Annotated in this window: 96 protein-coding genes, 2 tRNA genes, 1 other RNA gene and 1 pseudogene (1 of these 100 running past the window's edge); 69 read left to right on the top strand and 31 right to left on the bottom strand. The window is 53.3% G+C overall.

All coding sequences use genetic code 11. The features are described from left to right. Both galP and metK read right to left on the bottom strand, forming a co-directional pair. On the bottom strand, nt 1-988 hold the 5' portion of the coding sequence (galP, locus tag OGY37_RS01770; RefSeq protein WP_008785766.1) for a galactose/proton symporter. 407 nt of this gene lie to the left of the window's left edge; the window shows 988 of its 1,395 coding nt (coding positions 1-988); its start codon is at nt 986-988; its stop codon lies beyond the left edge, outside the window. Nucleotides 989-1,386: 398 nt separating this feature from the next. Beyond that, complete coding sequence (gene metK / locus OGY37_RS01765) at nt 1,387-2,541, bottom strand: methionine adenosyltransferase (RefSeq protein ID WP_020996311.1); 1,155 nt, start codon at nt 2,539-2,541, stop codon at nt 1,387-1,389. A 412-nt stretch (nt 2,542-2,953) separates the two neighbouring features. Here metK and yqgG point away from each other — a divergent pair. From yqgG to speB, 4 genes and pseudogenes are all read left to right on the top strand, one after another. Then, nucleotides 2,954-3,055: pseudogene (gene yqgG, locus OGY37_RS01760) on the top strand (small protein YqgG); the annotation flags it as partial. Between the two features lie 258 nt (nt 3,056-3,313). Continuing rightward, nucleotides 3,314-3,445: an acid stress response protein YqgB gene (gene yqgB / locus OGY37_RS01755; protein ID WP_003027062.1), complete on the top strand. Its 132-nt coding sequence runs from the start codon at nt 3,314-3,316 to the stop codon at nt 3,443-3,445. Nucleotides 3,446-3,453: 8 nt separating this feature from the next. Further along, a complete protein-coding gene (speA, locus tag OGY37_RS01750) occupies nt 3,454-5,430 on the top strand; it encodes a biosynthetic arginine decarboxylase (RefSeq protein ID WP_071692619.1) in 1,977 nt (658 codons plus the stop codon). A 207-nt stretch (nt 5,431-5,637) separates the two neighbouring features. Then, nucleotides 5,638-6,558 (top strand): agmatinase, encoded by a 921-nt coding sequence (gene speB / locus OGY37_RS01745; RefSeq protein ID WP_003825449.1) that lies wholly within the window; start codon nt 5,638-5,640, stop codon nt 6,556-6,558. Between the two features lie 99 nt (nt 6,559-6,657). Here speB and loiP read toward each other — a convergent pair whose 3' ends face one another. Continuing rightward, a complete protein-coding gene (loiP, locus tag OGY37_RS01740; RefSeq protein WP_003825452.1) occupies nt 6,658-7,416 on the bottom strand; it encodes a metalloprotease LoiP in 759 nt (252 codons plus the stop codon). A gap of 279 nt (nt 7,417-7,695) precedes the next feature. On the opposite strand from loiP, the gene tkt reads away from it, so the two are divergent. The 8 genes from tkt (at nt 7,696) to srsR (ending at nt 17,448) form a co-directional block, all read left to right on the top strand. Then, entirely contained in the window at nt 7,696-9,687 is a 1,992-nt protein-coding gene (tkt, locus tag OGY37_RS01735) for a transketolase (protein WP_048215577.1), read from the top strand. 491 nt (nt 9,688-10,178) lie between these two features. Further along, nucleotides 10,179-11,207: an erythrose-4-phosphate dehydrogenase gene (gene epd / locus OGY37_RS01730; RefSeq protein ID WP_008785759.1), complete on the top strand. Its 1,029-nt coding sequence runs from the start codon at nt 10,179-10,181 to the stop codon at nt 11,205-11,207. A 39-nt stretch (nt 11,208-11,246) separates the two neighbouring features. After that, nucleotides 11,247-12,410: a phosphoglycerate kinase gene (pgk, locus tag OGY37_RS01725; protein WP_003027032.1), complete on the top strand. Its 1,164-nt coding sequence runs from the start codon at nt 11,247-11,249 to the stop codon at nt 12,408-12,410. A gap of 214 nt (nt 12,411-12,624) precedes the next feature. After that, on the top strand, nt 12,625-13,704 hold the full coding sequence (gene fbaA, locus OGY37_RS01720; RefSeq protein WP_003027029.1) for a class II fructose-bisphosphate aldolase: 1,080 nt from the start codon (nt 12,625-12,627) through the stop codon (nt 13,702-13,704). 191 nt (nt 13,705-13,895) lie between these two features. Next, entirely contained in the window at nt 13,896-14,756 is an 861-nt protein-coding gene (locus OGY37_RS01715; protein ID WP_003825461.1) for a small-conductance mechanosensitive channel MscS, read from the top strand. A 196-nt stretch (nt 14,757-14,952) separates the two neighbouring features. Continuing rightward, nucleotides 14,953-15,588 carry an arginine exporter ArgO gene (gene argO, locus OGY37_RS01710; protein WP_003027005.1) on the top strand — a complete coding sequence of 212 codons (636 nt, stop codon included), beginning with the start codon at nt 14,953-14,955 and terminating at the stop codon, nt 15,586-15,588. Nucleotides 15,589-15,681: 93 nt separating this feature from the next. Then, the gene (locus OGY37_RS01705) at nt 15,682-16,428 is read left to right on the top strand and encodes an oxidative stress defense protein (RefSeq protein ID WP_003825465.1); all 747 of its coding nucleotides are present in this window, start codon (nt 15,682-15,684) and stop codon (nt 16,426-16,428) included. Between the two features lie 123 nt (nt 16,429-16,551). Next, complete coding sequence (srsR, locus tag OGY37_RS01700) at nt 16,552-17,448, top strand: LysR family transcriptional regulator SrsR (protein WP_003026999.1); 897 nt, start codon at nt 16,552-16,554, stop codon at nt 17,446-17,448. Here the strand turns inward: srsR and scpC are convergent. The 5 genes from scpC to argP form a co-directional block, all read right to left on the bottom strand. After that, nucleotides 17,445-18,911, bottom strand: a complete 1,467-nt coding sequence (gene scpC, locus OGY37_RS01695) for a succinyl-CoA:acetate CoA-transferase ScpC (protein WP_286619900.1) — start codon at nt 18,909-18,911, stop codon at nt 17,445-17,447. The two genes, srsR and scpC, sit on opposite strands and share 4 nt — an antisense overlap. Before the next feature lie 24 nt (nt 18,912-18,935). Continuing rightward, on the bottom strand, nt 18,936-19,721 hold the full coding sequence (scpB, locus tag OGY37_RS01690) for a methylmalonyl-CoA decarboxylase (protein ID WP_008785757.1): 786 nt from the start codon (nt 19,719-19,721) through the stop codon (nt 18,936-18,938). 10 nt (nt 19,722-19,731) lie between these two features. Further along, complete coding sequence (meaB, locus tag OGY37_RS01685) at nt 19,732-20,727, bottom strand: methylmalonyl Co-A mutase-associated GTPase MeaB (RefSeq protein ID WP_286619898.1); 996 nt, start codon at nt 20,725-20,727, stop codon at nt 19,732-19,734. After that, a complete protein-coding gene (gene scpA, locus OGY37_RS01680; RefSeq protein ID WP_286619896.1) occupies nt 20,720-22,864 on the bottom strand; it encodes a methylmalonyl-CoA mutase in 2,145 nt (714 codons plus the stop codon). Before scpA ends, meaB begins: the two co-directional genes overlap by 8 nt. 233 nt (nt 22,865-23,097) lie before the next feature. Then, entirely contained in the window at nt 23,098-23,991 is an 894-nt protein-coding gene (gene argP, locus OGY37_RS01675; RefSeq protein WP_003825477.1) for a DNA-binding transcriptional regulator ArgP, read from the bottom strand. A gap of 170 nt (nt 23,992-24,161) precedes the next feature. On the opposite strand from argP, the gene rpiA reads away from it, so the two are divergent. Continuing rightward, complete coding sequence (rpiA, locus tag OGY37_RS01670) at nt 24,162-24,821, top strand: ribose-5-phosphate isomerase RpiA (protein ID WP_003825479.1); 660 nt, start codon at nt 24,162-24,164, stop codon at nt 24,819-24,821. 271 nt (nt 24,822-25,092) lie between these two features. Then, complete coding sequence (gene serA, locus OGY37_RS01665) at nt 25,093-26,325, top strand: phosphoglycerate dehydrogenase (RefSeq protein ID WP_043017518.1); 1,233 nt, start codon at nt 25,093-25,095, stop codon at nt 26,323-26,325. Nucleotides 26,326-26,445: 120 nt separating this feature from the next. Here serA and OGY37_RS01660 read toward each other — a convergent pair whose 3' ends face one another. The 3 genes from OGY37_RS01660 to zapA form a co-directional block, all read right to left on the bottom strand. Then, nucleotides 26,446-27,042: a 5-formyltetrahydrofolate cyclo-ligase gene (locus tag OGY37_RS01660; protein ID WP_003825482.1), complete on the bottom strand. Its 597-nt coding sequence runs from the start codon at nt 27,040-27,042 to the stop codon at nt 26,446-26,448. Between the two features lie 19 nt (nt 27,043-27,061). Continuing rightward, nucleotides 27,062-27,245: non-coding RNA, 6S RNA (gene ssrS, locus OGY37_RS01655), on the bottom strand. Between the two features lie 41 nt (nt 27,246-27,286). Continuing rightward, the gene (zapA, locus tag OGY37_RS01650) at nt 27,287-27,616 is read right to left on the bottom strand and encodes a cell division protein ZapA (protein ID WP_003026980.1); all 330 of its coding nucleotides are present in this window, start codon (nt 27,614-27,616) and stop codon (nt 27,287-27,289) included. Between the two features lie 167 nt (nt 27,617-27,783). On the opposite strand from zapA, the gene OGY37_RS01645 reads away from it, so the two are divergent. The 8 genes from OGY37_RS01645 to OGY37_RS01610 all read left to right on the top strand — a co-directional run bounded on the left by OGY37_RS01645 (nt 27,784) and on the right by OGY37_RS01610 (nt 37,993). Further along, nucleotides 27,784-28,362, top strand: a complete 579-nt coding sequence (locus OGY37_RS01645; protein ID WP_003026978.1) for a YecA/YgfB family protein — start codon at nt 27,784-27,786, stop codon at nt 28,360-28,362. A gap of 24 nt (nt 28,363-28,386) precedes the next feature. Further along, on the top strand, nt 28,387-29,712 hold the full coding sequence (gene pepP / locus OGY37_RS01640; protein WP_148361497.1) for a Xaa-Pro aminopeptidase: 1,326 nt from the start codon (nt 28,387-28,389) through the stop codon (nt 29,710-29,712). Next, nucleotides 29,709-30,887, top strand: a complete 1,179-nt coding sequence (gene ubiH / locus OGY37_RS01635) for a 2-octaprenyl-6-methoxyphenyl hydroxylase (protein WP_126317436.1) — start codon at nt 29,709-29,711, stop codon at nt 30,885-30,887. The genes pepP and ubiH overlap by 4 nt, the downstream gene beginning before the upstream one ends. 115 nt (nt 30,888-31,002) lie before the next feature. Beyond that, nucleotides 31,003-32,205 carry an FAD-dependent 2-octaprenylphenol hydroxylase gene (ubiI, locus tag OGY37_RS01630; protein ID WP_063940909.1) on the top strand — a complete coding sequence of 401 codons (1,203 nt, stop codon included), beginning with the start codon at nt 31,003-31,005 and terminating at the stop codon, nt 32,203-32,205. 452 nt (nt 32,206-32,657) lie between these two features. Further along, a complete protein-coding gene (gene gcvT / locus OGY37_RS01625; RefSeq protein WP_003825494.1) occupies nt 32,658-33,752 on the top strand; it encodes a glycine cleavage system aminomethyltransferase GcvT in 1,095 nt (364 codons plus the stop codon). Nucleotides 33,753-33,777: 25 nt separating this feature from the next. Next, entirely contained in the window at nt 33,778-34,167 is a 390-nt protein-coding gene (gene gcvH / locus OGY37_RS01620; RefSeq protein WP_003026965.1) for a glycine cleavage system protein GcvH, read from the top strand. A gap of 131 nt (nt 34,168-34,298) precedes the next feature. Beyond that, nucleotides 34,299-37,172 carry an aminomethyl-transferring glycine dehydrogenase gene (gene gcvP, locus OGY37_RS01615; RefSeq protein ID WP_003825499.1) on the top strand — a complete coding sequence of 958 codons (2,874 nt, stop codon included), beginning with the start codon at nt 34,299-34,301 and terminating at the stop codon, nt 37,170-37,172. 77 nt (nt 37,173-37,249) lie between these two features. Next, nucleotides 37,250-37,993 (top strand): SDR family oxidoreductase, encoded by a 744-nt coding sequence (locus OGY37_RS01610; protein WP_286619894.1) that lies wholly within the window; start codon nt 37,250-37,252, stop codon nt 37,991-37,993. A 93-nt stretch (nt 37,994-38,086) separates the two neighbouring features. Here OGY37_RS01610 and bglA read toward each other — a convergent pair whose 3' ends face one another. Both bglA and OGY37_RS01600 read right to left on the bottom strand, forming a co-directional pair. Next, nucleotides 38,087-39,520, bottom strand: coding sequence for a 6-phospho-beta-glucosidase BglA (bglA, locus tag OGY37_RS01605; protein WP_079938634.1), 1,434 nt, complete (start codon nt 39,518-39,520; stop codon nt 38,087-38,089). 120 nt (nt 39,521-39,640) lie between these two features. Then, nucleotides 39,641-40,369, bottom strand: a complete 729-nt coding sequence (locus tag OGY37_RS01600) for a MurR/RpiR family transcriptional regulator (RefSeq protein WP_008785744.1) — start codon at nt 40,367-40,369, stop codon at nt 39,641-39,643. 52 nt (nt 40,370-40,421) lie between these two features. Here OGY37_RS01600 and yqfB point away from each other — a divergent pair, with 52 nt between their 5' ends. Together yqfB and trhA are read left to right on the top strand one after the other, a co-directional pair. Next, nucleotides 40,422-40,733: a N(4)-acetylcytidine aminohydrolase gene (gene yqfB / locus OGY37_RS01595; protein ID WP_048225466.1), complete on the top strand. Its 312-nt coding sequence runs from the start codon at nt 40,422-40,424 to the stop codon at nt 40,731-40,733. A 163-nt stretch (nt 40,734-40,896) separates the two neighbouring features. Further along, a complete protein-coding gene (gene trhA, locus OGY37_RS01590; protein WP_063940912.1) occupies nt 40,897-41,559 on the top strand; it encodes a PAQR family membrane homeostasis protein TrhA in 663 nt (220 codons plus the stop codon). A gap of 131 nt (nt 41,560-41,690) precedes the next feature. On the opposite strand, the gene ygfZ is transcribed toward trhA, so the two are convergent. Continuing rightward, a complete protein-coding gene (gene ygfZ / locus OGY37_RS01585) occupies nt 41,691-42,674 on the bottom strand; it encodes a tRNA-modifying protein YgfZ (protein WP_286619889.1) in 984 nt (327 codons plus the stop codon). A gap of 257 nt (nt 42,675-42,931) precedes the next feature. Between ygfZ and sdhE the strand changes: the two genes are divergently transcribed. Next, nucleotides 42,932-43,198 (top strand): FAD assembly factor SdhE, encoded by a 267-nt coding sequence (gene sdhE / locus OGY37_RS01580; protein ID WP_003825514.1) that lies wholly within the window; start codon nt 42,932-42,934, stop codon nt 43,196-43,198. Beyond that, a complete protein-coding gene (locus OGY37_RS01575; RefSeq protein WP_003825515.1) occupies nt 43,179-43,586 on the top strand; it encodes a protein YgfX in 408 nt (135 codons plus the stop codon). The genes sdhE and OGY37_RS01575 overlap by 20 nt, the downstream gene beginning before the upstream one ends. Before the next feature lie 101 nt (nt 43,587-43,687). Here the strand turns inward: OGY37_RS01575 and fldB are convergent, their stop codons facing one another. Continuing rightward, on the bottom strand, nt 43,688-44,209 hold the full coding sequence (fldB, locus tag OGY37_RS01570; RefSeq protein ID WP_003026933.1) for a flavodoxin FldB: 522 nt from the start codon (nt 44,207-44,209) through the stop codon (nt 43,688-43,690). A gap of 113 nt (nt 44,210-44,322) precedes the next feature. Between fldB and xerD the strand changes: the two genes are divergently transcribed. From xerD to lysS, 5 genes are all read left to right on the top strand, one after another. Further along, entirely contained in the window at nt 44,323-45,219 is an 897-nt protein-coding gene (gene xerD / locus OGY37_RS01565; RefSeq protein ID WP_126317441.1) for a site-specific tyrosine recombinase XerD, read from the top strand. Nucleotides 45,220-45,242: 23 nt separating this feature from the next. Next, the gene (dsbC, locus tag OGY37_RS01560) at nt 45,243-45,956 is read left to right on the top strand and encodes a bifunctional protein-disulfide isomerase/oxidoreductase DsbC (protein ID WP_286619886.1); all 714 of its coding nucleotides are present in this window, start codon (nt 45,243-45,245) and stop codon (nt 45,954-45,956) included. A 5-nt stretch (nt 45,957-45,961) separates the two neighbouring features. Then, nucleotides 45,962-47,695, top strand: a complete 1,734-nt coding sequence (recJ, locus tag OGY37_RS01555) for a single-stranded-DNA-specific exonuclease RecJ (protein ID WP_286619884.1) — start codon at nt 45,962-45,964, stop codon at nt 47,693-47,695. Nucleotides 47,696-47,786: 91 nt separating this feature from the next. Next, nucleotides 47,787-48,885, top strand: a protein-coding gene (gene prfB / locus OGY37_RS01550) for a peptide chain release factor 2 (RefSeq protein ID WP_100194817.1) whose coding sequence is annotated in 2 segments (ribosomal slippage) — nt 47,787-47,861 and nt 47,863-48,885 — 1,098 coding nt in all. Because the reading frame shifts where the segments join, the coding sequence is not laid out codon by codon here. 9 nt (nt 48,886-48,894) lie between these two features. Beyond that, nucleotides 48,895-50,412 (top strand): lysine--tRNA ligase, encoded by a 1,518-nt coding sequence (gene lysS, locus OGY37_RS01545; RefSeq protein WP_003026911.1) that lies wholly within the window; start codon nt 48,895-48,897, stop codon nt 50,410-50,412. A 77-nt stretch (nt 50,413-50,489) separates the two neighbouring features. Here lysS and idi read toward each other — a convergent pair whose 3' ends face one another. After that, nucleotides 50,490-51,044: an isopentenyl-diphosphate Delta-isomerase gene (idi, locus tag OGY37_RS01540; RefSeq protein ID WP_286547609.1), complete on the bottom strand. Its 555-nt coding sequence runs from the start codon at nt 51,042-51,044 to the stop codon at nt 50,490-50,492. A 166-nt stretch (nt 51,045-51,210) separates the two neighbouring features. On the opposite strand from idi, the gene actS reads away from it, so the two are divergent. Next, nucleotides 51,211-51,969 carry an amidase activator ActS gene (gene actS / locus OGY37_RS01535; RefSeq protein WP_032945492.1) on the top strand — a complete coding sequence of 253 codons (759 nt, stop codon included), beginning with the start codon at nt 51,211-51,213 and terminating at the stop codon, nt 51,967-51,969. A 79-nt stretch (nt 51,970-52,048) separates the two neighbouring features. Further along, a tRNA-Gly gene (locus OGY37_RS01530) sits at nt 52,049-52,122 on the top strand. A 33-nt stretch (nt 52,123-52,155) separates the two neighbouring features. On the opposite strand, the gene OGY37_RS01525 is transcribed toward OGY37_RS01530, so the two are convergent. Then, nucleotides 52,156-52,692, bottom strand: a complete 537-nt coding sequence (locus tag OGY37_RS01525) for a GNAT family N-acetyltransferase (protein WP_126317445.1) — start codon at nt 52,690-52,692, stop codon at nt 52,156-52,158. 816 nt (nt 52,693-53,508) lie between these two features. Between OGY37_RS01525 and pgaA the strand changes: the two genes are divergently transcribed. The 6 genes from pgaA (at nt 53,509) to OGY37_RS01495 (ending at nt 60,433) form a co-directional block, all read left to right on the top strand. Further along, nucleotides 53,509-55,971 (top strand): poly-beta-1,6 N-acetyl-D-glucosamine export porin PgaA, encoded by a 2,463-nt coding sequence (pgaA, locus tag OGY37_RS01520; RefSeq protein WP_003825533.1) that lies wholly within the window; start codon nt 53,509-53,511, stop codon nt 55,969-55,971. Between the two features lie 9 nt (nt 55,972-55,980). After that, nucleotides 55,981-58,002, top strand: a complete 2,022-nt coding sequence (gene pgaB, locus OGY37_RS01515) for a poly-beta-1,6-N-acetyl-D-glucosamine N-deacetylase PgaB (protein WP_003825535.1) — start codon at nt 55,981-55,983, stop codon at nt 58,000-58,002. Continuing rightward, on the top strand, nt 57,999-59,333 hold the full coding sequence (gene pgaC, locus OGY37_RS01510; RefSeq protein WP_286619882.1) for a poly-beta-1,6-N-acetyl-D-glucosamine synthase: 1,335 nt from the start codon (nt 57,999-58,001) through the stop codon (nt 59,331-59,333). Before pgaB ends, pgaC begins: the two co-directional genes overlap by 4 nt. Beyond that, entirely contained in the window at nt 59,330-59,836 is a 507-nt protein-coding gene (pgaD, locus tag OGY37_RS01505; protein ID WP_286619880.1) for a poly-beta-1,6-N-acetyl-D-glucosamine biosynthesis protein PgaD, read from the top strand. The genes pgaC and pgaD overlap by 4 nt, the downstream gene beginning before the upstream one ends. Nucleotides 59,837-59,918: 82 nt before the next feature. Further along, on the top strand, nt 59,919-60,149 hold the full coding sequence (gene yjdI, locus OGY37_RS01500; RefSeq protein ID WP_003825544.1) for a 4Fe-4S mono-cluster protein YjdI: 231 nt from the start codon (nt 59,919-59,921) through the stop codon (nt 60,147-60,149). Nucleotides 60,150-60,160: 11 nt separating this feature from the next. Then, a complete protein-coding gene (locus tag OGY37_RS01495) occupies nt 60,161-60,433 on the top strand; it encodes a GNAT family N-acetyltransferase (RefSeq protein ID WP_191219693.1) in 273 nt (90 codons plus the stop codon). A gap of 42 nt (nt 60,434-60,475) precedes the next feature. On the opposite strand, the gene OGY37_RS01490 is transcribed toward OGY37_RS01495, so the two are convergent. Next, nucleotides 60,476-61,405, bottom strand: coding sequence for a LysR substrate-binding domain-containing protein (locus OGY37_RS01490; protein WP_003825551.1), 930 nt, complete (start codon nt 61,403-61,405; stop codon nt 60,476-60,478). A gap of 390 nt (nt 61,406-61,795) precedes the next feature. On the opposite strand from OGY37_RS01490, the gene OGY37_RS01485 reads away from it, so the two are divergent. The 7 genes from OGY37_RS01485 to OGY37_RS01455 all read left to right on the top strand — a co-directional run bounded on the left by OGY37_RS01485 (nt 61,796) and on the right by OGY37_RS01455 (nt 70,299). Beyond that, nucleotides 61,796-62,401, top strand: coding sequence for an ankyrin repeat domain-containing protein (locus OGY37_RS01485; RefSeq protein WP_038633392.1), 606 nt, complete (start codon nt 61,796-61,798; stop codon nt 62,399-62,401). A gap of 15 nt (nt 62,402-62,416) precedes the next feature. Further along, entirely contained in the window at nt 62,417-63,316 is a 900-nt protein-coding gene (locus OGY37_RS01480; protein WP_502873540.1) for an oxamate carbamoyltransferase subunit AllH family protein, read from the top strand. Next, complete coding sequence (gene fdrA, locus OGY37_RS01475; RefSeq protein WP_286619874.1) at nt 63,294-64,841, top strand: acyl-CoA synthetase FdrA; 1,548 nt, start codon at nt 63,294-63,296, stop codon at nt 64,839-64,841. The genes OGY37_RS01480 and fdrA overlap by 23 nt, the downstream gene beginning before the upstream one ends. Next, on the top strand, nt 64,841-66,259 hold the full coding sequence (locus tag OGY37_RS01470) for a YlbE family protein (RefSeq protein ID WP_286619870.1): 1,419 nt from the start codon (nt 64,841-64,843) through the stop codon (nt 66,257-66,259). The genes fdrA and OGY37_RS01470 overlap by 1 nt, the downstream gene beginning before the upstream one ends. A gap of 117 nt (nt 66,260-66,376) precedes the next feature. Beyond that, a complete protein-coding gene (locus OGY37_RS01465; RefSeq protein ID WP_003825560.1) occupies nt 66,377-67,927 on the top strand; it encodes a hypothetical protein in 1,551 nt (516 codons plus the stop codon). A 26-nt stretch (nt 67,928-67,953) separates the two neighbouring features. Continuing rightward, the gene (locus OGY37_RS01460; protein WP_286619868.1) at nt 67,954-68,904 is read left to right on the top strand and encodes a carbamate kinase family protein; all 951 of its coding nucleotides are present in this window, start codon (nt 67,954-67,956) and stop codon (nt 68,902-68,904) included. A 12-nt stretch (nt 68,905-68,916) separates the two neighbouring features. Further along, a complete protein-coding gene (locus tag OGY37_RS01455; RefSeq protein WP_286619866.1) occupies nt 68,917-70,299 on the top strand; it encodes an amidohydrolase family protein in 1,383 nt (460 codons plus the stop codon). A 45-nt stretch (nt 70,300-70,344) separates the two neighbouring features. On the opposite strand, the gene OGY37_RS01450 is transcribed toward OGY37_RS01455, so the two are convergent. Next, nucleotides 70,345-71,247 (bottom strand): nickel/cobalt efflux protein RcnA, encoded by a 903-nt coding sequence (locus tag OGY37_RS01450; RefSeq protein WP_286619863.1) that lies wholly within the window; start codon nt 71,245-71,247, stop codon nt 70,345-70,347. Between the two features lie 120 nt (nt 71,248-71,367). Here OGY37_RS01450 and rcnR point away from each other — a divergent pair, with 120 nt between their 5' ends. Continuing rightward, entirely contained in the window at nt 71,368-71,640 is a 273-nt protein-coding gene (rcnR, locus tag OGY37_RS01445; RefSeq protein WP_003825567.1) for a Ni(II)/Co(II)-binding transcriptional repressor RcnR, read from the top strand. 733 nt (nt 71,641-72,373) lie between these two features. Here rcnR and OGY37_RS01440 read toward each other — a convergent pair. Together OGY37_RS01440 and OGY37_RS01435 are read right to left on the bottom strand one after the other, a co-directional pair. Beyond that, complete coding sequence (locus OGY37_RS01440; RefSeq protein ID WP_008785724.1) at nt 72,374-73,603, bottom strand: amino acid permease; 1,230 nt, start codon at nt 73,601-73,603, stop codon at nt 72,374-72,376. A gap of 142 nt (nt 73,604-73,745) precedes the next feature. Continuing rightward, complete coding sequence (locus OGY37_RS01435) at nt 73,746-74,201, bottom strand: multidrug/biocide efflux PACE transporter (RefSeq protein WP_003846445.1); 456 nt, start codon at nt 74,199-74,201, stop codon at nt 73,746-73,748. Between the two features lie 101 nt (nt 74,202-74,302). On the opposite strand from OGY37_RS01435, the gene OGY37_RS01430 reads away from it, so the two are divergent. The 5 genes from OGY37_RS01430 to araE all read left to right on the top strand — a co-directional run bounded on the left by OGY37_RS01430 (nt 74,303) and on the right by araE (nt 80,457). Further along, complete coding sequence (locus OGY37_RS01430; protein ID WP_003825574.1) at nt 74,303-75,187, top strand: LysR family transcriptional regulator; 885 nt, start codon at nt 74,303-74,305, stop codon at nt 75,185-75,187. Nucleotides 75,188-75,289: 102 nt separating this feature from the next. Then, nucleotides 75,290-76,468 (top strand): acetyl-CoA C-acetyltransferase, encoded by a 1,179-nt coding sequence (locus tag OGY37_RS01425; RefSeq protein WP_003825576.1) that lies wholly within the window; start codon nt 75,290-75,292, stop codon nt 76,466-76,468. Nucleotides 76,469-77,067: 599 nt separating this feature from the next. After that, nucleotides 77,068-77,904: a 5-dehydro-4-deoxy-D-glucuronate isomerase gene (gene kduI / locus OGY37_RS01420; RefSeq protein ID WP_048215619.1), complete on the top strand. Its 837-nt coding sequence runs from the start codon at nt 77,068-77,070 to the stop codon at nt 77,902-77,904. A gap of 57 nt (nt 77,905-77,961) precedes the next feature. Then, complete coding sequence (gene kduD, locus OGY37_RS01415; RefSeq protein ID WP_003033923.1) at nt 77,962-78,723, top strand: 2-dehydro-3-deoxy-D-gluconate 5-dehydrogenase KduD; 762 nt, start codon at nt 77,962-77,964, stop codon at nt 78,721-78,723. A 315-nt stretch (nt 78,724-79,038) separates the two neighbouring features. Continuing rightward, nucleotides 79,039-80,457, top strand: a complete 1,419-nt coding sequence (araE, locus tag OGY37_RS01410) for an arabinose-proton symporter AraE (protein ID WP_003033926.1) — start codon at nt 79,039-79,041, stop codon at nt 80,455-80,457. 106 nt (nt 80,458-80,563) lie between these two features. Here the strand turns inward: araE and OGY37_RS01405 are convergent, their stop codons facing one another. After that, entirely contained in the window at nt 80,564-80,890 is a 327-nt protein-coding gene (locus OGY37_RS01405; RefSeq protein ID WP_286619861.1) for a cupin domain-containing protein, read from the bottom strand. A 141-nt stretch (nt 80,891-81,031) separates the two neighbouring features. Between OGY37_RS01405 and OGY37_RS01400 the strand changes: the two genes are divergently transcribed. Then, on the top strand, nt 81,032-81,739 hold the full coding sequence (locus OGY37_RS01400; protein ID WP_191236323.1) for an aspartate/glutamate racemase: 708 nt from the start codon (nt 81,032-81,034) through the stop codon (nt 81,737-81,739). Here OGY37_RS01400 and OGY37_RS01395 read toward each other — a convergent pair. Next, the gene (locus OGY37_RS01395; RefSeq protein ID WP_008785717.1) at nt 81,711-82,646 is read right to left on the bottom strand and encodes a LysR family transcriptional regulator; all 936 of its coding nucleotides are present in this window, start codon (nt 82,644-82,646) and stop codon (nt 81,711-81,713) included. The two genes, OGY37_RS01400 and OGY37_RS01395, sit on opposite strands and share 29 nt — an antisense overlap. A 118-nt stretch (nt 82,647-82,764) precedes the next feature. Here OGY37_RS01395 and lysA point away from each other — a divergent pair, with 118 nt between their 5' ends. Continuing rightward, on the top strand, nt 82,765-84,021 hold the full coding sequence (gene lysA / locus OGY37_RS01390; protein WP_126956633.1) for a diaminopimelate decarboxylase: 1,257 nt from the start codon (nt 82,765-82,767) through the stop codon (nt 84,019-84,021). 104 nt (nt 84,022-84,125) lie between these two features. Here lysA and OGY37_RS01385 read toward each other — a convergent pair whose 3' ends face one another. Then, nucleotides 84,126-85,136, bottom strand: a complete 1,011-nt coding sequence (locus tag OGY37_RS01385; protein WP_181510309.1) for a LacI family DNA-binding transcriptional regulator — start codon at nt 85,134-85,136, stop codon at nt 84,126-84,128. 13 nt (nt 85,137-85,149) lie between these two features. Next, the gene (galR, locus tag OGY37_RS01380; RefSeq protein ID WP_003033945.1) at nt 85,150-86,178 is read right to left on the bottom strand and encodes an HTH-type transcriptional regulator GalR; all 1,029 of its coding nucleotides are present in this window, start codon (nt 86,176-86,178) and stop codon (nt 85,150-85,152) included. 597 nt (nt 86,179-86,775) lie between these two features. Here galR and aas point away from each other — a divergent pair. Both aas and lplT read left to right on the top strand, forming a co-directional pair. Continuing rightward, nucleotides 86,776-88,935: a bifunctional acyl-ACP--phospholipid O-acyltransferase/long-chain-fatty-acid--ACP ligase gene (gene aas / locus OGY37_RS01375; protein ID WP_003825593.1), complete on the top strand. Its 2,160-nt coding sequence runs from the start codon at nt 86,776-86,778 to the stop codon at nt 88,933-88,935. Continuing rightward, entirely contained in the window at nt 88,928-90,121 is a 1,194-nt protein-coding gene (gene lplT / locus OGY37_RS01370) for a lysophospholipid transporter LplT (RefSeq protein ID WP_008785713.1), read from the top strand. Before aas ends, lplT begins: the two co-directional genes overlap by 8 nt. Before the next feature lie 83 nt (nt 90,122-90,204). On the opposite strand, the gene OGY37_RS01365 is transcribed toward lplT, so the two are convergent. From OGY37_RS01365 to mutH, 4 genes are all read right to left on the bottom strand, one after another. Further along, complete coding sequence (locus OGY37_RS01365) at nt 90,205-91,245, bottom strand: NADP(H)-dependent aldo-keto reductase (RefSeq protein ID WP_003825597.1); 1,041 nt, start codon at nt 91,243-91,245, stop codon at nt 90,205-90,207. A gap of 106 nt (nt 91,246-91,351) precedes the next feature. After that, on the bottom strand, nt 91,352-91,570 hold the full coding sequence (ygdR, locus tag OGY37_RS01360; protein ID WP_000758660.1) for a lipoprotein YgdR: 219 nt from the start codon (nt 91,568-91,570) through the stop codon (nt 91,352-91,354). 144 nt (nt 91,571-91,714) lie between these two features. After that, nucleotides 91,715-92,428 (bottom strand): TerC family protein, encoded by a 714-nt coding sequence (locus OGY37_RS01355; protein WP_003033961.1) that lies wholly within the window; start codon nt 92,426-92,428, stop codon nt 91,715-91,717. A gap of 75 nt (nt 92,429-92,503) precedes the next feature. Further along, nucleotides 92,504-93,199, bottom strand: coding sequence for a DNA mismatch repair endonuclease MutH (mutH, locus tag OGY37_RS01350; protein WP_003825600.1), 696 nt, complete (start codon nt 93,197-93,199; stop codon nt 92,504-92,506). Between the two features lie 684 nt (nt 93,200-93,883). Between mutH and rppH the strand changes: the two genes are divergently transcribed. The 12 genes from rppH to recD all read left to right on the top strand — a co-directional run bounded on the left by rppH (nt 93,884) and on the right by recD (nt 112,273). Continuing rightward, nucleotides 93,884-94,414 carry an RNA pyrophosphohydrolase gene (gene rppH / locus OGY37_RS01345; RefSeq protein WP_003825602.1) on the top strand — a complete coding sequence of 177 codons (531 nt, stop codon included), beginning with the start codon at nt 93,884-93,886 and terminating at the stop codon, nt 94,412-94,414. A 12-nt stretch (nt 94,415-94,426) separates the two neighbouring features. Further along, on the top strand, nt 94,427-96,673 hold the full coding sequence (ptsP, locus tag OGY37_RS01340) for a phosphoenolpyruvate--protein phosphotransferase (protein WP_148361512.1): 2,247 nt from the start codon (nt 94,427-94,429) through the stop codon (nt 96,671-96,673). Between the two features lie 190 nt (nt 96,674-96,863). Next, nucleotides 96,864-97,739, top strand: coding sequence for a prolipoprotein diacylglyceryl transferase (lgt, locus tag OGY37_RS01335; protein WP_003825606.1), 876 nt, complete (start codon nt 96,864-96,866; stop codon nt 97,737-97,739). A 6-nt stretch (nt 97,740-97,745) separates the two neighbouring features. Then, nucleotides 97,746-98,540: a thymidylate synthase gene (gene thyA / locus OGY37_RS01330; RefSeq protein WP_003033990.1), complete on the top strand. Its 795-nt coding sequence runs from the start codon at nt 97,746-97,748 to the stop codon at nt 98,538-98,540. Nucleotides 98,541-98,723: 183 nt separating this feature from the next. Then, nucleotides 98,724-99,194, top strand: a complete 471-nt coding sequence (locus OGY37_RS01325) for a prepilin peptidase-dependent protein (RefSeq protein WP_286619859.1) — start codon at nt 98,724-98,726, stop codon at nt 99,192-99,194. Then, a complete protein-coding gene (locus tag OGY37_RS01320) occupies nt 99,185-99,748 on the top strand; it encodes a prepilin peptidase-dependent protein (RefSeq protein ID WP_286553773.1) in 564 nt (187 codons plus the stop codon). The genes OGY37_RS01325 and OGY37_RS01320 overlap by 10 nt, the downstream gene beginning before the upstream one ends. Next, the gene (locus OGY37_RS01315) at nt 99,745-100,152 is read left to right on the top strand and encodes a DUF2509 family protein (RefSeq protein WP_286619857.1); all 408 of its coding nucleotides are present in this window, start codon (nt 99,745-99,747) and stop codon (nt 100,150-100,152) included. Before OGY37_RS01320 ends, OGY37_RS01315 begins: the two co-directional genes overlap by 4 nt. After that, on the top strand, nt 100,137-100,460 hold the full coding sequence (locus OGY37_RS01310) for a prepilin-type N-terminal cleavage/methylation domain-containing protein (protein ID WP_003825617.1): 324 nt from the start codon (nt 100,137-100,139) through the stop codon (nt 100,458-100,460). Before OGY37_RS01315 ends, OGY37_RS01310 begins: the two co-directional genes overlap by 16 nt. A 12-nt stretch (nt 100,461-100,472) precedes the next feature. Next, nucleotides 100,473-103,841, top strand: coding sequence for an exodeoxyribonuclease V subunit gamma (recC, locus tag OGY37_RS01305; RefSeq protein WP_286619855.1), 3,369 nt, complete (start codon nt 100,473-100,475; stop codon nt 103,839-103,841). A 179-nt stretch (nt 103,842-104,020) separates the two neighbouring features. Further along, complete coding sequence (gene ptrA, locus OGY37_RS01300) at nt 104,021-106,909, top strand: pitrilysin (protein ID WP_286619854.1); 2,889 nt, start codon at nt 104,021-104,023, stop codon at nt 106,907-106,909. Further along, a complete protein-coding gene (recB, locus tag OGY37_RS01295) occupies nt 106,902-110,447 on the top strand; it encodes an exodeoxyribonuclease V subunit beta (RefSeq protein WP_286619852.1) in 3,546 nt (1,181 codons plus the stop codon). Before ptrA ends, recB begins: the two co-directional genes overlap by 8 nt. After that, nucleotides 110,444-112,273, top strand: a complete 1,830-nt coding sequence (recD, locus tag OGY37_RS01290; protein WP_164562502.1) for an exodeoxyribonuclease V subunit alpha — start codon at nt 110,444-110,446, stop codon at nt 112,271-112,273. Before recB ends, recD begins: the two co-directional genes overlap by 4 nt. A 96-nt stretch (nt 112,274-112,369) precedes the next feature. Here recD and argA read toward each other — a convergent pair whose 3' ends face one another. Next, nucleotides 112,370-113,701, bottom strand: a complete 1,332-nt coding sequence (gene argA / locus OGY37_RS01285) for an amino-acid N-acetyltransferase (RefSeq protein ID WP_003034012.1) — start codon at nt 113,699-113,701, stop codon at nt 112,370-112,372. A gap of 234 nt (nt 113,702-113,935) precedes the next feature. Between argA and amiC the strand changes: the two genes are divergently transcribed. After that, complete coding sequence (amiC, locus tag OGY37_RS01280; RefSeq protein WP_286619849.1) at nt 113,936-115,189, top strand: N-acetylmuramoyl-L-alanine amidase AmiC; 1,254 nt, start codon at nt 113,936-113,938, stop codon at nt 115,187-115,189. A gap of 75 nt (nt 115,190-115,264) precedes the next feature. Here amiC and OGY37_RS01275 read toward each other — a convergent pair. Beyond that, a tRNA-Met gene (locus OGY37_RS01275) sits at nt 115,265-115,341 on the bottom strand. Nucleotides 115,342-115,343 lie beyond the last annotated feature (2 nt).

The following is a 115,343-nucleotide window of genomic DNA, read 5'->3' as shown; positions in this document are numbered from 1 at the left end:
CAACAGCCATGACGATAAAGCCAAGGATCAGCGTAGGCTTGCGGCCCCAACGGTCAACCAGGCCAATGGCGATAAAGGTTGCCAGCACGTTGGTCAGACCGACGATAACAGTCCCCCACATCTGCTCGGTGGTGTTGGTGTAGCCCGCCAGCTCAAAGATTTTCGGTGCGTAATACATGATGACGTTCATCCCGGTGAACTGCTGCATCACCTGCAACAGAACGCCAAGAAATACTGCGCGACGGAAGTTGCTGTTTTCTTTAAACAGCGCCCAGCCACTCTGCTTCACCTGCAGGCTTTCACGGATTTCATCCAGCTCGCGTTTGGCTTCTGCGCTGGTGTCACGCAGACGCAACAGGACGCGTTCGGCATCAACAAAACGACGTTTAGCTGCAAACCAACGTGGGCTGTCCGGCAGGAAGATAACGCCAACCAGCAGCAGCAGGGCAGGGATGATGATTACACCCAGCATCCAGCGCCATGCGCCGCTGTAGCTAAACGCTGTATCGGAAAGATACGCGCCCAAAATACCGATGGTGATCATCAGCTGATACATGGAGATCATGCTGCCACGAATCTTTTCCGGGGCAATTTCAGACAGGTACAGCGGCGCGGTATAAGACGCAACACCTACAGCCAGGCCGAGCAGCACGCGGGAAACCAGCAGGACTTCAACGTTTGGTGCAGCGGCGGAGAACAGTGAACCCGCAACAAACAAGATCGCACCGATCATCAGGCTTTTTTTGCGTCCCAGTTTGAAGGAGAGCCAACCGCTGCCGACAGCACCTACCGCCGCACCAAACATCATGGAACTCACCACCCATTCCTGAGTGTGCGGGGTAATTTGAAACTCGTCGGTGATGAACGGTAAAGCACCGGCAATAACACCGATATCCAGGCCAAAAAGTAATCCAGCCAGGGCTGCCAGAAAGCAGACAAAAAATGTCATGGCTTTGTTGGAACGCCCCGTTTTTTTATTGTCAGGCATGATGCCCTCCGGTTGGGTAGCTAGTTTTGTTGATGTTAAGGGTAGGTGAGTACGGGGTAAAAAAATGCGAATCACATCACATTAGTGTAATCGCTTACACTGTCATTCATGCGGGTTATTAGTTAATTCATTGAAAGTTAACATTATTTATTGGGATTAAATAATGTTTGTCGTCTGAATTTAAGACAATGATGAAAGATAATGTAACAGTGATGCAAGTGTGCTGGCTAAGAGATGTTAATTCAAGGTAGAGGGGAATATGGTGTGATGTAATCGCTTTCATTTTCATTTAAAGCAATAGTAATCAGCGCGGTTTGGTGATGGATGTGGGAGAGGAAATAGGTATAAAAAAAGACCAGCGCGAGGCTGGTCTTCATAAGCGTTAAGTCTGGTTTAAATTACTTCAGACCGGCAGCGTCGCGCAGCAACTGTGCTTTGTCGGTTTTTTCCCATGGGAAATGTTCGCGACCAAAGTGACCGTAAGCGGCGGTTTCTTTGTAAATCGGGTGCAGCAGATCCAGCATCTGAATCAGGCCATACGGGCGCAAGTCGAAGAACTCACGCACCAGAAGGGTCAGCTGCTCTGAAGGCACTTTTTCAGTACCGAACGTTTCCACCATGATAGATGTCGGTTCTGCCACGCCGATTGCGTAGGAAACCTGAATCTCACAACGGTCAGCCAGGCCTGCGGCAACGATGTTTTTCGCTACGTAACGGGCTGCATAGGCTGCGGAACGGTCAACTTTAGACGGATCTTTACCAGAGAATGCACCGCCGCCGTGACGCGCCATGCCGCCGTAGGTATCAACGATGATTTTACGACCGGTCAGACCGCAGTCGCCCATCGGGCCGCCGATAACGAAACGACCAGTTGGGTTGATGAAGAATTTGGTCGAAGCGGTCAGCCATTCAGTCGGCAGTACCGGCTTGATGATCTCTTCCATAACGGCTTCTTGCAGCGATTTCTGGTCGATATCTTCAGAGTGCTGAGTAGACAGAACAACCGCATCAATACCGACGATTTTGCCGTCGTCATACTGGAAAGTTACCTGGCTTTTTGCATCCGGACGCAGCCAGGATAAGGTGCCGTTTTTACGCACTTCAGCCTGACGCTGCACCAGACGGTGAGCATAGGTAATAGGTGCTGGCATCAGCACGTCGGTTTCGTTGGTTGCATAACCAAACATCAGGCCCTGGTCGCCTGCGCCCTGTTCCAGCGGATCGGCACGGTCAACACCCTGGTTGATGTCCGGAGACTGTTTACCAATCGCGCTCAGTACCGCGCAAGAGTTGGCGTCAAAGCCCATGTCGGAATGCACATAGCCAATTTCGCGAACCGTGTTACGGGTGATCTCTTCGATATCAACCCATGCGCTGGTGGTGATCTCACCGCCAACTAAAACCATACCGGTTTTGACGTAGGTTTCGCAGGCAACGCGTGCTTTTGGATCCTGTTCCAGGATTGCATCCAGCACAGCATCAGAGATTTGGTCAGCGATTTTGTCAGGATGCCCTTCTGATACGGACTCGGACGTAAAAAGGTGTTTTGCCATATTTAATTTCACCTAAGGAGAATTTGGTTAGCTCAAACTGTCGAGTGGAATAGCCATGTGTAGAAGATTCTACCATGAGTCTGCAGATGACGGACACTGGCAGTCTGAGTGTTAATCGGTATAGATGGATTAACATCTGGACGGCTATTTTAGGACAGTTCTTCGCCTGATTTCCAGCTTTTTTTGATTGAGGTCGCATTGTACTGAAAATGTAACTGGAAATTTTTCCTGACGGTGCTGGCAATGTGCATATTTATCTTTTGCTTTTTGACTTTCTTATCGGTATAAAACGCGGCGCGCGGCTCATACAAAAGCACACGACATTTTCATCGTGTTGCCACTTCCAGCCGGGTTAACACTTTGGCTTGTGGGTTCGTTCCGTAAGGAGCAACCGTGGAGGTGATACGAGATAATGAACCGTTGTATTCTGCTGAATCTGTCGCACCGTCCTGGTGTACATATGTCCCCCGCAATCTGCATCTCTGCTTTGCATACCTGTCGATGTTATATACACAAAATCATTTATGCTGCGTCGAGGCGGCAAGTGAATGAGTCCCCTGAACGTACGAGTAGTACGTGACTGGGGCGAATGAGCGTAGCCAACAAAGAGGCTGCATGAAGGATGAAGTGTATACCCATCTCGGCGTATCTCAGGACTGAAGAGCCGGTAACGGTCACTAAGAACTGAACAAGGGCGCTCTTGGTAAACAAGAGTTTTCTCGTGGTTTCGCCGAACCGTCAGCATTAAGTTCGGTTACGTGTTTACATTGATATGAAAAAGAAACCGGTCGCACAGTCGGAGCGTCAGCACTATCTGCTGCAAATTCTGCCTGTATTTGGGTTGTTATCGCGTCTTCGGATTGCGATAGTAGTCAACTGTTTTACACTTGTTAATAAAATTTGAGGTTCGCTATGTCTGACGACATTTCTTTGGGTTCGCCTTCGTCAGCAGGCGAACACGGTGTACTACGCTCCATGCAGGAGGTTGCAATGAGTTCCCAGGAAGCCAGCAAGATGCTGCGTACTTACAATATTGCCTGGTGGGGTAATAACTACTACGACGTCAATGAACTGGGTCACATCAGCGTGTGCCCGGATCCGGACGTACCCGAAGCGCGCGTTGACCTTGCTGAGTTGGTGAAAGCCCGTGAAGCGCAGGGCCAGCGTTTGCCTGCATTGTTCTGCTTCCCGCAGATCCTGCAACACCGTCTGCGTTCGATTAACGCCGCGTTTAAACGTGCCCGTGAATCTTACGGTTACAACGGTGACTATTTTCTCGTTTACCCGATCAAGGTCAACCAGCACCGTCGCGTGATTGAATCGCTGATCCACTCTGGCGAACCGCTGGGGCTGGAAGCGGGTTCCAAAGCTGAACTGATGGCCGTTCTGGCCCATGCCGGAATGACCCGTAGCGTGATCGTGTGTAACGGTTATAAAGACCGCGAATATATCCGTCTGGCGCTGATTGGCGAGAAGATGGGCCATAAGGTCTATCTGGTCATCGAGAAGATGTCTGAAATCGCTATTGTGCTGGATGAAGCTGAACGCCTGAATGTCGTTCCGCGTCTGGGCGTGCGTGCGCGTCTGGCGTCGCAGGGCTCTGGCAAGTGGCAGTCCTCCGGCGGGGAAAAATCGAAATTCGGCCTGGCGGCAAACCAGGTGCTGCAACTGGTCGAAATTCTGCGCGAGCGCGGTCGTCTGGACAGCATTCAGTTGCTGCACTTCCACCTTGGCTCGCAGATGGCGAATATTCGTGATATCGCCACCGGCGTACGTGAATCGGCGCGTTTCTACGTTGAGCTGCACAAGCTTGGCGTCAATATCCAGTGCTTCGACGTGGGCGGTGGTCTGGGCGTGGATTACGAAGGTACCCGTTCGCAGTCTGACTGTTCTGTAAACTACGGCCTGAACGAATATGCCAACAACATCATCTGGGCTATTGGCGACGCCTGTGAAGAACACGGCCTGCCTCATCCGACGGTAATCACCGAGTCTGGCCGCGCGGTTACCGCGCACCATACCGTGCTGGTATCTAACATTATCGGCGTTGAGCGTAGTGAACACACAGAAGCAACGCCTCCGGCTGACGATGCGCCGCGTGCTCTGCAAAGCATGTGGGAAACCTGGCAAGAAATGCATGAACCAGGAACCCGTCGTTCGCTGCGTGAATGGCTGCACGACAGCCAGATGGATCTGCACGATATTCACGTTGGCTACTCTTCAGGCACCTTTAGCCTGCAAGAGCGCGCGTGGGCTGAGCAGCTCTATCTGAACATGTGCCATGAAGTGCAGAAACAACTCGACCCGAGCAACCGCGCGCACCGTCCGATTATCGACGAGCTGCAGGAGCGTATGGCGGATAAGATTTACGTCAACTTCTCGCTGTTCCAGTCGATGCCGGATGCGTGGGGGATCGATCAGCTGTTCCCGGTAATGCCGCTGGAAGGGTTGAATCAGGTACCTGAGCGCCGTGCGGTGCTTTTGGATATCACCTGTGACTCTGATGGCGCTATCGACCACTACGTTGACGGTGATGGCATTGCGACCACCATGCCGATGCCGGAATACGACCCGGAGAACCCGCCGATGCTGGGCTTCTTTATGGTGGGGGCGTACCAGGAGATCCTCGGCAACATGCACAACCTGTTTGGTGATACCGAAGCGGTTGACGTGTTCGTCTTCCCTGACGGCAGCGTAGAAGTTGAGCTGTCCGACGAAGGGGATACCGTAGCAGATATGCTGCAGTACGTGCAGTTGGATCCGAACACCCTGCTGACGCAGTTCCGTGACCAGGTGAAAAACACCGATCTGGATACCGAGCTGCAGCAACAGTTCCTCGAAGAATTTGAGGCCGGTCTGTACGGTTATACTTATCTGGAAGATGAGTAACGATAAATGCCTGCTGGCGCTACGCTTACCGGGCCTACGAAAGTAGGCCGGATAAGGCGAAGCCGCATTTGTGGCACTTACTTGAATCCGTACAAAATAACGGCGATAATTTGCCGTAAATATGCAGCTACCAAATCAATCCCTTCCTCGTCGGGCTTAACGACGCGGAGGGGATTTTTTTTCATCGATTTTTAAAGAGGTCAGTACATGAGCACCTTAGGTCATCAATACGACAACTCCCTGGTTTCTAACGCCTTTGGTTTTTTACGTCTGCCGATGAACTTCATGCCATACGAAAGCGACGCCGATTGGGTGATCACCGGCGTACCGTTTGATATGGCAACGTCTGGCCGCGCGGGCGGGCGTCATGGTCCGGCGGCAATCCGTCAGGTTTCCACTAACCTGGCGTGGGAACACAACCGCTTCCCGTGGAACTTCGATATGCGCGAGCGCCTGAACGTGGTGGACTGCGGCGATCTGGTTTATGCCTTCGGTGATGCGCGAGAAATGAGTGAAAAACTGCAGGCGCATGCTGAGAAGCTGCTTTCTGCCGGTAAGCGTATGCTCTCCTTTGGCGGCGACCACTTCGTCACGTTGCCGCTGCTGCGCGCGCACGCTAAACACTTTGGTAAAATGGCGCTGGTGCACTTTGATGCCCACACAGATACCTACGCGAACGGCTGCGAATTCGACCACGGCACCATGTTCTACACTGCGCCGAACGAAGGGCTGATCGATCCGAATCACTCTGTGCAGATTGGTATTCGTACCGAATTCGACAAAGACAACGGCTTTACCGTGCTGGATGCCTGCCAGGTGAACGATCGCAGCGTAGATGACATCATCGCCCAGGTTAAGCAGATTGTCGGTGATATGCCGGTGTATCTGACCTTTGATATCGACTGTCTGGATCCAGCGTTTGCGCCGGGTACCGGTACGCCAGTGATTGGCGGTCTGACTTCCGATCGCGCGATCAAGCTGGTACGTGGTCTGAAAGATCTGAACATCGTCGGGATGGACGTTGTTGAAGTGGCTCCGGCTTACGATCAGTCAGAGATCACCGCGCTGGCAGCGGCTACGCTGGCTCTGGAAATGCTGTACATCCAGGCAGCGAAAAAAGGCGAATAAGTTGTTTTGCCGGATGGCGCTAACGCTTATCCGGCCTACAGCTGGTTGATGTTTGTAGGCCGGATAAGGCGTTCACGCCGCATCCGGCACGATTAACGGTTATTTGATCCCGTCTGCGCTCATGCGATCGCGAATATGTTGCGCACGTTCTGCGGATGCCGGGTGATCGTCAAACATTGAGCTTTGACGTCCAGCTTCCAGTTTGGCCAGTTTCTCAAAGCTGGTGGCTAAACCTGCCGGATTGATCCCGCGTTTGCGCAACAAATCATACGAGTAATCATCCGCCTCGGATTCCTGACGCTGGGAGAACTGCGAGTTCACCAGTTTCTCGCCAAGATCGCCCAATTGCGACTGCGACAGGCTGCCGACAATGCCGCCAGCGGATGCCGCCGCTGCACGTACGGCGTTAGTACCCAGCGCAACCTGCATACCTTTTTTCACGTGACCCAGCGCGACGTGGCCCATTTCATGGCCGATCACCGCTTCGACTTCGTTGTCGGTCATCATATCCATCAGGCCGCTGTACACGCGGATACAGCCGTTTGCCATGGCAAAGGCATTCACATCTTTCGCCATATAGACTTTGTAGTTCACCGGCTGGCCGTTTATGTTATCGCCAAGCGCGGCGGCGATTTTGCCAAGACGCGTTGCGTACTCGCTGCTGGCCGGAGCGATAGTAGCCTTGCTGTCCATATCTTTACAGGCCTGATCGCTCAGCGCTTTTACCTGAGCATCGCTCAGACTGTAGGCCTGAAAAGCCTCCGCGCCAGAAGAAAGCAGTCCGTTGGAGTCCATGTTCTGGCAGCCGGTCAATGCCGCAGCCATGCTCGTAGCAAGCAGTAAAGCGCGAATTTTCATTTTTTCTCTTCCGCACAAAGTCAGGATTATTCTAAAAATTACGTCGTTTGCAGGTGAACCGACGTTCGGCCTAAGTATAAAGAAAAGAACAATACGCGGGCGAGAAGATTGCGCAACTTGCGCGCATGATCCAGAGATTTCTGAAGCGGTAAAAGGATGCTCCATGTACATGACACGCGGCTTGGGTTACATTGTTGGCACTTTTTTCCGGCGTAGCCCAAAACGCGCTGTCGTCAAGTCGTTTAGGGCGTGGCCTTCATTATCCGATCTGGAGTCAAAATGTCCTCACGTAAAGAGCTTGCCAATGCTATTCGTGCGCTGAGCATGGACGCAGTACAGAAAGCCAAATCCGGTCACCCGGGTGCCCCGATGGGTATGGCTGACATTGCCGAAGTCCTGTGGCGTGATTTCCTGAACCACAACCCGACTAACCCGTCCTGGGCTGACCGCGACCGCTTCGTGCTGTCCAACGGCCACGGCTCCATGCTGATTTATAGCCTGCTGCACCTCACCGGCTACGATCTGCCGATGTCCGAGCTGCAGAACTTCCGTCAGCTGCACTCCAAAACTCCGGGTCACCCGGAAGTGGGTTACACCGCGGGTGTTGAAACCACTACAGGTCCTCTGGGTCAGGGCATTGCGAATGCAGTGGGTATGGCTATCGCTGAAAAAACGCTGGCGGCGCAGTTTAACCGTCCAGGTCACGACATCGTTGACCACTTCACCTATGCTTTCATGGGCGACGGCTGCATGATGGAAGGTATCTCTCACGAGGTATGTTCCCTGGCTGGTACGCTGAAGCTGGGTAAACTGGTTGCGTTCTACGATGACAACGGCATCTCTATCGATGGCCACGTTGAAGGCTGGTTCACCGATGACACCGCGAAGCGTTTTGAAGCTTACGGCTGGCATGTGGTTCGTGGCGTTGATGGCCACGATGCTGACGCCATTAAACGTGCAGTAGAAGAAGCACGCGCAGTGACCGACAAACCGTCCCTGCTGATGTGCAAAACCATCATCGGTTTCGGTTCTCCGAACAAAGCGGGTACTCACGACTCTCACGGTGCACCGCTGGGCGATGCAGAAATCGCACTGACCCGTGAACAGCTGGGCTGGAAATACGCACCGTTCGAAATCCCGTCTGAAATCTACGCGCAGTGGGATGCGAAAGAAGCCGGTCAGGCAAAAGAAGCTGCATGGAACGAGAAGTTCGCTGCTTATGCGAAGGCCTTCCCGCAGGAAGCGGCTGAATTCACCCGTCGTATGAAAGGTGAAATGCCGTCTGACTTCGACGCAAAAGCGAACGAGTTCATTGCTAAGCTGCAGGCTAATCCGGCGAAAATCGCCAGCCGTAAAGCTTCTCAGAACGCGATTGAAGCCTTCGGTCCTCTGCTGCCTGAATTCCTCGGCGGCTCCGCTGACCTGGCACCATCTAACCTGACGCTGTGGTCTGGTTCGAAAGCGATTAACGAAGATACTGCCGGTAACTACATCCATTACGGTGTGCGTGAATTCGGTATGACCGCTATCGCAAACGGTATCTCCCTGCACGGTGGTTTCCTGCCGTACACCTCCACCTTCCTGATGTTCGTGGAATATGCCCGTAACGCGGTGCGTATGGCTGCGCTGATGAAACAGCGTCAGGTCATGGTCTACACCCACGACTCCATCGGTCTGGGCGAAGACGGCCCGACTCACCAGCCGGTAGAGCAGGTTGCTTCTCTGCGTGTGACCCCGAACATGAGCACATGGCGTCCGTGTGACCAGGTTGAATCCGCCGTTGCGTGGAAATACGGCGTTGAGCGTCAGGACGGCCCGACCGCGCTGATCCTCTCCCGCCAGAACCTGGCACAGCAGGAGCGTACCGAAGAGCAGCTGGCAAACATCGCTCGCGGTGGTTACGTGCTGAAAGACTGCGACGGTCAGCCGGAACTGATCTTCATCGCTACCGGTTCTGAAGTTGAGCTGGCTGTGGCTGCGTGGGACAAACTGACTGCCGAAGGCGTGAAGGCTCGCGTGGTTTCCATGCCGTCTACCGACGCGTTCGACAAACAGGATGCCGCTTACCGTGAGTCTGTGCTGCCGAAAGCGGTTTCCGCTCGCGTTGCAGTGGAAGCAGGTATCGCTGACTACTGGTTCAAATACGTGGGCCTGAACGGCGCAATCGTCGGTATGACCACCTTTGGTGAGTCTGCTCCGGCAGAGTTGCTGTTTGAAGAGTTCGGCTTCACCGTAGACAACGTTGTCGCGAAAGCAAAAGAACTGCTGTAATTTCGATTACAGGTGAAAACGGGTCGCTCAGGCGACCCGTTTTTTTTTGCTTTTCCGGAACGCGCCGCGCGTTGCGCAATCGCACGGCGCAGTCTGCTATCCAGACCGTCTGCGGCATCGTTGAAGGGCTCCGGGACTCGGACCTCGCGCTGGTGATTAGATGTAGGTTAGGGGGCTTTCTGATTTAAATCAGGGTGTGTAACACGACAACGAAATAATTTTGCTACGGTTATTCGTCATTCTGGAATATGGAATAAATTTAGCGTTGAAGGGCGTTAAAATGTGACGCAAGTCAGATAACTGTGTTCTGTTGCTGGACAATCATTCCTTTTATTCCGCGTTTCGCTTATTCTAGCTGAAGCGTTTCAGTCGATTAAATGTTCGACAATTAACCAATTAGTCGCAGTTTGCGACAGGTAAGGTTTCCCTGAGCGATTTGCTGCATTACTCTGTCTGCCACATCGTTTCTGAGAAATCCTTGCAGGAGACCTATGACCGTACGCGTAGCGATTAATGGTTTCGGTCGCATCGGACGCAACGTGGTTCGTGCTTTGTATGAATCCGGGCGTCGGGCGGAAATCACCGTGGTGGCAATCAACGAACTTGCGGATGCTGCAGGCATGGCGCATTTGTTGAAATATGACACCAGCCATGGACGTTTTGCCTGGGATGTTCGTCAGGAACGTGACCAGCTCATCGTTGGCGATGACGCTATCCGCATTCTGCATGAGCGAACACTCGATGCACTTCCATGGCGCGAACTGGGTGTCGACATCGTGCTGGATTGTACGGGGGTCTTCGGCAATCGCGAACACGGCGAGGCGCATATTGCCGCTGGTGCAAAAAAAGTGCTCTTTTCACATCCTGGTAGTCACGACATCGACGCAACCGTAGTGTATGGCGTTAATCAGGATCAGCTGCGCGCTGAGCACCGGATCGTTTCCAACGCTTCCTGCACCACGAATTGCATAATACCCGTCATTAAATTGCTGGATGATGCTTACGGCATTGAGTCTGGTACCGTCACCACGATCCACTCTGCGATGCACGATCAGCAGGTTATTGATGCTTATCATCCTGACCTGCGTCGCACGCGAGCGGCCAGCCAGTCGATTATTCCGGTTGATACCAAACTGGCGGCGGGCATCACGCGAATTTTCCCGCAGTTTAACGATCGTTTTGAAGCGATAGCGGTGCGTGTACCGACCATAAATGTGACGGCGATCGACTTAAGCGTGACGGTGAAAAAACCAGTAAAAGCCAGTGAAGTCAACCAGTTGCTGCAAAAAGCAGCACAAGGTGCATTTCATGGTATAGTTGACTATACGGAATTACCGTTGGTCTCTGTAGATTTTAACCACGACCCGCACAGCGCCATCGTTGATGGTACGCAAACGCGTGTGAGTGGCGCTCACCTGATCAAAACGCTGGTCTGGTGTGATAATGAATGGGGCTTTGCTAACCGTATGCTCGACACTACGTTAGCGATGGCTGCTATTGGTTTCAGGCTCGACGCTTGAGCGTCGACAAAACTTTATGAATCAACGAGAGGATTCACCATGTCTGTAATTAAGATGACCGATCTGGATCTGGCTGGTAAACGCGTTTTTATCCGTGCGGACCTGAACGTACCAGTTAAAGAAGGGAAAGTAACCAGCGATGCGCGTATCCGTGCTTCTCTGCCGACCATCGAACTGGCCCTGAAACAGGGTGCGAAAGTGATGGTAACTTCCCACCTGGGTCGTCCTACCGAAGGCGAGTACAACGAAGAATTCTCTCTGCTGCCGGTTGTTAACTACCTGAAAGACAAACTGTCTGCTCCGGTTCGCCTGGTAAAAGATTACCTGGACGGCGTTGAAGTCGCTGCCGGTGAACTGGTAGTTCTGGAAAACGTTCGCTTCAACAAAGGCGAGAAGAAAGACGACGAAGCACTGTCCAAAAAATATGCTGCGCTGTGCGACGTATTCGTAATGGACGCTTTCGGTACAGCTCACCGTGCACAGGCTTCTACTCACGGTATCGGTAAATTCGCTGATGTAGCTTGCGCAGGCCCGCTGCTGGCTGCTGAGCTGGATGCGCTGGGTAAAGCACTGAAAGAACCTGCTCGTCCGATGGTTGCTATCGTTGGCGGTTCTAAAGTTTCCACCAAACTGACCGTTCTGGATTCTCTGTCAAAAATCGCTGACCAGCTGATCGTTGGCGGTGGTATCGCGAACACCTTCGTTGCCGCTCAAGGCCACAACGTGGGTAAATCCCTGTACGAAGCTGACCTGGTTGACGAAGCTAAGCGTCTGCTGACCACTTGTGACATCCCGGTCCCGACCGACGTTCGCGTAGCGACTGAATTCTCTGAAACTGCACCGGCTACTCTGAAGTCCGTTAGCGATGTGAAAGAAGACGAGCAGATCCTGGACATCGGCGACGCTTCTGCACAGCAGCTGGCTGACATCCTGAAGAATGCGAAAACCATTCTGTGGAACGGCCCGGTTGGCGTGTTCGAGTTCCCGAACTTCCGCAAAGGTACTGAAATCGTTGCTAACGCTATCGCAGACAGCGAAGCGTTCTCTATCGCAGGCGGCGGTGACACCCTGGCAGCAATCGACCTGTTCGGCATTGCTGACAAAATCTCCTACATCTCTACTGGCGGCGGCGCATTCCTCGAATTCGTGGAAGGTAAAGTACTGCCAGCAGTAGCTATGCTCGAAGAGCGTGCTAAAAAGTAAGAATCTAATGGGCAGGGAAACCTGCCCAATTATTAGCGCGCTTTAGAGCACGCTTCAATTCTTTACACAAAATCATTCGAGTTGCATCAAGGCGGCAACAGAGTGAGTTCCCGGGAGCTTACTTACGTAAGTAACCGGGGCGAGCGAGGGCAGCCAACGATGAGGCGGCTTGAAGGATGATGTGTACAACGGCCGAAGATACAGGATTCGTAATATGTCTAAAATTTTTGATTTCGTAAAACCAGGCGTAATCACTGGTGATGACGTACAGAAAGTTTTCCAGGTAGCTAAAGAAAACAACTTTGCTCTGCCAGCTGTTAACTGCGTTGGTACCGACTCCATCAACGCCGTTCTGGAAACCGCTGCAAAAGTTAAAGCGCCGGTAATCGTACAGTTCTCCAACGGTGGTGCTTCTTTCATCGCGGGTAAAGGCGTGAAGTCCGACGTTCCTCAGGGCGCTGCAATCCTTGGTGCTATCTCTGGCGCGCATCACGTTCACCAGATGGCTGAACACTACGGTGTTCCGGTTATCCTGCACACTGACCACTGCGCGAAGAAACTGCTGCCGTGGATCGACGGTCTGCTGGACGCGGGTGAAAAACACTTCGCAGCAACCGGCAAACCGCTGTTCTCTTCTCACATGATCGACCTGTCTGAAGAGTCTCTGGAAGAGAACATCGAAATCTGCTCCAAATACCTGGCGCGCATGTCCAAAATGGGCATGACCCTGGAAATCGAACTGGGTTGCACCGGTGGCGAAGAAGACGGCGTGGACAACAGCCACATGGACGCTTCTGCACTGTACACCCAGCCGGAAGACGTTGATTACGCATACACCGAGCTGAGCAAAATCAGCCCGCGTTTCACCATCGCAGCTTCCTTCGGTAACGTTCACGGCGTTTACAAGCCGGGTAACGTTGTTCTGACCCCGACCATCCTGCGCGACTCTCAGGACTATGTTTCTAAGAAACATAACCTGCCGCACAACAGCCTGAACTTCGTCTTCCACGGCGGTTCCGGTTCTACTGCTCAGGAAATCAAAGACTCCGTAAGCTACGGCGTAGTGAAAATGAACATCGACACCGATACCCAATGGGCTACCTGGGAAGGCGTTCTGAACTACTACAAAGCGAACGAAGCTTACCTGCAGGGCCAGCTGGGCAACCCGAAAGGCGAAGATCAGCCGAACAAGAAATACTACGATCCGCGCGTATGGCTGCGTGCTGGTCAGGCAACCATGATCACCCGTCTGGAACAGGCTTTCAAAGAACTGAACGCGGTTGACGTTCTGTAATTTACGCCGTTCTACGTGACATGAGGCCCGCAAATGCGGGCCTTTTTTATTGCCATTTCAATATGCTGCTGGCAGAGAATTCTGTGATCTGTTTGGCAAAATCCAGGTTTATTGTTTACCCTTGTCAGATTGCCAGTCCCGTTGGGACGGCTTTATTTTTCCCATTTGGGTAAGCAAAAAAGGAATATTGAATGGAAGATTTGAATGTTGTCGACAGCATAAATGGTGCGGGCACCTGGCTGGTCCGCAATCAGGAGCTGCTGTTAAGCTATGCCGTCAACATCGTTGCGGCCATCGCCATTGTCATTATCGGTATGATTGTGGCGCGCATCGTATCAAACACCGTTAACCGCCTGATGGTGGCACGTAAAATTGATGCAACCGTTGCTGACTTCCTCTCTGCACTGGTGCGTTACGGTATTATCGCGTTCACGCTGATTGCCGCTCTGGGCCGCGTTGGGGTACAAACCGCTTCTGTGATTGCCGTTCTCGGTGCCGCAGGTTTAGCCGTTGGTCTGGCACTGCAAGGTTCGCTGTCCAACCTCGCCGCTGGCGTGCTGCTGGTGATGTTCCGTCCGTTCCGCGCAGGTGAGTATGTAGACCTCGGAGGCGTAGCGGGAACCGTACTCAACGTGCAGATTTTCTCCACGACTATGCGTACCGTAGACGGTAAGATTGTGGTGATCCCAAACGGTAAAATCATTGCCGGGAACATCATTAACTTCTCTCGTGAGCCGGTTCGTCGTAACGAATTTATCATCGGCGTGGCTTACGACTCCGATATCGATCAGGTGAAAAAAATCCTCACCGATATCATTCAGTCTGACGAGCGTATCCTTAAAGATCGTGAAATGACGGTGCGCCTGAATGAGCTGGGCGCTTCCTCGATTAATTTTGTGGTACGCGTCTGGAGCAACAGTAGCGATCTGCAAAGCGTTTACTGGGACGTACTGGAGCGTATTAAACGCGAGTTTGACGCCAACGGTATCAGCTTCCCGTACCCGCAGATGGATGTGAACTTCAAGCGTGTGAAAGAGAGCGCGGCAGAGTAATCGCGTGCCCGGTGGCGCTATCGCTTACCGGGCCCACAGGTTTTATAGGCCGGATAAGGCGTCAGCCGTCATCCGGCATTTCCCCCTCCCCCCGTGGTATTAATTCTTCTTATCCCTGATTAAAATTATCCATTTCCGCTAATGTTTTCCCCGCGCTATAGTCTGCTCCTAAGAGAAACAGTTCGGGATGATTAACGTGTTATCGTATTATTTTCAAGGGCTTGCACTTGGTGCGGCTATGATACTTCCGCTCGGTCCGCAAAACGCCTTCGTGATGAATCAGGGGATCCGTCGCCAGTATCACATCATGATTGCTTTACTCTGCGCTATCAGCGACTTAGTGCTGATTTGCGCGGGGATCTTTGGCGGTAGCGCCTTGCTGATGCAGTCACCATGGCTGATGGCGCTTGTCACTTGGGGTGGGGTGGCATTTTTACTCTGGTACGGTTTCGGGGCGTTAAAAACGGCGATGAGCAGTAACCTGGAACTGGCCAGCGCCGAGGTGATGAAGCAGGGCCGCTGGAAAATTATCGCTACTATGCTGGCGGTGACATGGCTCAACCCCCATGTTTATCTGGATACCTTTGTGGTGCTGGGGAGTCTGGGAGGCCAACTGGACGTTGAGCCTAAGCGCTGGTTTGCGCTGGGTACTGTCAGCGCTTCGTTCCTTTGGTTCTTCGGTCTGGCATTGCTGGCGGCCTGGCTCGCTCCGCGTTTGCGCACTGCTAAAGCACAGCGGATCATCAATACCCTGGTAGGATTGGTGATGTGGTTTATCGCTTTTCAGTTGGCAAAAGAAGGTGTTGCGCACGTTCATGCGTTGTTCAACTAAGTGTTGTCTGATGGACAACGCAGCGAGATCGGCTAAGCTTGCCTGCATGTGCCCTGAGTTTCGGGGTAATTAATGAAACATGGAGGAACGACCGTGAAGTTCAAAATAATGGCCCTGGCGGCATTAGTCGGATTCAGCGCACTATCGGTACAGGCAAATGAGTTGCCAAATGGACCGCACATCGTGACTTCCGGAACGGCAAGCGTGGATGCGACACCAGACATCGCTACTCTGGCGATTGAAGTGAACGTAGCTGCAAAGGATGCGGCTTCAGCAAAGAAGCAGGCTGATGAGCGCGTGGCACAATATCTGTCCTTCCTTGAACAGAACCAGATAGCGAAGAAAGATATTAGCGCGGCAAACCTGCGCACCCAGCCGGACTACGACTACCAGAATGGTAAAAGCGTCCTTAAAGGCTATCGTGCGGTACGTACCGTTGAGGTCACGCTGCGTCAACTGGACAAACTCAATGCGCTGCTCGATGGTGCACTGAAGGCCGGTCTGAATGAGATCCGTTCGGTATCGCTTGGCGTTGCCCAGCCGGATACTTACAAAGATAAAGCGCGTAAAGCAGCAATTGATGATGCTATTCATCAGGCTGAGCAGTTAGCTGCGGGCTTTAACAGCAAATTGGGGCCCGTTTACAGCGTGCGTTACCATGTTTCCAATTATCAACCGAGCCCGATGGTACGGATGATGAAAGCAGATGCAGCGCCTGCGACATCCGCTCAGGAAACCTACGAACAGCCGGTTATTCAGTTTGACGATCAGGTTGATGTGGTCTTCCAGATTGAGCCGACGGCGGGGCAACCAGCAGCAACGCCAGCCAAAACCCAGTAATCATTGCAGACCCGGCTTTCCAGCCGGGTTTTTTCTGTGAGCAACTGTAAAAATGAGACCCCACATCCAGTCTTTTTTTTCGCCGTAATGAGGATAGGCCATAGCGATTTTTAAGGGGACGCTATGGATATTTTTATCTCGAAAAAGATGCGTAATTTCATTCTGCTGGCGCAAACCAATAACATCGCCAGAGCGGCAGAAAAAATACATATGACCGCATCGCCTTTCGGTAAAAGCATTGCCGCACTGGAGGATCAAATCGGCTATACGCTGTTTACCCGCAAAGATAACAACATCAGCCTGAATAAAGCCGGACAGGAACTGTATCAGAAGCTGTTTCCCGTTTATCAGCGCCTTTCTGCCATTGATAACGAAATCCATAACGCCTCTCGCCGCTCGCGGGAAATCGTCATCGGGATCGACAATACCTACCCAACGATTATTTTTGACCAGTTGATTAGCCTTGGTGACAAGTATGACGGCGTGACGGCTCAGGCCGTTGAATTCAGCGAGAATGGGGTTATTGATAACCTGTTCGATCGCAAACTGGATTTTATTATCTCGCCGCAGCACGTTTCCCCCCGCGTCCAGGAACTGGAGAATCTGGCGATTAGCGAGCTGCCTCCGCTGCGTCTGGGGTTTCTCGTTTCCCGGCGCTACGAAGAAAAACAGCCGCAGGATCTGCTGCGCGAGCTGCCATGGCTGCAAATGCGCTTCCAGAATCGCGCCAACTTTGAGGCGATGCTGGATGCCTACATGCGACCCTGTGGGATCAACCCGACGATAATCTATCGTCCATACAGCTTTATGGCCAAGATCAGCGCGGTGGAACGCGGGCAGTTTTTGACGGTGATCCCTCACTTCGCCTGGCGGCTGGTGAATCCGTCGACGCTAAAGTATTTCGACGCGCCCGGCAGCCCCATGTATATGCAGGAATTTCTCTATTCGCTGAAAAATCATCGCTATACCGCCACCATGCTCCAGCATATTGCTGAAGATCGTGACGGTAGTGCAAGTTAACCGAGCATCGAGCCTGTTTCGAGAAGGTTGCGATGCAGATCGAACGCATGGCTGAGGTCGTGATGGATATGCCCGCCGGGCGCTTTCTCCAGATAGCGGTGCAGATAATCCCGGTAAAGAGGGTGCGCACAGTTATCGATAATTGTGTGTGCCCGTTGCATCGGAGATAACCCACGCAGATCGGCAATCCCTTGTTCGGTCACGATCACTTTAACGCTATGTTCGCTGTGATCGACATGGCTGCACATCGGCACGATGGTGGAGATTTTCCCGCCTTTGGCAATCGACGGCGCCATAAAGATAGACAGGTAAGCGTTGCGCTCGAAATCTCCGCTGCCGCCGATGCCATTCATCAGGTTCACCCCCGCAACATGCGTGGAATTGGCATGGCCGTAGATATCAAATTCCAGACCGACGTTAAGCGCAATAACCCCCAGCCGTCGAATGATTTCCGGGTTATTGGAGATCTCCTGCGGGCGCAGCACTATCCGGCTGGCGAAGAAGTCCATGTTGTCGTAAATCTTCTGTAGCGACGGGGCTGAAATAGTCAGGCTGGAGGCGCTGGCACCGGTGATCTTGCCCGTTTCCAGCAGATGCACCACCGATTCCTGCAACACCTCCGAATACATCATAAAGGGCGGGATATCCGGGTTCTCGCCCAGTCGCGCCATTACCGCGTTGTTGATATTACCCACCCCGCTTTGTAAGGGCAGAAATTCCGCTGGAATGCGTTTGTGCGCCATTTCTGCCAGCAGGAAAGTGACTACGTTATCGGCAATTTGCTGGCTGACCGGATTGGTTTTATCCGATGCATTTCCGGCATCGGGCAGCTCGGTATCCACCACTGCAACCACCTTTTTGGGGTCTATCTGTACGCACTGACTGCCTACGCGATCCATGGTATGAAAAATAGGTACGCTGTTACGCCGTGGTGGCGCACCGGGTATCACGATGTCGGCAAACTCCGCCACACGCGGATTATGGTAATGATTCAGCTCGATTATCACCTTTTTCGCCCGCAGCAGCCAGGTGGGTGCATTGCCAATACCGCTGGAAAGCCAAATCCGGCCATCTGGCGCGATAGCGGAGGCTTCAATGACGGCAACATCGATTTCGCCAAAAAAACCGTAATTAACCATTTGCGCCACTTCACTCAAATGGAGATCGACAAACCTCACCTGGCCCTGATTAATTTTCTCGCGCAGGCCCGATGACGTTTGATAAGGCGCACGCCAGGAAACGGCATCCGCCGCGGATAGAACATCATCAGCGGCGGCACCAATTGATGCTCCGGTCAGCAGGCGGATCTGAAAAGGCTGCCCGTTCTGATGCCGTTCGCAGGCGCGTTGGGCAATTGCGCTGGGTAACGCTTTGGGTGAACCCGCAGGGGTAAAGCCGCTAAACGCCACCATATCATCGTGCTGGATAATTTCTGCCGCCTGTTCGGCGCTCATCCGTTTCATGGCCGTCTCCTTCCTCGGACGTGATTAATGGCCAACAAAATTAGGTTTACGTTTTTCCATAAACGCGTTCATCCCTTCCTGATAATCCTCGCTGTCGTACACCGCGCGGCGCATGCCCTGAATACGCTCGAACTCATCGGAATTCATGGTGTGCGCTTCACCCAGCACGCGAAGTTCTTCTTTGATGACGGCGATGGCCAGCGGTGCTTTTTCCGAGATGTGGTGCGCCATTTGCAGAGTGAAATCTTCCAGTTCCTCGACGGGCACGACATGGTTAAGGATCCCGACCGCCATGGCGCGTTGAGCGGTGATGGGTGAAGCGGTAAAAATCAGCTCTTTAACGATGTGAAAACCAGCGTCGCGGGTCAGGTTGTGGATGCCCACAAGGTTATACGGCACGCCGAGGTTGACCGGGGTCATTGAGAAAGTGGAGGTACTGGCTGCAATGATCAGATCGGAACTCATGATCATTTCAAACGCGCCGCCCCAGACGCTGCCTTCGACCATGGAGATCACTGGCTTCGGATATTTTTGGATCATACGGGTTATCTGACGCAGCGGATCGTCATAGGAGAGCGGATCGCGTCGTCCGGTCGGGAGTTCATGAATATCATGCCCGGCAGAGAACACTTTGGCCCCGCTCGGGGCGCGCAGAATGATGCAGCGAATGTCCGCACGATTGAGATCGCTCAGCGCCTGCATCAGATCGTCAATAAACACTTTACTCAGGGCATTGAGCTTGCGGGCGTAATTGAACTCAATAACCGCGACTTTCTGGATGATGACCACGTTGACGTATTGATAAGACATAATGTTCTCTTTATTGAAAGTAATGATGCTGGATATATTCGCTGATGTGCCGCAGACCGGTGCGCGGCGAAAGATCATTGTTTTTAACGGCCTGTAGCGTCTGCTGGAAATAGCGGTCGAAATCAGTCCGCGCAAACAGCAGATGCAGGGCTTCTTCTTCAGCCTGCTGGTGTAACCAGTCCACCGCCTGCTGCTGGCGAACTTTTTCCAGTTTACCGCTGGCGGTCAGGCACGTTTTAAAATCGGTTATTGCTTGCCAGACCTCCTCAATGCCGCGTTTTTCCAGGGCGCTACAGGTTAATACCCGCGGCTGCCACTCGTCATATTTACGGCGCAGAATATGCAGGGCGGATTCGTACATATGGCGGGCGATGGCCACGCTGGTATGGTTATCACCGTCGTCCTTATTGATGACGACCAGATCCGCCATTTCCATCAGGCCTTTTTTGATGCCCTGTAAATCGTCGCCACCGCCAGCGATTTGCAGTGAGATAAAGCAATCCACCATGCCTGCGACTTCGGTTTCTGACTGCCCTACGCCGACGGTTTCCACAATCACCACGTCAAAGCCAGCCGCCTCGCACAGCAGCATTAATTCGCGGGCGCGCTGGCTGGCACCGCCTAAATGACCGCTGGAAGGGACCGGTCGAATAAACGCAGATTCGGCGCGGGCCAGCTCCGTCATGCGGGTTTTATCGCCAAGAATGCTGCCGCCGCTGACCGGGCTGCTGGGATCGACGGCGATCACCGCTACCCGTAATCCGTGGTGGATAAGCAGCATGCCGAATGCTTCCAGGAAAGTGCTTTTGCCCGCGCCCGGCGTACCGGTGATCCCCAAACGCAGGGAGTTACCGGTGAACGGCATAATCGCGTCCAGCAATTGCGTACTCAGCGGCTGGTGGCGCGGGTGGTTGCTTTCGACCAGCGTCATCGCCTGGGCGAGCGTAGCCCGTTCACCGAGTCGCAAACGACGGACGGTATCTTCAAGCGTGGCGGCGTTAATCATGATGCTGACTGATACGGGTTAACACATCGCGGACGCTGTCGAGCATTGGTGTGCCGGGGCCATAAATGGCTGCCACGCCATGTTCGTGCAGGAAAGCGTAATCCTGCGGCGGAATAACACCTCCTGCTACCACGCAGATATCTTCACGCCCCCATTTTTTGAGTGCGGTAACCAGTTCCGGGATCAGCGTTTTATGGCCGGCGGCCAGCGATGAGGCACCAATCACATGCACATCGTTTTCTACCGCCAGGCGGGCGATCTCTTCCGGTGTGGAGAACATCGGGCTGAGATCGACATCAAAGCCGAGATCGGAGTAGGCGCTGGCGATCACCTTCGCGCCGCGATCGTGGCCGTCCTGACCCATCTTGGCGATCAGAATACGCGGGCGGCGGCCATTTTCCGCGAGGAACTGTTCGGTTTGCGCAACGATGGTATCGAACTCATCGGCGGATTTATCAGACTGATGATAGCTTTGCGCAATCACTCCGGTGACGCACTGGCTGGGAACCAGATACCGATCAAAAGCGACTTCCAGCGCGTCGGAGATTTCACCCAGCGTGGCGCGAACGCGGGCGGCGTTGACGGCAGCAGCCAGCAGGTTTTCATTATGTTGCGCGGCGTGGGTCAGCGCGGATAGCGCGGTCTTGACGGCATCGTTGTCGCGGGTGGTGCGGATATGTTTCAGCGAGGCAATCTGCTCGTTGCGCACCTTCACGTTGTCGATCTCCAGTACCGACGTCTCGTCTTCTTTATCCAGCTTGTACTTATTGACGCCGACGATAACGCGCTTACCCTGGTCGATCAGCGACTGTTCACGCGCGGAAGCTTCTTCGATCATCCGTTTAGGGAGCCCGGCTTCGATCGCTTTCGCCATGCCGCCTGCCTCATCAATCTGTTTGATGATCGTGCGTGCCTGCTTCACGATTTGATCGGTGAGTGACTCGACGTAATACGATCCGGCCAGCGGATCGACGGTGCGGCAGATCTCTGATTCTTCCTGAATGATGATTTGCGTATTACGCGCAATACGGGCGGAGAAATCGGTGGGCAGACCGAGCGCTTCATCAAAGGCGTTGGTATGCAGCGACTGGGTACCGCCAAGCGTAGCGCCGAGTGCTTCAATGGTAGTACGCACCACGTTGTTGTACGGGTCCTGCTCGGTCAGGCTCCAGCCGGACGTCTGGCAGTGGGTACGCAGAGCGAGAGATTTCGGGTTGGTCGCACCAAAGCTACTGACCGCTTCACTCCACAAATAGCGCGCTGCGCGCAGCATGGCGACGTTCATAAACAGATCCATGCCGATACCGAAGAAGAACGACAGGCGCGGGGCGAAATCATCTATTTTCAGTCCGGCGGAAAGTGCGGCTTTGATGTATTCAATACCGTCTGCCAGCGTAAAGGCCACCTGCTGTACGCAGTTTGCTCCGGCTTCACCCATGTGATAGCCGCTGATGCTGATGGTGTTAAAGCGCGGCATGTTGCCGGAGCACCAGGCGATGATGTCGGCGATAATGCGCATGGACGGTTTTGGTGGATAAATGTAGGTGTTACGGCACAGGTACTCTTTCAGAATATCGTTCTGAATGGTCCCGGTGAGTTGTTCCGGCGCTACACCTTGTTCTTCTGCAGCGACGATATAAAACGCCAGTACCGGCAGAACCGCGCCGTTCATGGTCATCGATACCGACATCTTATCCAGCGGGATCTGGTCGAACAGCACCTTCATATCTTCGACGGTATCGATCGCCACGCCCGCTTTGCCGACGTCACCTGCCACGCGCGGGTTGTCAGAGTCATAGCCACGATGGGTGGCAAGGTCAAAGGCGACGGAAAGCCCTTTTTGCCCGGCGGCGAGGTTGCGGCGGTAAAAGGCGTTGGACTCTTTGGCGGTAGAGAAACCAGCGTATTGACGAATGGTCCACGGCTGCGCGGTATACATGGTGGCGCGCGGGCCACGCACGTAAGGCGGCAGACCGGGAAGGGTGCCCGTGACTTCCAGATTATCGAGGTCTTCTTCGGTGTACAGCGGCTTGATGGCAATCCCTTCCGCCGTCTGTCTTTCCAGCGACTCGACGGTTTTTTCCCGTCGACTGAGTTCTTTATTGGCGAGTGTTTGCCACTCCTGCACGTTTGCCATTTTTTGCTCCGTATTACGCAATAAGTTGAATCTTTGCGAATACGGTGAGCTTTTTCATTTGGCTTGTCGCCAGCAAAAAATAGCCAACAGGGCGTCGTTTTTTGCCGCGTGGCGTGTTTGATTTTGTGATTTATTTCAAAGACGTGGCGGGAATAGCATGAAAAGAGGGTAAAAGACTTGTCGGCCGGATAGGGCGTTACGCCACCATCCGGCACTCAGAGGTTATGAGCGGTTTAATCCTGACGCAGTACGTTGTGACCATAGGCCAGCAGCGCATCGGTGACGTTGCGCATCATGCGGCTTTCCGGCGCAAAACGGTGCCAGTACAGCATCCGGCGCTGGAACAGGCCCGGCGTTAAGTCGATAAGTTCGCCGCTTTCCAGTTCTTTCTCAATCTGCAAGTGGGGGATCATGCAGCAGGTCGTTCCCTGACGCGCCAATTGAACAAAGGCTTCAGACGAGTTAACGATATGGCACGGCACGCTGCCCGGCGGCAGGTCGAAGTTTTGTTGCAGGAACGCCTGGTGCATATCATCAAGATGGTCAAACGCTACCGCTGGAGCTTTCAGCAGGGCAGAGCGGGTGACGCCGTTAGGGAAATAACGCTCGGCGAAAGGTTTAGAGCCAACAAACAGGTAGTCCAGCGCGCCGAGTTTATCCACCAGGCAGCTTGGCAGCGCCTGATGTTGAATACTCACCGCACCGACCACTTCACCACGACGCAGACGTTCCTGAGTTCGGGTTTCATCCTCAACCTGCAGGTTCAGCCGAATCGGCGAATTTGCCAGTACCGGAGCCAGCGCCGGAAGCAACCAGGTCGCCAGACTGTCGGCGTTCACCGCCAGTGAGAGCAGCAGCGGCGTCGAACCGGTTTGTTCATCACCCAGCCACTCGTCTTCGAGCAGTTCAACCTGACGCAAAAGCGCCAGTAGTTTTTGCCCCTGTTCGGTTGGGCGTGGTGGTACGGTACGCACCAGCAGCGGTTGTCCGAACATATTCTCAAGCTGTTTTATGCGCTGTGAAACCGCGGATTGCGTGATGCACAGCTTTTGCGCCGCGCGCTCAAATCCTCGTTCACGAATAACCGCATCCAGTGCTTGTAGTGTTCTGTAGTCCGGACGTTTCATTGCTTTGACGCACTCCTGAAAATTTTGCTTGTTCTGCACTATGACACAAATTTAGGTTGGGTAAAGACGAAATCCGCCGCTTGCGAGCGGGTGTGGGGACATTTTTCTGCACAATGTTCTATAATGCGCGTGAATTTTCCCACCATATTCACACCACAGGCGAAACGATCATGACGCAGGATGAACTGAAAAAAGCAGTAGGATGGGCGGCACTTCAGTATGTACAGCCCGGTACCATTGTGGGCGTAGGTACAGGTTCAACAGCCGCACACTTTATTGATGCGCTGGGCACAATGAAAGGTCAGATTGAAGGTGCGGTATCCAGTTCGGACGCTTCAACCGAAAAACTCAAAAGCCTCGGTATCCACGTGTTCGATCTTAACGAAGTGGACAGCCTCGGCGTATACGTTGACGGCGCGGATGAAATCAACGGCCACATGCAGATGATCAAGGGCGGCGGCGCAGCGTTGACCCGTGAAAAAATTATTGCTTCCGTGGCGAAGAAATTTATCTGTATTGCCGACGCGTCCAAAGAAGTCGATATTCTCGGTAACTTCCCGCTGCCGGTTGAAGTGATCCCAATGGCGCGCAGCGCTGTGGCTCGCCAGTTGGTGAAGCTGGGCGGTCGTCCTGAATACCGTCAGGGTGTAGTGACGGACAATGGTAACGTGATCCTTGATGTACACGGTCTGGAGATCCTCGATGCCATCGCGATGGAAAACGCCATCAATGCGATTCCGGGCGTGGTAACCGTCGGTCTGTTTGCCAATCGTGGTGCGGATGTCGCGCTGATCGGTACGCCAGACGGCGTGAAAACTATCGTAAAATGATCTGACGGGAGTGTCTTCTCCCGTTAAAAAAATTTTGGCAGGGCAAATTTGGTGACTTGTGTCACGTTTATAATATTGTCCTGCCGATCTCTCCAAAGAAAAAGTTATCGCCAGTATTTTCCTCTGACATTTCTCTCTGAATGACATTTCTTCAGCACGGCGACGCAAACGTTCATATTGCCGCAATATTATTTTTTGATATGTTGAAGAGACGGATGAAAATCCCACACACAACACATCAGTTTGAACAAAAAAAGACAGGGTCGGGGAAATGGCAAAGGTATCACTGGAGAAAGATAAGATTAAATTTCTGCTGGTTGAAGGCGTGCATCAAAAAGCGCTCGAAAGCCTTCGTGCAGCAGGTTATACCAACATCGAGTTTCATAAAGGCGCTCTGGACACTGAACAACTGAAAGAGTCCATCCGTGATGCCCACTTCATTGGCCTGCGATCCCGTACCCATCTGACTGAAGATGTGATTGACGCCGCAGAGAAACTGGTCGCGATTGGCTGCTTCTGTATCGGCACCAACCAGGTTGATCTCAGCGCTGCGGCAAAGCGCGGGATCCCCGTGTTTAATGCGCCATTCTCTAACACGCGTTCCGTTGCGGAACTGGTGATTGGCGAACTGCTGCTCCTGCTACGCGGCGTACCCGAAGCAAACGCCAAAGCACACCGCGGCGTGTGGAATAAACTGGCTACCGGCTCGTTTGAAGCGCGTGGCAAAAAACTGGGGATCATCGGCTACGGCCACATTGGTACTCAGCTAGGCATTTTGGCGGAATCGCTGGGGATGCATGTCTATTTCTATGATATTGAAAATAAACTCCCGCTTGGCAACGCCACCCAGGTTCAGCATCTTTCCGACCTGCTCAATATGAGCGACGTGGTGAGCCTGCACGTACCGGAAAACGCCTCCACCAAAAATCTGATGGGCGCGCATGAGATTGCGCTGATGAAACCAGGCGCACTGCTGATCAACGCCGCACGCGGTACGGTTGTCGATATTCCTGCGCTGTGTGATGCGCTGGCAACAAAACATCTGGCGGGAGCGGCCATTGACGTCTTCCCAACGGAACCTGCTTCTAACAGCGATCCGTTCACCTCGCCGCTGTGTGATTTCGACAACGTGATCCTGACGCCGCACATTGGTGGTTCAACGCTGGAAGCACAGGAAAACATCGGTCTGGAAGTGGCTGGGAAACTGACCAAGTATTCCGACAACGGCTCTACGCTGTCTGCAGTTAACTTCCCGGAAGTTTCGCTGCCGCTGCACGGCGGTCGTCGTCTGATGCACATTCACGAAAACCGTCCGGGCGTACTGACTGCGCTGAACCAGATTTTTGCCGAGCAGGGCGTCAACATTGCCGCGCAGTATCTGCAGACTTCCGCACAGGTAGGTTACGTGGTTATTGATATTGAAGCGGATGAAGATGTGGCAGAGAAAGCGCTGCTGGCGATGAAAGCCCTTCCGGGAACCATTCGCGCTCGTCTGCTGTACTGATTTCCTCTACATGGGCAGGCGGTTGACCTGCCCATCTTCCCTCTGATTTCCCGGCCTCAAAATCTCTTCCTGTCACGCATACATTCTGTTTTCGAGCCTTGCCGCAATTGGCAAAAAAAGCTACCACTCCCAGATTTTGGATGGCGTCACCACCGCAGGCAGTGGGATATCCCATTCTTCGACAGGCAGCTTTTCCACTCGCTGACAATCGTGCGCGTAGCCTACGGGCTGGATCTTATGCTGCTGCCAGTTTTGCAACGTACGGTCATAAAATCCACCGCCCATACCCAGGCGTTGCCCGACCTCATCAAACGCCACTAACGGCGTAATCAGTACATCCAGTTGTGAGAGCGGCAATACGTCACGTACATCAAGTCGTGGTTCCTGGATCTTTAAGCGATTGGTTACCAGGTCGCTGTGCGGATGATAGTGCAGGAACAGCAGGTTGCCAGGGCTGAAGGGATGAAGAACCGGAAGATAGACGCGCTTGCCCGCTCGCCACAGCTGATCTATTAGCGGCTGGGTATCGAGTTCGCCATCGAACGAGAGGAATACCGCCACGGTATGAGCGAGTACAACAGGGGGATAACTGAGCATTCGGGTCGCGGCTTGCTGACCGTATTGTCGTTGCTGTTCGGAAGTAAGCGCACGACGACGCTGCCGAATCAGTTGACGGATTTCTTGCCGGGATAAAGGGAGTTCAGAAAGTAATGTCATGGCTGTTGCCAGGTAGAAGGGAATCTCCGAGATGCCGCCGCAGGCTGTAACCCTTGAACCCTTGGTTCAAGGTGAATGCGTCGTCACAGTTTTAAGGCTTCTCGGACGGGCCGAGCATGCTCACCAACCGTGGAGCGCCACATTCTTGTGGTATGAAATATCGGCTCAGGGGACTGGCCCGCTTGCAAACATCTCAGAGAAATTTTGTCTTCACGGGCACTCTACCACAGTAAACCGAAAAGTGTTATTCAAAGTTTTGGCCCGTTTTTTCGGTTATGCGACCCTGATCAAGCAACGCCTGTTCGATGGTCTGTTGTAGCATCCGAATACGTTGTTCCATGCTCGCCGCGTACTCACGCGTCTTCGCTTTTTCCTGAGTTAATTCATAGCTGATGTTCAACGCGGCGATGAAAACCAACTGCTCAGTATTTGTGACTCTAGTGCGAACTTTCAGATCTTGCAATCGCTGATTGAGATCGTCCGCAGCCTGATTCAACGCATCCCTTTGTTCAGGCGGGCAATTCACTCGCAGTGAACGGCCAAATATTTGGATATCGACGGGTTGTGCAGACATGCCACCTTCCTGCTGATTGACTGCGCTGCCTTCGTCTCCAGACCGTGGGTCCGCGAAGGGGCGACACTATAGCTACCCTGGTATCAAGATACAAGCCCTTTTCTGGTCCACCAGGGTCCAAAGTGGTAGCATACCATGAATATTCCTCCCTTTGATGACGAATGCTTATGTCTATACAGAACGAAATGCCTGGTTACAACGAAGTTAGCCAGTTTTTGAACCAACAAGGGGCTGGATTAACCCCGGCCGAAATGCACGGCTTGATAAGCGGAATGATTTGCGGCGGAAATAACGACAGCTCATGGCAGCCGCTGCTGCACGACCTGACGAACGAAGGTCTGGCCTTTGGTCACGAGCTGGCTCAGGCGCTGCTGAAAATGCACTCAGCCACCAGTGATGCCCTCGAAGACGACGGCTTCCTTTTTCAGCTTTATCTGCCTGAAGGGGATGACGTCAGCGTGTTCGATCGCGCCGATGCGCTGGCGGGATGGGTAAACCACTTTTTACTGGGCCTTGGCGTCACGCAACCGAAGCTCGACAAAGTGACCGGCGAAACCGGGGAAGCGATTGACGACCTGCGCAATATCGCTCAATTGGGATATGACGAAGACGAAGATCAGGAAGAGCTGGAAATGTCGCTCGAAGAGATCATCGAATACGTGCGCGTAGCCGCCTTGCTGTGTCATGACACGTTTACGCGTCAGCAGCCGACCGCGCCGGAAGTCCGTAAACCGACTCTGCACTAAGAACGAAACGCAAAGGAGAGTGTGATGAGCGAGATATCTCAGCAAGAATTCCAGCGTCGTCGCCAGGCTTTACTGGCACAAATGCAGCCCGGCAGCGCCGCGCTGATTTTTGCCGCACCGGAAACGACGCGTAGCGCGGACAGTGAATACCCTTACCGCCAAAGCAGTGATTTCTGGTACTTCACCGGTTTTAACGAACCTGAAGCCGTGCTGGTGCTGATCAAAAGTGATGACACTCATAACCACAGCGTTTTGTTCAATCGGGTTCGCGATCTGACGGCGGAGATCTGGTTTGGCCGCCGTCTGGGCCAGGATGCTGCCCCGGTAAAACTTGGCGTTGACCGGGCGCTGGCCTTCAGTGAAATCAATCAACAGCTGTATTTGCTGCTCAATGGTCTGGACGCGGTATACCACGCCCAGGGCGAGTATGCCTGGGCCGACGAGATTGTGTGCACGGCGCTGGATAAACTGCGCAAAGGCTCCAGACAAAATCTGCACGCGCCTGCCGCGATTATCGACTGGCGTCCGATGGTGCATGAAATGCGCCTGTTCAAATCACCGGAAGAAATCGCGGTCATGCGTCGTGCCGGAGAAATCACCGCACTGGCGCATACCCGCGCGATGGAAAAATGCCGTCCGGGAATGTTTGAATACCAGTTAGAAGGGGAGATTCACCATGAATTTACCCGTCATGGCGCGCGTTATCCGTCCTATAACACGATTGTCGGCAGCGGTGAAAACGGCTGTATCCTGCATTACACCGAAAATGAAAGTGAAATGCGCGATGGCGATTTGGTGCTGATTGACGCTGGCTGTGAATACAAAGGCTATGCGGGTGACATTACGCGGACCTTCCCGGTAAACGGCAAATTTACCCCAGCACAGCGTGAAATCTACGATATCGTGCTGGAATCCTTAGAGACCAGCCTGCGTCTGTATCGTCCCGGAACGTCCATTCAGGAAGTCACTGGCGAAGTGGTGCGTATCATGATTACGGGGCTGGTGAAGCTTGGCATTCTGCACGGTGATGTCGATCAGTTGATTACTGAAAATGCGCATCGCCCATTCTTTATGCATGGTCTAAGCCACTGGCTGGGTCTGGATGTGCACGATGTCGGCGTTTATGGTCAGGACCGCTCACGCATTCTTGAGCCGGGAATGGTACTCACCGTCGAACCGGGACTGTATATCGCGCCGGATGCTGATGTACCACCGGCTTATCGTGGTATCGGCATTCGTATTGAGGATGACATCCTCATCACCGAGGACGGCAATGAAAACCTGACCGCCAGCGTAGTGAAGAAAGCCGATGACATTGAAGCCTTGATGGCTGCGGCGCGACTGCAATGAGTGTGATTATCGTTGGTGGTGGTATGGTTGGCGCGACGCTGGCGCTGGCCATTTCTCAGCTCAGCCATGGGACTCTGCCGGTTCATCTGATAGAAGCGAGCGAACCTGAAACTGACCGCCATCCCGGGTTTGACGCCCGGGCGATCGCGCTGGCGGCAGGAACCTGCCAACAGCTGGCGCGAATTGGCGTATGGCAGGCGATTGCCGATTGCGCAACGGCCATTAAAACGGTTCACGTCAGCGATCGCGGCCATGCCGGATTTGTGACGCTGGATGCGCAGGAATACCGTATTCCAGCTCTGGGCCAGGTGGTAGAACTGCACGACGTCGGGCTGCGTCTGTTTGCGCTGCTGCGCAAAGCACCGGGTGTCACATTGCACTGCCCCGACCGCGTAGCCAGCGTGTCGCGCACGCAGGATCGCGTTGAAGTGACGCTGGAGAATGGCGAGATGATTACCGGTCGCCTGCTGGTGGCTGCTGACGGCACGCGTTCCGCACTGGCGACTGCCTGCGGTGTTGACTGGCTGCAACAGCCTTATGAACAACTGGCGGTGATTGCCAACGTCACGACCTCTGTACCGCACGACGGGCGAGCGTTTGAACGCTTCACGCAATATGGCCCGCTGGCAATGCTGCCAATGTCTGACGGTCGCTGCTCGCTGGTGTGGTGCCATCCACTGGAGCAGCGTGATGAGATCATGACCTGGTCCGACGAACAGTTTTGCCGTGAACTACAAACCGCTTTTGGCTGGCGACTGGGACGTATTACCCAGGCCGGTAAACGCAGCGCTTATCCGCTTTCGTTAACTACGGCGCTGAAAGCGATTACCCATCGTACCGTGCTGGTAGGGAACGCCGCCCAGACGCTGCATCCCATTGCCGGGCAAGGTTTCAACCTTGGCCTGCGCGATGTAATGAGCCTTGCTGAGACGCTGACGCAGGCGCAAAACGGCGCGGAAGATGTCGGTGATTATGCGGTGCTGGCACGTTATCAGCAGCGCCGCGAGCGCGATCGCGAGACGACGATTGGTGTGACCAACAATTTAGTGTATTTGTTTGCCAATCACTGGGCCCCGCTGGTTGTTGGGCGCAATGTCGGGTTGATGGCGATGGAATTATTCACCCCTGCGCGCGATGCGCTGGCGGAGCGGACCCTGGGTTGGGTTGCACGATAAATATGACCTGTAGGTCGGATAAGGCAACGCCGACATCCGGCAAGGGTCCCCGCAAAAATGCCTGATGGCGCTGCGCTTATCAGGCCTACGGATTACAGGTTTCGAGGTATAAACAGTGCAAAGTGTTGATGTAGCAATTGTTGGTGGCGGCATGGTGGGACTGGCGGTTGCCTGCGGCCTGCAGGGCAGCGGGTTGCGCGTTGCGGTGTTAGAACAACATGTTCCGCAGCCGTTGGCGGCGGATGCTCCTCCTCAGCTTCGCGTTTCGGCCATTAATGCAGCCAGCGAAAAACTGCTTACCCGTCTTGGCGTCTGGTCCGACATTGTTGCTCGTCGCGCTTGCTGCTACCACGGCATGGAAGTCTGGGACAAAGACAGCTTTGGACGTATTGCGTTTGATGACCAGAGCATGGGCTACAGCCATTTGGGTCACATCGTTGAAAACTCAGAAATCCATTATGCACTGTGGCAAAAGGCGCAGCGTTCAGCGGATATTACGATGATGGCGCCAGCTGAAATACAGCAGGTGGCCTGGGGCGAGAACGAGGCATTTCTGAGCCTCAAAGATGGCACAATGCTGACGGCGCGTCTGGTCGTCGGTGCCGATGGCGCTAATTCCTGGCTGCGCAATAAAGCGGACATTCCGCTCACCTTCTGGGACTACCGTCATCATGCGCTGGTGGCGACTATCCGTACGCAGGAAGCTCACGGTGCGGTTGCGCGTCAGGCGTTTCATGGCGAAGGGATTCTGGCATTCCTGCCACTCAGCGATCCGCACCTGTGCTCTATCGTCTGGTCGCTCTCGCCGCAGGAAGCAGAACGTATGCAGCAGGCAAGCGTTGACGAGTTTAATCAGGCGCTGAATATCGCCTTTGATAATCGTCTGGGGCTGTGCAGCCTTGAAAGCGAACGTCAGGCGTTTCCGCTGACGGGACGTTATGCCCGCCAGTTCGCGGCCCATCGTCTGGCGCTGGTGGGGGATGCGGCGCATACCATCCACCCGCTGGCGGGTCAGGGGGTTAACCTTGGCTTTATGGATGCGGCGGAACTGATCGATGAGCTTAAGCGGCTACAGCGTCAGGGAAAAGATATTGGTCAGTATCTCTATTTACGCCGCTACGAGCGCAGCCGTAAGCATAGCGCAGCGCTGATGCTGGCGGGGATGCAGGGTTTCCGTGAACTGTTTGCAGGCGAGAATCCGGCGAAAAAACTGCTACGCGATATTGGGCTGAAACTGGCCGATACCCTCCCGGGCGTAAAACCACAACTCATCCGTCAGGCGATGGGACTGAACGATCTTCCCGAGTGGTTACGTTAGTGTCCGTAAGGACAATCTTAAGAGTTTGAGACCCGTCACACTTTCCTCTCCCGGCCTTCGCGCCGGGGTGCTTCTCTCATTTGAAATAATCTAATTCCACTCCTTTTTTCGCATTAGTTTTTCTAATTTTACGTTTTTTTCATAACGCCATTTTTGACATTTTTTCCACATTTAATATGGATTGGTGCTGTAATTTTGCGCTTATATTCGTTTGTTGTTCTGATTAATTGTTATGTGTATGGAGTTTTATTCTGTTGGCGATCTGGCTGTTTTTCGCCATAAGCTAATGTGATGGTTAATTTTGACTTATGGTTTAGCGTCTGTTTCGGTGGTAAGTTCAGGACAAAGAGAACGTTTGCGTCGTAGCCCCTGGAGCGGCTGCGGTGCTGGGTTTCGTGGCGAAAATTTCACCGCGAAAGAGTTGGTAGCCCCGCTTATTCAACGAGGAAAAGATGGCTCAACAGACTCCTTTGTACGAACAACACACGCTATGTGGCGCGCGCATGGTCGATTTCCATGGCTGGATGATGCCACTGCATTACGGTTCTCAGCTCGATGAACACCATGCTGTTCGCACCGACGCCGGAATGTTTGATGTGTCGCATATGACCATCGTCGACCTGCGCGGTAGCCGCACCCGGGAGTTCTTGCGTTATCTGCTGGCAAACGACGTCGCGAAGCTAACGAAGACGGGTAAAGCCCTCTACTCCGGGATGCTCAACGCTTCGGGCGGCGTGATAGATGACCTGATTGTCTACTACTTCACTGAAGATTTCTTCCGCCTCGTTGTAAACTCCGCCACCCGCGAAAAAGACCTCTCCTGGATTACCCAACACGCTGAACCTTACGCCATCGACATCACCGTTCGTGACGACCTGTCGCTGATTGCGGTGCAGGGTCCAAATGCGCAGGAAAAAGCAGCTACGTTGTTTACTGACGAGCAGCGTCATGCGGTTGAAGGCATGAAGCCGTTTTTCGGCGTTCAGGCAGGTGATTTGTTTATCGCAACCACCGGTTATACCGGCGAAGCAGGTTATGAAATTGCCATGCCGAATGAAAAGGCGGCAGATTTCTGGCGCGCGCTGGTTCAGGCTGGTGTCAAACCTTGCGGTCTCGGCGCGCGTGACACCCTGCGTCTGGAAGCGGGTATGAACCTGTATGGCCAGGAGATGGACGAAGGTATTTCTCCGCTGGCGGCCAACATGGGCTGGACCATCGCGTGGGAACCGGCTGACCGCGACTTTATCGGTCGTGAAGCGCTGGAAATGCAGCGTGAAAAAGGCCACGAACAGCTGGTCGGGCTGGTGATGACTGAGAAGGGCGTGCTGCGTAATGAACTGCCGGTGCGTTTCACCGATGCTTCTGGCAACCAGCATGAAGGCATTATCACCAGTGGCACATTCTCCCCAACTCTGGGTTACAGCATCGCGTTGGCGCGTGTGCCTGCGGGTATCGGTGAGACTGCGATCGTACAGATCCGTAACCGTGAAATGCCGGTAAAAGTGACTAAACCTGTTTTTGTGCGTAACGGCAAAGCCGTCGCGTAATTCATCCTTTTTTGGAGATTGATTGATGAGCAACGTACCTGCAGAACTGAAATACAGCAAAGAACACGAATGGCTGCGCAAAGAAGCTGACGGCTCTTACACCGTTGGTATCACCGAACACGCTCAGGAGCTGTTAGGTGACATGGTTTTCGTTGACCTGCCAGAAGTTGGCGCCACCGTCAGCGCGGGCGATGATTGCGCCGTTGCGGAGTCCGTAAAAGCGGCATCCGATATCTATGCGCCAGTAGGCGGTGAGATTGTTGCGGTTAACGATGCGCTCAGCGACTCCCCGGAACTGGTCAACAGCGAACCGTATGCGGGTGGCTGGATTTTCAAAATCAAAGCCAGCGATGAAAGCGAAATTGAATCGCTGTTGGATGCGACCGCATACGAAGCTTTGTTAGAAGACGAGTAAATACGCTTTTGCCGGATGGCGCTGCGCTTATCCAGCCTACAAAGCATGCGTAGGCCTGGTAAGCGCTAGCGCCACCGGGCACGTAGACAGAGACCATCACGATTCACTGCACGTTTCAGGAACCATCGCCCATGACACAGACGTTAAGCCAGCTTGAAAACAGCGGCGCTTTCATTGAACGCCACATCGGACCGGACGCCGCGCAGCAGCAAGAGATGCTGAATGCGGTTGGCGCCGAGTCGTTAAACGCGCTGATCGGCCAGATTGTGCCGAAAGACATTCAGCTCGCAACCCCGCCACAGGTGGGCGAGGCGGCGACCGAATACGCTGCGCTGGCTGAATTAAAAGCCATCGCCGGGCGTAACAAGCGCTTTACGTCCTACATTGGCATGGGCTACACCGCCGTGCAGTTGCCACCGGTTATTCTGCGTAACATGCTGGAAAACCCAGGCTGGTACACCGCATATACGCCGTATCAGCCGGAAGTCTCCCAGGGACGACTGGAAGCTCTGCTGAACTTCCAACAGGTCACACTGGACCTGACGGGCCTGGATATGGCTTCTGCTTCTCTGCTGGATGAAGCCACTGCGGCTGCTGAAGCCATGGCGATGGCCAAACGTGTCAGCAAACTGAAAAATGCCAACCGTTTCTTTGTGGCGGCTGATGTTCACCCGCAAACGCTGGACGTGGTTCGCACCCGTGCAGAAACCTTTGGCTTTGACGTCATTGTTGATGACGCGGCGAAAGCTCTGGATCACCAGGATGTGTTTGGCGTGCTGTTGCAGCAGGTTGGCACCACCGGTGAAGTGCACGACTACAGCAAACTGATTGCCGAGCTGAAATCCCGTAAAGTTGTGGTCAGTGTCGCTGCCGACTTTATGGCGCTGGTACTGCTGACTGCACCGGGCAAACAGGGCGCGGATATTGTTTTCGGCTCTGCGCAACGCTTCGGCGTTCCGATGGGTTACGGCGGCCCACACGCGGCATTCTTCGCCGCTAAAGACGAATTCAAACGCTCCATGCCAGGCCGTATTATCGGCGTATCGAAAGATGCGGCGGGCAATACCGCACTGCGCATGGCGATGCAGACTCGCGAGCAGCATATCCGCCGCGAGAAAGCGAACTCCAACATTTGTACCTCGCAGGTTCTGCTGGCCAACATCGCCAGCCTGTATGCCGTTTATCATGGTCCGGTTGGCCTGAAACGTATCGCTAATCGCATCCACCGCCTGACTGATATTCTGGCGGCCGGCCTGCAGCAGAAAGGGCTGAAGCTGCGCCATGCGCACTACTTCGACACTCTGTGTGTTGAAGTGGCCGACAAAGCGGCTGTTCTGGCGCGTGCTGAAGCGGCAGAAATCAACCTGCGTAGTGATATCCATAACGCGGTAGGTATTACGCTCGATGAAACCACCACCCGTGAAAACGTGGTGCAGTTGTTCAATGTTCTGCTGGGCGACAGCCACGGTCTGAACATCGATACGCTGGATAAAGACGTGGCGCTCGACAGCCGTTCCATTCAGGACAGCATGCTGCGTGACGATGCGATCCTCAGCCATCCGGTATTTAATCGCTATCACAGCGAAACCGAGATGATGCGCTACATGCACTCGCTGGAGCGCAAAGATCTGGCGCTGAACCAGGCAATGATCCCGCTGGGTTCTTGCACCATGAAGCTGAACGCTGCCGCCGAGATGATCCCTATCACCTGGCCGGAATTCGCTGAACTTCACCCGTTCTGCCCGCCAGAGCAGGCAGAAGGTTATCACCAGATGATCGGCCAGCTTTCCGAGTGGCTGGTAAAACTGACCGGTTATGACGCCGTCTGCATGCAGCCGAACTCCGGCGCGCAGGGCGAGTATGCGGGTCTGCTGGCGATTCGTCACTATCACGAAAGCCGTAACGAAGGCCATCGCGATATCTGTCTGATCCCGGCTTCTGCCCACGGCACCAATCCGGCATCCGCACAGATGGCGGGGATGCAGGTAGTGGTTGTCGCCTGTGATAAGAACGGCAACATTGACCTGGACGATCTGCGAGCAAAAGCAGAACAACATGCTGCGAACCTCTCCTGCATCATGGTGACCTATCCGTCTACTCACGGCGTGTATGAAGAAACGATCCGTGAAGTGTGCGACGTTGTACACCAGTTTGGCGGCCAGGTTTACCTTGATGGCGCGAACATGAACGCTCAGGTTGGGATCACCACGCCAGGCTTTATCGGCGCAGATGTCTCGCACCTCAACCTGCATAAAACATTCTGCATTCCGCACGGCGGCGGCGGCCCAGGTATGGGACCGATTGGCGTCAAATCACATTTGGCACCGTTCGTACCGGGTCACAGCGTAGTGCAGATTGAAGGAATGCTCACTCGTCAGGGCGCAGTTTCTGCGGCGCCGTTCGGTAGCGCATCTATTCTGCCAATCAGCTGGATGTACATCCGTATGATGGGCGCAGAAGGTCTGAAGCAGGCAAGCCAGGTGGCGATCCTTAATGCTAACTACATTGCCAGCCGTCTGAAAGATGCTTATCCGGTACTGTATACCGGTCGCGACGGTCGCGTGGCGCATGAATGTATTCTCGACATTCGCCCACTGAAAGAAGAGACCGGCATCAGCGAACTGGATATTGCCAAGCGTCTGATCGATTACGGTTTCCATGCGCCGACTATGTCATTCCCGGTCGCGGGTACCCTGATGGTTGAACCGACTGAATCTGAAAGCAAAGTGGAACTTGATCGCTTTATCAATGCGATGCTGGCAATCCGCGCTGAGATCGATCGCGTGAAAGCCGGTGAATGGTCACTGGAAGATAACCCGCTGGTTAACTCACCACACACGCAAAACGAGCTGGTCGCGGAGTGGAATCACGGTTATAGCCGCGAAATCGCCGTCTTCCCGGCAGGTGTGGCGAACAAATACTGGCCAACCGTGAAACGCCTTGATGACGTTTACGGTGACCGTAACCTGTTCTGCTCCTGCGTGCCGATGAGCGAATATCAGTAACTTTTCCGCGCAGTAAAGCTTTTGTAGGCCGGGTAAGGCGAAGTCGCCTCCCGGCTTTTTCATATCTGGAGGTATCCATGGGAATCGTACTGGTTACTGGCGGCAGTCGCGGCATCGGGCGGGCAACCGCGCTGCAGTTAGCGCAAGAGGGTTACACGGTTGCGGTTAACTTTCATCACAATATCCGTGCGGCAACGGAGGTGGTGAATACCATTGTCGCTGCCGGGGGAAAGGCGTTTGCTCTACGGGCTGATATCAGCGATGAAAGCCAGGTTGTGGCAATGTTTGAATCTATTGACCGCGAAGGTGAACCACTGACTGCGTTAGTGAATAATGCCGGGATTTTGTTTGAACAGAGCACGGTGGAAAGCCTAACCGCTGAAAGAATTAACCGCGTGCTGGCGACCAATGTTACCGGCTATTTTTTGTGTTGTCGGGAAGCGGTAAAGCGGATGTCGTTCAAACACGGAGGGCAAGGCGGGGCGATTGTGAATGTCTCTTCGGCTGCATCACGGCTTGGTGCGCCATTCGAATATGTTGATTACGCAGCTTCAAAAGGCGCTGTGGACACGCTCACCACCGGCCTTGCGCTGGAGGTTGCGGCGCAAGGGATCCGCGTAAACTGCGTGCGACCTGGTCTTATCTACACTGAAATGCACGCATCAGGCGGCGAGCCGGGAAGGGTCGATCGCGTGAAATCGATGTTGCCTATGCAGCGCGGCGGACAACCGGAGGAGGTCGCGCAGGCGATTACCTGGCTGCTGAGCGAGAAGGCGTCCTACGTAACGGGAAGTTTTCTGGAACTGGCTGGCGGGAAGTAGGATTTAATCGCCGGATGGCGCTATGCTTATCCAGCCTACGGGAATTTAATCTGTAGGCTGGATAAGGCGTTTACGCCGCCATCCGGCAAAAAATCAAAGTTTCTCGCCGTTGCTGGCAATCACCTCTTTGTACCAGTTAAAACTTTTCTTGCGTGAACGCGACATATCGCCGGTGCCGTCGTCGTGTTTGTTCACGTAGATAAAGCCGTAACGTTTGCTGTACTGACCTGTGGTGAACGAGACACAGTCGATGCAGCCCCACGGCGTGTAGCCCATCAGGTCTACGCCATCATAGGTTACCGCTTTCATCATCTCTTCAACGTGGGCGCGTAAATAGTCGATGCGATAGTCGTCGTTGATGCTGCCGTCTTCTTCCACTTTGTCGTAGGCTCCAAATCCGTTTTCTACGATAAATAGCGGTTTCTGATAGCGCTCATACAGTTCACATAAGGCGTAACGCAGACCGACCGGATCAATCTGCCAGCCCCAGTCGGACGCTTTTACGTGCGGGTTCGGTACGCTGCCCTCAAAACCAGAAATGGCATCGCCGCTGCCGCCTTCCGCTTTTACCGCGTTGGTCATGTAGTAACTGAATCCGAGATAGTCACAGGTGCCTTCACGCAGGATTTGCTCATCTCCGGCTTCCATTCGGATATTGAATTCGCGGCGTTCCCACTCGTTCAGTACATATGATGGATAGTAGCCGCGCAGTTGAACGTCGGTGAAAACGTAGCGCTCACGCATCGATTCCTGCGCGAACATCACATCTTCAGGCTTACAGGAGAACGGGTACAGTGGCACCATCGCCAGCATGCAGCCGACTTTCATTTCCGGGTTGATGCGGCGTGCGGCTTTCACTGCCAGAGCGCTGGCCACGAACTGGTGATGCAGCACCTGGTACATGGTTTCTTCCGGGTTTTCATGCTCGGTATACACCACGCCGGAGCAGCAATAACCAAACAGCGGTGCGCGCCAGTTGCGCTGGTTATTGATCTCGTTAAAGGTCATCCAGTATTTGACCTTGTGCTTGTAGCGCTCAAAAACGACTTCAGCAAATCGGACAAAGAAATCGACGACTTTACGATTGGTCCAGCTACCGTACTGTTGAACCAGATGCAGCGGCATTTCAAAGTGGGAAAGGGTGATGACCGGTTCAATGTTGTACTTCAGCAGTTCATCGAACATGTCGTCGTAGAACTTTAGCCCTTCTTCATTCGGCTGGGTTTCGTCCCCTTTGGGGAAGATACGGGTCCAGGCGATTGAGGTACGGAAGCATTTGAAGCCCATCTCGGCAAACAGCTTGATGTCTTCTTTGTAATGACCGTAAAAATCGACAGCTTCGTGGTTGGGGTAGTACTTACCGGGTTCAACTTCCTGAGTGATTTCTCGCGGAACGCCGTGTGCCCCTCCGGTCAGTACGTCGCAAATGCTGGGGCCTTTGCCACCTTTGTTCCAGCCGCCTTCAACCTGGTGCGCCGCAACCGCGCCACCCCATAAAAAATCTTTTGGTAAGGTAAGTTTTTTCATCTGCGCTCAGTCTCAAATTAATACAATCTGATTTTGAGTCTAACAAAGGAAAGATAAATGTCACGATATAACAAAATAGCGCTAATGTGATTTGTTACATCCAAAAAACAGATTGTTTTTTTACGCTATTCTTTTCGCCAACTTGCGGCCGAGTGACTCCAGAATATAAATAACAGGGATCTGTGTGGTTATATCGTATACTCCGGCAATGCGCGTCTGTGGAACGTGCCAGGAGAGATTAAAGTCAGCCAATTTGGCCAGCCGCGAATGTTCATGACTGGTGACAGACAGGACCTTACAGTTATGCAGGCTGAACTGGCTGGCAAAGCGCAGGATCTCTTCTGTTTCACCGGAAACAGAAAGCACGATCGCCAGCGCGTTTCTGGCCATGTCATTCGTTACCGGGAAATAAGGATCATCAATGTGATTACTGAATTTTCCAACGTTTGAGAAAAAACGTGCGCCATATTTGGCTAAGGCTCCGGATGTTCCCGCTCCGACGAATATAATACGTTCGGAAGATAATATAATATCAACAGCCTGATCGAGCAGATTATCGAACTCATCGTTATTAACGCCTTTAAAGAAGCTGATAATTTCGCTGGCACCGAAATTAGCCTGTTGCGGTTCATTCTGCTCTAAATATAATTTGAAGCGCACGCGAAATTCTGAGTAACCTTCACACTTAAGCTTGCGGCAAAAGCGCAGTACGGTGGTAGTGGAAACACCCACGGCATCGGCCAGTTCGCGAATGGTCATGTACATGACTTTGTCACGGTTTTTGATGACATAGTTGTAGACCAGCATCTCAAGATTGTTGAGACTGGCGATGGCAGCGTGGGAGAACATACTCACAATGGCAAAACTCACTCATCAGACTTCATCTACAGGGAATAATAACATGCAGCCAAATGACATCACTTTTTTTCAGCGTTTCCAGGATGACATTCTGGCCGGACGCAAGACCATCACTATTCGTGACGAGTCCGAATCACACTTCAAAGCCGGGGACATTTTACGGGTTGGGCGCTTCGAAGATGACGGTTACTTCTGCACGATTGAGGTTGTAGGCACCTCAACCGTCACGCTGGATACGCTGACGGATAAACATGCCCAGCAGGAAAACATGACGCTTGAAGAACTTAAACATGTCATTGCCGAGATTTACCCGGATCAGACGCAATTTTATGTGATTGATTTTAAATGCCTTTGATTTTAATGGTACGCATGTTAGCTGAAATTTAAAATCTAACACTGTGATTTTTAATGATAAATATTTATCTGGTAATTATTTTAGCTAACAGGTGTTCACTGGAACCATTCTCAGTTACGCTAGAGGAGCAATCACGATAGGGTTCGTTTCTCGGGAGTAAGTTATGGTTCAGAAGCCATTAATCGCGCAGGGATATTCGCTGGCAGAGGAAATAGCCAACAGCATCAGTCACGGTATCGGGCTGGTGTTTGGGATTGTCGGACTGGTGTTATTGCTGGTCCAGGCAGTGGATACCAACGCCAGCGCTATGGCGATTACCAGCTATAGCCTGTACGGCGGCAGCATGATCCTGCTGTTCCTCGCCTCAACTTTGTATCACGCGATCCCCCATCAGAGAGCGAAAGTCTGGCTGAAAAAATTCGACCACTGTGCGATTTATCTGCTGATTGCCGGGACTTACACGCCATTTCTGCTGGTGGGGCTTGATTCGCCGCTGGCACGTGGGCTGATGATTGTTATCTGGAGCCTGGCGCTGATCGGTATTTTATTCAAACTAACCATTGCGCACCGGTTTAAGGTTCTGTCACTGGTGACCTACCTGACAATGGGCTGGCTTTCGCTGATTGTGGTGTATCAACTGGCGGTTAAGTTGGCGGCGGGAGGCGTGACGTTGCTGGCTGTTGGTGGTGTGGTGTATTCGCTGGGCGTAATTTTCTACGTCTGTAAGCGTATTCCTTACAACCATGCGATCTGGCACGGCTTTGTGCTGGGCGGCAGCGTTTGCCATTTCCTGGCGATCTATCTGTACGTGGGGCAACACGCATAGATTCAGTGCAACCCCGGGGGCGGCGTAAACGCCTCGCCCGGACTGTATTTTATAGGCCGGACAAGCCAACGCCGCAATCCGGTAGCCTGTGCCGAATTGCCTGATGGCGCTGCGCTTATCAGGCCTACCAATTACTCTTCGTCTAACGAATATGGCAGCGGTACGATATGCAGCGTTTTCGCGTCTTCACGAACGCGGAACACGCTGTCGGCCTCCATGTCGTTATTCATCACAACCTGCACCAGTATCTGACCATCGGCCAGTTGTACTGCGGCGAGTACGGTGCCGGTACGGCGCCAGTTCTCGCCCATTTTCAGCTCCAGGTCTTCACCCGCTTCCGGTACTCGACTGGCGGCACCTGCCAGAGTCCACATGGCGCGTTTGTTGGCTCCGCGGAATTTTGCACGAGCCACCATTTCCTGACCGGTGTAGCAGCCTTTTTTAAAGCTGATCCCGCCCAGAGCCTGCAGATTGGTAGCCTGTGGAATAAACTGTGCACTGTTGGCTGTATCAATAACGGGGATACCCGCTTCGATATCCAGCGCCAGCCACTGCTGGCTGTTATTTAACTCAGCTTCGCCACGCAGCTTTTCAACCAAGGTTTCTGCTGTGGTGGCATCAACGATCAGCAGAAAACGTTCGGCAGGGTGTTCGAACCACAATACCGTGGAGGCACCTTCGGTAATGACCTGCTTATCACTGTTCGGCAATTCGCTAAAGAGATTGGCCAGCGCTGCACGTGCCTGGAATCCCGCTACGCCCAGCAGTACTCGTTCATCGTCCGGGGCAATCACCACCTTCGAGAAGACCGCATATTTTTTCAGCTCGCTGAGCTGCGCATCACGCAGGCTACGGCGCTCAAGCCATGCAAAACCGTCACCCTGGCGGAACAGACGCAGGTTGCTCCACATTTTACCTTTGGCGTCACAATGTGCAGCCAACAGGTGCTGATGCTCGGTCATCTGGCTGACATCCGCCGTGACCTGACCCTGAATATACTTCTCACTGTCGACACCGGTGATGGTGGCGAGCGCCCAGTCATCGAGCGTCATTAGCGTCAGAGGCAAACGCGTTGACGCGAAAGGCTGGCGAGGAGGAAAAGATGTAAAAGCCATAATAATGTCCTGATTTGCTTAACGCAGTGATAATGACTAATGGTAAAAGAGCTATGGCCCATTGCAAGCGGTTTAAACAGGCTATTTGTGCCATATGTTGCGCTTTGCGAGGAGACATCCAAAAATGGTGAATCCTTTGGCTTAATAAGGTTTTATTTAGCGAGCGAGCTTCAGTTTACTGATATTCCCGTAAAAAGAGCGGGAAAAACACGTTACAATAACGGGATACTTCGTTTTCGCGAGACAGGGAGAAGAACATGGATATTAACAACAAAGCACGTATTCATTGGGCATGCCGCCGCGGTATGCGCGAGCTGGACATCTCGATCATGCCGTTTTTCGAACATGAATATGACAGCTTAAGTGACGAAGAAAAACGTATCTTTATCCGTCTGCTAGAATGTGATGATCCAGATTTATTTAACTGGTTGATGAATCATGGGAAACCAGCTGATGAGCAGCTGGAACAGATGGTGCGACTTATCCAGACACGGAATCGGGAACGTGGTCCAGTGGCAATCTGATTTACGCGTATCATGGCGCGCGCAGTGGCTTTCACTGCTAATTCATGGGCTGGTCGCGGTATTTATTTTATTGATGCCTTGGCCATTGAGCTACACCCCATTATGGCTGGTTTTGCTCTCTCTGGTGGTGTTCGATAGCGTTCGCAGTCAGCGTCGAATCAACGCCTGTCAGGGTGAGATTCGGCTATTGATGGATGGCCGTCTGCGCTGGCAAGGGCAAGAGTGGTCTATCGTTAGCGCCCCCTGGATGGTTAAAACAGGCATGATGCTGCGTTTGCGATCTGATGCCGGAAAACGTCAACATTTGTGGCTGGCAGCAGACAGTATGGATGATGCAGAGTGGCGGGATTTACGGCGGTTGATGCTGCAAAAGGCGAAGCAAGGGTAACGCATGACGCATGCCTGATGGCGCGCAGCTTGAAGGCCTACAGTTAGGTGCGTCATGCAGGCCGGATAAGGCATTTACGCCGTCATCCGGCAAATCGGTTATCAGGACCAGTGCTCGGCCATTTCCCCAAGAATTTGCTCGCACCAGGCCTGAATGCGTTCATCGCTGAGATCGTACTGGTTCGTCTCATCCAGCGCCAGGCCAACAAACAGTTGTCCATCAGCAATGACGGGTTTATCGCTGGTGAATTCGTAGCCTTCTGTGGGCCAGTAGCCGACAAACTTTACACCTTTGGTGATCAGTTTATCGTGCAGCATACCCAACGCATCCAGGAACCATTCGCCGTATCCCAACTGATCGCCCATACCGTAAAGCGCGACAATCTTGCCTTCCAGGTTGAGGTCGTCCAGTTGCTCCCAGACCGCTTCCCAGTCCTCCTGAATTTCACCGAAATCCCAGGTTGGAATGCCCAAAATGAGCACGTCATATTGCTCCATTAGGGTCGGGGAATCGTCTTTGAGGTTGTGCAGTGTCACCAGTTCGGGACCCAGGATATCGCGGATTTTTTCTGCTGCCATTTCGGTGTAGCAGGTGCTGGAACCGTAAAAAAGACCCATGTTCATGACGTAAACATCTCAATTCTGCTGTAGCGTTGCGGGTAGTGTAACAGAATCGCCGCATTCTCGGCACAATGAGGCATAATGCATCAAAAATGAGAGTGGAATAAGGGGCGCGAGTGGAACAGGATCTGGCGCGCATCGAGCAGTTTCTTGATGCCCTGTGGCTGGAACGAAATCTGGCGGAAAATACATTAAGTGCGTATCGTCGCGATCTGACCATGCTTGTGGAATGGTTACATCACCGCGGCGCTTCGCTTGCGACCGCGCAAAGTGATGATCTGCAAGCCTTGCTGGCTGAGCGGATGGATGGAGGGTATAAAGCCACCAGTTCCGCACGTTTGCTCAGTGCGACGCGACGTTTTTTTCAGCATCTGTACCGCGAAAAATATCGTGAAGATGACCCCAGCGCCTCGCTTGCATCACCTAAACTTCCGCAGCGCCTGCCTAAAGATCTCAGCGAAGCACAGGTTGAGCGGCTGCTACAAGCGCCGCTTGTTGAGCAACCGCTGGAGCTACGCGACAAAGCCATGCTGGAAGTGCTGTATGCAACAGGCCTGCGCGTGTCTGAACTGGTAGGACTGACGATGAGTGACGTCAGCCTGCGTCAGGGTGTGGTACGGGTGATCGGTAAAGGTAACAAAGAGCGCCTTGTCCCGTTGGGTGAGGAGGCTGTGTACTGGCTGGAAACATACCTGGAGCATGGGCGTCCATGGTTGCTCAACGGCGTATCGATTGATGTGCTGTTTCCTAGTCAGCGGGCGCAACAGATGACCCGTCAGACCTTCTGGCATCGTATCAAACACTATGCTGTGTTGGCGGGAATCGACAGCGAAAAGCTGTCACCGCACGTCCTGCGGCACGCGTTTGCCACGCATCTGCTCAACCATGGCGCAGACCTGCGTGTGGTGCAGATGCTACTGGGGCATAGCGATCTCTCGACAACGCAAATTTATACTCATGTCGCAACGGAGCGCTTGCGGCAACTACATCAACAGCATCACCCGCGAGCGTGAGTGCTGACAGGATAGGATAGGCTATGAAAAAACGTTTTATGATGTTCACCCTGCTGGCGACGGCGTTTTCCGGCATGGTACATGCAGACGACGCGGCAATTCGCCAGTCATTAGTAAAGCTGGGTGTGCAGAGCACCGAGATTCAACCTGCTCCGGTTGCGGGCATGAAAACCGTACTGACCAATAGCGGCGTGCTGTACGTTACTGAAGACGGTAAACATATTATTCAGGGACCGATGTACGACGTGAGTGGCGCAAGTCCGGTGAACGTCACCAACCAACTGCTGATGAAGCATCTGAACGCGCTGGAAAAAGAGATGATCATCTACAAAGCGCCGCAGGAAAAACACGTTATTACCGTTTTCACCGACATCACTTGTGGTTACTGCCACAAGCTGCATGAAGAGATGAAAGATTACAATGCGTTGGGGATCACCGTACGTTATCTGGCCTTCCCACGTCAGGGGCTGGACAGCCAGGCCGAGCAGGACATGAAGTCTATCTGGTGTGCTAAGGACAAAAACAAAGCCTTTGACGACGCGATGACTGGCAAGGGCGTGAAAGCGGCGACCTGTGATGTGGATATCGCTAACCACTATGCGCTGGGCGTACAGTTTGGCGTCAGCGGTACACCGGCGATTGTGCTGAGCAATGGCTATGTCGTACCTGGTTATCAGGGCCCGAAAGAGATGAAAGAATTTCTCGATGCACATGCAAAACAAACCAGCGGTAAATAATTCGCGTGAAACAACAGATACAACTTCGTCGGCGTGAGGCCGACGAGACAGCCGAGTTACCTGCCGACTTGCCGCCACTGCTGCGCCGTTTATACGCCAGTCGCGGCGTGCGCAGCGCGCAGGAACTTGAGCGTAGCGTGAAAGGAATGCTGCCGTGGCAGCATTTAAACGGTGTCGAAAAGGCGGTTGAGATCCTCTACAACGCCTTTCGTGCGGGCACTCGCATCATCGTTGTCGGCGATTTCGATGCCGATGGCGCGACCAGCACGGCGCTAAGCATCCTGGCGATGCGCGCGTTGGGCTGCAGTAACGTTGACTACCTGGTGCCAAATCGTTTTGAGGACGGTTATGGTTTAAGCCCGGAAGTCGTTGATCAGGCCCATGCCCGTGGTGCTCAGCTGATTGTTACCGTAGACAACGGCATCTCGTCTCACACGGGTGTCGAACATGCCAGAACGTTGGGGATCCCGGTCGTTGTAACCGATCACCACCTGCCAGGGGATACGCTGCCGGGCGCAGAGGCGATCATCAATCCTAACCTGCACGACTGTGAGTTCCCGTCGAAATCGCTGGCAGGCGTTGGTGTAGCCTTCTATCTGATGCTGGCGCTGCGCACTTTCCTGCGTGATAAAGGCTGGTTTGATGAGCGAGGCATTGCACCGCCGAACCTGGCGGATTTGCTCGATCTGGTTGCGCTTGGCACGGTGGCGGACGTGGTCCCGCTGGATGCCAATAACCGCATTCTGACGTGGCAAGGCTTAAGCCGTATCCGCGCCGGAAAATGCCGCCCAGGTATTAAAGCGCTGCTGGAGATTTCCAATCGCGACCCCCTAAAGCTGGCAGCCAGTGATTTAGGTTTTGCCCTCGGGCCACGGCTGAATGCGGCAGGGCGTTTGGACGATATGTCCGTTGGCGTAGCGCTGTTGTTGTGCGACAACATTGGTGAAGCGCGCGTGCTGGCCAATGAGCTGGACGCACTCAACCAGACGCGCAAAGAAATTGAGCAGGGTATGCAGGCAGAAGCGCTGACCCTGTGTGAAAAGCTGGAACGCAGTAGCGATACGCTACCTGGCGGTCTGGCTATGTATCATCCCGAGTGGCATCAGGGCGTAGTGGGGATTCTGGCATCGCGTATTAAAGAGCGATTCCATCGCCCGGTGATAGCGTTTGCCCCGGCAGGTGACGGTACCCTCAAAGGATCCGGGCGTTCGATTCAGGGGCTGCACATGCGCGATGCGCTGGAGCGCCTGGACACCCTTTATCCGGGCATGATCCTCAAGTTTGGCGGTCACGCCATGGCGGCGGGCTTATCGCTTGAAGAGGCGCAGTTTGAGCGTTTCCAGCAGTGTTTTGGCGAACTGGTAGCCGAGTGGTTGGATCCCGCCTTACTGCAAGGTGAAGTGGTGTCTGATGGCCCACTGAGCGCAGCGGAAATGACCATGGAGGTCGCACAAATGCTGCGCGATGCCGGACCGTGGGGGCAAATGTTCCCGGAACCGCTGTTTGACGGGCATTTCCGTTTGCTCCAGCAGCGTCTGGTCGGTGAGCGTCATCTGAAGGTAATGGTCGAGCCCGTAGGCGGTGGTCCACTTCTGGACGGTATTGCGTTTAATGTCGATACCACCTGCTGGCCGGACAACGGTGTGCGCGAAGTTCAGCTTGCCTACAAACTGGATATTAATGAGTTTCGCGGCAACCGTAGTTTGCAGATTATAATCGACAATATCTGGCCACTTTAGCGTCACTAATCGCTATAAAAAAGGGCGTGGATTAGTTACAATCCCGCTCTTATCACCGCATTTTGACTAGTCCAATAAAAGAAATCAGACAATGTTTGAAATTAATCCGGTAAATAACCGCATTCAGGACCTCACGGAGCGCTCTGACGTTCTTAGGGGGTATCTTTGACTATGATGCCAAGAAAGAGCGTCTGGAAGAAGTAAACGCCGAGCTGGAACAGCCGGACGTATGGAACGAACCCGAACGCGCGCAGGCGCTGGGTAAAGAGCGTTCTTCTCTTGAGGCCATCGTTGATACGCTCGATCAGATGAGCCAGGGCCTGGAAGATGTCTCCGGCCTGTTGGAGCTGGCTGTAGAAGCCGACGACGAAGAAACCTTTAACGAAGCCGTAGCAGAACTCGACACGCTGGAAGATAAGCTGGCCCAGCTGGAATTCCGTCGTATGTTCTCCGGTGAATATGACAGCGCAGATTGCTATCTCGATATTCAGGCAGGTTCTGGCGGTACGGAAGCGCAGGACTGGGCAAGCATGCTGATGCGCATGTATCTGCGTTGGGCTGAAGCGCGCGGCTTCAAGACTGAAATTATTGAAGAGTCTGAAGGTGAAGTGGCGGGTATTAAATCCGTGACCATCAGAATTGCTGGCGAATATGCGTACGGTTGGCTGCGTACTGAAACCGGCGTACACCGTCTGGTTCGTAAGAGTCCGTTCGACTCCGGCGGACGTCGCCATACGTCGTTCAGCTCTGCGTTTGTTTATCCAGAAGTTGACGATGATATTGATATCGATATCAACCCGGCGGATCTGCGTATTGACGTTTACCGTGCCTCCGGTGCAGGTGGTCAGCACGTTAACCGTACGGAATCTGCGGTGCGTATTACCCACATCCCGACCGGGATTGTGACGCAGTGTCAGAACGACCGTTCACAGCACAAGAACAAAGACCAGGCCATGAAGCAGATGAAAGCGAAGCTTTATGAACTGGAAATGCAGAAGAAGAATGCCGAGAAACAGGCGATGGAAGACAATAAGTCAGATATCGGCTGGGGTAGCCAGATTCGTTCTTATGTCCTTGATGACTCCCGCATCAAAGATCTGCGTACCGGGGTTGAAACCCGTAACACGCAGGCGGTGCTGGATGGCAGCCTGGATCAATTTATCGAAGCAAGTTTGAAAGCAGGGTTATGAGGAACCAACATGTCTGAACAACACGTACAGGGCGCTGACGCGGTAGCCGACCTTAACAATGAACTGAAAACGCGCCGTGAGAAGCTGGCGAGCCTGCGTGAGCAGGGGATCCCGTTCCCGAACGATTTCCGTCGCGATCATACCTCAGACCAACTGCATGCTGACTTCGACGCAAAAGAAAACGAAGAGCTGGAAGCGCTGAACATTGAGGTATCCGTTGCTGGCCGTATGATGACCCGTCGTATTATGGGTAAAGCATCATTCGTTACGCTGCAGGACGTTGGCGGCCGCATTCAGCTGTACGTTGCTCGCGATGACCTGCCGGAAGGCGTCTACAACGAGCAGTTCAAGAAATGGGATCTGGGCGATATCCTCGGCGCGAAAGGTAAGTTGTTCAAGACCAAGACCGGTGAGTTGTCTATTCACTGCACCGAACTGCGTCTGCTGACCAAAGCGCTGCGCCCGCTGCCGGACAAATTCCACGGTCTGCAGGATCAGGAAGCGCGCTATCGTCAACGTTACCTGGATCTCATCTCTAACGATGAATCCCGTAATACCTTTAAAGTGCGTTCACAGATTATGGCTGGCATCCGTCAGTTCATGGTTGCTCGTGGCTTTATGGAAGTAGAAACCCCGATGATGCAGGTGATCCCTGGCGGTGCGGCAGCGCGTCCGTTTATCACCCATCATAACGCGTTGGATCTGGACATGTACCTGCGTATCGCGCCGGAACTGTACCTCAAGCGTCTGGTGGTTGGCGGCTTCGAACGCGTATTCGAAATTAACCGTAACTTCCGTAACGAAGGCATCTCTGTTCGCCATAACCCAGAGTTCACCATGATGGAACTCTACATGGCTTATGCGGATTACAAAGATCTGATCGAACTGACCGAATCGCTGTTCCGTACGCTGGCGCAGAACGTTCTGGGAACGACTGAAGTGCCTTATGGTGAAGAAGTCTTCGACTTCGGTAAGCCGTTCGAAAAACTGACCATGCGCGAAGCGATTCAGAAATACCGTCCGGAAACCAACATGGCCGATCTGGATAACTTCGACTCTGCAAAAGCGATTGCTGAATCTATCGGCATCAAAGTTGAGAAGAGCTGGGGTCTGGGCCGTATCGTGACCGAGATCTTTGAAGAAGTTGCGGAAGCGCACCTGATTCAACCGACCTTCATTACCGAGTACCCGGCAGAAGTTTCTCCACTGGCGCGTCGTAATGATGAAAACCCGGAAATCACTGACCGCTTCGAATTCTTCATCGGCGGACGTGAAATCGGTAACGGTTTCAGCGAGCTGAACGATGCGGAAGATCAGGCGCAGCGTTTCCAGGATCAGGTTAACGCTAAAGATGCGGGCGATGACGAAGCAATGTTCTATGACGAAGACTACGTTACGGCTCTGGAACACGGTCTGCCGCCGACTGCGGGTCTGGGCATTGGTATCGACCGTATGGTTATGCTGTTCACCAACAGCCATACCATCCGCGACGTGATCCTGTTCCCGGCAATGCGCCCGGTTAAGTAAGATGTGAAATGCCGGATGGCGGCTGATGCCTTATCCGGCCTACGATTCGTTATGTAGGCCAGATAAGCGTAGCGCCATCAGGCAATAATTTGTTGGCAGTAATTCCGCAACAGCGTACGCGCTTCTTTGTCTGCAACCTGCATTACCATCCACGGGCTAAAAGCCCACGGCGTCGCGTCAATCCCGCTTAAGACATCCGCAAGACTGCTCCAGTGGCAATCCATCACTTCATCTGGGTTTAGCTGTAGCGGACTCACGATATGTGCGGCATAAACCGGGCATACTTCGTTTTCAACTATTCCACTCGGGTCTGTAGCGCGATAACGAAAGTCAGCGTATACGGGGCTGAGCAAGTCGATGTCTGCACCCAGTTCGAAGCGAGCCCGGCGGACAATAGCGTTTTCGTGGGTTTCACCCAGCTGCGGGTGACCACAGACAGAGTTGGTCCAGACGCCAGGCCAGGCTTTTTTGTGCAGCGAGCGGCGGGTGACCAGCAGTTGGCCCTGCTCGTTAAATATCCAGCACGAGAAAGCGGAATGCAGGGGAGTTGTGGCGGTATGCGCCGCATATTTTTCCAGCGTTCCGCAGGGTTGGTCCTGCTCATTCAATAAAATGACATGTTCCTGTCGCATAGCGTCCACCATCAATCTTAAGCACCCATATTATATGCTTAATTAAGTCAGATTGATTAACAGAGGGTGTGAAATGCCAGGACCGACGGTTCGTTGCGCGATATGATTTGGCATCCGGTTTCTGGCTGCTATGATAAAGCGTCTGAAAATGTTGCGAGGTATTGTTTTGAGTGCAGGACGCCTGAAGAAAAATGGCCTGGGTATCGTGATGTTGCTGTGTGTCGGTCTGCTGTTAGCAGGGTGTTCCGGGAGCAAGTCGTCTGATACAGGAAGTTATTCCGGCTCCGTGTATACCGTGAAGCGGGGGGATACGCTATACCGTATTTCGCGCGCTACCGGGACCAGCGTGAAAGAGATCGCCCGCCTGAATAATATTTCACCGCCCTATACCATTGAAGTAGGGCAAAAACTGAAGGTCAGCGGTGGCGCGAAAACCAGTTCTAACTCTGGCAAAACAACCAAGAAATCCTCAACCAAAACGGCAGCGGTCAGACCGTCTTCATCCGTACCGCAGTCTTCCTGGCCACCAGTAGGGCAACGTTGCTGGCAGTGGCCTGCCAGCGGTAAGGTGATCCTGCCTTATTCAACCGCGGACGGCGGCAATAAGGGCATTGATATCTCGGCTGCGCGCGGTACACCGATTTATGCCGCCGGCGCCGGGAAGGTGGTTTACGTCGGTAATCAGCTGCGGGGCTATGGTAATCTCATCATGATTAAGCACAGTGAGGACTACATCACTGCGTATGCGCATAATGACACCATGCTGGTGAACAACGGTCAAAACGTGAAGGCCGGGCAGAAAATCGCGACGATGGGCAGCTCGGATGCGACTACGGTGCGGCTGCATTTCCAAATCCGCTATCGGGCGACAGCTATCGATCCACTGCGTTATTTGCCGCCGCAGGGCAGTAAGCCAAAATGCTGACGGTGATTTAATCGCCAGTCAGTCGGTTAGTCCCTTGCCAAGAAGAGCGTAAGGTTTATAATCCCTTACGCATTTCGATGCGGGCGTAGTTCAATGGTAGAACGAGAGCTTCCCAAGCTCTATACGAGGGTTCGATTCCCTTCGCCCGCTCCAAAATTCTCTCCCTGTAGTTAATCCTTAAAAACGTTAGATAGCGACACCGGAATCCGGTGGTAGCGTGCCGTTACCTTCACCCAGATTACGTTGTAGCAATACCGTATCAAGCCAGAGTCCATGTTTAAAGCCAATGTTCTTTAGCGTGCCGATTTGCGTAAATCCGGCCTGTTGATGGACCTTCAGCGATCCCTGATTATTGCTGTCGCCCACGATGGCGATCAACTGCCGATAACCGTGCATTTCGGCCCAGTCAATGACATGGCGGAGCAACGCTTTTCCCGCCCCCTGACGCTGTGCCGTCGGGTCAATGTAAATCGAATCTTCGAGGGTATAGCGGTAGGCATAACGCTCGCGATAGCGAGTGAGATAACAATACCCTATGACCTTATCTTCCTGCAGTGCAACAACCCACGGCAGTCCCAGACTGCGGATTTTTTCCAGACGTGCCAGCATCTCTCGGGTATCCGGCGGGTCAGTTTCAAAGCTGCCGGTACCGTGAATAACATGGTGGGCGTAGATATCGCGTATGGCGTGGATGTGCTCTTCTTCTGCGTTAACGATTTTCATTGTTCAGTCCCTGTTGGCGTCTTTGCCCAGATTACCTGAAAGACTGAGGGGAAGGTAAGTGCAAAAAATTATGCTTCTATCAGTTGCTTGTAATGCAAATAGGCTTGCATATTGTAAGGGGAAATAATTGATTGTGGTTGATATTGTCAATAGTACGCAAGGTTGGTAAATATATTAACAGGTAAAGTAATACACAATTATTCACGCACGTATTTGATTGATTTTCCAAATACCAATTATGGTAGGTTTCGAAAAATGATAAATAAAGTTGTTTGATTTCAACGCATTGTTACTGTATCTAATTCTTCTTGCGTCTGTACCCTTATTTTAATTTCATTGGCCCTGTTTGAGCCCTAAAAATTAAGTTATATTTTGTTGTTAGCAGAGTGCCTATTATCAGATTTTTCTCTGCTCACCTCTCAAAATAGTTACCATGCAAACAGTTGCGCGGTGTGGCTATGCTAACCAGCAATAGTCAGCATCGTCACATGGCGTCATCGGGCAAACTTTGTTTAAATCCAGAATTCAATCCCAAGAGTATTAGGATAATCTAGTCTAAAATGCTTTTTTGCCTAAGGCTTTTCTTATTACGTAGCCACGAACTACGCAGAGTGATAAAATTCACAAGTTTATGCCTCCTATCCAACGATTAGAGGACGAGGCACAGGTAGTCAATAAGACGAAAGAATTAATAGCTTCATAACCCTATTACGAAATAAGCGGTAGTGCATCTTACATGGTCGGCAACTGTCAGGGATTGACAGTAACTTATTGAAAACGCTTATTTTTACTCTGATGTAAGATATAAGGGCAGATATGTTCAGTATGCGTCGACATGCCAACTTCATTAAACGTTTTAAGTCTGTAAGCTGTTTATTTACGGCAAGCGTTCTTTTCCCTATGCAAATCTCAGCAGCAGTATCAGATTATGACGCTTTGGTTATTGAAGCGCGAGGTGGTAATAGTGCGCCGCTATTGCACTACCTTGAGGATCAGGGAAAGAAAAGTGCGCTAACGCCAAATCAGGTTGCCGACTGGCTGCAAGTTTCTGGTTGGGTTGAGAACAACGATAAAACTACCATTGAAATCTGGCAGCGGTATCGTGGGCAGATGGATGTGCCTGCGCGCGGCAAAGTCGCCGCTGCACGTGCGTACCGTAACCAGAAAAACTGGAATGATTCATTGGCGGTGTGGGAAAGCGTTTTACAGGAAGAGCCTGATAACGTGGATGTACGCACCGGCTGGATAATGACGTTGGCGGATGCGCGCTACAACCAACAAGCCCTTACTGAAGCGAATAAATGGGCTCAGGCACATCCGGGCGCAGATTCCGACGCGCTACTTGCCTACGTATATCATTCTCAGGGGAAAAACTGGGATGCGCTGTTGGTTGCCAGCCAGGCGGATGATGTTGATCCAGGCAATAAAAATGCAAAATCCACGCTGCTATCTGCGCTGTCGGCGAACCGCGTTTCCGGACCCGCTTTAAATATGGCGGAGGTCGTTCCCACGGCTGATCCAGTGAAGCGCCGTCTTGAGCTTGATGCGGCGGCCGAAATGGTCCGATCCTCTTATACGTCCGCACGTAATGAAGAAGAACGTTTTATCGTAGCGGATAAAGCGTTGGCCCGTTATGACCAACTATTGGCGGCCTGGAAAGATGAGCCGTCTGCGCAGAATGATGTCCGTCGGGCGAGAATTGACCGTATGGGTGCCCTGTTGGTGCGTAAGCGTACTGCCGAAGTGATTGATGAGTATGACTCCCTTTCTGCAAGCGGTGAAGTACCAAACTATGCAAAACGCTGGGTGGCATCAGCATGGTTAAGCGAACGTCAGCCGGAAAAAACCGAAGCGATGCTGGCGAGCATCTTCTACCCGAATGGACCTATCCCGGTGACGCCGCTCAGTCCTGAGGATCAACAAGATCTGTTCTACGCGCACATTGATAATGAAAACTTCGATGCTGCCAAAAAACAAGTCGATGATTTGATCAAAGAGAGTCCGTATCTGCGGCGTATCTATGGCTCGCCAACGCCGCAGCCTAACGATAACTGGCTGCTCGGACAGTCGCTACTGACGCAATATCATATCGCTGCCAATGAACTGCCGGAGGCAGAAAAGCTCGCAGAGCATCTGGCACGAACAGGCTCTGGTAACCAGGGATTGCGCATATCTTATGCCTCTGTGCTTGAAGCGCGTGGATTGCCGCATGCGGCGGAGAAAGAGCTTAAGCTGGCGGAAGTAATTGAGCCAAGCAACCTGGAGCTGGAACGTCAGCAGGCTTACGTTGCACTGGATCTTCAGGAGTGGAAACAGGCAGATGAACTGACGGATGACGTTATTGCCCGTAGCCCGGATGATGAAGCGACGCTGCGCCTCGCGCGTATTCGTGATGTCCACAAAATGTCGGAAGTGCGTATTAGTGGAACGCAGGGGATCTCGTCCGATAGCCCGGTCAGCGGTAAGAATGACTTCAACATCAACACGGCTATTTACAGTCCGCCGATTAATGACAACTGGCGACTGTTTACCGGATTCAACTTTGCTACCGGTGAATTTGAGGAAGGGAAGGGCATCAGCCGCGATCTGGCGGCGGGTGCAGAATGGACTTCCCGCGATTACTGGGCGGAAATGGAAGTGTCTGGCCGAAATTATGGCGATGGTCAGAAGATTGGCGGGCGTCTATCCGGTTGGCATGACTTCAATGACAACTGGCGCGTTGGTGGTTCGGCCGAGCGCCTCTCTCGCAATACCCCGTTGCGCGCGCTGCGTAGTGGCGTGTATGCCAACGGCGGCGATATGTTTGTTCGCTGGTATCAAAACGAACGACGTGAATATCAACTGTCGTTTGCCGCATCACATTTCTCGGACGGTAACGATCGCATCGAATACGGACTCAGCGGAAAAGAGCGCATGTGGACCACGCCACGCTTCACGCTGGACTTTACGCCGGGCATTGGCGGGAGCACCAACACCAAAGAAAATGTGCCGTATTACAACCCGAAGAGTGATTTTTCGGTTGTCCCTGGCCTGAGCGCAGAGCAGGTTCTTTACCGCCACTATGATACCGTCTGGACGCAGCAAGGTCTGGCTGGCGTAGGTGGCTACTGGCAGCAAGGTGAAGATGCAGGCGCTATCGTCCAGGTGGGATACGGGCAACGGCTTAAATGGAACAACGTCGTAGACGGCGGGGTGATGCTGATTTGGGATAAACGCCCCTATGACGGTAAACGTGAGCGGAATATCTCCCTCGCTTTCGATTTAAATGTCAGGTTTTAAGGATTGTTCATGCTGAAAAGATGCCTGTGGCTTAGCGCATTAATCGCTGGCTGGTTGATGATTACCGCGTGCAGCAGCGCGCACAATACAACGCCTCGCTATGTTCCTCCCGGGGAGAGAACACCGCTGACGGCGGATCATCCGTGGCCGAAAAATAGCTTTCTGGTGCTCGGCTACCATGATGTGGAGGATGGTGCAGCCGACCAGCGCTACCTCTCTGTGCGTACCAGCGCGTTGAGCGACCAAATGGCCTGGCTGCGTGATAATGGCTATCAGCCGATCAGCGTGCAGCAAATTCTGGACGCCCATGACGGTAAAATTGTACTGCCGGAAAAAGCGGTATTACTCACCTTTGACGACGGGTATAGCAGTTTTTATACCCGCGTCTGGCCATTGCTGAAAGCCTACAACTGGCCTGCGCTCTGGGCGCCAGTAGGCAGTTGGGTTGATGCGCCAGCCAACAAAAAAGTCGATTTTGGTGGCTTAATGACCGCGCGAGACAAATTCGCCACCTGGAAAATGGTCGAAGAAATGGGGAAATCGCCGTTGGTGGAAGTCGGTGCGCACACCTGGAACTCGCACTTTGGCGCTGAGGCCAACCCGCAGGGGAGTAAAGAGCCCGCTGTGGCGAACCGCCTGTATGATAAGAAAACTGGCACTTACGAAACGGACGAACAGTACACACGACGTATTAACACGGATATCTCTCTGATCACTAACAAGATCAAAGCGGTGACCGGAAAATCGCCGCGTGCGTGGGTATGGCCTTACGGCGCAGCCAACGGTACAACGTTAAACCTGGCCAAAGAGCATGGCTATAAGATGGCCTTTACGCTTAATGAGGGGTTGGCGAATGCCGCGTTTCTCGACGATATTCCGCGCGTGCTGATCTCTGATAACCCATCCCTTAAGCGCTTTGCCAGTCAGGTCGCTCAGGTCCGTGAACCACAGACGATGCGCGTGATGCATGTCGATCTGGATTACGTGTATGACAAAGACCCTGCTCAGCAGAAGCGAAATATCGATAAGCTGATCCAGCGCGTTTATGACATGCGTATTTCTCATGTCTTCCTGCAGGCGTACGCCGATCCGCAGGGCGACGGGAATATTCGTGAGGTCTATTTCCCCAACCGCTGGCTGCCGATGCGTGCCGATCTCTTTAACTATATCTCCTGGCAGTTACAAACGCGGGCTGGGGTGACGGTGTATGCCTGGATGCCGGTTCTGGCTTTCGATCTCGACGCGTCCATTCCACGCGTAACCGCATGGGATCCGAAAACGGGACGCACTGCTATCAATCACGAAAACTATGTTCGTCTCTCGCCCTGGGACAGCGAAGCGCGCAAACGCATCACTGAAATCTATGAAGACCTGGCGAAGCACGCCAGCTTCAAAGGTATTTTGTTCCATGACGATGCTTTCCTGACGGATTTTGAAGATGCGTCACCGGAGGCGTTAGCCGCCTACCGTGCCGCAGGGCTTCCAGGCAGTATCGAGCAAATACGTAATAATCCTCAGGCGTTCGAGCGCTGGACTCGCCTGAAAAGTAAGATGCTTATTGACTTCACCAAACAACTGACCCGGACGGTGCGTAATATTCGCGGTCCACAGGTGCAAACTGCGCGCAATATTTACGCCATGCCGGTACTGGAGCCTGAAAGTGAAGCATGGTTTGCACAAAACCTGAATGATTTCCTCAATACCTATGACTGGACGGCGCCGATGGCGATGCCATTCATGGAACAAATCCCGGCCAATGATGCCAACGCATGGCTTGACCGACTGGTGAATGCCGTTGCACAAACCCCTGGGGCGCTGGATAAAACCGTGTTTGAACTGCAGGCACGAGACTGGCGTAAATCCGGGGATCAGGCTGAAATCAGCGGAAAACAAATAGCCGAATGGATGCGCCAGCTGAAATTAAGCGGTGCAGGTAACTACGGCTATTACCCGGATGATTTCATCAGCGACAAACCTGAGATGTCAGAGATTCGCTCGACGTTCTCCTCATACTGGTATCCGCAAAAATGACCGATCGCATTATTGCTTTCCTGATACTTTGCCTGATGTTCAGCCTGCCGTTTGGCGTGGCTGTCATCTTTACAGGTGAAGTGATGTTGAACTTCGTCTTCTTCTGGCCTTTGTTCATGTCTGCTTTGTGGATAAGCGGAGGGGTCTATTTCTGGTTTTACCGTGAACGTCACTGGAAATGGGGAGATGACACGCCACCACCAACTCTGCCGGGGAATCCACTGGTTTCCATTCTGATCCCCTGTTTTAACGAAGGGATCAACGCGCGTGAAACCATTGAGGCAGCACTGGCACAGCGATATAAGAATATCGAAGTGATCGCCATCAACGATGGTTCGACGGATGACACTCACGACGTGCTGGAACAACTGGCAGTGGAATACCCCAGCCTACGGGTGATTCATCTGGCTGAAAACCAGGGTAAAGCGCTGGCGCTCAAGACCGGTGCGGCCGCGGCGCGCAGTGATTACCTGGTGCGTATTGATGGCGATGCGTTACTGGATCGTGATGCCGTTGCCTATATTGTGGCTCCGCTGATCCAGTTCCCGCGCGTTGGTGCGGTGACGGGGAACCCGCGTATTCGAACCCGCTCTACGTTAATCGGTCGTGTGCAGGTCGGTGAGTTCTCTTCCATTATCGGCTTAATTAAGTGTACTCAGCGAGTCTATGGGCAGATCTTTACCGTTTCCGGCGTAGTTGCGGCGTTTCGTCGTCGCGCGTTGGCCGAGGTCGGTTACTGGAGCCCGGACATGATCACCGAAGATATCGATATCAGCTGGAAGCTGCAATTGCGCCACTGGTCGGTATTCTTTGAGCCGCGCGCTCTGTGCTGGATCCTGATGCCTGAAACATTAAAAGGGCTATGGAAGCAGCGTTTGCGCTGGGCGCAGGGTGGTGCAGAGGTGTTTATCGTTAACATGCGTCGCCTGTGGTCGTGGGAGTTCCGCCGCATGTGGCCGCTGTTTCTTGAGTTCTGTTTTTCTACCGCCTGGTCGTTTGCCTATGCGATCAGTATCGTGCTGTTCCTGTTAGGGCTGATGATCCCGATGCCGGACTCGCTGTATGTACAGCATCTGTTCCCGCCAGCCTTTACCGGACTTATCCTCGGCGTGGTGTGCTTGCTGCAGTTTGCGGTGAGCCTGATGATTGAACGACGCTATGAAAAAGGCATTGGCGCCTCGTTGTTCTGGATTATCTGGTTCCCGGTGGTGTACTGGATGCTAAGCCTGTTCACCACGCTGGTCGCGTTCCCGAAAGTGATGCTCAAACGCAAACGTGGCAGAGCGCGTTGGGTGAGTCCTGACCGCGGTATTGGGAGGATCGAATCATGAACCAGCCACTGATCTTCACGGAGCGGCGTTTGCTGCCGCGCATCATCGATGTGTTGTTGACGGCCATCGCATGGGTTGGATTTATCTATTTGATCTATAAAGGGCTGATCACAGCCCTGGCGCATTCGCCGTATATGGGTGTGCGACCCTTTTTCAGCACGCTGGATACGGTCACGTTTTATATCCTTGTCGCCCTGGTCAACGGCCTGGTGCTGATTGGCTGGGCGAAGTACAACCAGTTTCGTTTTCGGGTCGAACGCCGCAGTCGCAGACCCGGGCTTGAAGACCATGAGCTGGCAGAAAGTTTGCGTATTACCCGGGAGCTGGTTACGGAACTGAACAAGGCGAGGGTGCTGACGGTCCACCATCATGAGAATGGCGAAATTAGTCATATCGATGTGGACAGGGATATTGCCGATAACCGCCTCCCGCCGCCGACGCCTGCGATGCTGGAGTATTTGCCGCCAGAGCCGCAGCCGTCGATACAGAAAAAGCCTGAATGATATTTCTGCTTTCAGCCACTTCCTTCAGCCTCGCATAGGTCTATGATTAGACCCAGACAATAAAAAAATGCGAGGCAATGTCGTGGATAAGGAACTACTGGATGCAGGTTACCGGGCCTATACCGGCGAGAAGATTGACGTCTACTTCAACACGGCGATGTGTCAGCATTCGGGCAATTGCGTGCGGGGAAGCGCGAAGCTGTTTAACCTGAAACGTAAACCGTGGATTATTCCGGATGAAGTGGACGTTGCCACGGTCATCAAGGTCATCGATACCTGTCCGAGCGGTGCGCTGAAATATCGCCAAAAATGAGTGAGGGAAGCATGGAAATTCTTGCAGGCCATAACAAGTTTTATGTCAATGATGCTGAGGGCAACCAAGTTGCCGAGATTGTTTTCGTGCCGACGGGCGAGCATCTGAGCATCATTGAACATACCGATGTCGATCCCAGCCTGAAAGGTCAGGGCGTCGGCAAACAGCTGGTGGCGAAAGTGGTAGAGAAGATGCGCTCTGAAAACCGCAAAGTTATTCCGCTGTGCCCGTTTGCCAAACATGAATTTGATAAAACCCGCGAGTACGACGATATCCGCGCCTGATTATCTTATATGCACTGGAAGGTATAACAGCCATCCGGTGCATCACGCCCGATGCAGTAAATCCTGATAAATCCCCGTCAGTATCCCTTGTGGGCCAAACTCTTTTTTAATCCACTGAGTGACACGACCGGTTGCCGAATGCTGGGTTGCCAAAAGCATTCGTGAATCCTGACGTGGGTTGTGGATCTGCCGTGTCACCAGCAACGACTTTTCCATCGCCTCGCGCACCATATAGTCTGGCAGAAAACCGATTCCCTCCCCCAGGATCTGGCACTGGCACTTGGTATTAAAATCGGGAACCAGAATCGACTCTTGACCGTGTAACAGCCAACCAACCTTCTTGTTGATGGTGTGTGCGGTGTCTTCTACCATGATGTTCGGGTACAGGCGCAGTTGGCTCTCAGAGATGGGTTCAGGCATAAACGCCAGCGGATGATCCGGGGCAATCGCAAATGACCAACGGATCGCGCCGATCTCGGTGTAATCAATTCCGCCGCCGTCCAGTAACGTATCGGGCGCGCCAATGGCGATATTGGCCAGGTTGTTGATGATCGAATCCCAGACGCCGTTATACACCTCGGTGGTGACGGTTATCTGGCAGGTCGGAAACTGCTTTTTGAGCACCTGTAATAGCCGGGCAGTGTGCTGTGGGGTATACAACAGCTGGTTAATGCAGATGCGTACCCGGGCTTCAATGCCCTGAGCGATGGTATCAATGCTGCGCTTGATGGCGTGGAAGTCATTCAGCAGGTCGGTTGCTTTGCGAAAGAGATAGCGCCCGGACTCGGTCAGCTCAATGCTGCGAGTACTGCGGGTAAACAGCACCACGTCGAGACCCATTTCCATGCGCTTGATGGTGTAACTAATTGCCGATGTGGTTAAGCCAAGCTCCTCCGCCGCCTTGCTGAAACTGCTATAGCGGGCAGCCATCGTAAATGCCAGTAGGTTTTCCTCGGTAAATATTGAATTCATCTTTCTCCCCTCCGGCAACAATGCGCATCCGCAACACGATGATTGTTGAATGTATTTGTAATCCTTATACAGAGCAATCAGTTTTGAACAGAATTTAACACTAGTTTTACATTTGATTTGAAGGCAATCACACTTCTGTATTTTAATTGCAGGCCGCTATCCGTGCAGCATACCGCCTGATTTCCCGGACTACTGATTAGTGGCTAAAAGGGCCACAGCCATAAGGGAAAGATTGCACTACAGCACGTTTTGTCCTCATTGTTAAAATTGATTCAATAATCGATGCGCTAACGATGAATGAAATTTAAGCGGATGTTATTCTCTGCACTCTGTTGCTATTCTCAGGTTATCGGATATTTAAAAAGTCTAAAAAACTGCAGGAGAGCGATTATGTCAGAGAAAGAACTCATTACTGAATTTCTGCTGGCGGCAGAACAGGGCAATGCCGATGGATTAAAATCCTGTCTGGCAAAAAATGTGGATATTAACGCCACCAACCGCCAGGGGCGAACTGCCATTATTATTGCCAGCCTGAATAAACATTATGACTGTGTTTCTTTATTGATTGCTGCGGGTGCCGATATTAATAAACAAGATCAAACTTGTTTTAACCCCTTCCTGATTAGCTGCCTGACGAATGATTTAACGCTGTTGCGTACGGTATTACCAGCTAACCCCGACCTCAATTGCCTGAGCCGTTTTGGCGGCGTCGGTATTACGCCAGCCAGCGAAAAAGGCCATGTCGAGATCGTGCGTGAGCTGCTGCTGCGTACCGATATCAATGTCAACCATACTAATTTTGTTGGCTGGACGCCGCTCCTGGAAGCCATCGTGCTGAATGACGGCGGTGCGAAGCAGCAGGAGATCGTTAAGCTGCTGCTCGACCATGGCGCAAACCCGCACATGACGGATAAATACGGTAAAACCCCGCTGGAACTGGCGCGAGAGAAAGGGTACCACGAAATTGCCGAGCTGCTGATTGCGGCCGGAGCCTGACACAGGAGCGCCATTATCGCTACGCCATTACGGCGATGCGTACGGGCGCTAACCGCAGACGGCGCGTTTCTCACTTTCCGGGGAACGGGACGGGTTGAACAGGTTTTTTCCCACGCGGTAAACCTGTTGATACCCGAACAGCAGCGGATGTTGACGTTGCTGAGTGAAGATTGTGATAACGCACCTAACAGCTGTCGGGTGGCGCTGACGCATTGTGAAGACCTGTTTCACCCCGGTGAGCGGGTCAGTTTTAGCGGGTCGGGAATAGTTGTTGGCAATGATAAATGGATAGAAACCGCAGGTTGCCTGCTGTGGCGAATACCACGGTGGACATCTGATGCAGCAAGCCTTGCCGCAGTCGGCTGGCAGCATTGGGAAGAGGTTATCCGCCAACAGCTAAAAAGCGACGACACATTATTTCTGTACCGGGGTGACAATCCGTTTTATCAGGAAATCACCCGTCAATTACTCAACCGCCGACAAACATTACTGACGGCGTTGCGTACAGGAGAAAATATTACTACGGCGGTCAGCCATTTAATTGGTTTGGGGATAGGGCTGACGCCCTCATCGGATGATTATTTAGTAGGTTTAAGCACCATTTTATTTATTCCCGGACATCCGCTGAGGAAATATCGAGACGATTTTTTAGCAGCATTACAACGTGCCGGAAATAATACAACGCTACTCAGCAAAATAACGCTAGAGGAAGCATTTAATCAGCGTTATCGGGAAAGCGTCGGACGGCTGCTGAACCAATTTATTACTGAGCAACAACCCGTTTCTACGCAATATATTACTGACATTAAAAATATCGGCTCAAGTTCTGGCTGCGACATGCTGTATGGCATGGCGGATGCCTGCGCCCTGAGCCACAGGTCCGGAGGGAATTATGTCGATCAGGATAGTTGTTAAAAAGAACACGTATTTTGATTCTGTCTCACTGATGTCTATCTCTACGCGCGCAAATAAGCTCGATGGCGTTGAGCAGGCATTCGTGGCTATGGCGACAGAAATGAATAAGGGCGTGCTGAAGAATCTCGGCCTGCTGACGTCTGAGCTGGAAGAGGCGAAAAGTGGCGATCTGATGATTGTCATTAAAGGTGCCAGCGAGGCGGCGAACGACCAGACGCTGGTGGCGATTGACGATCTGTTTACGCATAAAGAGCAGGGTGGCCAGCATGAAGCGCACTATGCCACGCTTGCCAGCGCGAAGAAGCATGTTCCTGACAGCAATCTGGCGGTGATCTCGGTCAATGGCCTGTTTGCCGCGCGTGAAGCGCGTCAGGCGCTGCAAAATAACCTCAATGTGATGCTGTTCTCTGACAACGTCTCTCTTGAGGACGAGCTGGCGCTTAAGCAGCTGGCGCATGAAAAAGGGCTGTTAATGATGGGGCCCGATTGCGGAACCGCCATCATTAACGGTGCGGCGCTGTGTTTTGGCAACGCGGTGCGTCGCGGCAACATCGGAATTATTGGTGCCTCCGGTACCGGCAGCCAGGAGCTGAGCGTACGCATTCACGAATTTGGCGGCGGGATTTCCCAGCTAATTGGCACAGGTGGACGCGATCTGAGTGAAAAGATTGGCGGCCTGATGATGCTTGACGCGATTGGCATGCTGGAGGCCGATCCGCAAACTGAGATCATCGCACTTATCTCCAAACCTCCTGCGCCAGCGGTGGCGCACAAGGTGCTGGAACGTGCACGCGCCTGTCATAAGCCCGTGGTGGTGTGTTTCCTCGGACGTGAAGCCGCGCCTGCGGATGAAAAAGGTCTGCAGTTTGCCCGCGGTACTAAAGAAGCGGCGCTGAAAGCGGTACTGCTGACCGGCGTGAAAAAAGAGAGCCTGGACCTGCATCCACTTAACTGGCCGCTGATTGAAGAGGTTCGCGCCCGTCTGACCCCGCAACAAAAGTACATCCGTGGCTTGTTCTGTGGCGGCACGTTGTGCGATGAGGCGATGTTTGCTGCCATGGAAAAACATGCCGAAGTTTACAGCAACATTCATCCGGATCCGGCGTTCCGCCTGAAAGATCTCAACCGCAGCGCGGCGCATACCTTCCTGGATTTCGGTGATGACGATTTTACCAATGGCAAACCGCACCCGATGATCGATCCCACCAACCGCATTAGTCGTCTGTTGCAGGAAGCGCGCGATCCTGAAGTTGGCGTGATCGTGATGGACTTCGTCCTTGGATTTGGATCACATGAAGATCCGGTTGGCGTGATGCTCGATGCGATCGTTGAAGCCAAAGCGATCGCCGCCGCAGACGGTCGTCCGCTTGAGATCCTCGGCTATGTGCTGGGAACCGATCTTGATACGCCGTCGCTGGAAAAACAGTGTCAGATGCTGACCGACGCCGGGGTTATCTGGGCGAGCAGTAGCACCAACACCGGATTGCTGGCGCGTGAATTTATCTGTAAAGGGGAGGAAGCCTGATGAGCCAGACACTGTTTAACCAGCCGCTGAACGTGATTAACGTCGGTATCGCGATGTTCAGCGATGATCTGAAAAAGCAGAACGTACCGGTGACCCAGCTCGACTGGATGCCGCCGGGCCAGGGCAACATGCAGGTGGTAGCGGCACTGGACGACATTGCCGATTCATCGCTGGCAGACAAAATCGCGGCCGCTAACCAGCTGGCGCTGGAACGCATTATCCAGTCGCATCCGGTGCTGATTGGTTATGACCAGGCGATCAACGTCGTGCCGGGCATGACCCGTAACACCATCCTGCACGCCGGGCCGCCAATCCGCTGGGAAAAAATGTGCGGCGCAATGAAGGGGGCGGTAACCGGGGCGCTGGTCTTTGAAGGGCTGGCGAAAGATCTGGATGAAGCCGCGGAACTGGCCGCCTCGGGTGAAATCATCTTCTCTCCGTGCCACGAGCATGACTGTGTCGGCTCGATGGCGGGCGTGACATCGGCATCGATGTTTATGCACATCGTCGAGAACAAAACCTATGGCAACCGCGCATATACCAATATGAGCGAGCAGATGGCGAAGATCCTGCGCATGGGCGCGAACGATCAGAGCGTTATCGATCGTTTGCACTGGATGCGCGATGTGCTGGGACCGATGCTGCGCGACGCTATGAAGCTGGCGGGCGAAATCGATCTGCGTCTGATGCTGGCGCAGGCGCTGCACATGGGTGATGAGTGCCATAACCGCAACAACGCCGGGACGGCGCTGCTGATTCAGGCGCTGACGCCGTGGATTATTCAGACCGGTTATCCGGTTGAGCAGCAACGTGAGGTGTTCGAGTTCGTCCTTAGTAGTGATTACTTCTCCGGACCGACCTGGATGGCGATGTGTAAAGCCGCAATGGACGCTGCGCACGGTATTGAATACAGCACCGTGGTGACGACGATGGCGCGCAACGGCGTTGAGTTCGGTCTGCGCATTAGCGGTTTACCGGGCCAGTGGTTTACCGGTCCGGCGCAGCAGGTGATTGGGCCGATGTTTGCGGGCTATAAGCCGGAAGATTCCGGACGTGATATCGGCGATAGCGCGATCACCGAAACCTACGGCATTGGCGGTTTCGCTATGGCGACGGCACCGGCCATCGTAGCGCTGGTGGGCGGTACGGTCGAAGAGGCCGTTGATTTCTCGCGCCAGATGCGTGAAATCACTCTCGGCGAAAACCCCAACGTCACCATTCCGCTGCTTGGTTTTATGGGCGTACCGACCGCTATCGATATTACGCGCGTAGGCAGCACTGGCATTCTGCCGGTGATCAACACCGCTATTGCGCACAAAGACGCGGGGATCGGCATGATCGGCGCCGGAATAGTTCACCCGCCGTTCGCCTGTTTTGAAAAGGCGATCCTCAACTGGCGCGACCGCTACTGCCAATAACAATAACCGGGGCTAACGCGGTTAGCCCCACAGTAGCGAAGCGAAAAACGTTGCTTACCTGCAGGGCTGGGCGATCTCCGCGATCGCAAACGATGCTTAACCTGTTAAGGATATTCCATGAACAGCATAAAACTAGAATGGAAACGTGGTGACTGGGCGGCTTACTTTGGGCTGATGACCAACAACCTGACTAACCTGCTGACAATGATGGGACTACTCATTTTTGTCGTCGGGATCCCTACCGAAATTGTCTATGGTCGCATTGCGCCTGCCTTTGGTCTGGCGGTGCTGGTGGCCAGCGTCTGCTACGCCTGGTTTGGCCTGCAGATGGCAAAGCACACCGGGCGTAACGACGTAACGGCGCTGCCGTCCGGACCAAGTGCACCGTCAATCTTCACCGTGACCTTCCTGGTGCTGATGCCGGTTTATCAGCAAACCAAAGATGCCAACTTCGCTATCCAGATAGCCCTGGTGTGGTGCTTTGTCGAAGCGTTGATCCTGGTGGGTGGCTCCTTCCTGGGCGAGACCATCCGCAAGATGATCCCACGTACGGTACTGCTTTCTTGTCTGTCCGGCCTGGGGCTGTTGCTGCTGGCGATGAACCCGATGCTGCAGGCATTCGAAGCGCCGACCGTCTCTTTCATCGTCCTGTTGCTGATCTTCATTAACTGGTTCGGTAAGAAGCCGATTTTTGCTCGTATTCCTACCGGTTTGCTGCTGCTGATTGCCGGTACGGCCCTGGCATGGATCTCCGGTTTACAAAGCCCGGAAGCCATTAAAGCGTCGATGTCTTCCTTTGGCTTCAACCCGCCGGAAATTCATGTCGACAGCTTCCTGCAAGGTTTACCGCACGCACTACCGTATCTGGCTTCTGCAGTTCCTTTGGGCCTGGCGAACTATATTTTTGACCTTGAGAACATTGAAAGTGCGCACGCGGCGGGCGATGAGTACAACACCCGTAAGGTCATGATGGCGAACGGCTTTGCTTCCATGCTCGGCTGCATGCTGGGTAACCCGTTCCCGGTGACCGTATATGTTGGGCATGCGGGCTGGAAAGCGATGGGTGCCAGCATCGGCTATACCCTCGCTTCAGGCATCACCATGTTCCTGGTGCCGCTGTTTGGGCTGGGGGCGTTTATGCTCGCCATTATTCCGATGACCGCGATAGTGCCGATTCTGGTGTTTATCGGCGTGGTGACCGCCAACCAGGTGGTGCGAGAAACGCCCAAAGTCGAGGTTCCCGTCATCTTCATCTGTCTTTTCCCGTGGATTGCCAACTGGGCATTGACCATCGTCAACAGCGTGATGGGCGCTGCCGGAACATCCGCGGGGAAACTGGGTAGCGACTTGCTGCACAGCAAAGGTGTCTATTACGACGGACTGGTGCATCTGGGAAGCGGCGCGCCGCTGGCCAGCATGCTGTGGGGCTGCGTCGCTATCTTCGCCATTATGAATAAGCCGCTGCGAGGGGCGATTGCCGCAGCCTTTGGCGCGCTGCTATCGCTGTTTGGCGTGATTCACTCCCCGGCGGTTGGCTTTGCGGAAGGCAGCTCGATGATGTTTGTTGTGGCCTACCTCATGATGAGCGGAATGTTTGTCCTTAAGCATGTTCTGGATAGCCGTGAAGCGGTGACTGCGCCTGAGCAGGAACCGACGAAAACGACCTGAATTGCCTGCAAGCGGAAGATAATACTATGAAAGAACTTGTGGTCGTTGCCATTGGCGGCAACAGCATTATCAAAGATAACGCCAGCCAGTCGATTGAACACCAGGCTGAAGCGGTGAAAGCGGTAGCGGATACGGTGCTGGAGATGCTGGCATCGGACTACAACATTGTGCTGACGCACGGTAACGGGCCACAGGTAGGGCTGGATCTGCGGCGTGCGGAAATCGCGCACGAGCGTGAAGGGCTGCCGCTTACCCCGCTGGCAAACTGCGTTGCCGATACGCAGGGCGGTATCGGTTATCTGATCCAACAGGCGCTGAATAACCGCCTGGCGCGGCGCGGTGAGCAGAAGGCAGTTACGGTAGTAACGCAAGTGGAGGTCGACAAAAACGATCCGGGCTTCGCTAATCCGACCAAGCCCATCGGGGCGTTCTTTAGCGAAGCGCAGCGTGATGAACTGCTGCGGGTCAATCCGGGCTGGCGCTTTGTTGAGGATTCGGGGCGCGGCTACCGTCGGGTAGTCGCCTCTCCACAACCGAAGCGCATTGTCGAGGCGGAGGCGATCAAAACGCTGACCCAGCAAGGCTTTGTGGTGATTGGCGCGGGCGGCGGTGGGATCCCGGTGGTGCGTAGCGATCAAGGGGATTACCAGAGCGTGGACGCGGTGATTGATAAAGATCTCTCCACGGCGCTGTTGGCACAGGAGATCCGCGCCGACATTCTGGTGATCACCACCGGCGTCGAGCAGGTTTGTATCCATTTTGGCAAACCCAACCAGCAGGCGCTGGATACGGTGGATGTTGCAACGATGACCCGTTACATGCAGGAGGGACATTTCCCGCCTGGCAGCATGTTACCCAAGATCGTTGCCAGCCTGGCGTTTCTGGAGCGTGGCGGTAAACGAGTAATCATCACCACGCCGGAATGCCTGCCTGCCGCACTGCGCGGCGAAACGGGCACCCATATTGTCCATTCCTGAGAGGAGACGTGAATGAAGGAAAGTAACAGCCGCCGTGAATTTTTAAGCCAGAGCGGAAAAATGGTGACCGCTGCCGCGCTGTTTGGCGCGGTCGCTCCGGTCGCGTATGCTGCTAATCCTGTCGGGAACACCTGCGGGTCGAAGAGTACAATGACGATTAACGATAAACACTATTACCTGGATAACGTCCTGCTGGAAGCGGGCTTTGATTACGAAAACTCGGTGGTGGTGCATACCCGTACCGCGCTGCAAACCGTTGAAATCCAGGACGGGAAAATTGTTGCGCTGCGTGGGAATAAGCAGCATCCGGATGCGACGCTGCCGCACTACGATGCGGGTGGAAAGCTGATGCTGCCCGCCATGCGCGACATGCACATCCATCTGGATAAAACCTTTTACGGCGGTCCCTGGCGTTCGCTGAACCGTCCGGCTGGCACCACTATTCAGGATATGATCCGCCTGGAACAAAAGCTGCTGCCTGAACTCCAGCCTTATACGCAGGAGCGCGCGGAAAAGCTGATCGATCTGCTGCAGTCAAAAGGCACCTCGATCGCCCGCAGCCACTGCAACATAGAACCGGTTTCCGGGCTGAAAAATCTCGAAAACCTGCAGGCGGTACTGGCGCGTCGCCAACCGGGTTTTGCCTGTGAAATTGTGGCGTTTCCGCAGCACGGCCTGCTGTTATCAAAATCTGAACCGCTGATGCGTGAAGCGATGCAGGCGGGAGCGCATTATGTCGGCGGTCTGGACCCAACCAGCGTGGATGGGGCGATGGAAAAATCCCTCGACACCATGTTCCAGATTGCGCTGGATTACGATAAAGGCGTAGATATCCATCTGCATGAAACCAGTCCGGCAGGCGTGGCGGCGGTGAATTACATGGTGGAAACGGTGGAGAAAACGCCGCAGTTAAAGGGCAAACTGACCATCAGCCACGCGTTTGCACTGGCAACGTTGAACGAACAGCAGGTAGACACGTTGGCGGGCCGCATGGCGACGCAGCAGATTACCATTGCCTCGACGGTGCCGATCGGTACCTTGCACATGCCGCTCAAGCAGCTGCGCGATAAAGGCGTGGAAGTGATTACCGGAACCGACAGCGTAATTGATCACTGGTCGCCGTACGGGCTGGGCGACATGCTGGAAAAGGCAAATCTGTACGCGCAGCTCTATATTCGCCCCAACGAACTCAACCTGTCGCGGGCGTTGTTCCTCGCCACCGGCGATGTGTTGCCGCTTAACGAAAAAGGTGAGCGCGTTTGGCCGAAAGCGCAGGATGAAGCCAGCTTTGTTCTGGTGGATGCCTCCTGTTCGGCGGAAGCGGTCGCGCGAATTTCTCCACGCACCGCGACCTTCCATAAAGGGCAACTGGTGTGGGGCAATGTCGAAAGCTAGCCTGGTTTTACGCGCAGCGGCAATCGCTGCTGCGCTCTCTTAGTGTTAACCGACGATCCCCATATAGCCGTGAATCCCCATATATAAGCCGACCATAGCAATGAGCACACAGGAAAAATAGGGTGCTTTGCGTGCAATCGTGTTAAATCCGCTCCAGCGTTTGGCCGCCTGCTGCACGCTGATTGCCGCTCCCACGCCCACCGTTACCAGCGTCAGTGCCAGCCCGAGGCTAAAGCACAGCACCATGGTGGCACCCAGCGTGAAGGCTTTGAGCTGGATGCAAATCAGCAGCACCGTAATGGCGGCTGGACACGGGATAAGCCCGCCGGTCAGACCGAACAATAATATTTGGCCGTTGGTGACCTCTTTGCCCGCAAAGCGGCGCTGAATATCGGTGGCATGCGCCCGTTCGTGGGCATCCTGATACTCTTTCGAGCCTTCGGTGAGTCCTGCCAGTGCGGCATGGTCGTGATTATGCTCGTGTTTGTGTTCGTGATGGTGATGGTGATGGTGATGATCGTCATCGTGGTCATGATGATGGTCGTCATGATCATGGTGGTGGTGATGCCCGTGATCGTGGTCGTGATGCGTCTGGGCCAGCCAGTTCTGCTCTCCCTGCCAGGTTCGCCAGAACATCCAGAATGCGGTCCCGAGAATAATTATCGCCGAGATAAATTGCAGCCAGGGCTCAACGGCCTGGGCGGTAAACGCTTTGCTGATATACATGCCACCGAGCGCAATCAACCAAACTACGGCGGTATGCGACAGCGTTGCTGCCAGCCCCAGCATCACCGCCTGTTTGATGGTCCCCTTAATGGCAATAATAAAGGCCGCCATCATCGTCTTGGAATGCCCCGGCTCCAGGCCGTGTAACACACCCAGTAGAATCGCGCTGGGAATGAAAAACCAGGCGTTGCCTTGCTGAAGAAGCGTAGAAAACTCACCCATGAGAATGATTCTTAGTTGTTTAGTTTCGTCTGATTCTACTCCCCCCCAGTATCAAATACTACCCCCCAGTAGAATGTCGATGGTATTGTCCCTACAGCCAGACGTTAAAAAGGTAAAGTTATGTCACATACGATCCGCGACAAACAAAAGCTGAAAGCCCGAACCAGCAAGATTCAGGGGCAAGTAGCGGCGTTGAAAACCATGCTGGATGAACCGCATGAATGTGCGGCGGTATTGCAGCAAATAGCGGCAATCCGCGGGGCGGTAAATGGATTAATGCGTGAAGTGATTAAAGGTCATCTGACCGAGCACATTGTGCATCAGGGCGATGAAATTAAGCGCGAAGAGGATTTGGATGTGGTCCTGAAAGTGCTGGATTCGTACATCAAATAAGTCAGTTTAACGGCTCATCCACGTTCAATACCGTCCAGTTAAGCATGTAGGGTGAACATGTGATTCTTTCTCAGGGTTCCGTTCACCTCAGCAGTGTTATTTTTCTGAAGCATCGATACCCGTGAACGTGTAAAGGGCGTTCTTCGCCACGCCCTTTACAATCCCGGCTCCCGGCGGGAAAATTGCCGCTCCGCGGTCCCCTCCGCTTATTCCTCCAGGCTACCGGGGCGGGCGCGAGGTAGCTTCCCTGCAAAGCGCGCCCTGAGCCAGCATCCATGCTGGCTCTCCCGGGCTTACGGAAACACGTCGGCAATTTTCAGCCGGACCAGCCCACACCTCACCATCTGCGTTTTTGGTCTGAACAGCAAAACAGATTTAACTGGAAATCAGAGCGTTGAAGCGATGACTCGGGTCCGGCTGAAAATCGATGAGGAGTTGACGTCTGACCGGGGCTGTCCGCAGGGATGCGGACAGAGGGGACGGCCTGCATGGACGCAGGCTCGGCCCCGACCCGGCAGGCAGACGGCATAAGACGAATGAATCGCGTAGCGACGATTTTCCCGCCGGGAGCCTGGGTTGCAAGGGAGGCGGCGGTGAGCCTCCCTTGCACGTTCACAGGAATCGGTGCTTCAGAGAAACGATGAACATGAGGTGAACGGAACCCTTCTCTGAGATAGCATGTTCATTACTTCCGCCAACACAGGTTGATGCTTTAGCCGTTAAACAACACGTTCTAGCCAAAAAACATCACAGATACGCACAGCAGACCGACAATCAGGGTGATCAGATTACCCACTGAACGGTACGGTTTCAGCGCCGGGATCAGATAGGTAGATAATGTCGGCATGATAAACAGAATCATGGCAATCAGCGGGCCGCTTATCGCGTAAATCATTGAAATGGCATTAGGATTAATGCAGCAAATGATAAACGTGATAGCCGAGACCAGCATGATGGACAGAGCGCGGTTAAAGGCCCGGCTTTTCTTCACACCCACCTGATGCAACGACGTTTTTACTACCTCCGTTGCCCCTTCAATCACGCCAAAGTAGGTGCCGAGGAACGATTTTGACATCGCTACGACGGCAACGATGATCCCGGAAATCGACAGCCATGCCGGCGCGTTTGGCATCATCGACAGCGCGGAAAGAATCGTCACGCCTTCATTTTTCGCGTCTTCGATATAGTTTGTCGGAATCGAAAGCAAACAGCTGAAGACGAAAAACAGTACGCTCAGGCAGATGATGACGTAGGCTACCTTCATGATTTTTTTGCATTTACCCATGGCCTGCTCGCCGTATTTCTCTCGTCTGTCGATGGCGAACGTAGAGATAATTGGCGTATGGCTAAAAGCGAAAACCATCACGGGAATAGATATCCAAACCTGATGAAGCGTGTGCTGATCGAAAGACATCTGGCCGGTGAGTAGCGTTGGCTGCCAGCTTCCGGTCAGGTAGAGCGAAAGGAACAAAAAGTACGCGATCAGCGGGAACACCAAAAAGCCCATGACCCGAATAGTGGCTTGTCGGCCCATCAGAAAAATCAGGTTCAGCACCAGCACCACGCCAAGGCTGACCAGCATGCGGATCCGTAGATCGATAGTGATATGTTTTGCCAGCTGTTCTGTGAGTGAATTGGTTATCGCCACGGCGTAGATCAGCACCACCACAAAGAAGGCAATAAAATAGAGGGTGGTGATCAGGCTGCCAATTTTCTTGCCGTAGTAGTGCGTAACCGCGCCAGTGATCCCTTCACCAGCCGACGTTTTTGAGGACAGGATAAACTGGCATAGCGCCTTGTGCGGCCAGTAGGTTAAAGGCCAGGCGACGAGAGCGGTGATAAACAATACCACCGCGCCTGCAGAACCCAGCTGTATGGGGAGGAAGAGGGTTCCTGCGCCGACGGCAGTCCCATATAGTGCGAAGCTCCAGAGAGTCTCTTCTTTTGACCAAAATTTCGACATTATTTGAACGTATCAACTATAAAATAAACAAAAAGAAGCGCAATTTACCACAAATGGCAGGGGCTGGGGGAGATGTGAACAAGCGGGCGAGTGAATGGGACAATAGCCGGAACCGAGAAGATTCCGACTATTATTTTAATTATCAGGCAGTAACGCGCTGCTGGCGGCGCTTCATAACGCGCTCGCGTAACGTGTCATAAGCCCAGTTATAGAACATGGTGTACGGCAGGAAGAACAGGAAGAAACCTATTTCCAGCGTGAATGCCTGAAGCAGGCTGACGTTCAGCACATACGCCACGATGCTCACCCCGATCACAATAAAACCGCTCTCAAAACCTAAGGCGTGAAATGCTCGCACTTTCGCCGTACGTTTTACCAGGTGCGACGGCCACAAACGGTCAAACAGGGCGTTATAAATGATATTCCAGATCATCGCTGTAGTGGCGAGAAGAATGGTCAGTCCGCCCATTTCCAGCACCGAGCGCTGCATCAACCATGCGGTGGTTGGTGCGAGAACAGCGGTGGCAATGCCTTCAAAGCAGACGGCATGAAAAATACGCTCCACTAACGAGCGGCGTTGGACAGTATCGTGTTGCATAACCTAAAACCTTCATTGATGCCCGGATAACGGAATGGTGGCAATTTTATCGTTTTATGTGATATCTAAAAGATAGTTCCCATCGATAAAGTAGATAGTTCATGCGTTACTCTCCTGAAGCATTAACGGCATTTGTGGAGACCGTTTCCTGCGGTTCATTTTCTGCGGCGGCCCGGCGGCTGCGTAAAAGCCAGTCCACTATCAGTACGGCCATTGCGCATCTGGAAGCCGATCTTGGTTTTGCACTGTTTGACCGCTCATCCCGCCAGCCGACGCTAACCGAAGAAGGTAAGCGGGTGCTGGGCTATGTGCAGGCAATTTTGACGGCCAGCGAACGTCTCGATGAGGCGGCGATCTCGCTGTCGGGTGAAACTGAAGCGCGTCTGACCTTCGTGCTTTCGGACACGCTGCATCCGGATGTGCTGGAAGAGTTGATGGTGCAGTTTGATCGCAAGTTTCCCCATACCGAGTTTGAATGCCTGATTGGCGAAGATGAAGACGTGATCGATCTGCTGCAAAAAGGACGCGCACAGGTGGGGTTGATCGAAGCGCGGGAGGATTACCCGACCGACATGGGTGTTACGCGTCTGCCGATGCAAACCTGGATGGGATTATACGTTGCAGCGTCGCATCCGCTCGCGGCTCAAGAAAAACTGCAGTGGGAGCAACTACACACCTGGCGCGAGCTGCGTCTGAATACCTATCTGGAAAGCGGCACCAACGTGGCGCGCGGCCCCGTCTGGTCTGCTCCTAACTACCTGTTATTGCTAAGTATGGCTGTTCAGGGATTTGGCTGGTGCGCGCTCCCTTGTGCGTTGGTGGAGGAGTTTGCGGCAGAAAAACCACTGGTTCAATTACAACTGCCCGGCTGGCCAAAGGCTATCTCTATCGATCTGTTGTGGAATAAGAAATCACCGCCTGGTGTGGCAGGAAGCTGGTTGCGTGACCATTTGCAGCAGAGTGGCGTTCAGATGACCAATAAGTGATACGAATTTCCTTTGTGATAAAAATCACCGTTTTTAAACAACCTTGATAACTATTTTTAACAATCATCTACTATTGCGGTGTTATTTTGCGCTGAGGTAGTGATGAAAGAGGTTGTGATCGTCGGGGCATTAAGGACACCGATTGGCTGCTTCCAGGGGACGCTGGCGCGCCACTCTGCCGTTGAGTTAGGCAGCATGGTGGTCAAGGCGTTACTGGAACGCACGGGCGTGGACGTTCACGCTGTGGATGAAGTGATCCTCGGACAGGTGCTTACCGCAGGTGCCGGGCAGAACCCTGCGCGTCAGTCTGCCATCAATGGTGGGCTACCCAATACCGTTTCCGCCATCACCATTAACGATGTCTGTGGCTCGGGTCTGAAAGCGCTGCATCTGGCGACCCAGGCTATCCAGTGTGGCGAAGCCGACATTGTGATTGCGGGCGGACAAGAGAATATGAGCCGTGCACCGCATGTCCTTACCGATAGCCGCACTGGCGCACAGCTAGGGAACAGCCAACTGGTCGACAGCCTGGTACATGACGGTCTGTGGGATGCCTTCAACGATTATCACATGGGCGTTACCGCGGAAAACCTGGCGCGAGAATACGGAATCAGCCGAGAATTGCAGGATGCCTACGCGCTGCACTCGCAGCACAAAGCGCGGATGGCAATTGATGCCGGACGTTTTAAAGATGAAATCGTGCCGGTGGTAACGCTGCGTAACGGGCAATCGTTCGTGGTGGACACCGACGAACAACCGCGTACCGATGCCAGCGCCGAGGGGCTGGCGCGTCTGGATCCTACCTTTGACAGACTCGGTTCGGTAACGGCGGGTAACGCGTCATCCATCAACGATGGCGCCGCTGCGGTGATGATGATGAGTGAGGCCAAGGCGCAGGAACTGAACTTACCTGTGTTGGCCCGTATTCGCGCCTTTGCCAGCGTCGGGGTCGATCCCGCGCTCATGGGGATTGCGCCAGTGTATGCAACGCGCCGCTGCCTTGAGCGTGTGGGCTGGCAACTGGCTGATGTTGATCTTATCGAAGCTAATGAAGCCTTCGCCGCGCAGGCATTATCCGTAGGGAAAATGCTGGAGTGGGATGAACGGCGGGTAAATGTGAACGGCGGAGCCATTGCTCTCGGCCATCCGATTGGCGCATCTGGCTGCCGAATTCTGGTTTCACTGGTACATGAAATGGTGAAGCGTCGGGCGCACAAAGGACTGGCAACGCTGTGTATTGGTGGTGGTCAGGGGGTGGCGCTCGCTATTGAACGAGACTAATACCCGTCATATTTCAAGCTGCATGTGCGTTGGCTTTTCTCGCTCACCCCAGTCACGTACTTATGTACGCTCCGGGGAATTCGCTGCGTCGCCGCCTTCCTGCAACTCGAATTATTTAGGGTATATATTTTTCTTCTCAAACAGTTTTCTGCCGTGTTATCTCTTCCTCTATAAAAAAGCCCTCCAACAGGAGGGCAAGGCCAGTTACAGAAACATACACTCTAAACCCTACCAACATATCAAAACGTTGTTTCATTTCATGTGATTGATAGCGCACTTTGTTAGAAAAGGTGTGTGAATGACGTATGAGCCTGGCTGCGTTTTCAATATCTTATCCCTGCCACTAATGATCTACTCTTTTGTGTTTTTATCTATCTAATTGTTTTAAATAATTTTATTGAAACCATTTTTGCGATTTATTTGCGCTAGCGTGATCGCACTTACACTTTTGATAATAAGATCCGGAAAAAGTGAAACATCGTTTTAGTTATAATTGAAAACACATTCAGGGAGGGATATCATGAGCGCATAAGATAAAACGGAACAGCGTTTTGCTATTCGTTTAAGCATTCACGGTCAATTTATCACTGGAGGTAAATGTGGACGTAAGACAAAGTATCCATAGTGCGCATGCGAAAACCCTGGACACTCAGGGGCTGCGTAATGAGTTTTTGGTCGAAGAAGTGTTTGTCGCAGATGAATACACCATGGTCTACAGCCACATCGACCGCATCATTGTTGGCGGCATTATGCCAGTGGCCAAAACCGTCTCTGTGGGTGGCGAAGTCGGCAAACAGCTGGGCGTAACCTATTTCCTCGAACGTCGTGAGCTGGGTGTGATCAATATCGGCGGCCCGGGCACGATTACCGTTGACGGCCAGTGCTATGAAATTGGTCATCGCGACGCGCTGTACGTCGGAAAAGGGGCAAAAGAAGTGGTATTCGCCAGTATTGATACGGCGAAACCGGCGAAGTTTTACTACAACTGCGCGCCGGCACACACGACTTACCCAACTAAGAAAGTCACGCCGGCAGACGTTGCGCCAGTGACGCTGGGTGATGACCTCACCAGTAACCGTCGTACCATCAACAAATACTTTGTGCCGGATGTACTGGAAACCTGCCAGTTGAGCATGGGTCTGACTGAACTGGCACCGGGTAACCTGTGGAACACCATGCCGTGTCATACCCATGAACGTCGTATGGAAGTCTATTTCTACTTCAATATGGAAGAAGATACCTGCGTCTTCCACATGATGGGTCAGCCTCAGGAAACGCGTCATATTGTGATGCACAACGAGCAGGCGGTGATTTCTCCAAGCTGGTCTATTCACTCCGGTGTCGGCACAAAAGCTTATACGTTCATTTGGGGCATGGTCGGCGAAAACCAGGTCTTTGATGATATGGACCATGTTGCAGTAAAAGATCTGCGCTAGTTGCGGGCGACAGCCGTGCCTGCTGCGGTGGGCATTATAAAAAATTAAGGATTTACAATGATTTTGAATGCATTCTCTCTTGAAGGTAAAGTCGCCGTTGTGACCGGTTGTGACACAGGTTTGGGTCAGGGTATGGCGCTTGGTCTGGCTGAAGCAGGTTGCGATATCGTCGGTATCAACATTGTTGAACCGACAGAAACCATCGAACGCGTGACCGCACTGGGCCGCCGTTTTTTAAGCCTGACCGCCGATCTGCGTCAAATCGATGGTATTCCGGCGCTGCTGGAGCGCGCAGTGGCAGAATTCGGCCATATCGATATTCTGGTCAACAACGCGGGTCTTATCCGTCGTGACGATGCGATCGACTTCAGCGAAAAAGACTGGGATGACGTGATGAACCTGAACATTAAGAGCGTGTTCTTTATGTCTCAGGCCGCGGCGAAGCACTTTATCGCTCAGGGTAACGGCGGCAAAATTATCAACATCGCCTCTATGCTTTCCTTCCAGGGCGGGATCCGCGTGCCGTCTTACACCGCGTCTAAAAGCGGCGTAATGGGCGTTACCCGTCTGATGGCGAACGAGTGGGCAAAACATAACATCAACGTCAACGCGATTGCACCGGGTTACATGGCGACGAATAACACTCAACAGCTGCGTGCTGATGAGCAACGTAGCGCAGAAATCCTCGATCGTATTCCGGCGGGTCGTTGGGGTCTGCCGAGCGATCTTATGGGGCCTGTCGTGTTCCTGGCGTCCAGCGCATCTGACTATATCAACGGCTATACCGTTGCAGTAGATGGCGGCTGGCTGGCACGTTAATTCGCTTTCCAGAACCGTTAAACCCTGCCCTCTGGCAGGGTTTTTTTATATTCGGATCATTAAAATCCATATTGTGGTTATAAATTATTCCATATTAAATTTCATACGTATAAATTTATTGTTTTTAATATTCTTTAATATCAATGAATTAAATTTAATTGAGTGATTGTCGGTAAATTTTAAAATTGGAATATCCATCACATAACCATGTGGTGTAGCTATTTAATCCATGTTTTTGCCGTTTCCCGCCTGACGCTTCCTGCAAGGGATCCCTTACTTTCAATGGCATGGTTACTCTGTATCTGGCAGGAAAAAATGGTCTCAATAAATAATGATGCTGCTTTAGCGCCGCGCCCAGTGCGCGATACGCGACGTATGAATATGTTTGTTTCTATCTCTGCGGCTGTCGCAGGGTTGTTATTCGGCCTGGATATTGGCGTGATTGCTGGCGCGTTGCCTTTTATCACCGATCACTTTGTGTTGACCAGCCGCCTGCAGGAGTGGGTGGTAAGCAGCATGATGCTGGGTGCGGCAATTGGTGCGCTGTTTAACGGTTGGTTGTCATTCCGCCTGGGGCGCAAATACAGCCTGATGGCGGGCGCGATCCTTTTCGTCGTCGGATCTCTGGGCTCGGCGTTTGCCTCCAGCGTAGAAATGCTCATTTTTGCCCGCGTGGTGCTGGGCGTAGCGGTGGGGATCGCGTCTTACACCGCACCGCTCTATCTCTCCGAAATGGCCAGCGAAAACGTGCGTGGCAAGATGATCAGTATGTATCAGCTGATGGTGACGCTGGGTATCGTTCTGGCCTTTTTGTCCGATACCGCGTTCAGCTACAGCGGTAACTGGCGCGCTATGCTTGGCGTGCTGGCGCTTCCGGCTGTATTGCTGATTATTCTGGTTGTTTTCTTGCCCAATAGCCCGCGCTGGCTGGCGGAGAAAGGTCGCCACATCGAAGCTGAAGAAGTACTGCGCATGTTGCGCGATACGTCAGAAAAAGCCCGCGATGAGCTGAACGAAATCCGTGAAAGCCTGAAGCTGAAGCAGGGTGGTTGGGCGCTGTTTAAAATTAACCGTAACGTGCGTCGCGCGGTTTTCCTCGGAATGTTACTGCAGGCGATGCAGCAGTTCACCGGGATGAACATCATCATGTATTACGCGCCGCGCATTTTTAAAATGGCGGGTTTTACCACCACAGAGCAGCAGATGATTGCCACGCTGGTGGTTGGCTTAACGTTTATGTTCGCCACCTTTATTGCCGTCTTCACGGTCGACAAAGCAGGACGTAAACCGGCGCTGAAAATTGGTTTCAGCGTAATGGCCATCGGGACACTGGTGCTTGGTTATTGTCTGATGCAGTTTGATAATGGCACGGCTTCCAGTGGACTATCCTGGCTGTCAGTTGGCATGACGATGATGTGTATTGCAGGCTATGCGATGAGCGCCGCGCCGGTAGTGTGGATCCTGTGTTCGGAAATTCAGCCGCTGAAATGCCGTGATTTTGGTATTACCTGCTCCACCACCACCAACTGGGTGTCGAACATGATCATTGGCGCAACGTTCCTGACGCTGCTCGACAGCATTGGTGCCGCCGGTACGTTCTGGCTCTATACTGCGCTGAATGTCGTGTTTATTGGTATTACGTTCTGGCTGATTCCAGAAACCAAAAACGTCACGCTGGAGCATATCGAACGTAAGCTGATGGCAGGCGAGAAGTTAAGAGATATTGGGGTGTAAGTCAGACAAGCATGCCGGATAGCGGTTCAGCCTTATCCGGCCTGCGAGTGGAGTCTCTTATAGGCCGGGAAAGCGTCAACGCGACCCGGTTTTTTTAATTAGCGCCTTACCCGTGAAGAAAATCTTCGCGAATTGGGGTAAAGGTATCCAGCAGCGTTCCCGGTTTTAAGCAGACGCAGCCATGCATAATGTTGGGCTGTTTATACAGGGTATCGCCCGCCCTAACGATATGTTTCTCTTCGCCGATGGTAAATTCAAACTCACCGGACAACACGTAAGTCAGCTGTTCGTGCGGATGATGGTGCATCGGGCCGATTGCGCCTTGCTCGAAGTTCACCTCAACCGCCATCATGTTACCGTCGTGAGCAAGAATGCGCCGGGTAACGCCATTGCCCAGATCGTCAAGCGTGGTCTCTTTATGAAAAATAAACATCCGGCCTTCCTGTAATTAATTAAAACAATGTTTCATTAAACCTATATCAGAAAATTAAAAAAAGAAATGCACGCCAACAGATGTGGAAAGTTGATCACATCTTTGGTTCACTGGATAGACAACAACGAGTCAGGGGAAATGATGAAAACGATCGGTCTGTTAGGCGGTATGAGCTGGGAATCTACCATTCCTTATTATCGACTCATTAATGAAGGGGTAAAACAGCGTCTGGGTGGACTGCATTCGGCACAGATTCTGTTGCACAGCGTGGATTTTCACGAGATTGAAGCCTGTCAGTCAAGCGGTGACTGGCAGCGAGCCGGTGAGATCCTCGCGCAGGCCGCCACAGGGCTACAGCAAGCCGGGGCGCAAGGAATTGTGCTGTGTACCAACACCATGCACAAAGTTGCTGAGGCGATTGAAAGCGCCTGTGATGTGCCGTTTCTGCATATTGCCGACGCGACGGGGCGGGCGATACAAAAGCAGCAAATGAGCAACGTGGCGCTACTGGGTACGCGTTACACCATGGAGCAGGATTTTTACCGCGGGCGTTTACAGACTGAATTTGGCATTAGCACGCTGATCCCTGAAGCTGATGATCGTCAGAAAATAAACCAGATTATTTTCGACGAGCTGTGTCTCGGTGAATTCAGCGAGGCTTCCCGCGATTATTACCTGGGCGTCATCGACCAACTGGCGAAACAGGGGGCGCAAGGGGTGATCTTTGGCTGTACCGAGATTGGTCTGCTGGTTCCCACCGAGCTAAGCCCACTACCGGTTTTCGACACCGCGGCAATCCATGCGCAAGATGCGGTGGCGTTTATGCTTTCGGCTGCGGATGCAAAATAGCCTCCAGTGGGTCAATAAGCCTCGGTAGATGGGCCTGCAGATGTGCCGTAAAAGCATCAACCAGCGCCGAGGCGGGGCGATGAAGTGGGTGAATCAGGCTGACTGTAAAGGGTACCGAAATACTGAAGCGGCGGATAACGACTCCGCTGCTGGCGTAATCCAGCGCGGTCAGTGGGTTTACCACCGAGATCCCAACGCCCGCCCGCACCATTGCACAAATTGAAGCAGCGCTATGGGTTTCAATCACCATGCGGCGCTTCACCTGGTGCTCATTAAACAGTGTATCCAGTAGCTGACGGTAGCTGTCGGTCCGCGACAGGCTGATGTAGTTTTCCCCCTGAAAATCCTGCGGCGTTAATACCGCTTTCTTAGTCAGCGGATGGCCCTGCGGCAGCACGCACACTTCATCCAGCGCCAGCAATTCGGTGCGTTTCGTTCCGGCAGGCGTATGCAGCGTTTCCGTTAACCCCAGATCGTGGCGCTGCGCCGACAGCCACTCTTCCAGCAGCGGTGACTCCTGCGGCACTATCTGAATATTGACCTGTGGATAGCGTGCGAGGAATGGCTGCAGCAGCGGCGGTAAAAAAGACTGTGAGAATACCGGCAGGCAAACAATCGACAATTCGCCCTGGCGAAACTCACGCAGGCTTTCGGCGGCGCTCACAATTCTATCAAGGCCATACCACGAACGTTGCACCTCTTCAAACAGACGTAACCCTTGCACGGTTGGGTGCAGTCGGCCACGCGTGCGTTCAAACAGCGTTAATCCCAGCACTTTCTCGAATCGGGCCAGTTCCCGGCTGACGGTGGGCTGCGAGGTATGTAGCATGCGCGCGGCTTCTGTCAGATTGCCTGCCGTCATGATGGCGTGAAAAATTTCGATGTGTCGCAGGTTAACGGCGGGCATGGGCAATCCTCGAATGAATCAATCCATATCATTTTTGCATAGACTCACGATAAAACGATATTTTTTATTCTTTTCGGGCTGTGGCGTAATCATAAAAAAGCCAATATCGGAGCACACCATGCCACGCCCACTCAATAGTACTGACACTGACCTGACCGCCGACAACCTGCTGCGCCTGCCTGCCGAATTCGGCTGCCCGGTGTGGGTCTATGATGCGCAGATTATTCGCGCCCAGATTGCTAAGCTGAGTCAGTTTGACGTGGTGCGTTTTGCTCAGAAGGCATGTTCGAATATTCATATTTTGCGTCTGATGCGCGAGCAGGGCGTGAAGGTTGATTCCGTCTCGCTTGGCGAAATTGAACGTGCGCTGGCGGCAGGCTTTGTACCTGGGAAAGATGAGATAGTCTTTACCGCCGATATGATTGATGAAGCGACGCTCGCGCGGGTGCATGAATTGAGCATTCCGGTAAATGCCGGGTCGGTGGATATGCTGGAACAACTGGGTCAGGTCTCGCCGGGCCATCGCGTGTGGCTGCGCGTAAACCCTGGCTTTGGGCATGGGCACAGCCAGAAAACCAATACCGGCGGTGAAAACAGCAAGCACGGGATCTGGTATAGCGATCTTCCCGCGGCGCTGGAGGTGATTCAGCGCTATAAGCTGAAGCTGGTGGGGATTCATATGCATATCGGCTCCGGCGTAGACTACGGCCATCTGGAGCAGGTGTGCGGCGCAATGGTGCGCCAGGTGGTTGAATTTGGTCAGGATCTGGAGGCGATCTCCGCGGGCGGTGGTTTATCAATCCCGTATCGCGAAGGGGAAGAGGCGATCGATACCGATCACTACTTTGGATTGTGGAACGCTGCGCGTGAACAGATTGCTAAACACCTGGGCCACCCGGTCGCACTTGAGATAGAGCCGGGTCGTTTTCTGGTCGCGGAAGCCGGTGTGTTAGTGGCGCAGGTACGTAGCGTAAAAGAGATGGGGAGCCGCCACTTTGTGCTGATCGATGCGGGCTTCAACGATCTAATGCGCCCGGCCATGTACGGTAGTTATCACCATATCTCAGCGCTGGCAGGGGATGGTCGCTCTCTGGAACACACCCCGCAACGGGAAACCGTGGTAGCCGGGCCATTGTGCGAATCCGGCGATGTGTTTACCCAGCAGGAGGGCGGAAATGTGGAAACCCGACTGTTGCCTGCGGTGGTGCCGGGCGATTATCTGGTGCTGCATGATACCGGGGCGTACGGCGCGTCAATGTCGTCAAATTACAATAGCCGCCCGCTGCTGCCGGAAGTTTTGTTCGATAACGGCGTGGCGCGGCTGATTCGCCGTCGCCAGACCATTGATGAGCTGTTAGCGCTGGAATTAATCTGATTACAGCGTTGTGAAATGCCGGATGGCGCTACGCTTATCCGGCCTACGATATTAACTGCGGGGCCTGTAGGCCGGATAAGGCGCTTGCGCCGCCATCCGGCACGTTATTTGTAATACGGCCCCGTCGTCACCGAATCACGTAGTACCAGTTTGCCGGTAAACGGTGGGATTGGCTCGACGCTCTCGCCGTTGGCCAGCCGGATAGCCTGGTCGATTGCCGTGGTTATCATTGTATCAATCGGTAGATATACGGTAGACAGCCCTGGCTCCAGCCATTTGGCGCTGGGCGCATCATCAAAACCAAACAGTGAGACGTCCGTTGGGATCCTCAGCCCGGCCTGATGTAACGCTTTTGATGCGCCTAATGCCATGTCATCGTTACAGGCGAACAGGGCGCTAAATTTCACCCCTTCCTCCAGCAGTTCACGGCAGGCCTCATAGCCTCGCGTCATCGTGGAGTCGCCGTATTTGACCTTATCGGGATCCCAGGGAATACCGTTTTTTTCCAGCGCTTTACGATACCCCATCAGGCGTGATTTACCGGTAGGCGTATGGCCTGGCACAGTGATACAAGCAATATCGCTATGGCCCTGGGAGATCAGATAATTGACCGCCTGATAGGCCGCGTCTTCCTGTTCAAAGAAAATTGCGCGATCGCGGGCCTGGCTGACATCACGGTTGATGACCAGCAAGGGCATAGCAATGCTGTTCATCAACGACATAATCGCCTTTTCACTCATATAGCGGGTATAGAGAATAATGGCGTCGCACTGCCTGTCCGCCAGCATTTGCACGGCTTCCTGCTCACGCTCTGGTGTGTCGTGGCCGTCGGTGACGATCAACTGCTTGCCGTGAGATTCCGTCTGGCGTGAAGCCTGTTGCAGCAGGCGGCCAAAGTAGAATCCATCAAATGTGGAAACTACCAGACCAATGCTGTTGCTGGTGCGGTTTGCCAAAGAGCGCGCTAAAAAATTAGGCCGATAATCAAGTGCCTGCATGGCCTTAAACACTTTCTGGCGCGTGCTCTCTTTTACCTGACCCGTGCCATTCAGTACGCGCGAAACGGTCGCTTTTGAGACGCCTGCGTGTCGTGAAACGTCCAACATCGTAGTCATAACGCTATCCTGGTTAATCGTTTGACGATGAATTCCCCGGCTCTGTCAGCGTCGAAACGGAATGGCGACGCACCAGAGTTGGGTTAAAAACGTGGGTAATTTCAGGCACGGGACGCTTCTCCGCCAGCGCGAGCGCCAGTTCGGCAGCCTGGGTTGCCATCGTCACGATCGGGTAGCGCACCGTGGTCAAACGCGGGCGCACGTAGCGGGAAACCAGCACATCATCAAAACCAATCAGCGAGATTTCTCCCGGCACATCAATGCCGTTATCATTCAATACGCCCATGGCACCAGCCGCCATTGAGTCGTTGTAGCAGGCTACCGCAGTGAAGTTTTTGCCACGGCCAAGTAACTCGGTCATAGCCTGTTCACCGCCGCTTTCATCCGGTTCACCAAACGTTACCAGGCGATCGCTGACAGGAATATTGCTCTCTGCCAGCGCGTCGTAATAGCCTTGCAGACGATCTTCCGCATCTGAAATCGTGTGATTGGAGCACAGATAGCCAATGCGCGTATGGCCTTGTTGAATGAGGTGTCGGGTCGCGAGCCAGGCGCCGAAACGGTCATCAAGGGCAACGCAGCGTTGTTCGAATCCCGGCAGAATTCGGTTAATCAATACCATGCCGGGGATTTGCTTCATGAGTGATGCCAGCTCAGCATCCGGGATAATTTTTGCGTGGACAACAAGGGCTGCGCAGCGGTGGCGAATGAGCTGTTCAATCGCCTGTCGTTCCTTCTGTTCGTTATGGTAGCCGTTACCAATCAGTAAAAAATTACCGGTGTTATAGGCCACCTGCTCGACAGCTTTAACCATTGCCCCAAAGAATGGATCGGACACATCTCCCACCACCAGACCGATGGTCTCTGTGGATTGTTGTGCCAGCGCACGCGCATTGGCGTTGGGGTGGTAGCTGAGTGATTCCATTGCACTTGTTACGGCCAGACGCGATGCTTCGCTGGCTTTAGGGGAATCATTAATCACTCGAGAAACGGTGGCGACTGATACACCAGCTAGTCGGGCTACATCCTTTATGGTCGCCATGATAGTACCTGTTGTGGGTAAACGCTTACATTCCGTCAGTGTTACGGAAAATGGCTGGCTGTTCAAGCAGATTGCCTGTCAGAACGTCGCAAATGTGAGCGCACACGAGCGAAGTAAGACAGAAAATAGAAAATGCTAATTTTTGCTTACACTTTGCGATGTGCTGTTGCGATTGTTCGCTGGTGAGGGAACTGAGCAGATTGCTAGAGTTGAGATCCCAGAGGTATTGATAGGTGAAATCAACTTTCGGGTTGATCACTAGAATTACACCAGCCTGCGCAGATGCGCAGGTTTTTTTTTACCTTCAGCCTATCTGTAACAGTAACCGATAATTTACACAACTCGTTGCATTTGGGTTCATTCCTTTGCGTTTTCGCACTGGCGTATCTGGCTGCTGACGACCACAATCAAGATCCCAGAGGTATTGATTGGTGAGATTATTCGGTACGCACTTCGTACCTGTCTCTTGCACCAACCTGCGCGGATGCGCAGGTTTTTTTTCGGATTGTATTTACCAGTTACCTGTCGCGCCCATTCCCCAACTCGTATACTCTCCCACCATTGATGTTTATATAATTAATGGCACAGGGAGTTGAGATGCTATTTGGCTTTTTTCGTAATCTGTTTCGCGTGCTTTTCCGCGTTCGCGTCACGGGCGATGTCAGCGCGCTACAGGGAGAACGCGTTCTAATCACTCCCAACCATGTCTCATTTATAGACGGCATCCTGTTGGCGCTCTTTTTACCGATTCGTCCCGTCTTCGCTGTTTACACCTCTATCAGCCAGCAATGGTATATGCGCTGGCTAACTCCGCTGATTGATTTCGTACCGTTAGATCCAACTAAACCGATGTCGATTAAACATCTGGTTCGTCTGGTCGAACAGGGCCGCCCGGTGGTTATTTTCCCGGAAGGACGTATTTCGACGTCCGGTTCGTTAATGAAAATTTATGACGGCGCGGGGTTTGTCGCCGCAAAGTCTGGGGCGACGGTCGTTCCTGTGCGCATTGAAGGCGCGGAGCTTTCCCGCTTTAGCCGCCTGAAAGGTTTGGTTAAACAGCGATTCTTCCCGCGCATCCGCTTACACATCCTACCGCCGACACAACTGCCGATGCCGGAAGCACCGCGTGCTCGCGATCGCCGCAAAATCGCCGGAGAGATGCTGCATCAAATTATGATGGAAGCACGCATGGCGGTTCGTCCGCGTGAAACGCTATACGAGTCGCTGCTGGCGGCGAAATACCGTTTTGGCGCAGGCAAAAACTGCATTGAAGATGTTAACTTTACCCCGGACAGCTACCGCAAGCTGCTGACAAAGACGCTCTTTGTGGCCCGTATTCTGGAAAAATATAGTGTCGAAGGTGAAAAAATCGGCCTGATGCTGCCAAACGCGGGGATCAGCGCAGCGGTCATTTTTGGCGCCATTGCGCGCCGACGCATTCCGGCCATGATGAACTACACCGCGGGCGTGAAAGGATTAACCAGCGCCATTACTGCGTCTGAAATTAAAACAATCTTCACATCCCGACAGTTTCTCGATAAAGGCAAACTCTGGCATTTACCGGAACAGCTCACCCAGGTGCGTTGGGTTTATCTGGAAGACTTAAAAGCTGATGTGACCTTTAGCGATAAGCTATGGATTTTCTCACATCTGCTGGCACCTCATCTGGCGCAGGTGAAGCAGCAGCCTGAAGACGCTGCGGTGATCCTCTTTACCTCCGGTTCAGAAGGCCATCCGAAAGGTGTGGTCCACAGTCATAAAAGCATTCTGGCGAACGTTGAGCAGATCAAAACGATTGCCGATTTCACTGCCGATGACCGTTTTATGTCGGCGCTGCCGCTGTTCCACTCCTTTGGCCTGACGGTGGGATTATTCACGCCGCTACTGACTGGCGCAGAAGTGTTTCTTTATCCCAGCCCGCTGCATTACCGCATTGTGCCAGAGCTGGTATACGACCGGAACTGTACCGTGTTGTTTGGTACCTCAACGTTCCTCGGCAACTACGCGCGTTTTGCGCATCCGTACGATTTCCACCGCCTGCGCTATGTGGTGGCGGGAGCGGAAAAACTTCAGGACAGCACAAAGCAGCTGTGGCAGGAGAAATTTGGCCTGCGCGTTCTTGAAGGCTATGGCGTGACGGAATGTGCGCCGGTTGTGTCGATTAACGTACCAATGGCGGCAAAATCGGGAACGGTAGGGCGCATCTTGCCTGGTATGGATGCTCGACTGTTGGCTGTTCCGGGAATTGAGGACGGTGGGCGTTTACAGCTGAAAGGCCCTAATATTATGAGCGGCTATTTGCGCGTTGAAAAACCTGGCGTGCTGGAAGTGCCGACGGCAGAGAATGCGCAAGGTGAGATTGAGCGCGGCTGGTATGACACCGGAGACATCGTGCGCTTTGATGAAAACGGCTTTGTACAGATTCAGGGGCGCGCTAAGCGTTTCGCTAAAATTGCCGGAGAGATGGTTTCGCTGGAAATGGTTGAGCAACTTGCGTTGGCGGTATCTGCAGACAAAATGCACGCCACGGCGATCAAGAGTGATGCCAGCAAAGGTGAGGCGCTGGTGCTGTTCACTACCGATAGCGAACTTACGCGTGAAAAACTACAGCAGTATGCGCGGGCGCACGGCGTACCTGAACTCGCTGTACCGCGTGATATTCGCCACCTGAAGCAACTCCCATTACTCGGCAGCGGTAAGCCGGATTTTGTTACGCTGAAAAGCTGGGTCGATGAGCCGGAAAAACAACATGAGTGAGTCAGTGCACACTAACACTTCAATCTGGTCCAAAGGGATGATGTCCGTTATCGCCGCACAGTTTCTGTCGGCGTTTGGCGATAACGCGTTGCTGTTTGCTACGCTGGCGTTGCTGAAGGAGCAATTTTATCCGGACTGGAGTCAGCCGATCCTGCAAATGGTGTTTGTGGGCGCTTACATCCTTTTTGCCCCCTTTGTGGGACAGGTGGCGGATAGCTTTGCCAAAGGCAGAGTGATGATGTTCGCGAACGCTCTGAAATTGCTGGGCGCGGCGAGTATTTGCTTCGGCATTAATCCGTTTCTTGGGTATACGCTGGTGGGAATCGGCGCGGCGGCGTATTCACCAGCCAAGTATGGCATTCTCGGTGAACTGACTACCGGCGACAAACTGGTGAAGGCTAACGGCCTGATGGAAGCCTCCACCATTGCCGCGATTTTGCTCGGTTCTGTCGCCGGCGGCGTTCTGGCCGACTGGCACGTAATTGCCGCGCTTTCTGCCTGTGCCCTGGCCTATGCTGGCGCGGTGGTGGCTAACCTGTATATCCCGAAACTGGCCGCGGCTCGTCCTGGCCAGTCCTGGCATCTGGGGAAAATGACGCGCAGTTTCTTCTGTGCGGCTTCATCGTTGTGGCGCAACGGTGAAACACGCTTCTCGTTGGTGGGAACCAGCCTTTTTTGGGGCGCGGGCGTTACGCTGCGTTTTCTGCTGGTGCTGTGGGTCCCGGTGGCGCTCGGCATCACCGATAACGCCACGCCGACCTACCTCAATGCCATGGTAGCGATCGGGATTGTGGTCGGTGCGGGTGCGGCAGCGAAGCTGGTAACGCTGGAAACCGTTTCGCGCTGTATGCCTGCGGGGATCCTGATTGGCGTCGTGGTGCTGATTTTCTCTCTTCAACATTCGCTGCTTCCGGCCTACGCATTGCTGATGCTTATCGGCGTGTCGGGTGGCTTCTTTGTGGTGCCGCTGAATGCGTTGCTGCAGGAACGGGGTAAGAAAAGCGTCGGCGCAGGTAATGCGATAGCGGTACAAAACCTGGGTGAAAACAGCGCGATGCTGTTGATGCTCGGTATTTACTCACTGGCGGTGCTGGTGGGGATCCCGGCTGTTGCGATTGGTATTGGATTTGGTGCGCTGTTTGCGCTGGCGATTGCGGCGCTGTGGATTTGGCAGCGCCGCCATTAGTCTGTTGTATGCTGTTGCCGTATCAGGCCTACAGGGAAGTTGTCTGTAGGCCTGATAAGCGTAGCGCCATCAGGCGCTAACTGTTACGGTGCAGGATAGGTATACACCTGATGCACCGCTTCAATCTCTGCCAGTACTTCTTCGCTCAACTCCAGATGCAGACTTTCAACGTTGGTTTTTAGCTGCTCCATCGTCGTGGCGCCCAGCAAAGTGCTGGCGACAAACGGCTGACGACGCACGAATGCCAGCGCCATTTGCGCTGGATCCAGATTATGGCGTTTCGCGATATCCACATAGGCCGCAACGGCTTTCTGCGTCTGCTCGCCGCTGTAGCGCGTGAAACGGCTAAACAACGTATTGCGTGCACCGGCAGGTTTCGCGCCGTTCAGGTATTTCCCGGTTAACGTACCGAAGCCCAGGCAAGAGTAAGCCAGCAGCTCAACGCCTTCATACTGGCTCACTTCAGCCAGTCCAACCTCAAAGCTGCGGTTCAGCAGGCTGTAGGGGTTCTGGATGGTGGCGATGCGTGGCAGATCGTGTTTGTCCGCCAGGTGCAGATAGCGCATCACGCCAAACGCGGTTTCATTAGAAACGCCGATGTAGCGAATTTTCCCGGCGCGCTGAAACTCGGCCAGCGCGTCCAGGGTATCGAGAAGGGAAACGACCGGCGCGGAGTCTGTCCAGCTGTAGCCTAACTTACCAAAACAGTTGGTCGGGCGCTGCGGCCAGTGAACCTGATATAGATCCAGATAATCGGTTTTCAGTCTTTTCAGGCTGTCGTGCAGCGCTTCACGGATATTTTTACGGTCCAGCGCCTGATTCGGTCGAATGCCGCTGTCGTTGTTACGTGATGGTCCGCTGACCTTAGAAGCAACGATCAGCTTTTCGCGGCTGCCGTGTTTGGCTAGCCAGTTACCTACGTAGGTTTCGGTGAGACCCTGGGTTTCAGGACGCGGCGGTACCGGATACATCTCGGCAACGTCGATCAAATTAATGCCCTGTGCTACGGCATAATCGAGCTGTGCATGTGCGTCGGCTTCGCTGTTTTGTTCACCAAACGTCATTGTGCCCAGCCCCAGTGTACTGACTTCCAGCGAGCTGTGGGGTATACGGTGATATTGCATAGCCGTTTCCTTTTTATAATCACGACATAAGGATTATAAAAATGGCTGAGGGAAGAGAAAAAGGGAAGTAAAATTGTTAAGGCCAGCGCGCTGCTGACCTCAACCATCAGCGTTCAATGATTTGAGACACATCATCGCGGTTAATCTGCATCGCATTGCCCTGCTGGTCGTGATAGCTCACCAGACCGGTATCATCGTCAATTTCTGGTTTTCCATCGGTCAGGATCATTCGACCATCTTTTGTCGCCATTACATAATCGCTGCTGCATCCGGAAACGGCAAAAGCCAGTCCTACGGCGGAAATCAAAACTGCCCATTTTTTCATCTGCTTATCCTCACATGGCCTGCGTCTGACAATAGTTTAGTAATAACGCGAAGTTGTGCAGGGTGAAAGCAGTAAAATCTTAAACTGTGAGAAGGGGTAGGTGTGGCTGGCATTCGCTCCCCTTGCGGGGAGCGATGGATTTCATCAGAGCGGATTTTTTTTATTACGCCACAGGTTCAGGGTCTCTACCGCGATAGAGAAGAACATGGCGAAATAGATATATCCTTTCGGAACGTGGACGTCGAAACTTTCCAGAATCAGCGTAAAACCGACCAGAATCAGAAACGAGAGCGCCAGCATTTTTACCGAAGGGTGGCGATCGACAAACTCACCAATCGGGCGAGCAGCAAACATCATGACGCCTACGGCAATCACCACCGCCGCCATCATGATAAACAGATGATCGGACAAGCCTACCGCAGTAATCACGGAATCCAGACTGAAGATAATGTCTAACAACATGATCTGTACAATCGCACCCAGAAAAGAGGATACGCGAGTTTTCAGACCTTCTTCCTCACCTTCAATGGATTCGTGGATCTCTTTACTGGCTTTCCAGATCAGGAACAATCCCCCCAGCAGAAGGATCAGGTCGCGTGCTGATATCGCCTCGCCAAACAGCTCGAATAACGGGTTTGTCAGCCGCGTTACCCAGGCGATAGAAGCCAGCAGTGCCAGACGCATGATCATCGCCGCCGCCAGCCCAATACGTCGGGCATGATTGCGTTGCGCTGTCGGGAGTTTGGCTACAACCAGAGAAAGGAAAATAATATTGTCGATCCCAAGAACGATCTCCAGCAGCGTCAGCGTACCGAGCGCAAGCCAGGCGTTAGGATCGGTTATCCATGCAAATAACATCGAACAAAGTCCTGCCAAAAAAAAGAAGCGGTAATTATAGGCCCGTAACGCGGCGGGTGAAAGGCCGGACGGTGCCTATTGCGCCTGGAACAAGAAATGTCGCTCAAGCAATGCGCGGGTGAAGTTCTTTTTCAGGTAAAAGCCGCGTGGCAGGGTCAGGATGGGTTCGCCGTTGGCGCCAATGGCCTCGGTAAGCGCGCGGGCGTTGGCGGCTTTAGGACGCAGTTGCAGTACTTCCCCATGGCGAGCGGTGATGCGTTCGACATGACCTAACACAATCATGTCCATTAACTCTTCCCAGTCCAGACGCAATTGCCGGTCTTCTTCTTCATTCGGGCTCCACAGCAGGGGAGAGCCGACGCGGCGCTCAGCCAGAGGGATGCTGCGTTCGCCTTCTACCGGGATCCACAGAACACGTTTGAGTTTGTGCCGTACATGGCTGGTTTCCCAGGTGACGCCGGTATTGCCGGTTAACGGTGCCACACACACAAAGGTGGTTTCCAGCGGTCTGCCAAGACTATCCACAGGGATCGTTTTCAGCTCCACGCCCAGCGCCGCAAAATCCTGCTCTGGTTTACTGCCCGCGCTGGCACCGAGCCAGATTTCCAGCAGGACGCCAATCCAGCCTTTATCGCGCTTAAGATCCTTCGGCGTAATGATTCCCGCCATTGCCGCTAATTCTCCTAACGCGTAGCCCGAAAGCTGCCGTGCCTGGCTCAGCAACTGGGCTTCAGATTCAGGGGGAGAAAGCAACGGACGGAGTTCTGGCATCGGGTTAACCCTTAGGTGAAAAAATGAGCAGTGATTTTATACCGTATGGACAGAGTTTATCTTTTTCCACATGCTTTATTCAATTCTATGATTTATATTGGTTTTTAGATTCACGTTCGCAGAGTTGCGCAACAGCGAAGCGGGTTTTCCAATTCTGGTCACTGACAATGAACAGGATCTTACACCATGTTATCCACAGAAAGATGGGATAACTGTGAAAAACCCCCACTACTGTTTCAATTTACAGCCTTGACGTGCGACGAAAATCGAATTTTCACACAAATTGTGCCTAACTTATTGGCATAATCTGTGGATAAAACCAACGCTGGTCGATCTTTCATCAGCGTGAAGATCGTATGCGTGATGCACATCACATTTCTGTGTGTTTATCTGCGTGGATCGGTTTTAACTTTATGAATGTATAAGAGTATTTTTGATATGTGACGAATGTCTTATTCGGACTGTTCTGGGTTTTCCCATAGTAATTCCGTACTTCTTCACAACTATATCCACAGAAAAGGTGAATAAAATCGCCTTGCTTGCCCTTCTTCTGTTTATAACTCGGCCTTTAACTGTGAGTTATTCAATTGTTATTAGAATATCGCACCCTTAACAGAGTGGTTTACCGCCCCTCAGGAGTGTGAAACAATCGTTTGTATATAAGGTTTATGTTGAGGTAGTCCGGTGATTGATGACGATGGCTACCGCCCGAATGTAGGGATAGTAATTTGTAACCGCCAGGGGCAGGTCATGTGGGCCCGGCGATTTGGTCAGCACTCCTGGCAATTCCCACAAGGTGGGATCAATGCAGGAGAGACAGCAGAGCAGGCGATGTACCGGGAACTCTTTGAAGAAGTGGGTCTCAGTCGTAAAGATGTACGGATCCTTGCTTCTACTCGTAACTGGTTGCGTTACAAGTTACCGAAACGTTTGGTGCGTTGGGACACGAAGCCGGTTTGTATCGGCCAGAAACAAAAATGGTTTCTTCTGCAATTGGTCAGTAGCGATGCTGAAATCAATATGCAAACCAGCAGTACACCTGAGTTCGACGGCTGGCGCTGGGTGAGTTACTGGTATCCGGTTCGACAGGTGGTGTCATTTAAACGCGATGTCTATCGCAGGGTGATGAAAGAATTCGCAAGTGTTGTCATGGCGCTTCAGGAGAGCACTCCTAAACCGCAAAGCGCACCTGCGTACAGACGTAAAAGAGGTTAAGCTACGCAAATTATGCTCACCCGCCTGCGCGAAATAGTCGAAAAGGTGGCCAGTGCTCCGCGTCTGAACGAAGCGCTGAATATACTGGTTACCGACATCTGTCTTGCGATGGATACCGAGGTCTGCTCGGTCTATCTGGCCGATCACGATCGACGTTGTTATTACCTCATGGCGACCCGGGGACTAAAAAAACCACGTGGTCGCACTGTCGCACTCGCGTTTGATGAAGGTATCGTTGGCCTGGTTGGCAGGCTGGCGGAACCTATCAACCTCGCCGATGCGCAAAAACATCCCAGCTTTAAATACATTCCTTCGGTAAAAGAAGAGCGTTTTCGTGCATTCTTAGGCGTACCGATCATTCAGCGTCGCCAGCTTTTAGGTGTGCTGGTGGTGCAGCAGCGTGAGCTGCGTCAGTACGATGAAAGTGAAGAGTCTTTCCTCGTCACGCTCGCCACGCAAATGGCGGCCATACTTTCGCAGTCGCAGCTAAACGCGCTGTTCGGTCAGTACCGTCAAACACGTATCCGTGCGCTGCCTGCCGCTCCCGGTGTGGCAATAGCCGAAGGTTGGCAGGATGCGACACTGCCGCTGATGGAGCAGGTCTACCAGGCTTCAACGCTGGATCCGGTGCTTGAACGCGAGCGACTGACCGGTGCGCTGGAAGAGGCGGCGAACGAATTCCGCCGTTACAGCAAACGCTTTACCGCCGGGGCGCAGAAAGAAACGGCGGCGATCTTTGATCTTTACTCGCACTTGCTTTCCGATACCCGTCTGCGCCGCGAGCTGTTTGCGGAAGTTGATAACGGTTCGGTGGCCGAGTGGGCGGTTAAAACGATTATCGAAAAGTTTGCCGAACAGTTCGCCGCGCTGAGCGATAACTACCTCAAAGAGCGGGCCGGAGATTTACGCGCGCTCGGCCAGCGTCTGCTGTTCCACCTTGACGACTCTATCCAGGGGCCGAATGCCTGGCCGGAACGCTTCGTGCTGGTGGCGGACGAACTTTCGGCGACCACGCTGGCAGAGCTTCCTCAGGACCGGTTAGTCGGCGTGGTTGTTCGGGACGGCGCAGCCAACTCTCATGCGGCAATTATGGTGCGTGCGCTGGGTATCCCTACCGTTATGGGAGCCGATATTCAGCCGTCGGTGCTGCATCGCCGTACGCTGGTGGTGGACGGTTATCGTGGTGAACTGCTGGTCGATCCGGAACCGGTATTGATCCAGGAATACCAGCGTCTTATCAGTGAAGAAATTGAGCTGAGCCGCCTGGCGGAAGACGACGTCAACCAGCCAGCACAGCTGAAAAGCGGCGAGCGCGTGAAGGTGATGCTCAATGCGGGTCTCAGCCCGGAACATGAAGAAAAGCTGGGTAGCCGAATCGACGGCATTGGCCTCTATCGCACCGAAATCCCGTTCATGCTGCAAAGCGGATTTCCTTCGGAAGAAGAACAGGTTGCGCAGTATCAGGGGATGCTGCAAATGTTTAACGACAAGCCAGTGACCCTGCGTACGCTGGATGTCGGCGCCGATAAACAGCTGCCCTATATGCCGATCAGTGAAGAGAACCCGTGCCTTGGCTGGCGAGGGATCCGCATAACGCTCGATCAGCCGGAGATCTTTTTGATCCAGGTTCGCGCTATGCTGCGTGCGAATGCGGCAACCGGAAACCTGAGCATTTTGCTGCCGATGGTAACCAGCATCGATGAAGTGGACGAAGCGCGACGTTTGATTGAACGCGCCGGACGCGAAGTGGAGGAGATGATCGGTTACGCGATCCCGAAACCGCGCATTGGCATCATGTTGGAAGTTCCGTCGATGGTGTTCATGCTGCCGCATCTGACAAACCGGATAGACTTTATATCGGTCGGAACCAACGACCTTACCCAGTACATACTGGCCGTCGATCGTAACAACACACGGGTAGCCAGCATTTATGACAGCCTGCATCCGGGGATGTTGCGTGCGCTGGCGATGATTGCGCAGGAAGCCGAAAGAAGCGGTATCGATTTGCGCCTGTGTGGTGAAATGGCGGGCGACCCGATGTGCGTGGCTATTCTGATCGGTCTCGGTTTCCGTCATTTGTCGATGAACGGTCGTTCTGTCGCTCGCGTAAAATATCTGCTGCGTCATATCGATTTTGATGAGGCGCAAACGCTGGCGCAGCGCAGCCTGGAGGCACAGATGGCAACAGAAGTACGCCATCAGGTAGCGGCCTTCATGGAGCGTCGTGGCATGGGGGGCTTGATTCGCGGGGGATTGTAGGTCTGACAAGCGTAGCGCTATCAGGTATTACGGGGGATAGAGATTACCTATACAGATCTTTTACATCTTCCCGGCATCCGCTTCTAACCCCTTGTGCTATCATTCGCACCTTTGGAGCGCCTGCATTATGCAGGCGCGCTTATCAATTGCTGTCTGACTTCAGCGAAATAACAAGAACTTGTGGTGACAGATGACCAGTAGCTATCTGCATTTTCCGGATTTCGATCCGGTCATTTTCTCAATCGGACCCGTCGCGCTTCACTGGTACGGCTTAATGTATTTGGTGGGGTTTATTTTCGCGATGTGGCTGGCGACGCGCCGCGCGAATCGTCCGGGCAGTGGCTGGACCAAAAATGAAGTAGAAAACTTACTGTATGCGGGCTTCCTCGGGGTTTTCCTCGGTGGGCGTATTGGTTACGTACTGTTCTATAACTTCCCGTTATTCCTCGATAATCCCCTGTATCTGTTCCGCGTCTGGGACGGCGGTATGTCCTTCCACGGTGGACTTATCGGTGTGATCCTGGTGATGATTATCTTCGCCAAACGCACTAAGCGTTCGTTCTTCCAGGTTTCTGATTTCATTGCCCCGCTGATTCCGTTTGGCCTGGGTGCTGGGCGTCTGGGCAACTTTATCAACGGTGAGCTGTGGGGACGCGTTGACCCGAACTTCAAGTACGCCATGCTGTTCCCGGGCTCCCGTACCGAAGATATTTTACTGCTGCAAACTAACCCGCAATGGCAGTCTATTTTTGATACCTATGGCTCGCTGCCACGCCACGCCTCACAGCTTTATGAGATGGCGCTGGAAGGCGTTGTGCTGTTTATCATTCTGAACTTGTACATTCGCAAACCACGCCCGATGGGTTCGGTATCCGGTCTGTTCCTGATTGGTTATGGCGCGTTTCGTATTATTGTTGAATTCTTCCGCCAGCCGGATGCGCAGTTTACCGGCACCTGGGTACAGTACATCAGCATGGGGCAGATCCTCTCTATCCCGATGATTGTCGCAGGCATTATTATGATGGTTTGGGCGTACCGCCGCAGCCCACAGCAACACGTTTCCTGAGGAACCATGAAACAGTATTTAGAACTGATGCAAAAAGTGCTGGATGAAGGCACACAGAAAAACGACCGCACCGGAACCGGAACGCTTTCCATTTTTGGTCATCAGATGCGTTTTAATCTGCAGGAAGGGTTCCCGCTGGTTACGACTAAACGCTGCCATTTACGCTCGATCATTCATGAGTTGCTGTGGTTCTTGCAGGGCGATACTAACGTTGCCTACCTGCATGAAAACAACGTCTCAATCTGGGACGAATGGGCGGATGAAAATGGTAATTTAGGCCCGGTTTATGGCAAACAATGGCGCGCGTGGCCTACGCCAGATGGTCGCCATATCGACCAGATCACCACCGTGCTAAACCAGCTGAAAAATGATCCGGACTCTCGTCGCATCATCGTTTCCGCATGGAACGTCGGTGAGCTGGATAAAATGGCGCTGGCACCGTGCCATGCGTTCTTCCAGTTCTACGTGGCGGATGGCAAGCTCTCCTGCCAGCTGTATCAGCGTTCGTGCGATGTGTTCCTCGGCCTGCCGTTTAACATTGCCAGCTACGCTTTGCTGGTACACATGATGGCGCAGCAGTGCGATCTGGAAGTGGGTGATTTTGTCTGGACCGGCGGCGATACGCACCTGTACAGCAATCATATGGATCAAACGCATCTGCAGCTTAGCCGTGAACCTCGCGCGCTGCCGAAACTGGTTATCAAACGTAAGCCTGAATCAATCTTTGACTATCGCTTCGAAGACTTCGAAATTGAAGGCTACGATCCGCACCCGGGTATTAAAGCGCCGGTAGCTATCTAACCTGTTTCAGGCTGTCACAACCGACGCCCATGTGCGTCGGTTTTTTTTGTCTCAAATCGCGTTTTTCGGCGTGGATTCCTGAAATATTGCAACGGCCTGTAACGCGCTAAATATTCCCCATAGCTCGCCGTAGAAACCGAATTTCCCGCTCGTTATTCATTTTCCTCACGCCATACTGGCGACATGAAAAAACAACAAGGTTACACGCTTCTCGAAACTCTGATTGCGATGCTGATTGTCGCGGCGCTTGGTGCATCTGGGCTGTATGGTTGGCAGCGCTGGCAGCAACAGCAGCGGCTGTGGCAGACCGCCTGCCAGGTGCGGGACTACCTGCTGCAACTGCGTGAAGATGCTAACTGGCGTAACCGCGATCACGTGATAAGCGTGATTCGGGATGGCACATCATGGTGCTTTGTCAGCTCTGCGGCTTCGCAAACCTCGTGTCGGCCCGTTTCGCCTTTGGTTTTTACACCGCCCCGGGACGGCGTCGAAATGGCAGAGATAACGCCTTCACTGGCCTTTTTTGGACTGCGCAATACGGCATGGGCCGGACATATACGCCTGAAAAATGCGGCAGGGGAATGGCGCGTGGTGGTGTCTGGCTGGGGGCGAATCAGGCTTTGTGAGCGCGATGAGGCCAGCATATGTCAGTAAACGAACGGGGATTTTCACTGCTGGAGGTGCTCATTGCCATGGCGATTAGCAGCATTTTACTGCTTAGCTCAGCACGATTTTTACCGGCGCTACAACGAGAGATTCTGCGTAATACGCGCCAGTTAGTACTGGAAGATGAAATATGGCAGCGGGTCTACACCGTGGCGAAGCATCTTCAGCGAGCGGGGTATTGCCGGGGAAACTGTGTCGGAGAGGCTCTGGTGATATCGGCAAATGGGGGCTGTGTTATTGCCCGCTGGGATGCCAACAGCAACGGCGTTTGGGAAAGCAGTCCCGCGAAAGAGGCTGATACTATCGGGTTTCGTTCACAGGACAAGGTGTTGGAAACCCTGCGTGGAGCCACCGACTGCACTGGAAAAGGATGGGAGAAAATGACCGATCCGGCCACCATCCAGATTGAGGCATTCCAGGTTGAACGGCTGAATTTCAGCGGATATTCCCCACTTCTTACGCTGCGTTTGCGTGGAGTGAGTAATGACGAACCACAAAAAGTTGTTGAGGCGGTCTATAGCGTTACGGGATTCAACCTGTGAACCGTGAGCGAGGCGTATCTTCTCTGGCAATGGTCCTGTTGCTGCTGGTGCTCGGTAGTCTGCTGCTGCAAGGCGTTAGCAGACAGGAGGCCAGTTTTGCTGCGCGTGTGGTCACACAAAGTCAGGCGCTGCAGCGTCAGGCGGTAGTGCAATCCGCGATGGAATGGGGGCGTACGCAGCCCTGGCGCTTACAACCCGCCGTACAGTGTCGGCGCGTTCCCACGCAGGATGCCGCGGTTTGCCTGCGTCTGCTTACCAATAATTTTGTGCTGCTTATTGCCCACTATGAAGAGATATCGTTATGGCGTCAGGGGGCGGTTATTGATGGCAACATAGAATTCTCGGCGCGTGGCTGGAGCGATTTTTGTCCGCTAAAGGAGCAGACGTTATGCCAGATCCCCTGAACAGACAGCGTGGCTTTAGTCTGCCGGAAGTGATGCTGGCAATGGTACTAATGGTAATGATTGTGACCGCGTTGTCAGGATATCAGCGGGTGCTAATGAACAGCTTTATCATCAGAAACCAGTATCAGCAACTCTGGCGCCACGCCTGGCAGCAAACCCAGCTGTACCCGTTTTCATCGCCTGTGAACTGGCAGGTTAACCGAATGCAGACAACGAGAGCGGGATGTGTCAGCATCAACGTTATAATTTCTTCACCCCTCGGCAGGCAGGGTCAGATGACGCGTCTGCATTGCCCGAATCGTCAGTAGTCAGGAGTCGCTATGTTAAGGGTCTACCACTCCAACCGTCTGGATGTGCTGGAAGCGTTAATGGAATTTATCGTTGAGCGCGAGCGGCTGGACGACCCCTTTGAACCTGAGATGATCCTGGTTCAAAGCACCGGTATGGCGCAGTGGCTACAAATGACTCTTGCACAGAAGTTTAGTATTGCCGCCAATATCGATTTTCCGCTGCCCGCGAGTTTTATCTGGGATATGTTTGTGCGCGTGCTGCCGGATATCCCGAAAGAGAGTGCGTTCAGCAAACAGAGCATGAGCTGGAAGTTGATGACGCTGTTGCCACAATTGCTGGATAGCGATGACTTCGCATTGCTACGCCACTATCTGACGGACGACACTGATAAACGTAAGCTTTTTCAGCTTTCCTCGCGCGCGGCTGACCTTTTCGACCAGTATTTAGTCTACCGCCCTGACTGGTTGACCCAGTGGGAAGCGGGGCGACAGGTTGAGGGACTTGGCGAGTCTCAGGCCTGGCAGGCACCGTTGTGGAAAGCGCTGGTGGAATACACCGCGGAATTGGGCCAGCCGCGCTGGCATCGTGCCAATTTATACCAACGATTTATTCAGACGTTGGAAAACGCGTCCGAGTGCCCGCAGGGACTGCCTTCTCGCGTCTTTATTTGCGGTATTTCGGCGCTGCCGCCGGTTTATTTGCAGGCATTGCAGGCACTGGGTAAGCACATTGATATTCATCTGCTGTTTACCAACCCTTGTCGCTACTACTGGGGGGATATTAAAGATCCTGCCTGGCTGGCGAAGCTGATGGCACGTCAGCGTCGGCACAGCTTTGAAGAACGCCATCTGCCGTTGTTTCGTGACAGTCAGAAAGCTGAAGGATTATTTAATAGCGATGGCGAACAGGATGTGGGCAACCCGATGCTGGCCTCATGGGGCAAACTGGGGCGCGATTACATTTACCTGCTTTCAGAGCTAGAGAATAGTCAGGAGCTGGATGCGTTCGTCGATATTACGCCTGACAATCTTTTGCACAATATTCAATCGGATATTCTGGAGCTTGAAAGTCATGCTGTGGCGGGCGTTACGCTGGAAGAATATTCCCGGAGCGACAATAAACGCCGGCTTGAGCTGAACGATACCAGCGTGACTTTCCATGTCTGCCATAGCCCACAGCGCGAGGTAGAAATTCTTCATGACCGCTTGCTGGCAATGCTGGAAGCGGATCCAACGCTGACGCCGCGCGATATTATCGTGATGGTGGCGGATATCGACAGCTACAGTCCATTCATTCAGTCGGTCTTTGGCAGCGCGCCAGCCGAGCGTTACTTACCTTACGCGATTTCCGACCGTCGGGCGCGCCAGTCTCATCCCGTCTTACAGGCCTTTATTAGCCTGCTGTCGCTGCCGGATAGCCGTTTTGTCTCAGAGGATGTCCTGGCGTTACTGGATGTTCCCGTGCTGGCGGCGCGTTTCAATATCGATGAAGAGGGGCTGCGCTATCTTCGCTTATGGGTCAATGAATCCGGTATTCGCTGGGGAATTGACGACGATAACGTGCGTGAGCTGGAGCTTCCGCCTACAGGTCAGCATACCTGGCAATTTGGTTTAACGCGTATGCTGCTCGGCTACGCGATGGAAAGCGCGCAGGGCGAGTGGCAATCGGTATTGCCTTACGATGAGTCCAGCGGATTGATTGCCGAGCTGGTAGGGCATCTGGCCTCGTTGCTGATGCAGCTCAATCTTTGGCGTAGAGGGTTAGCTCAGGAACGACCGCTGGAAGAGTGGCTACCCGTTTGTCGGGAAATGCTTAATGATTTCTTCCTACCGGACGCGGACACCGAAGCGGCGATGACGCTGATTGAACAGCAGTGGCAGGCCATTATTACCGAAGGTTTAGGGGCTGAGTACGGCGATGCTATACCGCTCTCTCTGTTGCGTGATGAGCTAGCCCAGCGCCTTGACCAGGAACGCATCAGCCAGCGCTTCCTGGCGGGGCCCGTTAACATTTGTACGCTGATGCCGATGCGCTCCATTCCGTTCAAAGTGGTGTGCCTGCTGGGTATGAACGATGGGGTTTATCCGCGTCAACTTGCGCCGCTGGGCTTTGATTTAATGAGCCAAAAACCGATGCGAGGTGACCGCAGTCGTCGCGATGATGACCGCTATCTGTTCCTCGAAGCATTAATCTCAGCACAGCAAACGCTCTATATCAGCTACATTGGCCGATCCATTCAGGACAACAGCGAGCGCTTCCCGTCGGTTCTGGTACAGGAATTGATGGACTACATTGGGCAAAGCCACTATCTGCCGGGCGATGAATCGTTAACCTGCGATCAAAGCGAGGCCCGGGTAAAAGCGCACGTTACCCGTTTGCATACCCGTATGCCCTTTGATGCACAAAACTATCTACCGGGTGAACAGCAAAGCTATGCCCGGGAATGGCTGCCTGCGGCGAGCCTGTCAGGAAAAGCGCACTCGGACTTTGTACAGCTTCTTCCCTTTGAGATGCCCGAAACGCTGACGCTGGAAACGCTGCAGCGATTTTGGGCTCATCCGGTACGCGCCTTTTTCCAGATGCGTTTGAGGGTTAATTTCCGCTCTGAAGAGAGTGAGATCCCGGATACGGAACCTTTCATTCTTGAAGGGTTGACCCGCTACCAGCTTAATCAGCAATTGCTTAATACGCTGGTTGAAGAGAACGATGCTGAACGACTGTTCCGCCGTTTTCGTGCGGCGGGCGCGCTACCCTATGGGCCGTTTGGCGAAATTCTGTGGGATACGCAGCGTCAGGAAATGCAGTCGCTGGCTGAACGCATTATCGCCTGTCGTCAGCCCTGTCAGAGCATGGAAATCGATCTTAACTGTCACGGCGTGCAAATCACCGGCTGGCTGCCGCAGGTGCAAGAGGATGGTTTGTTGCGCTGGCGCCCATCTTTGATAAGCATTGCGCAGGGTGTGCAACTTTGGCTGGAACATCTTGTCTATTGTGCCAGTGGCGGTAGGGGAGAGAGCCGATTGTTCCTGCGTAAAGACGGAGAATGGCGTTTTCCGCCGCTGGATGCAGAACAGGCGTTGCTGTACCTGTCGCAACTCATTGAGGGGTATCGGGAAGGCATGTCGTCACCGTTGCTGGTATTACCCGAAAGCGGTGGTGCATGGATAAAAACCTGTTATGACGCCGCAAATGATGCCATGTTAGATGACGATGCAACGTTGCAAAAAGCGCGCAGTAAGTTTCTGCAAGCCTATGAAGGCAACATGATGGTACGTGGCGAAGGTGATGATATCTGGTATCAGCGTCTTTGGCGTCAACTGGATGCTGATACTCAGGAGGCTATTGTTTTACAGTCTCAGCGCTACCTGTTACCGATTTTTCGCTTTAATCAGTCATGATGATTGTATAAAAATTGCGCAATTTGATGGCTTCCACTATGATGCGCATTCTGTCACGGACTGATTCTTACAAAGAGAAGATGCTGGCTCGTTCAGCACATAGTCTTGCCCTGTTCAGGTCATGTATTTATATGTGGTTTGTAGTGAACAGGTGAATTCGTTAATGATGAGGTTTGTGAATGCCCCGCAGCACCTGGTTCAGCGCATTACTGTTGTTCGTCGCCCTTTGGGTTCCCGTAAGTCAGGCAGATACCGGTTGGCAGCCTTTAGCTGAAACCATCCGTAAAAGCGATAAAGACACCCGTCAGTATCAGGCCGTGCGCCTTGATAACGGCATGGTTGTGCTGCTGGTATCCGATCCTCAGGCCGTGAAATCCCTTTCTGCACTGGTAGTCCCCGTGGGCTCGCAGGAAGATCCGGACGATCATCAGGGGCTGGCGCACTATCTCGAACACATGTGTCTGATGGGCTCGAAAAAATACCCACAGCCGGACAGCCTGGCTGAATTCCTGAAAATGCACGGCGGTAGCCACAATGCCAGTACTGCGCCTTATCGTACGGCCTTCTATCTTGAAGTCGAAAACGACGCGCTGGTGGGGGCGGTGGATCGCCTGGCGGATGCTATTGCCGATCCATTGCTGGATAAAAAATATGCCGACCGCGAGCGTAACGCGGTTAACTCCGAGCTGACGCTGGCGCGTACCCGAGACGGGATGCGTATGGCGCAGGTGAGCGCTGAGACGATCAACCCGGCGCACCCTGGCTCGCGTTTCTCTGGCGGGAATCTCGAGACATTAAGCGATAAACCGGGCAACCCGGTGCTGCAGGCATTACAAAAATTTCATGAAAAGTACTACTCTGCTAACCTGATGAAGGCGGTGATTTATAGCAATAAACCGCTGCCAGAGCTGGCGCGGATAGCGGCTGACACCTTTGGGCGCGTACCGAACACAAATATCGCAAAGCCTGAAATTACCGTACCGGTCGTCACTGACGCGCAAAAGGGCATCATCATCCACTATGTTCCGGCAATGCCGCGTAAAGTATTGCGCGTCGAGTTTCGTATCGATAACAACAGCGCGCAGTTCCGCAGTAAAACCGATGAACTGGTGACCTACCTGATTGGCAATCGTAGCCCGGGCACGTTGTCTGACTGGCTGCAAAAGCAGGGCCTGGTTGAGGGTATTCGCGCGGACTCCGATCCGGTGGTCAACGGGAACAGCGGCGTATTAGCCATTTCCGCGACGTTAACCGACAAGGGGCTGGCGAACCGCGATGAAGTTGTCGCGGCAATCTTTAGCTACCTCAATTTGTTACGCGAGAAAGGTGTCGATAAACGCTATTTTGACGAGCTGGCGCACGTGCTGGATCTCGATTTCCGTTATCCCTCCATCACCCGTGATATGGACTACGTGGAATGGCTGGCTGATACCATGATCCGCGTTCCCGTCGAGCATACGCTGGATGCGGTGAATATTGCTGACCAGTACGATGCGAAAGCCGTTGAGCAACGTCTGGCAATGATGACGCCGCAGAATGCGCGTATCTGGTATATCAGCGCGAAAGAGCCGCATAATAAAACCGCTTATTTTGTCGATGCGCCTTACCAGGTGGATAAAATCAGCGACAAAACCTTTGACGACTGGCAGCAAAAAGCGCAGGGCATTGCGCTGTCGTTACTGGAGTTGAACCCCTACATTCCGGATGATTTCACGCTGATTAAGACGGATAAAAAATACGCTCATCCTGAGCTGATCGTTGATGAGCCGGATTTACGCGTGGTGTATGCCCCGAGCCAGTATTTTGCCAGCGAGCCAAAGGCTGACGTCAGCGTGATCCTGCGTAACCCGAAAGCCATGGACAGCGCCCGCAACCAGGTCTTATTCGCACTTAACGATTACCTGGCAGGGATTGCGCTCGATCAGTTAAGTAACCAGGCATCGGTAGGTGGAATTGGTTTCTCTACCAACGCTAACAATGGGTTGATGCTTAACGCCAACGGCTACACCCAACGTTTGCCGCAGCTTTTTCAGGCGCTGCTGAGCGGCTATTTCAGCTACACATCAACGGACGAACAGCTGGAACAGGCGAAATCCTGGTATGCCCAGATGATGGATTCCGCAGAAAAGGGTAAAGCTTACGATCAGGCTATTATGCCGGTGCAGATGCTTTCTCAGGTGCCGTACTTCTCCCGCGACGAGCGCCGTAAACTGCTGCCTTCCATCACCCTGAAAGAGGTGATGACCTACCGCGACGCCTTAAAAACCGGTGCGCGACCTGAATTCCTGGTCATTGGCAATATGAGCGAAGCTCAGACGACGAGCATGGCGCGGGATATCCAAAAACAGCTAGGTGCGAACGGGTCACAGTGGTGTCGCAACAAAGATGTGGTTGTGGACAAGAAGCAGTCCGTCATCTTTGAAAAAGCAGGCAGCAGCACGGATTCAGCGCTGGCCGCGGTATTTGTGCCTACCGGATACGATGAATACGCCAGTTCAGCCTACAGCGCTATGTTAGGTCAGATTGTTCAGCCGTGGTTCTACAATCAGCTGCGTACTGAAGAACAGTTAGGCTACGCCGTATTTGCTTTCCCGATGAGCGTTGGCCGTCAGTGGGGAATGGGGTTCCTGCTGCAAAGCAGTGATAAGCAGCCGTCTTACCTCTGGGAGCGTTATAAAGCGTTCTTCCCGACGGCGGAAGCGAAGCTGCGGGCGATGAAACCTGAAGAGTTTGCGCAAATTCAGCAGGCGATTATTGCGCAAATGCTGCAGGCGCCGCAAACGCTGGGGGCAGAAGCCTCACAGTTAAGCAAAGATTTTGATCGCGGCAATATGCGCTTCGATTCACGTGATAAAATAGTGGCTCAGATTAAACTGCTGACGCCGCAAAAACTTGCCGACTTCTTCCATCAGGCGGTGGTTGAGCCGCAAGGCATGGCGATATTGTCACAGGTTTCCGGCAGTCAGAATGGGAAAGCAGAATATGTGCACCCGGAAGGCTGGAAAGTGTGGCAGACCGTCAGCGCGTTGCAGCAAACCTTACCCCTGATGAGTGATAAGAATGAATGATGCCGCTGAGTCCCTTGATCCACTGCGCTTGCCCCTGACGGGCGAGCGTCTGATTGAAGCCTCTGCGGGCACCGGTAAAACCTTTACCATCGCCGCCCTGTATTTACGTTTACTGCTTGGACTGGGCGGCTCTGCCGCCTTTCCTCGTCCTCTGACCGTCGAAGAACTGCTGGTGGTCACCTTCACCGAGGCGGCTACCGAAGAGTTGCGCGGTCGAATTCGTAGCAATATTCATGAACTGCGAATTGCCTGCCTGCGTGAAACCACCGACAACCCGCTATATGCCCGTTTGTTAGATGAAATTGCCGATAAAAAACAGGCCGCGCAGTGGCTGCTATTGGCTGAAAGACAGATGGATGAAGCGGCGGTGTTTACCATCCACGGCTTTTGTCAGCGTATGCTCAGTCTCAACGCCTTTGAGTCAGGCATGCTGTTCGAACAGCAGCTGATAGAAGATGAATCGCTGCTGCGCTATCAGGCTTGCGCGGACTTCTGGCGTCGGCACTGCTACCCGCTGCCCCGCGACATTGCGCAGGTGGTTTTTGAAACGTGGAAAGGCCCGCAAGCGCTGCTGAGAGATATCGATCGCTATCTGCAGGGGGAAGCGCCGGTTATCAAGGCGCCACCGTCTGATGACGAAACGCTGGCCTCCCGGCATGAACAAATTCTCGCACGCATTAACCAGATCAAGCAGCAATGGCGTGATTGTGTTGATGAGCTGGATGGCCTGATGGAAGCCTCCGGAATTGACCGGCGTAAATTTAATCGCGGTAATCAGGGTAAGTGGATCGAAAAGATCAGCGCGTGGGCGCAGGAAGAAACACAAAGTTACCAGCTTCCTGACGCGCTGGAGAAATTCTCACAGCGTTTTCTGGAAGAGCGCACCAAAGCGGGTGGGATAACCCCTCAGCACCCGCTGTTTGTCGCTATTGATGAACTGCTTAGCGAACCGTTAACTCTCCGCGATCTGGTGATCACTCGTGCGCTGGCGGAGATCCGCTCGGCAGTTGCCGAGGAAAAACGTCGCCGCGGTGAGCTGGGTTTTGACGATATGCTCAGCCGTCTGGATGCGGCGTTGCGCAGTGAAAGCGGCGATGCGCTGGCGACGGCTATTCGTACTCGTTTTCCGGTCGCCATGATCGATGAATTCCAGGATACCGATCCACAGCAGTACCGTATTTTTCGTCGGATCTGGCAGCATCAGCCGGATACCGCACTGCTGCTAATTGGTGATCCGAAACAGGCAATTTACGCGTTTCGCGGCGCGGATATCTTCACCTATATGAAGGCGCGCAGCGAAGTCAGCGCACACTATACGCTCGATACCAACTGGCGTTCGGCCCCCGGCATGGTCAATAGCGTGAATACGCTTTTCAGCCAGATGGACGACGCCTTTATGTTCCGCGAAATCCCTTTCAGCCCGGTAAAATCCGCAGAAAAAAACCAGGGGTTACGGTTTGTTTTACGCGGCGAAACGCAGCCCGCTATGAGTATGTGGCTGATGGAAGGAGAAAGTTGCGGCGTAGGCGATTATCAGAGCTACATGGCGCAGGTGTGCGCCACGCAAATTCGCGACTGGCTTAAGGCCGGGCATTCTGGCGCAGCGCAACTGGTAAGTGGCAAAGCATCCAGCCCGGTACGCGCGTCGGACATTAGCGTATTGGTTCGTAGCCGCCAGGAGGCGGCGCTGGTCCGTGATGCACTGACGCAACTGGCCATTCCCTCTGTCTACCTCTCCAACCGTGACAGCGTATTTGAAACGCTGGAAGCACAGGAGTTGCTGTGGGTGCTGCAGGCGGTGATGACGCCGGAGCGTGAGAACACGCTGCGTAGCGCGCTGGCAACGTCAATGATGGGGCTGAATGCGCAGGATCTTGAAGCGTTAAATAACGACGAAAATGCCTGGGATGCGGTGGTCGAAGAGTTCGATGGCTATCGTCAGATCTGGCATAAACGCGGCGTGATGCCGATGCTGCGTGCGCTGATGACAGCTCGCCAGATTGCGGAGAACCTGCTGGCGACGGCGGGAGGCGAACGTCGACTGACCGACATTTTACATATCAGCGAACTGTTGCAGGAAGCGGGCTCGCAGCTGGAAAGCGAGCATGCGCTGGTGCGCTGGTTGTCTCAGCATATTCTTGAACCCGACAGCAACGCGTCCAGCCAGCAGCTCAGGCTGGAAAGCGACAAGCATCTGGTTAAAATCGTCACCATCCATAAATCGAAAGGGCTGGAGTATCCGCTGGTCTGGCTGCCGTTTATCACCAATTTCCGCGTTCAGGATCAGGCTTTCTATCACGATCGCAGCTCTTTTGAAGCGGTGCTGGATCTTAGCGATGCCGAGGAGAGCGTTGAGCTAGCCGAAGCAGAGCGTCTGGCGGAAGACCTGCGTTTGCTGTATGTCGCGCTAACCCGTTCGGTATGGCACTGCAGCCTTGGCGTTGCGCCGTTGGTACGACGTCGGGGCGATAAAAAAGGGGATACCGATGTGCATCAGAGCGCCCTTGGTCGCCTGTTGCAAAAAGGCGAGCCGATGGATGCCGTGGGTCTGCGTAGCGCGATTGAAGCGCTTTGCAGCAACGATATTGCTTGCCAGACTCCCGCGCAGCCTGACGGTGAACCCTGGCAGGTTGCGCAGGCTGTTAGCAGCGAACTGAGTGCAAAAATACTGCAGCGTAAGCCCGGTGATAGCTGGCGCGTGACCAGTTATTCCGGTCTGCAACAGCGTGGACAGGGTATCGCGCAGGATCTGATCCCACGACTGGATATCGATGCCGCAGGCGTCGGTGAGGTTATTGAAGAATCAGGACTTACACCGCATCAGTTCCCGCGCGGCGCTTCGCCAGGTACGTTCTTGCATAGCCTGTTTGAAGATCTCGATTTTACGCAACCGGTGGATCCGCATTGGGTCGAGGAGCAACTGGCGTTGGGCGGTTATGACGCACACTGGACGCCGGTTTTGACCGAATGGCTGGACGCCATTTTGCAGGCGCCTCTCAACGAGACGGGCGTGAGTTTGAGCCAGCTATCCGCGCGTGAAAAACAGGTGGAGATGGAGTTTTATCTGCCGATTTCGCAGCCGTTAATGGCCAACCAGCTTGATGCGTTAATTCGCCAATACGATCCGCTCTCGGCGGGGTGCCCTGCGTTGGACTTTATGCAGGTTCGCGGCATGCTGAAAGGCTTTATTGACCTGGTATTCCGCCACCAGGGGCGTTATTACCTGCTCGATTACAAATCGAACTGGCTGGGCGAAGACAGCTCTGCCTATACGCAGCAGGCGATGGCCTCTGCCATGCAGGCGCATCGCTACGACCTTCAATACCAACTTTATACCCTCGCGCTGCATCGCTACTTACGCCATCGCATTGCTGATTACGATTATGAACGCCATTTTGGCGGCGTTATCTATCTCTTCCTGCGCGGCGTTGACAGTGAAAATCTGCAGCAGGGAATTTACGCGACCCGACCTGACGGAGAGTTGATTGCATTGATGGACGAGATGTTTGCCGGTGCGGTGCAGGAGACGATGTTATGACAATCCAGAAACGATTTCTGGAGGCTGTTGAGCAAAAACAGCTCCGGCCTCTGGATGCTCAGTTCGCGCTGGCGGTTGCCGGAAGTGACAACCCAGCTGTTGCGCTGGCTGCGGCGTTGCTCAGCCGTGAAGCGGGAGAAGGGCACGTCTGCTTACCGCTTTCACGGTTATCTCTGAGCGAGGACGCGCATCCTCTGTTAAGCGCCTGGCTCGCTGAAACGGGCGAGCCTGAAGACTGGGCGGAATGTCTGTTGGCTTCCAGTGCGGTAAGTCGTGGCGAGCAACCTACGCCGCTGGTGCTGTACGGCGATCGCCTGTATCTGAACCGGATGTGGCATAACGAACGTACGGTAGCTCGCTTTTTTAGTGAAGTGAACCACGCCATTGAAGTGGATGAACAACGGCTGACCCACACGCTGGCATCGCTGTTCCCATCCTCTGAGGGGGTTAACTGGCAAAAAGTGGCCGCTGCTGTCGCGCTGACCCGCCGGATATCGGTGATCTCCGGCGGACCGGGGACGGGAAAAACGACAACGGTCGCAAGGCTGCTGGCGGCGTTGATTCAAATGGCAGACGGTGAGCGCTGTCGTATTCGACTGGCGGCGCCAACGGGAAAAGCGGCTGCGCGCCTGACCTCCTCACTAGGAGCGGCGCTACGAGAACTACCGCTAACCGATGAGCAAAAGAAACGCATCCCCGATGACGCCAGTACGCTGCATCGATTATTAGGCGCTCAGCCTGGCAGTCAGCGCCTGCGTCATCATGCCGGAAACCCGCTGCATCTGGATGTGCTGGTGGTGGATGAAGCCTCGATGATCGATTTGCCGATGATGTCGCGCCTTATCGATGCGCTGCCGCCGCACGGACGGGTGATTTTTCTGGGCGATCGCGACCAGCTCGCTTCCGTCGAAGCGGGGGCGGTGCTGGGGGATATCTGTGCTTTCGTCGGTGACGGGTTTACCCCGGAACGCGCCCGCCAGCTCAGTCGCCTGACCGGAAGCGCTATTCCGGCAGGTACGGGAACTCAGGCTGCTGCTCTGCGCGACAGTCTGTGCCTGCTGCAAAAGAGCTACCGTTTCGGCAGCGATTCCGGAATCGGTCAGTTGGCCGCTGCGATTAATTGCGGCGATAAATCTGCGATAAAAACGATTTTCCAGCAGGGATTTAGCGACATCGAAAAACGCACTCTACACAGCAGCGAGGATTACGCCGCGATGCTGGATGAGGCGCTGGCGGGTTATGGGCATTATCTGGATTTGCTGCGCGAGGGCGCAGAGCCGGGAGCTGTCATTCAGGCCTTCAATGAGTATCAACTGCTATGCGCCCTGCGGGAAGGTCCGTTTGGCGTTAGTGGTTTGAATGAACGCATTGAGCAGGTGATGGCGCAAAAACGTAAAATACATCGTTCGACGCATAGCCGCTGGTATGAGGGAAGGCCGGTGATGATCGCGCGCAATGACAGTTCGCTGGGATTATTTAACGGTGATATCGGCATTGCCCTCGACCGTGGACAGGGCCTGAGGGTGTGGTTTGCGTTGCCGGATGGTTCTATCAAATCGGTGCAGCCCAGCCGCTTGCCTGAACATGAAACCACCTGGGCGATGACGGTGCACAAATCGCAGGGATCTGAGTTTGACCACGCGGCGTTGATTTTACCCAGCCAGCATTCACCCGTGGTTACCCGCGAGCTGGTCTATACCGCCGTTACCCGCGCGCGTCGCCGCTTGTCGCTGTATGCCGATGAGCGGATATTGAGCCGCGCCATTACCACCCGCACTGAACGTCGCAGCGGACTGTCAGCATTATTTAATGACGGCATGATGTAGATGTAGGCCGGATAAGCGTCAGCGCCATCCGGCCTAAAAAAATGTGCCAGCGATGTAGGCCGGATAAGGCTGTTATGCCGCATCCGGCAACCACTCCTATGCCAAATCCGCCATCAGCACTTTTGACCGCCGCTGATAGTTGTACATCTCTTTCTTGCTTTCCGGCAGCAGGTCGATATCCACCGGCGTGAAGCCGCGCTCCTGGAACCAGTGGATGCTGCGTGTGGTTAACACAAACAGCTTGCTCAACCCCATTTGCCGGGCCTGCGCGGCGATTCGTTCCAGCAACACTTCCCCGCGTGACGAGCTACGGTAGTCCGGATGCACTGCCACGCACGCCATTTCGCCAATTCTCTCTTCCGGGAAAGGGTACAGAGCGGCACAGGCGATGGTCAGGTTATCACGCTGAATAATCGTGAATTTGTCGATCTCCATTTCCAACTGCTCGCGCGAGCGGCGAACCAGAATACCTTGCTGCTCCAGCGGGCGGATAAGCTCCAGAATCCCGCCGATATCGTTAATGGTAGCGCGACGGATCTGCTCGGCGCTTTCCATCACGATCTGCGTACCGATCCCGTCGCGGGAGAACAGTTCTTGCAGCAATGCACCATCTTCCTGATAGCTGATCAGATGACAGCGGCGTACGCCACTGCGACAGGCTTTCACTGCTCCGCGCAGGAAGCGCACCGTACCGGAGCTGTAATCGCCTTTCTCTTCCTGCAACTCAACGCGAGCCTGAGCTTCGTTAGGAAACAGCTCGGAAATAATATCGCCGTCATCGTTGGTGACACCCTGAGAGGAGCAAAAGCCGATCATTTTCTCGGCCTTCAGTTTGATAGCCAACTGCGTGGCGACCTCTTCTGACGTCAGGTTAAAGCTCTCACCGGTGACGGAAACGGCAACCGGGCCCATCAGCACAATTGCGCCGCTGTCTAACTGGCGGTGAATGGCATCTTCATCAATACGACGAATACGCCCGCTATGGCAGTAATCTACGCCGTCATCAACGCCCAGCGGCTGAGAGATAATAAAATTACCGCTGACCACATTGATGTGAGCACCCTGCAATGGCGTATTATTCAGGCTCATCGACAGGCGGGCGGTAATATCAAGCTGAAGTAAACCCGCAGCCTGTTTGACCAGCTCCAGCGTTTTAGCGTCGGTAACGCGCGTATTTTTGTGGTACACCGGCTCATGATGATGCGCCGCAAGATTGGCATCAATCTGCGGTCGTGCGCCATAGACCACGACCAGGCGGATGCCGAGGCTATGAAGAAGACCAATGTCATTGACGATACTGGAAAAATTTTCATGCTCGATGGCTTCGCCGCCCAGCATAATGACAAACGTTTTTCCCCGATGGGTATTGATATAGGGAACAGAATGGCGGAATCCCTGTACCAGTTCGGTTCTACGCTCCTTCACCACGGCACACCCTCATTGCATGATTATTCGTAATTTGTGTATTTTTATTCTGTTTTTGCGCTGTGCGCAAGCGTAATTTTTACCCATGCCGAAGATTTTTCTCAGTAATGCCGTGAATATAAAAAGAATGTTTACCCTTTTATAGATGACAGATTATGCGTCATTCGCTAAAGTTTCCGGTCAATTCGGACGTTTTACGTATTACCTCTAAAAAAGATTTCTTTGCTCGGGAGAAGCATGTCGGGATCCAATTCAGCAATCAGTCGCCGCCGTTTATTGAAAGGTGCGGGTGCTATGTGGCTTTTGAGCGTCAGCCAGGTGGGTCTGGCGGCCGTGAGTCAGGTCGTTGCCGTCCGTATCTGGCCTGCGTCCAGCTACACTCGCGTCACGGTAGAATCTAACCGTCTGCTGAAATACAAACAGTTTGCCCTGAGTAATCCTGAGCGTGTGGTTGTGGATATTGAAGACGTTAATTTGAACTCGGTGCTCAAGGGCATTGGGACGCAGATTCGTCCTGACGATCCGTATATTAAGTCTGCGCGCGTTGGCCAGTTTGATCCAAAGACCGTGCGGATGGTGTTCGAGCTGAAACAGAATGTGAAGCCGCAACTTTTCGCGCTGGCTCCGGTGGCAGGCTTTAAAGAACGTCTGGTGATGGATCTCTATCCCGCGAATGCCCAGGACGTTCAGGACCCGCTGCTGGCATTGCTGGAAGATTACAACAAGGGCGAGCTGGATAAACAGGTGCCACCTGCACAAAGTGGCCCACAGCCGGGTAAAGCGGGGCGCGATCGTCCCATTGTCATTATGCTGGATCCGGGCCACGGCGGAGAAGACTCCGGTGCGGTGGGGAAATACAAGACGCGTGAAAAGGATGTGGTGCTGCAGATTGCCCGCCGCCTGCGAGCCCTCATAGAGAAAGAGGGCAACATGAAGGTCTTTATGACACGAAATGAAGATATCTTCATTCCGCTTAAAGTCCGCGTGGCGAAAGCGCAGAAGCAGCGTGCTGACCTGTTTGTCTCTATTCACGCCGATGCCTTTACCAGTCGACAACCCAGCGGTTCGTCGGTGTTTGCGCTCTCGACCAAAGGCGCGACAAGTACCGCCGCGAAATATCTGGCGCAGACCCAGAACGCCTCGGATCTCATTGGTGGCGTCAGTAAGAGCGGTGACCGCTACGTCGACCACACCATGTTCGATATGGTGCAGTCGCTGACCATCGCCGACAGCCTGAAGTTTGGTAAAGCGGTATTGAACAAGCTTGGCAAAATCAACAATCTGCACAAGAATCAGGTTGAACAGGCCGGGTTTGCGGTACTAAAAGCGCCAGATATCCCGTCTATTCTGGTCGAAACGGCATTTATCAGTAACGTTGAGGAAGAGCGTAAACTCAAAACGGCGACCTTCCAGCAGGAAGTTGCAGAGTCGATTCTGGCAGGGATTAAAGCCTACTTTGCCGATGGGGCGACGCTGGCGAGAAGGGGATAACAAAAAAGCGCTGAAAAGCGCTTTTTTTTACGGACCGCAGATACAAAAAAACACCCGTTAAGGTGTTTAATGTGTTGGTTGCGGGGGCCGGATTTGAACCGACGACCTTCGGGTTATGAGCCCGACGAGCTACCAGGCTGCTCCACCCCGCGTC

Source organism: Citrobacter sp. Cpo030 (genome assembly GCF_030333005.1).
In the GTDB taxonomy this organism is placed as follows: Bacteria; Pseudomonadota; Gammaproteobacteria; order Enterobacterales; family Enterobacteriaceae; genus Citrobacter; species Citrobacter portucalensis.
This window is presented reverse-complemented; position numbering and strand designations above follow the sequence as displayed.

Excerpts from the sequence above, each read along its gene's own strand:
- metK (WP_020996311.1), bottom strand. The coding sequence starts at position 2,541 with ATGGCAAAACACCTTTTTACGTCCGAGTCCGTATCAGAAGGGCATCCT.
- yqgB (WP_003027062.1), top strand. The coding sequence starts at position 3,314 with ATGAAAAAGAAACCGGTCGCACAGTCGGAGCGTCAGCACTATCTGCTG.
- speA (WP_071692619.1), top strand. The coding sequence starts at position 3,454 with ATGTCTGACGACATTTCTTTGGGTTCGCCTTCGTCAGCAGGCGAACAC.
- speB (WP_003825449.1), top strand. The coding sequence starts at position 5,638 with ATGAGCACCTTAGGTCATCAATACGACAACTCCCTGGTTTCTAACGCC.
- loiP (WP_003825452.1), bottom strand. The coding sequence starts at position 7,416 with ATGAAAATTCGCGCTTTACTGCTTGCTACGAGCATGGCTGCGGCATTG.
- tkt (WP_048215577.1), top strand. The coding sequence starts at position 7,696 with ATGTCCTCACGTAAAGAGCTTGCCAATGCTATTCGTGCGCTGAGCATG.
- epd (WP_008785759.1), top strand. The coding sequence starts at position 10,179 with ATGACCGTACGCGTAGCGATTAATGGTTTCGGTCGCATCGGACGCAAC.
- pgk (WP_003027032.1), top strand. The coding sequence starts at position 11,247 with ATGTCTGTAATTAAGATGACCGATCTGGATCTGGCTGGTAAACGCGTT.
- fbaA (WP_003027029.1), top strand. The coding sequence starts at position 12,625 with ATGTCTAAAATTTTTGATTTCGTAAAACCAGGCGTAATCACTGGTGAT.
- OGY37_RS01715 (WP_003825461.1), top strand. The coding sequence starts at position 13,896 with ATGGAAGATTTGAATGTTGTCGACAGCATAAATGGTGCGGGCACCTGG.
- srsR (WP_003026999.1), top strand. The coding sequence starts at position 16,552 with ATGGATATTTTTATCTCGAAAAAGATGCGTAATTTCATTCTGCTGGCG.
- scpC (WP_286619900.1), bottom strand. The coding sequence starts at position 18,911 with ATGAAACGGATGAGCGCCGAACAGGCGGCAGAAATTATCCAGCACGAT.
- scpB (WP_008785757.1), bottom strand. The coding sequence starts at position 19,721 with ATGTCTTATCAATACGTCAACGTGGTCATCATCCAGAAAGTCGCGGTT.
- meaB (WP_286619898.1), bottom strand. The coding sequence starts at position 20,727 with ATGATTAACGCCGCCACGCTTGAAGATACCGTCCGTCGTTTGCGACTC.
- scpA (WP_286619896.1), bottom strand. The coding sequence starts at position 22,864 with ATGGCAAACGTGCAGGAGTGGCAAACACTCGCCAATAAAGAACTCAGT.
- argP (WP_003825477.1), bottom strand. The coding sequence starts at position 23,991 with ATGAAACGTCCGGACTACAGAACACTACAAGCACTGGATGCGGTTATT.
- rpiA (WP_003825479.1), top strand. The coding sequence starts at position 24,162 with ATGACGCAGGATGAACTGAAAAAAGCAGTAGGATGGGCGGCACTTCAG.
- serA (WP_043017518.1), top strand. The coding sequence starts at position 25,093 with ATGGCAAAGGTATCACTGGAGAAAGATAAGATTAAATTTCTGCTGGTT.
- OGY37_RS01660 (WP_003825482.1), bottom strand. The coding sequence starts at position 27,042 with ATGACATTACTTTCTGAACTCCCTTTATCCCGGCAAGAAATCCGTCAA.
- zapA (WP_003026980.1), bottom strand. The coding sequence starts at position 27,616 with ATGTCTGCACAACCCGTCGATATCCAAATATTTGGCCGTTCACTGCGA.
- OGY37_RS01645 (WP_003026978.1), top strand. The coding sequence starts at position 27,784 with ATGTCTATACAGAACGAAATGCCTGGTTACAACGAAGTTAGCCAGTTT.
- pepP (WP_148361497.1), top strand. The coding sequence starts at position 28,387 with ATGAGCGAGATATCTCAGCAAGAATTCCAGCGTCGTCGCCAGGCTTTA.
- ubiH (WP_126317436.1), top strand. The coding sequence starts at position 29,709 with ATGAGTGTGATTATCGTTGGTGGTGGTATGGTTGGCGCGACGCTGGCG.
- gcvT (WP_003825494.1), top strand. The coding sequence starts at position 32,658 with ATGGCTCAACAGACTCCTTTGTACGAACAACACACGCTATGTGGCGCG.
- gcvH (WP_003026965.1), top strand. The coding sequence starts at position 33,778 with ATGAGCAACGTACCTGCAGAACTGAAATACAGCAAAGAACACGAATGG.
- gcvP (WP_003825499.1), top strand. The coding sequence starts at position 34,299 with ATGACACAGACGTTAAGCCAGCTTGAAAACAGCGGCGCTTTCATTGAA.
- OGY37_RS01610 (WP_286619894.1), top strand. The coding sequence starts at position 37,250 with ATGGGAATCGTACTGGTTACTGGCGGCAGTCGCGGCATCGGGCGGGCA.
- bglA (WP_079938634.1), bottom strand. The coding sequence starts at position 39,520 with ATGAAAAAACTTACCTTACCAAAAGATTTTTTATGGGGTGGCGCGGTT.
- OGY37_RS01600 (WP_008785744.1), bottom strand. The coding sequence starts at position 40,369 with ATGTTCTCCCACGCTGCCATCGCCAGTCTCAACAATCTTGAGATGCTG.
- yqfB (WP_048225466.1), top strand. The coding sequence starts at position 40,422 with ATGCAGCCAAATGACATCACTTTTTTTCAGCGTTTCCAGGATGACATT.
- trhA (WP_063940912.1), top strand. The coding sequence starts at position 40,897 with ATGGTTCAGAAGCCATTAATCGCGCAGGGATATTCGCTGGCAGAGGAA.
- ygfZ (WP_286619889.1), bottom strand. The coding sequence starts at position 42,674 with ATGGCTTTTACATCTTTTCCTCCTCGCCAGCCTTTCGCGTCAACGCGT.
- sdhE (WP_003825514.1), top strand. The coding sequence starts at position 42,932 with ATGGATATTAACAACAAAGCACGTATTCATTGGGCATGCCGCCGCGGT.
- fldB (WP_003026933.1), bottom strand. The coding sequence starts at position 44,209 with ATGAACATGGGTCTTTTTTACGGTTCCAGCACCTGCTACACCGAAATG.
- dsbC (WP_286619886.1), top strand. The coding sequence starts at position 45,243 with ATGAAAAAACGTTTTATGATGTTCACCCTGCTGGCGACGGCGTTTTCC.
- lysS (WP_003026911.1), top strand. The coding sequence starts at position 48,895 with ATGTCTGAACAACACGTACAGGGCGCTGACGCGGTAGCCGACCTTAAC.
- idi (WP_286547609.1), bottom strand. The coding sequence starts at position 51,044 with ATGCGACAGGAACATGTCATTTTATTGAATGAGCAGGACCAACCCTGC.
- OGY37_RS01525 (WP_126317445.1), bottom strand. The coding sequence starts at position 52,692 with ATGAAAATCGTTAACGCAGAAGAAGAGCACATCCACGCCATACGCGAT.
- pgaA (WP_003825533.1), top strand. The coding sequence starts at position 53,509 with ATGTTCAGTATGCGTCGACATGCCAACTTCATTAAACGTTTTAAGTCT.
- pgaB (WP_003825535.1), top strand. The coding sequence starts at position 55,981 with ATGCTGAAAAGATGCCTGTGGCTTAGCGCATTAATCGCTGGCTGGTTG.
- pgaC (WP_286619882.1), top strand. The coding sequence starts at position 57,999 with ATGACCGATCGCATTATTGCTTTCCTGATACTTTGCCTGATGTTCAGC.
- pgaD (WP_286619880.1), top strand. The coding sequence starts at position 59,330 with ATGAACCAGCCACTGATCTTCACGGAGCGGCGTTTGCTGCCGCGCATC.
- OGY37_RS01495 (WP_191219693.1), top strand. The coding sequence starts at position 60,161 with ATGGAAATTCTTGCAGGCCATAACAAGTTTTATGTCAATGATGCTGAG.
- OGY37_RS01490 (WP_003825551.1), bottom strand. The coding sequence starts at position 61,405 with ATGAATTCAATATTTACCGAGGAAAACCTACTGGCATTTACGATGGCT.
- OGY37_RS01485 (WP_038633392.1), top strand. The coding sequence starts at position 61,796 with ATGTCAGAGAAAGAACTCATTACTGAATTTCTGCTGGCGGCAGAACAG.
- fdrA (WP_286619874.1), top strand. The coding sequence starts at position 63,294 with ATGTCGATCAGGATAGTTGTTAAAAAGAACACGTATTTTGATTCTGTC.
- OGY37_RS01470 (WP_286619870.1), top strand. The coding sequence starts at position 64,841 with ATGAGCCAGACACTGTTTAACCAGCCGCTGAACGTGATTAACGTCGGT.
- OGY37_RS01465 (WP_003825560.1), top strand. The coding sequence starts at position 66,377 with ATGAACAGCATAAAACTAGAATGGAAACGTGGTGACTGGGCGGCTTAC.
- OGY37_RS01460 (WP_286619868.1), top strand. The coding sequence starts at position 67,954 with ATGAAAGAACTTGTGGTCGTTGCCATTGGCGGCAACAGCATTATCAAA.
- OGY37_RS01455 (WP_286619866.1), top strand. The coding sequence starts at position 68,917 with ATGAAGGAAAGTAACAGCCGCCGTGAATTTTTAAGCCAGAGCGGAAAA.
- OGY37_RS01450 (WP_286619863.1), bottom strand. The coding sequence starts at position 71,247 with ATGGGTGAGTTTTCTACGCTTCTTCAGCAAGGCAACGCCTGGTTTTTC.
- rcnR (WP_003825567.1), top strand. The coding sequence starts at position 71,368 with ATGTCACATACGATCCGCGACAAACAAAAGCTGAAAGCCCGAACCAGC.
- OGY37_RS01440 (WP_008785724.1), bottom strand. The coding sequence starts at position 73,603 with ATGTCGAAATTTTGGTCAAAAGAAGAGACTCTCTGGAGCTTCGCACTA.
- OGY37_RS01435 (WP_003846445.1), bottom strand. The coding sequence starts at position 74,201 with ATGCAACACGATACTGTCCAACGCCGCTCGTTAGTGGAGCGTATTTTT.
- OGY37_RS01430 (WP_003825574.1), top strand. The coding sequence starts at position 74,303 with ATGCGTTACTCTCCTGAAGCATTAACGGCATTTGTGGAGACCGTTTCC.
- OGY37_RS01425 (WP_003825576.1), top strand. The coding sequence starts at position 75,290 with ATGAAAGAGGTTGTGATCGTCGGGGCATTAAGGACACCGATTGGCTGC.
- kduD (WP_003033923.1), top strand. The coding sequence starts at position 77,962 with ATGATTTTGAATGCATTCTCTCTTGAAGGTAAAGTCGCCGTTGTGACC.
- araE (WP_003033926.1), top strand. The coding sequence starts at position 79,039 with ATGGTCTCAATAAATAATGATGCTGCTTTAGCGCCGCGCCCAGTGCGC.
- OGY37_RS01405 (WP_286619861.1), bottom strand. The coding sequence starts at position 80,890 with ATGTTTATTTTTCATAAAGAGACCACGCTTGACGATCTGGGCAATGGC.
- OGY37_RS01400 (WP_191236323.1), top strand. The coding sequence starts at position 81,032 with ATGAAAACGATCGGTCTGTTAGGCGGTATGAGCTGGGAATCTACCATT.
- OGY37_RS01395 (WP_008785717.1), bottom strand. The coding sequence starts at position 82,646 with ATGCCCGCCGTTAACCTGCGACACATCGAAATTTTTCACGCCATCATG.
- lysA (WP_126956633.1), top strand. The coding sequence starts at position 82,765 with ATGCCACGCCCACTCAATAGTACTGACACTGACCTGACCGCCGACAAC.
- OGY37_RS01385 (WP_181510309.1), bottom strand. The coding sequence starts at position 85,136 with ATGACTACGATGTTGGACGTTTCACGACACGCAGGCGTCTCAAAAGCG.
- galR (WP_003033945.1), bottom strand. The coding sequence starts at position 86,178 with ATGGCGACCATAAAGGATGTAGCCCGACTAGCTGGTGTATCAGTCGCC.
- aas (WP_003825593.1), top strand. The coding sequence starts at position 86,776 with ATGCTATTTGGCTTTTTTCGTAATCTGTTTCGCGTGCTTTTCCGCGTT.
- lplT (WP_008785713.1), top strand. The coding sequence starts at position 88,928 with ATGAGTGAGTCAGTGCACACTAACACTTCAATCTGGTCCAAAGGGATG.
- OGY37_RS01365 (WP_003825597.1), bottom strand. The coding sequence starts at position 91,245 with ATGCAATATCACCGTATACCCCACAGCTCGCTGGAAGTCAGTACACTG.
- ygdR (WP_000758660.1), bottom strand. The coding sequence starts at position 91,570 with ATGAAAAAATGGGCAGTTTTGATTTCCGCCGTAGGACTGGCTTTTGCC.
- OGY37_RS01355 (WP_003033961.1), bottom strand. The coding sequence starts at position 92,428 with ATGTTATTTGCATGGATAACCGATCCTAACGCCTGGCTTGCGCTCGGT.
- mutH (WP_003825600.1), bottom strand. The coding sequence starts at position 93,199 with ATGCCAGAACTCCGTCCGTTGCTTTCTCCCCCTGAATCTGAAGCCCAG.
- ptsP (WP_148361512.1), top strand. The coding sequence starts at position 94,427 with ATGCTCACCCGCCTGCGCGAAATAGTCGAAAAGGTGGCCAGTGCTCCG.
- lgt (WP_003825606.1), top strand. The coding sequence starts at position 96,864 with ATGACCAGTAGCTATCTGCATTTTCCGGATTTCGATCCGGTCATTTTC.
- thyA (WP_003033990.1), top strand. The coding sequence starts at position 97,746 with ATGAAACAGTATTTAGAACTGATGCAAAAAGTGCTGGATGAAGGCACA.
- OGY37_RS01325 (WP_286619859.1), top strand. The coding sequence starts at position 98,724 with ATGAAAAAACAACAAGGTTACACGCTTCTCGAAACTCTGATTGCGATG.
- OGY37_RS01320 (WP_286553773.1), top strand. The coding sequence starts at position 99,185 with ATGTCAGTAAACGAACGGGGATTTTCACTGCTGGAGGTGCTCATTGCC.
- OGY37_RS01310 (WP_003825617.1), top strand. The coding sequence starts at position 100,137 with ATGCCAGATCCCCTGAACAGACAGCGTGGCTTTAGTCTGCCGGAAGTG.
- recC (WP_286619855.1), top strand. The coding sequence starts at position 100,473 with ATGTTAAGGGTCTACCACTCCAACCGTCTGGATGTGCTGGAAGCGTTA.
- ptrA (WP_286619854.1), top strand. The coding sequence starts at position 104,021 with ATGCCCCGCAGCACCTGGTTCAGCGCATTACTGTTGTTCGTCGCCCTT.
- recB (WP_286619852.1), top strand. The coding sequence starts at position 106,902 with ATGAATGATGCCGCTGAGTCCCTTGATCCACTGCGCTTGCCCCTGACG.
- recD (WP_164562502.1), top strand. The coding sequence starts at position 110,444 with ATGACAATCCAGAAACGATTTCTGGAGGCTGTTGAGCAAAAACAGCTC.
- amiC (WP_286619849.1), top strand. The coding sequence starts at position 113,936 with ATGTCGGGATCCAATTCAGCAATCAGTCGCCGCCGTTTATTGAAAGGT.